This window comes from Paucidesulfovibrio longus DSM 6739 (genome assembly GCF_000420485.1).
In the GTDB taxonomy this organism is placed as follows: domain Bacteria; phylum Desulfobacterota; class Desulfovibrionia; order Desulfovibrionales; family Desulfovibrionaceae; genus Paucidesulfovibrio; species Paucidesulfovibrio longus.
Genome location: NZ_ATVA01000016.1, coordinates 226,215 through 331,641, shown reverse-complemented (window position 1 = coordinate 331,641; position 105,427 = coordinate 226,215). Strand labels below are relative to the sequence as shown.

At 60.1% G+C, this 105,427-nt stretch carries 109 protein-coding genes, 2 tRNA genes and 1 riboswitch (1 of these 112 running past the window's edge); of the genes, 54 read left to right on the top strand and 57 right to left on the bottom strand.

Annotated elements, in window-relative coordinates; translation table 11 throughout:
* A partial coding sequence (locus G452_RS19690) for an integrase core domain-containing protein (protein WP_022662970.1) occupies positions 1-285 on the top strand: 285 nt, incomplete at its 5' end.
* An 18-nt stretch (positions 286-303) separates the two neighbouring features.
* Here the strand turns inward: G452_RS19690 and G452_RS21560 are convergent.
* The 5 genes from G452_RS21560 to G452_RS0114420 form a co-directional block, all read right to left on the bottom strand.
* On the bottom strand, positions 304-936 hold the full coding sequence (locus G452_RS21560) for a DUF6538 domain-containing protein (RefSeq protein WP_155887743.1): 633 nt from the start codon (positions 934-936) through the stop codon (positions 304-306).
* Between the two features lie 88 nt (positions 937-1,024).
* Positions 1,025-1,120 (bottom strand) — tRNA-Ser (locus tag G452_RS0114435).
* Between the two features lie 98 nt (positions 1,121-1,218).
* Positions 1,219-1,569 (bottom strand): NifB/NifX family molybdenum-iron cluster-binding protein, encoded by a 351-nt coding sequence (locus G452_RS0114430; RefSeq protein WP_027189291.1) that lies wholly within the window; start codon positions 1,567-1,569, stop codon positions 1,219-1,221.
* Between the two features lie 107 nt (positions 1,570-1,676).
* Positions 1,677-2,174, bottom strand: coding sequence for a nucleoside deaminase (locus tag G452_RS0114425; protein WP_327077715.1), 498 nt, complete (start codon positions 2,172-2,174; stop codon positions 1,677-1,679).
* Positions 2,175-2,177: 3 nt separating this feature from the next.
* Complete coding sequence (locus G452_RS0114420) at positions 2,178-2,987, bottom strand: phosphoribosylformylglycinamidine synthase subunit PurQ (RefSeq protein WP_022662967.1); 810 nt, start codon at positions 2,985-2,987, stop codon at positions 2,178-2,180.
* Positions 2,988-3,140: 153 nt separating this feature from the next.
* Between G452_RS0114420 and G452_RS0114415 the strand changes: the two genes are divergently transcribed.
* From G452_RS0114415 to G452_RS0114350, 14 genes are all read left to right on the top strand, one after another.
* Positions 3,141-4,769 (top strand): CTP synthase, encoded by a 1,629-nt coding sequence (locus tag G452_RS0114415; RefSeq protein WP_022662966.1) that lies wholly within the window; start codon positions 3,141-3,143, stop codon positions 4,767-4,769.
* The gene (kdsA, locus tag G452_RS0114410) at positions 4,769-5,575 is read left to right on the top strand and encodes a 3-deoxy-8-phosphooctulonate synthase (RefSeq protein ID WP_022662965.1); all 807 of its coding nucleotides are present in this window, start codon (positions 4,769-4,771) and stop codon (positions 5,573-5,575) included. Before G452_RS0114415 ends, kdsA begins: the two co-directional genes overlap by 1 nt.
* Positions 5,568-6,095, top strand: coding sequence for a KdsC family phosphatase (locus G452_RS0114405; RefSeq protein ID WP_022662964.1), 528 nt, complete (start codon positions 5,568-5,570; stop codon positions 6,093-6,095). Before kdsA ends, G452_RS0114405 begins: the two co-directional genes overlap by 8 nt.
* Positions 6,092-6,724: an LPS export ABC transporter periplasmic protein LptC gene (gene lptC / locus G452_RS0114400; protein WP_022662963.1), complete on the top strand. Its 633-nt coding sequence runs from the start codon at positions 6,092-6,094 to the stop codon at positions 6,722-6,724. Before G452_RS0114405 ends, lptC begins: the two co-directional genes overlap by 4 nt.
* A gap of 8 nt (positions 6,725-6,732) precedes the next feature.
* Positions 6,733-7,740 carry a lipopolysaccharide transport periplasmic protein LptA gene (lptA, locus tag G452_RS0114395; RefSeq protein ID WP_022662962.1) on the top strand — a complete coding sequence of 336 codons (1,008 nt, stop codon included), beginning with the start codon at positions 6,733-6,735 and terminating at the stop codon, positions 7,738-7,740.
* 3 nt (positions 7,741-7,743) lie between these two features.
* On the top strand, positions 7,744-8,466 hold the full coding sequence (gene lptB, locus G452_RS0114390; RefSeq protein WP_022662961.1) for an LPS export ABC transporter ATP-binding protein: 723 nt from the start codon (positions 7,744-7,746) through the stop codon (positions 8,464-8,466).
* A 242-nt stretch (positions 8,467-8,708) separates the two neighbouring features.
* Complete coding sequence (gene rpoN, locus G452_RS0114385; RefSeq protein ID WP_022662960.1) at positions 8,709-10,130, top strand: RNA polymerase factor sigma-54; 1,422 nt, start codon at positions 8,709-8,711, stop codon at positions 10,128-10,130.
* A gap of 38 nt (positions 10,131-10,168) precedes the next feature.
* Complete coding sequence (hpf, locus tag G452_RS0114380; protein ID WP_022662959.1) at positions 10,169-10,705, top strand: ribosome hibernation-promoting factor, HPF/YfiA family; 537 nt, start codon at positions 10,169-10,171, stop codon at positions 10,703-10,705.
* Between the two features lies 1 nt (position 10,706).
* Positions 10,707-11,156 carry a PTS sugar transporter subunit IIA gene (locus tag G452_RS0114375; RefSeq protein WP_022662958.1) on the top strand — a complete coding sequence of 150 codons (450 nt, stop codon included), beginning with the start codon at positions 10,707-10,709 and terminating at the stop codon, positions 11,154-11,156.
* A 12-nt stretch (positions 11,157-11,168) separates the two neighbouring features.
* The gene (rapZ, locus tag G452_RS0114370; protein ID WP_022662957.1) at positions 11,169-12,050 is read left to right on the top strand and encodes an RNase adapter RapZ; all 882 of its coding nucleotides are present in this window, start codon (positions 11,169-11,171) and stop codon (positions 12,048-12,050) included.
* Positions 12,051-12,052: 2 nt separating this feature from the next.
* A complete protein-coding gene (locus G452_RS0114365; protein WP_022662956.1) occupies positions 12,053-12,505 on the top strand; it encodes a PTS sugar transporter subunit IIA in 453 nt (150 codons plus the stop codon).
* The gene (locus tag G452_RS0114360) at positions 12,502-12,969 is read left to right on the top strand and encodes a PTS sugar transporter subunit IIB (protein WP_022662955.1); all 468 of its coding nucleotides are present in this window, start codon (positions 12,502-12,504) and stop codon (positions 12,967-12,969) included. Before G452_RS0114365 ends, G452_RS0114360 begins: the two co-directional genes overlap by 4 nt.
* Positions 12,970-12,988: 19 nt before the next feature.
* The gene (locus tag G452_RS0114355) at positions 12,989-13,663 is read left to right on the top strand and encodes a PTS sugar transporter subunit IIC (protein WP_022662954.1); all 675 of its coding nucleotides are present in this window, start codon (positions 12,989-12,991) and stop codon (positions 13,661-13,663) included.
* Positions 13,664-13,886: 223 nt separating this feature from the next.
* Positions 13,887-14,810, top strand: coding sequence for a manganese-dependent inorganic pyrophosphatase (locus tag G452_RS0114350; RefSeq protein WP_022662953.1), 924 nt, complete (start codon positions 13,887-13,889; stop codon positions 14,808-14,810).
* 82 nt (positions 14,811-14,892) lie between these two features.
* Here G452_RS0114350 and G452_RS0114345 read toward each other — a convergent pair whose 3' ends face one another.
* From G452_RS0114345 to G452_RS0114335, 3 genes are all read right to left on the bottom strand, one after another.
* Entirely contained in the window at positions 14,893-15,543 is a 651-nt protein-coding gene (locus tag G452_RS0114345; RefSeq protein ID WP_022662952.1) for an ABC transporter ATP-binding protein, read from the bottom strand.
* Positions 15,544-15,555: 12 nt separating this feature from the next.
* A complete protein-coding gene (locus tag G452_RS0114340) occupies positions 15,556-16,677 on the bottom strand; it encodes an ABC transporter permease (protein WP_235619625.1) in 1,122 nt (373 codons plus the stop codon).
* A 65-nt stretch (positions 16,678-16,742) separates the two neighbouring features.
* A complete protein-coding gene (locus G452_RS0114335; protein ID WP_022662950.1) occupies positions 16,743-17,207 on the bottom strand; it encodes a DUF2318 domain-containing protein in 465 nt (154 codons plus the stop codon).
* 937 nt (positions 17,208-18,144) lie between these two features.
* Here G452_RS0114335 and G452_RS0114325 point away from each other — a divergent pair.
* The gene (locus G452_RS0114325) at positions 18,145-19,182 is read left to right on the top strand and encodes an HD-GYP domain-containing protein (protein ID WP_022662949.1); all 1,038 of its coding nucleotides are present in this window, start codon (positions 18,145-18,147) and stop codon (positions 19,180-19,182) included.
* Positions 19,183-19,226: 44 nt separating this feature from the next.
* Here G452_RS0114325 and dapA read toward each other — a convergent pair whose 3' ends face one another.
* The 13 genes from dapA to G452_RS0114255 form a co-directional block, all read right to left on the bottom strand.
* Positions 19,227-20,111 carry a 4-hydroxy-tetrahydrodipicolinate synthase gene (gene dapA, locus G452_RS0114320; protein WP_022662948.1) on the bottom strand — a complete coding sequence of 295 codons (885 nt, stop codon included), beginning with the start codon at positions 20,109-20,111 and terminating at the stop codon, positions 19,227-19,229.
* Between the two features lie 45 nt (positions 20,112-20,156).
* Positions 20,157-21,035, bottom strand: coding sequence for a UshA-like (seleno)protein family 2 (locus tag G452_RS0114315; protein WP_420705264.1), 879 nt, complete (start codon positions 21,033-21,035; stop codon positions 20,157-20,159).
* A gap of 1 nt (position 21,036) precedes the next feature.
* On the bottom strand, positions 21,037-21,312 hold the full coding sequence (locus tag G452_RS0114305) for an HU family DNA-binding protein (protein ID WP_022662945.1): 276 nt from the start codon (positions 21,310-21,312) through the stop codon (positions 21,037-21,039).
* 69 nt (positions 21,313-21,381) lie between these two features.
* A complete protein-coding gene (locus tag G452_RS19685; protein ID WP_022662944.1) occupies positions 21,382-22,242 on the bottom strand; it encodes a MinD/ParA family protein in 861 nt (286 codons plus the stop codon).
* 12 nt (positions 22,243-22,254) lie between these two features.
* Positions 22,255-23,115 (bottom strand): GGDEF domain-containing protein, encoded by an 861-nt coding sequence (locus G452_RS0114295; protein WP_022662943.1) that lies wholly within the window; start codon positions 23,113-23,115, stop codon positions 22,255-22,257.
* Between the two features lie 16 nt (positions 23,116-23,131).
* Positions 23,132-24,245 (bottom strand): peptide chain release factor 2 gene (prfB, locus tag G452_RS19680; protein ID WP_211213498.1). Its coding sequence is split into 2 segments (ribosomal slippage): positions 23,132-24,169 and positions 24,171-24,245, totalling 1,113 coding nucleotides; the frame shifts between segments, so codons are not numbered across the junction.
* 20 nt (positions 24,246-24,265) lie between these two features.
* Positions 24,266-25,756, bottom strand: coding sequence for an apolipoprotein N-acyltransferase (lnt, locus tag G452_RS0114285; protein ID WP_155887739.1), 1,491 nt, complete (start codon positions 25,754-25,756; stop codon positions 24,266-24,268).
* Positions 25,757-25,797: 41 nt separating this feature from the next.
* Positions 25,798-26,598, bottom strand: a complete 801-nt coding sequence (locus G452_RS0114280) for a hemolysin family protein (RefSeq protein ID WP_235619624.1) — start codon at positions 26,596-26,598, stop codon at positions 25,798-25,800.
* Positions 26,599-26,755: 157 nt separating this feature from the next.
* Positions 26,756-28,639 (bottom strand): tRNA uridine-5-carboxymethylaminomethyl(34) synthesis enzyme MnmG, encoded by a 1,884-nt coding sequence (mnmG, locus tag G452_RS0114275; RefSeq protein ID WP_022662940.1) that lies wholly within the window; start codon positions 28,637-28,639, stop codon positions 26,756-26,758.
* Between the two features lie 7 nt (positions 28,640-28,646).
* Entirely contained in the window at positions 28,647-29,870 is a 1,224-nt protein-coding gene (locus G452_RS0114270) for a M20 family metallo-hydrolase (protein ID WP_022662939.1), read from the bottom strand.
* A 126-nt stretch (positions 29,871-29,996) separates the two neighbouring features.
* Positions 29,997-30,305, bottom strand: a complete 309-nt coding sequence (locus G452_RS0114265) for a PxxKW family cysteine-rich protein (protein WP_040368744.1) — start codon at positions 30,303-30,305, stop codon at positions 29,997-29,999.
* Positions 30,306-30,458: 153 nt separating this feature from the next.
* On the bottom strand, positions 30,459-31,217 hold the full coding sequence (gene mtnP, locus G452_RS0114260) for an S-methyl-5'-thioadenosine phosphorylase (protein WP_022662937.1): 759 nt from the start codon (positions 31,215-31,217) through the stop codon (positions 30,459-30,461).
* A gap of 9 nt (positions 31,218-31,226) precedes the next feature.
* Positions 31,227-31,739, bottom strand: a complete 513-nt coding sequence (locus G452_RS0114255) for an adenine phosphoribosyltransferase (RefSeq protein WP_022662936.1) — start codon at positions 31,737-31,739, stop codon at positions 31,227-31,229.
* 138 nt (positions 31,740-31,877) lie between these two features.
* Here G452_RS0114255 and rsmA point away from each other — a divergent pair, with 138 nt between their 5' ends.
* The 9 genes from rsmA (at position 31,878) to cbiB (ending at position 41,021) form a co-directional block, all read left to right on the top strand.
* Positions 31,878-32,666: a 16S rRNA (adenine(1518)-N(6)/adenine(1519)-N(6))-dimethyltransferase RsmA gene (gene rsmA / locus G452_RS0114250; protein ID WP_022662935.1), complete on the top strand. Its 789-nt coding sequence runs from the start codon at positions 31,878-31,880 to the stop codon at positions 32,664-32,666.
* Between the two features lie 238 nt (positions 32,667-32,904).
* A complete protein-coding gene (locus G452_RS0114245; RefSeq protein WP_022662934.1) occupies positions 32,905-33,177 on the top strand; it encodes an HU family DNA-binding protein in 273 nt (90 codons plus the stop codon).
* Positions 33,178-33,189: 12 nt separating this feature from the next.
* On the top strand, positions 33,190-33,363 hold the full coding sequence (locus G452_RS21755; protein ID WP_022662933.1) for a hypothetical protein: 174 nt from the start codon (positions 33,190-33,192) through the stop codon (positions 33,361-33,363).
* A gap of 169 nt (positions 33,364-33,532) precedes the next feature.
* Complete coding sequence (gene rpsU, locus G452_RS0114235) at positions 33,533-33,733, top strand: 30S ribosomal protein S21 (RefSeq protein WP_022662932.1); 201 nt, start codon at positions 33,533-33,535, stop codon at positions 33,731-33,733.
* The gene (locus G452_RS0114230) at positions 33,733-34,176 is read left to right on the top strand and encodes a GatB/YqeY domain-containing protein (RefSeq protein WP_022662931.1); all 444 of its coding nucleotides are present in this window, start codon (positions 33,733-33,735) and stop codon (positions 34,174-34,176) included. Before rpsU ends, G452_RS0114230 begins: the two co-directional genes overlap by 1 nt.
* 16 nt (positions 34,177-34,192) lie before the next feature.
* Positions 34,193-36,496 (top strand): endonuclease MutS2, encoded by a 2,304-nt coding sequence (locus G452_RS0114225; RefSeq protein ID WP_022662930.1) that lies wholly within the window; start codon positions 34,193-34,195, stop codon positions 36,494-36,496.
* A gap of 24 nt (positions 36,497-36,520) precedes the next feature.
* The gene (gene dnaG, locus G452_RS0114220) at positions 36,521-38,248 is read left to right on the top strand and encodes a DNA primase (RefSeq protein WP_022662929.1); all 1,728 of its coding nucleotides are present in this window, start codon (positions 36,521-36,523) and stop codon (positions 38,246-38,248) included.
* Positions 38,235-39,992: an RNA polymerase sigma factor RpoD gene (gene rpoD / locus G452_RS0114215; protein WP_022662928.1), complete on the top strand. Its 1,758-nt coding sequence runs from the start codon at positions 38,235-38,237 to the stop codon at positions 39,990-39,992. Before dnaG ends, rpoD begins: the two co-directional genes overlap by 14 nt.
* A 90-nt stretch (positions 39,993-40,082) precedes the next feature.
* Positions 40,083-41,021 carry an adenosylcobinamide-phosphate synthase CbiB gene (cbiB, locus tag G452_RS19670; protein WP_022662927.1) on the top strand — a complete coding sequence of 313 codons (939 nt, stop codon included), beginning with the start codon at positions 40,083-40,085 and terminating at the stop codon, positions 41,019-41,021.
* A 90-nt stretch (positions 41,022-41,111) separates the two neighbouring features.
* Here the strand turns inward: cbiB and proC are convergent, their stop codons facing one another.
* The 14 genes from proC to dut all read right to left on the bottom strand — a co-directional run bounded on the left by proC (position 41,112) and on the right by dut (position 53,894).
* Positions 41,112-41,903 carry a pyrroline-5-carboxylate reductase gene (gene proC / locus G452_RS0114205; protein ID WP_022662926.1) on the bottom strand — a complete coding sequence of 264 codons (792 nt, stop codon included), beginning with the start codon at positions 41,901-41,903 and terminating at the stop codon, positions 41,112-41,114.
* On the bottom strand, positions 41,904-42,323 hold the full coding sequence (gene ndk, locus G452_RS0114200) for a nucleoside-diphosphate kinase (protein ID WP_022662925.1): 420 nt from the start codon (positions 42,321-42,323) through the stop codon (positions 41,904-41,906). It lies immediately after the preceding gene.
* Positions 42,324-42,370: 47 nt separating this feature from the next.
* Positions 42,371-43,165 (bottom strand): ABC transporter ATP-binding protein, encoded by a 795-nt coding sequence (locus G452_RS0114195; RefSeq protein ID WP_022662924.1) that lies wholly within the window; start codon positions 43,163-43,165, stop codon positions 42,371-42,373.
* On the bottom strand, positions 43,162-44,067 hold the full coding sequence (locus tag G452_RS0114190; protein WP_022662923.1) for an ABC transporter permease: 906 nt from the start codon (positions 44,065-44,067) through the stop codon (positions 43,162-43,164). Before G452_RS0114190 ends, G452_RS0114195 begins: the two co-directional genes overlap by 4 nt.
* Before the next feature lie 92 nt (positions 44,068-44,159).
* Positions 44,160-45,203 (bottom strand): ABC transporter substrate-binding protein, encoded by a 1,044-nt coding sequence (locus G452_RS0114185; protein ID WP_022662922.1) that lies wholly within the window; start codon positions 45,201-45,203, stop codon positions 44,160-44,162.
* 120 nt (positions 45,204-45,323) lie between these two features.
* Entirely contained in the window at positions 45,324-46,301 is a 978-nt protein-coding gene (gene fliM / locus G452_RS0114180; RefSeq protein ID WP_022662921.1) for a flagellar motor switch protein FliM, read from the bottom strand.
* Between the two features lie 226 nt (positions 46,302-46,527).
* A complete protein-coding gene (locus tag G452_RS20760; protein ID WP_022662920.1) occupies positions 46,528-47,802 on the bottom strand; it encodes a divergent polysaccharide deacetylase family protein in 1,275 nt (424 codons plus the stop codon).
* 60 nt (positions 47,803-47,862) lie between these two features.
* On the bottom strand, positions 47,863-49,155 hold the full coding sequence (locus G452_RS0114170) for a S41 family peptidase (RefSeq protein WP_022662919.1): 1,293 nt from the start codon (positions 49,153-49,155) through the stop codon (positions 47,863-47,865).
* A gap of 51 nt (positions 49,156-49,206) precedes the next feature.
* Positions 49,207-50,229, bottom strand: a complete 1,023-nt coding sequence (locus tag G452_RS0114165) for a murein hydrolase activator EnvC family protein (protein ID WP_235619623.1) — start codon at positions 50,227-50,229, stop codon at positions 49,207-49,209.
* A 77-nt stretch (positions 50,230-50,306) separates the two neighbouring features.
* Entirely contained in the window at positions 50,307-50,954 is a 648-nt protein-coding gene (locus G452_RS0114160) for an endonuclease III domain-containing protein (protein ID WP_022662917.1), read from the bottom strand.
* A 19-nt stretch (positions 50,955-50,973) separates the two neighbouring features.
* Entirely contained in the window at positions 50,974-51,831 is an 858-nt protein-coding gene (locus G452_RS0114155; protein ID WP_081650623.1) for a 50S ribosomal protein L11 methyltransferase, read from the bottom strand.
* 34 nt (positions 51,832-51,865) lie between these two features.
* A complete protein-coding gene (locus G452_RS21555; RefSeq protein WP_022662915.1) occupies positions 51,866-52,072 on the bottom strand; it encodes a hypothetical protein in 207 nt (68 codons plus the stop codon).
* 112 nt (positions 52,073-52,184) lie between these two features.
* Complete coding sequence (locus tag G452_RS0114150) at positions 52,185-53,393, bottom strand: aspartate aminotransferase family protein (protein WP_022662914.1); 1,209 nt, start codon at positions 53,391-53,393, stop codon at positions 52,185-52,187.
* 27 nt (positions 53,394-53,420) lie between these two features.
* Complete coding sequence (gene dut, locus G452_RS0114145; protein ID WP_022662913.1) at positions 53,421-53,894, bottom strand: dUTP diphosphatase; 474 nt, start codon at positions 53,892-53,894, stop codon at positions 53,421-53,423.
* 144 nt (positions 53,895-54,038) lie between these two features.
* Between dut and glgP the strand changes: the two genes are divergently transcribed.
* The 9 genes from glgP (at position 54,039) to secF (ending at position 65,205) form a co-directional block, all read left to right on the top strand.
* Complete coding sequence (gene glgP / locus G452_RS0114140; RefSeq protein WP_022662912.1) at positions 54,039-56,612, top strand: alpha-glucan family phosphorylase; 2,574 nt, start codon at positions 54,039-54,041, stop codon at positions 56,610-56,612.
* Between the two features lie 218 nt (positions 56,613-56,830).
* Positions 56,831-58,357 (top strand): glutamate synthase-related protein, encoded by a 1,527-nt coding sequence (locus G452_RS0114135; protein WP_022662911.1) that lies wholly within the window; start codon positions 56,831-56,833, stop codon positions 58,355-58,357.
* A gap of 12 nt (positions 58,358-58,369) precedes the next feature.
* Positions 58,370-58,822, top strand: coding sequence for a 4Fe-4S dicluster domain-containing protein (locus G452_RS0114130; RefSeq protein WP_022662910.1), 453 nt, complete (start codon positions 58,370-58,372; stop codon positions 58,820-58,822).
* 39 nt (positions 58,823-58,861) lie between these two features.
* A complete protein-coding gene (locus tag G452_RS0114125) occupies positions 58,862-60,148 on the top strand; it encodes an NAD(P)/FAD-dependent oxidoreductase (RefSeq protein ID WP_022662909.1) in 1,287 nt (428 codons plus the stop codon).
* A gap of 27 nt (positions 60,149-60,175) precedes the next feature.
* On the top strand, positions 60,176-61,273 hold the full coding sequence (locus tag G452_RS0114120) for a class II glutamine amidotransferase (RefSeq protein ID WP_022662908.1): 1,098 nt from the start codon (positions 60,176-60,178) through the stop codon (positions 61,271-61,273).
* A 3-nt stretch (positions 61,274-61,276) separates the two neighbouring features.
* Positions 61,277-62,035 carry a GltB/FmdC/FwdC-like GXGXG domain-containing protein gene (locus G452_RS0114115; protein WP_022662907.1) on the top strand — a complete coding sequence of 253 codons (759 nt, stop codon included), beginning with the start codon at positions 61,277-61,279 and terminating at the stop codon, positions 62,033-62,035.
* Positions 62,036-62,060: 25 nt separating this feature from the next.
* Positions 62,061-62,417, top strand: a complete 357-nt coding sequence (yajC, locus tag G452_RS0114110; RefSeq protein WP_022662906.1) for a preprotein translocase subunit YajC — start codon at positions 62,061-62,063, stop codon at positions 62,415-62,417.
* A gap of 122 nt (positions 62,418-62,539) precedes the next feature.
* Complete coding sequence (secD, locus tag G452_RS0114105) at positions 62,540-64,111, top strand: protein translocase subunit SecD (RefSeq protein ID WP_022662905.1); 1,572 nt, start codon at positions 62,540-62,542, stop codon at positions 64,109-64,111.
* Between the two features lie 11 nt (positions 64,112-64,122).
* Positions 64,123-65,205, top strand: a complete 1,083-nt coding sequence (secF, locus tag G452_RS0114100) for a protein translocase subunit SecF (RefSeq protein ID WP_022662904.1) — start codon at positions 64,123-64,125, stop codon at positions 65,203-65,205.
* Positions 65,206-65,380: 175 nt separating this feature from the next.
* On the opposite strand, the gene G452_RS0114095 is transcribed toward secF, so the two are convergent.
* A complete protein-coding gene (locus G452_RS0114095) occupies positions 65,381-66,052 on the bottom strand; it encodes an adenylate kinase (RefSeq protein ID WP_027189280.1) in 672 nt (223 codons plus the stop codon).
* Between the two features lie 147 nt (positions 66,053-66,199).
* On the opposite strand from G452_RS0114095, the gene G452_RS0114090 reads away from it, so the two are divergent.
* Positions 66,200-66,586 carry a hypothetical protein gene (locus G452_RS0114090; protein WP_027189279.1) on the top strand — a complete coding sequence of 129 codons (387 nt, stop codon included), beginning with the start codon at positions 66,200-66,202 and terminating at the stop codon, positions 66,584-66,586.
* A 10-nt stretch (positions 66,587-66,596) separates the two neighbouring features.
* Here the strand turns inward: G452_RS0114090 and tilS are convergent, their stop codons facing one another.
* The 5 genes from tilS to G452_RS0114065 are packed head-to-tail and all read right to left on the bottom strand — an operon-like array spanning position 66,597 to position 70,911.
* Positions 66,597-67,637, bottom strand: a complete 1,041-nt coding sequence (gene tilS / locus G452_RS0114085; protein ID WP_040368705.1) for a tRNA lysidine(34) synthetase TilS — start codon at positions 67,635-67,637, stop codon at positions 66,597-66,599.
* A gap of 16 nt (positions 67,638-67,653) precedes the next feature.
* Complete coding sequence (locus tag G452_RS0114080; protein WP_022662903.1) at positions 67,654-68,001, bottom strand: hypothetical protein; 348 nt, start codon at positions 67,999-68,001, stop codon at positions 67,654-67,656.
* Positions 68,001-69,395: a glutamyl-tRNA reductase gene (gene hemA, locus G452_RS0114075; RefSeq protein WP_022662902.1), complete on the bottom strand. Its 1,395-nt coding sequence runs from the start codon at positions 69,393-69,395 to the stop codon at positions 68,001-68,003. The genes G452_RS0114080 and hemA overlap by 1 nt, the downstream gene beginning before the upstream one ends.
* Positions 69,396-69,398: 3 nt before the next feature.
* The gene (ccsA, locus tag G452_RS0114070) at positions 69,399-70,208 is read right to left on the bottom strand and encodes a cytochrome c biogenesis protein CcsA (RefSeq protein WP_022662901.1); all 810 of its coding nucleotides are present in this window, start codon (positions 70,206-70,208) and stop codon (positions 69,399-69,401) included.
* Positions 70,195-70,911, bottom strand: coding sequence for a precorrin-2 dehydrogenase/sirohydrochlorin ferrochelatase family protein (locus tag G452_RS0114065; protein WP_327077713.1), 717 nt, complete (start codon positions 70,909-70,911; stop codon positions 70,195-70,197). Before G452_RS0114065 ends, ccsA begins: the two co-directional genes overlap by 14 nt.
* A 113-nt stretch (positions 70,912-71,024) precedes the next feature.
* Between G452_RS0114065 and G452_RS0114060 the strand changes: the two genes are divergently transcribed.
* Genes G452_RS0114060 through G452_RS0114050 form a run of 3 tightly spaced genes read left to right on the top strand, consistent with a single transcriptional unit; the run spans position 71,025 to position 74,885 of the window.
* Positions 71,025-72,302 carry a GGDEF domain-containing response regulator gene (locus G452_RS0114060; RefSeq protein WP_022662899.1) on the top strand — a complete coding sequence of 426 codons (1,278 nt, stop codon included), beginning with the start codon at positions 71,025-71,027 and terminating at the stop codon, positions 72,300-72,302.
* A gap of 6 nt (positions 72,303-72,308) precedes the next feature.
* Positions 72,309-73,592: a glycosyltransferase family 9 protein gene (locus G452_RS19660; protein ID WP_022662898.1), complete on the top strand. Its 1,284-nt coding sequence runs from the start codon at positions 72,309-72,311 to the stop codon at positions 73,590-73,592.
* 21 nt (positions 73,593-73,613) lie between these two features.
* Complete coding sequence (locus G452_RS0114050; RefSeq protein WP_022662897.1) at positions 73,614-74,885, top strand: CgeB family protein; 1,272 nt, start codon at positions 73,614-73,616, stop codon at positions 74,883-74,885.
* A gap of 93 nt (positions 74,886-74,978) precedes the next feature.
* Here the strand turns inward: G452_RS0114050 and G452_RS0114045 are convergent, their stop codons facing one another.
* The 10 genes from G452_RS0114045 to xerD all read right to left on the bottom strand — a co-directional run bounded on the left by G452_RS0114045 (position 74,979) and on the right by xerD (position 87,276).
* Complete coding sequence (locus G452_RS0114045; RefSeq protein ID WP_022662896.1) at positions 74,979-76,217, bottom strand: replication-associated recombination protein A; 1,239 nt, start codon at positions 76,215-76,217, stop codon at positions 74,979-74,981.
* A 12-nt stretch (positions 76,218-76,229) separates the two neighbouring features.
* Positions 76,230-76,967 (bottom strand): RsmE family RNA methyltransferase, encoded by a 738-nt coding sequence (locus G452_RS0114040; RefSeq protein WP_022662895.1) that lies wholly within the window; start codon positions 76,965-76,967, stop codon positions 76,230-76,232.
* A gap of 18 nt (positions 76,968-76,985) precedes the next feature.
* Positions 76,986-78,224: a diaminopimelate decarboxylase gene (gene lysA, locus G452_RS0114035; RefSeq protein WP_022662894.1), complete on the bottom strand. Its 1,239-nt coding sequence runs from the start codon at positions 78,222-78,224 to the stop codon at positions 76,986-76,988.
* A gap of 58 nt (positions 78,225-78,282) precedes the next feature.
* On the bottom strand, positions 78,283-78,717 hold the full coding sequence (locus tag G452_RS0114030; RefSeq protein WP_022662893.1) for a hypothetical protein: 435 nt from the start codon (positions 78,715-78,717) through the stop codon (positions 78,283-78,285).
* Positions 78,718-78,736: 19 nt separating this feature from the next.
* A complete protein-coding gene (mutS, locus tag G452_RS0114025; RefSeq protein WP_022662892.1) occupies positions 78,737-81,364 on the bottom strand; it encodes a DNA mismatch repair protein MutS in 2,628 nt (875 codons plus the stop codon).
* A gap of 10 nt (positions 81,365-81,374) precedes the next feature.
* Positions 81,375-82,553: a tetratricopeptide repeat protein gene (locus tag G452_RS0114020; protein WP_022662891.1), complete on the bottom strand. Its 1,179-nt coding sequence runs from the start codon at positions 82,551-82,553 to the stop codon at positions 81,375-81,377.
* Between the two features lie 9 nt (positions 82,554-82,562).
* On the bottom strand, positions 82,563-82,937 hold the full coding sequence (locus G452_RS19655) for a lipopolysaccharide assembly protein LapA domain-containing protein (protein WP_022662890.1): 375 nt from the start codon (positions 82,935-82,937) through the stop codon (positions 82,563-82,565).
* Positions 82,938-82,951: 14 nt separating this feature from the next.
* Complete coding sequence (locus G452_RS0114010) at positions 82,952-83,434, bottom strand: HIT family protein (RefSeq protein ID WP_027189274.1); 483 nt, start codon at positions 83,432-83,434, stop codon at positions 82,952-82,954.
* A 213-nt stretch (positions 83,435-83,647) separates the two neighbouring features.
* Positions 83,648-86,311, bottom strand: coding sequence for a CBS domain-containing protein (locus G452_RS0114005; RefSeq protein WP_022662888.1), 2,664 nt, complete (start codon positions 86,309-86,311; stop codon positions 83,648-83,650).
* Positions 86,311-87,276, bottom strand: coding sequence for a site-specific tyrosine recombinase XerD (xerD, locus tag G452_RS0114000; RefSeq protein ID WP_022662887.1), 966 nt, complete (start codon positions 87,274-87,276; stop codon positions 86,311-86,313). The genes G452_RS0114005 and xerD overlap by 1 nt, the downstream gene beginning before the upstream one ends.
* Positions 87,277-87,454: 178 nt before the next feature.
* On the opposite strand from xerD, the gene G452_RS0113995 reads away from it, so the two are divergent.
* From G452_RS0113995 to cobI, 10 genes are all read left to right on the top strand, one after another.
* A complete protein-coding gene (locus tag G452_RS0113995; protein WP_022662886.1) occupies positions 87,455-88,624 on the top strand; it encodes an LL-diaminopimelate aminotransferase in 1,170 nt (389 codons plus the stop codon).
* 8 nt (positions 88,625-88,632) lie between these two features.
* Positions 88,633-89,124, top strand: a complete 492-nt coding sequence (folK, locus tag G452_RS0113990) for a 2-amino-4-hydroxy-6-hydroxymethyldihydropteridine diphosphokinase (protein WP_022662885.1) — start codon at positions 88,633-88,635, stop codon at positions 89,122-89,124.
* Positions 89,125-89,165: 41 nt separating this feature from the next.
* Positions 89,166-89,501: a TRASH domain-containing protein gene (locus tag G452_RS0113985; RefSeq protein WP_022662884.1), complete on the top strand. Its 336-nt coding sequence runs from the start codon at positions 89,166-89,168 to the stop codon at positions 89,499-89,501.
* Positions 89,502-89,588: 87 nt separating this feature from the next.
* A complete protein-coding gene (fsa, locus tag G452_RS0113980) occupies positions 89,589-90,230 on the top strand; it encodes a fructose-6-phosphate aldolase (RefSeq protein WP_022662883.1) in 642 nt (213 codons plus the stop codon).
* A gap of 608 nt (positions 90,231-90,838) precedes the next feature.
* Entirely contained in the window at positions 90,839-93,067 is a 2,229-nt protein-coding gene (locus G452_RS0113975) for a tetratricopeptide repeat protein (protein WP_022662882.1), read from the top strand.
* A gap of 26 nt (positions 93,068-93,093) precedes the next feature.
* Positions 93,094-93,288: riboswitch (cobalamin riboswitch) on the top strand.
* Complete coding sequence (locus G452_RS0113970) at positions 93,253-94,341, top strand: sirohydrochlorin cobaltochelatase (RefSeq protein ID WP_235619622.1); 1,089 nt, start codon at positions 93,253-93,255, stop codon at positions 94,339-94,341. It overlaps the preceding riboswitch by 36 nt.
* Before the next feature lie 63 nt (positions 94,342-94,404).
* Positions 94,405-95,406, top strand: a complete 1,002-nt coding sequence (locus G452_RS0113965; RefSeq protein ID WP_155887753.1) for a FecCD family ABC transporter permease — start codon at positions 94,405-94,407, stop codon at positions 95,404-95,406.
* Complete coding sequence (locus tag G452_RS0113960; RefSeq protein ID WP_022662879.1) at positions 95,403-96,278, top strand: ABC transporter ATP-binding protein; 876 nt, start codon at positions 95,403-95,405, stop codon at positions 96,276-96,278. Before G452_RS0113965 ends, G452_RS0113960 begins: the two co-directional genes overlap by 4 nt.
* Positions 96,250-97,104, top strand: a complete 855-nt coding sequence (locus G452_RS19650) for an ABC transporter substrate-binding protein (RefSeq protein WP_235619621.1) — start codon at positions 96,250-96,252, stop codon at positions 97,102-97,104. The genes G452_RS0113960 and G452_RS19650 overlap by 29 nt, the downstream gene beginning before the upstream one ends.
* The gene (gene cobI, locus G452_RS0113950; RefSeq protein ID WP_022662877.1) at positions 97,097-97,813 is read left to right on the top strand and encodes a precorrin-2 C(20)-methyltransferase; all 717 of its coding nucleotides are present in this window, start codon (positions 97,097-97,099) and stop codon (positions 97,811-97,813) included. The genes G452_RS19650 and cobI overlap by 8 nt, the downstream gene beginning before the upstream one ends.
* Here the strand turns inward: cobI and G452_RS0113945 are convergent.
* Positions 97,810-98,229 (bottom strand): bactofilin family protein, encoded by a 420-nt coding sequence (locus G452_RS0113945; protein ID WP_022662876.1) that lies wholly within the window; start codon positions 98,227-98,229, stop codon positions 97,810-97,812. The two genes, cobI and G452_RS0113945, sit on opposite strands and share 4 nt — an antisense overlap.
* A 270-nt stretch (positions 98,230-98,499) precedes the next feature.
* Between G452_RS0113945 and G452_RS19645 the strand changes: the two genes are divergently transcribed.
* From G452_RS19645 to G452_RS0113925, 4 genes are all read left to right on the top strand, one after another.
* Positions 98,500-99,150, top strand: a complete 651-nt coding sequence (locus tag G452_RS19645) for a TetR/AcrR family transcriptional regulator (RefSeq protein WP_022662875.1) — start codon at positions 98,500-98,502, stop codon at positions 99,148-99,150.
* Between the two features lie 2 nt (positions 99,151-99,152).
* Positions 99,153-100,169: a TRAP transporter substrate-binding protein gene (locus G452_RS0113935; RefSeq protein ID WP_022662874.1), complete on the top strand. Its 1,017-nt coding sequence runs from the start codon at positions 99,153-99,155 to the stop codon at positions 100,167-100,169.
* 86 nt (positions 100,170-100,255) lie between these two features.
* The gene (locus G452_RS0113930) at positions 100,256-100,750 is read left to right on the top strand and encodes a TRAP transporter small permease (protein WP_235619620.1); all 495 of its coding nucleotides are present in this window, start codon (positions 100,256-100,258) and stop codon (positions 100,748-100,750) included.
* Positions 100,751-100,753: 3 nt separating this feature from the next.
* Positions 100,754-102,067 (top strand): TRAP transporter large permease, encoded by a 1,314-nt coding sequence (locus tag G452_RS0113925; protein ID WP_022662872.1) that lies wholly within the window; start codon positions 100,754-100,756, stop codon positions 102,065-102,067.
* Between the two features lie 132 nt (positions 102,068-102,199).
* On the opposite strand, the gene G452_RS0113920 is transcribed toward G452_RS0113925, so the two are convergent.
* Positions 102,200-102,763: a ferritin family protein gene (locus G452_RS0113920; protein WP_022662871.1), complete on the bottom strand. Its 564-nt coding sequence runs from the start codon at positions 102,761-102,763 to the stop codon at positions 102,200-102,202.
* A gap of 287 nt (positions 102,764-103,050) precedes the next feature.
* Here G452_RS0113920 and G452_RS21550 point away from each other — a divergent pair, with 287 nt between their 5' ends.
* Positions 103,051-103,689: a DUF5343 domain-containing protein gene (locus G452_RS21550; RefSeq protein ID WP_155887735.1), complete on the top strand. Its 639-nt coding sequence runs from the start codon at positions 103,051-103,053 to the stop codon at positions 103,687-103,689.
* Entirely contained in the window at positions 103,682-104,266 is a 585-nt protein-coding gene (locus G452_RS21545) for a hypothetical protein (protein ID WP_155887733.1), read from the top strand. Before G452_RS21550 ends, G452_RS21545 begins: the two co-directional genes overlap by 8 nt.
* A 27-nt stretch (positions 104,267-104,293) precedes the next feature.
* On the opposite strand, the gene G452_RS19640 is transcribed toward G452_RS21545, so the two are convergent.
* From G452_RS19640 to tpiA, 4 genes are all read right to left on the bottom strand, one after another.
* Positions 104,294-104,542, bottom strand: coding sequence for a recombinase family protein (locus G452_RS19640; protein ID WP_022662870.1), 249 nt, complete (start codon positions 104,540-104,542; stop codon positions 104,294-104,296).
* A gap of 86 nt (positions 104,543-104,628) precedes the next feature.
* Positions 104,629-104,715: transfer RNA gene (locus G452_RS0113910), tRNA-Leu, on the bottom strand.
* A gap of 27 nt (positions 104,716-104,742) precedes the next feature.
* The gene (secG, locus tag G452_RS0113905; RefSeq protein WP_407636018.1) at positions 104,743-105,057 is read right to left on the bottom strand and encodes a preprotein translocase subunit SecG; all 315 of its coding nucleotides are present in this window, start codon (positions 105,055-105,057) and stop codon (positions 104,743-104,745) included.
* Positions 105,058-105,110: 53 nt separating this feature from the next.
* A protein-coding gene (gene tpiA, locus G452_RS0113900; protein ID WP_022662868.1) for a triose-phosphate isomerase crosses the window boundary here: on the bottom strand, positions 105,111-105,427 show its 3' portion. Its footprint extends 439 nt past the window's final position; 317 of the gene's 756 nt are visible here — the last part of the coding sequence; its start codon lies beyond the right edge, outside the window; the stop codon is at positions 105,111-105,113.

Sequence of the window (105,427 nt, the reverse complement as noted above, 5' to 3'; positions counted from 1 at the left end):
CGGAAGCTCCGGGAGGCCGGAGCACGCATCTCCATGGATGGCCGAGGCCGCTGGATGGACAACGTTATGATCGAGCGTCTCTGGCGCTCCTTGAAGTATGAATGCGTGTATCTGCGGGAGATCGAGACGGGCAGCGAGCTTCGCCGCACCCTGGCCTGGTGGATTGATTTCTACAACAACCGGCGTCCGCACAAGACCTTTGACGGCAGAAAGCCGATGGAGATATATCAGCAATTCAAGCCAGAGGGGGTACCTCCTCTGGCTTGCCCGAAAAAGGCGGCATAGCCCATGAATCTGTCCACCTTAGTTTTGCCGCTGACTGGTCCGAAGAAGTGAACCCACTTCTGGTTGCACTACTTGAGACTGCTCTTGGCCTTGGAGGATTCCTACAAAGCCTGTCTTGCGAGCTGCATTCAGGAATCTTGCTTCAACTTCAAGCAGGGCAGCGCAGAACTCACGGTATTCTTTGGAGTCCTTTTCAACATCTATTTCTTCACGATCCAGTAGCTCTGAGGCTCTACCTTCAATTTTCTTGAGGTTGCTACATTCAAGAGCTTCTTGGGCGTCTGTGGCAAGGATTGTGAGCTGTTCATTGCGCTTGTCCAGCTCGTATAGCTCCCATGAGCGGGAGAGACGGTATTCACGTTCTTCTTCGAGCGCCTCATCGAGCCATTGCTGAGCGATGCGGCGTATGGTTTCACGACTCAATCTACCAGACATGACATCATCCCTCCTTTTACGAAATTCATCAAATATCGCATGCGAGGTAGTGACCAGTCTTATAACCTTAGGCCGAGCTTCTCTCAAGTATCTGGTTTTGAGCGACTTTTTGAATTCTTGCATACCCATGACCGGGCGCAAATCGCTTGGAATTCTAAGTCGAAAATAGAGGCCATTTCGATGGCTGGTGAGGTAGGATGGGGCAGAAAAAGACATTGGACAATCCTCCTTGTGTGTACCCGTTTTGTGTACCCACGGCTCTGACGAGCGCTTTTTGGAAGAATGTCCAATGTTTTCAAGTTCTTGGCGGAGAGGGTGGGATTCGAACCCACGTACGGGCTATTAACCCGTAACTCGATTTCGAGTCGAGCGCGTTACGGCCGGACTTCGCTACCTCTCCGCATGAGGGCGGCAAGAGCCGCGCAAACGGGAAGAGATGTATAAACGTTCACGGAGTCGGGCGCAACCCTTTTCCCGCGTGGACTGCGGGGGCAAGGGTCAGTGACTGCACTCGTGATGGTCGCAGATGATGGGTTGATCCTTGATTTTGCCCGCCAGGAACGCCTCGGCCACTTCCTCGACCTTGCCGTTGCAGCCGCGCACCACGTTGATGCCGCTCTGGGAAAGCACGTTCACCGCGCCCTGGCCGATGTTTCCGGCGAGCATGGTGTGGACGCCCATTTCCTTGAGCACGCTGGCGATGTTGGACTTGCAGCCGCAGCCTTGCGGCGATTCCAACCGGGCTCCGGCACCAAGCTTGCCGTCAACGACTTCATATATCGTGTAGTGGTCGCAATGACCGAAATGCTCGTCCACAATGCCGTCACGAGTGGGAACCGCGATTTTCATATCTGATCCTCCTGGTTGATCGAAATTTTAAGACCTGAAGAGATGCGACACGATTCCGGGTTTGTCAATGAAGCCGGATAATTCAGACTGTCGTGGTAGGAAATGCGTCAGCGGCGGGAACGAAAGAATGTACGCAACAAATCAGCGCAGTTCGAAGCGAGGACGTCTCGAACGACCCACATCTTGTGGTTGGTCCAGGAAAGCGCGGCTCCGTTCAGTTGGGTGAAAAGCGCGCCTGTGCGCGGATCAGCGGTTCCCACGACAACGCCGGCAACGCGAGCGTGGATCATGGCCCCCACGCACATCAGGCAGGGCTCCAGCGTAACGGCCAGAATCGTTCCGGGAAGACGGTAATTCCCGATACGCTCGGCAGCGCGGCGCAGACAAAGAATTTCGGCATGAGCCGTGGGGTCGTGATCGGAAATCGGAGCGTTGTGGGCGGAGGCGAGAATCTCCCCGCTGGAAGGGTCAAGCAGGATCGCGCCCACCGGAGCCTCCTGCGAAGCTCCGGCGAGACGCGCCTGATGCAGCGCCAGCCGCATCATTTCTCCGTAGGTCAACGGCAGAACGGATTGATCCGGCGGAGTCGGGTCGGGTCGGGCCACGCCCTAGTTCCTCTTGAGATGGCGAACGCCGCCCTCGATCAGGGCCAGGCCGAGCGTTCCGCCTTCGCCTCGGGTCCAGGCGGGGTGGTTGGTCGGATGGTTGTATGCTTCGGGATGGGGCATCAAGCCGAGCACGCGGCCCGACGGGTCGGTGAGTCCGGCGATGGCCAGAGGGGAGCCGTTGGGGTTGAAGGGATATTCCATGGTCGGCTCGCCCGACTCCGGGTCGGCATATTGCAAGGCAATGAGATTGTCGGATTGGAGTCGTTCCAGCAGGGCTTCATCCTTGGGAATGATCTTTCCTTCGCCGTGCCGGATGGGGATGTGCAGCCGATCGAGCCCCTTGGTGAAAACGCAGGGACTGTTCGGGTTGACCTTGAGGTGCACCCAGCGGTCCTCGAACCGTGCGGAGTCATTGTAGGACAAGGACACCTGGCGTTCGAAGTATTTCCCGTCAACGGCCGGAAGCAGGCCGAGCTTGACCAACAATTGAAAACCGTTGCAAATACCGAGAATGACGGCGCCGGATTCGAAAAACTCCTTGAACTGGTCTAGAATCGGCCGTCCGTCCGGAGTGGTCGCATGACGCCAGCGCAAGGCCGCGGCCTGGGCCGCTCCAAGGTCGTCGCCGTCCAGGAATCCGCCCGGACAGATCAGGAAATTATAATCCGCCATGCGGACTTTTCCCGCGGCGAGATCGGAGAAAAACACGATATCCGCAGAATCCGCTCCGGCCTGCCTGGCGGCGTAGGCGGATTCCTGTTCACAATTGGTGCCGTATCCTGTAAGAACCAGTGCGTTGACAGGGGCCATGCCCTTTACCCTCCCGTATTGACAACCCCCGGAGGGCTTGTCAGTCTAACTGCGTCAATTTTCGGGGAACATACGTGCGGCCCGGCAGCCAGTCAACAGCCGCGAAGCGGCGGCAGGCCGAAGACTCAGCATCAAAAAGGGGCGACTCATTTCATGAAGACCAAATTTATTTTCATCACCGGCGGCGTTCTATCTTCATTGGGCAAGGGACTGGCGGCCGCGTCCATCGGTGCGCTGCTTCAGGCGCGCGGACTCAAGGCCACCATCCAGAAACTCGATCCGTACATCAACGTAGACCCGGGCACCATGAACCCGTTCCAGCACGGCGAAGTCTACGTCACGGACGACGGCGCCGAGACGGACCTGGATCTGGGCCACTACGAGCGCTATCTCGAACGCCCCATGACCCAGCGCAACAACTATACTTCCGGATCCATCTACAACGCCGTGATCACCAAGGAACGCCGGGGCGACTATCTCGGCGGCACCGTGCAGGTCATCCCGCACATCACGGACGCCATCAAGGAAGCCGTGCTCGGCCTGCCCACCGACGAGGACGTGGCCCTGATCGAAATCGGCGGCACGGTCGGCGACATCGAAGGCCAGCCCTTCCTGGAGGCCATCCGCCAGCTCAAGAACGACCTCGGCAAGGAAAACGTCCTTTACATCCACCTGACCCTCGTGCCCTACCTGGCGGCCGCGGGCGAGCTGAAGACCAAGCCCACGCAGCACAGCGTCAAGGAGCTGCGCAGCATCGGCATTCAGCCGGACATCATCCTCTGCCGTTCCGAGGTGAATCTCGACGACCACCTCAAGAAAAAGATCGCCCTTTTCTGCGACGTGGATTCGGATGCCGTGTTCTCGGCCGTGGATGTGAAGAACATCTATGAAGTGCCGCTCAAATTCTACGAGCAGGGCGTCGATCAGAAAATCGCCATTCTGCTCCGGCTGCCCGCCAAGAACGCGGACCTGAACGCCTGGAGGGAACTGAACCGGAAAATGGAGTTCCCTCAGGGACGTGTGACCATCGGCATCATCGGCAAGTACGTTGAGCTCAAGGAAGCGTACAAAAGCCTGCACGAAGCTCTGGTCCACGGCGGCGTGGCCAACGACGTGGCCGTGGATCTCGTCTATGTCAACTCCGAGGAAATCACGGCGAAGAACGTGGAGCGCAAGCTCAAGAATCTCGACGGCGTGCTCGTGCCGGGCGGTTTCGGCTCGCGCGGCGTGGAAGGCAAGATCGAGGCCATCCGCTATGCCCGTGAAAACAAGATTCCGTTCTTCGGCATCTGCCTGGGCATGCAGTGCGCCGTCATCGAGTATGCGCGCAACGTCTGCGGCCTGGACGCCAATTCCGAGGAATTCGACTGCAAGGTCAAGGATCCCGTCATCTACCTGATGACGGAATGGTTCGACTTCCGCACCAAGAAGACGGAAACCCGCTGCGCGCAGTCCGACAAGGGCGGCACCATGCGGCTGGGGTCCTATCCCTGCAAGGTCGTCAAGGATACCAAGGCCTTCGCTGCCTATGGCCAGACCCGCATCGACGAGCGGCACCGCCATCGCTACGAATTCAACAACAAGTATCTCGAATGCCTCCGCGAAAAGGGCATGATCTTCTCCGGCCTGGCTCCGGACGATTCCCTCGTGGAGATGGTCGAGCTTCCGGAACATCCGTGGTTCCTGGGCTGCCAGTTCCATCCTGAATTCAAGTCCCGTCCCATGAATCCGCATCCCTTGTTCCGCGGATTCATCAAGGCCGCCAAGGAGCAGAAAGGCTGATGCCTGACGCTTTGTACGAGCGCTGCCGAGAGCGGTTTTTCGTTCTGGCCGGCCCATGCGCGCTGGAAAGCCGCGAACTGGCCCTGGACACCGCCCGCGCGCTGGCGGACATGGCGGCCGAGCTTGACCTGCCGCTGATCTTCAAGAGTTCGTTCGACAAGGCCAACCGGACCTCGATCACGAGTTTTCGAGGTCCGGGCCTGTCGCGCGGACTGTCCTGGCTCGCCGAGATCAAGGACGCCACGGGCCTGCCCGTGGTCACGGACATCCACCTCCCGGAACAGGCCGCGCCCGTGGGCGAGGTGGCCGACGTGATCCAGATTCCGGCGTTTCTTTGCCGCCAGACCGACCTCCTTGCCGCCGCAGCGGCCACGGGCCGGGTCGTAAACGTCAAGAAAGGCCAGTTTCTGGCCCCCTGGGACATGCGCAACGTCCTGAACAAGCTGCGCGAATCCGGAAACGGGCGGGTCTGGCTCACGGAGCGCGGATCGTGCTTCGGCTACAACAACCTCGTGGTGGACATGCGCTCCATCCCGGAAATGAGCGGCCTCGGCGTTCCCGTGATCATGGACGCGACGCACTCCGTTCAGCTTCCGGGCGGGCAGGGCGGCAGTTCCGGAGGGCAGCGCGAATTCGTGCCTGTCCTGGCCCGCGCGGCGGTCGCCGCCGGCGCGAACGGCGTCTTCATGGAAGTGCACCCCGAACCGGACAAGGCTCTTTGCGACGGCCCGAACAGTTGGCCGCTCGACAAGGCCCGTGATCTCCTCCGCCAGCTCAAAGCCATCTGGAGTCTGACGCATGTCTGATTTGCGTAATCGCGCCGCCGCCGTGAAGCTGCTGGTCCTGGATGTGGACGGGGTTCTCACGGACGGAGGCTTATATTATGATTCCGAAGGGCGGGTCTCCAAACGCTTCAATGTGCAGGACGGCCTGGGCGTCAAGGTCGCGCAGCAGGCAGGGTTGCAAATCGCAGTCATCACGGGCCTGAATCACGGCGCAGTCGAATCTCGCGTTCGCGAACTGGGCATCGTCGAATACCATGCCGGACACCTGGACAAGGTTCCGCTCATGCGCGGCATTCTCGACCGCATGGAACTAGACTGGAACGAAGCCGCCTATCTCGGCGACGATTGGGTGGACGCCGCGATCATGCGCCGCGTTGGTCTGCCCATGGCGGTTCCCAACGCCCGGCCCAAAGTGCTGGGCTTGGCAGCATGGGTTGCTTCGGTTCCCGGCGGGCACGGCGCCGTGCGGGAGGCGATTGAATTTCTGCTTGATTGTCGCGGCCAGCTCGACGAGCAGTGGCGGAGGTGGGCCGGAGCATGAGATTTCGAGTCCTTCTGGCCTGGATAATGGTTTTCGGTTTCGGCGTGCTCATCGGCGTGGCCTTGTTCCACAAGGACGAAGAGCCGGTTCAGCAAATCAAGGAAGCCAGGCTGGAAGAGGAAATCACTCCGGAACGCATTGAAAAGACCGACATGGACGTTTTCAGCGCGGACATCTTCGCTGACGACATCGAACTCGTCCAGGGCGTCGACGGGCGGATCGACTGGCGGGTCAAGGCCAAGGGCGCTGAATACAGTCAGACGAAAAACTCCGTGACCATCATCGCCCCGCAGCTTTCCGCATATCTCGGTGAGGATCGCAACGAGCTGTTCATCCGCGCGGACATGGGCGAAGTGGACCAGCGGGCCGACAACTTCCGCCTCTGGGAAAACGTCACGGGTCGATATGGCCTCTTTGCGGTCAAGGCCGATGAATTCGACTACATCGGCGCCATGGAAAAGGTCTATCTGAAGGGCAGGGTGGTCATCCGCCGGGGAGATATCTCCATCAGCGCCACAGCCATCGAGATCGACACCAAGACGCGCCTTCTTGTGGCGGCGGGAGGCGTCGAAGCCTTGTTCACTCCCGAATCTCTGGAAGACGTGAAGCTGCCCGGAAAGGAACAGTAGGAGCCGAAATGCAGAGCAGACGAAAAGCCATTGCCGCCGCCTTGATCCTGGCAGCCATCTGCTGGGCCGCTCCGGCCTTGACTCTTCCCGCACAGGCGGCGGATGCCTGGGGGGAAATCCGCGAGGCGACGCGCAACCTCAATATACGCGCGAAACGGGATTATAAGTCCGAACACGTGCGGACGCTGAAAAAAGGCGACCGGGTCAAGGTCGATTTCCTCAAGGACGGCTGGTATGCGGTTTTTCCCCTGGACGCATCCGAACGAAAACTGTCCCAGGCTATCGGCTTCAGCAAATCCAAATACCTGAAATTCGTTTCCAAGCCTTCCGCGCCGGAACCTGTCGTTGAACCCGCTGCAGAGCCTGTGGCCGCAACCAATCCGGACACGGCGGATGTGCCGGAGCCCGCACCCGTTCAAGCCCCTGCCGTAGAGCCGGAACAGACTCTCGGCGCGGACCAGGCTCGGCCGGACGAAACCTCCGTGTCTGCCAAAACGGATGCCCTGCCAGTGCGGCCCGATCCGGGACAGGGACAGAAAGTCGTGGCCGAAGTGGAGCAGCGCCCCGAAGACCTGCCGCAGCGTCCGGCCTCTTCAGGTAAGCCCCCCGTACGCATCACCGCGGACAAGCTGACCTACGACGACAAGCACCGTACCGTGTCCTTCACCGGCAATGTCGAGGCCGTGCATGAGGAGCTCAATCTCTGGGCCAACGAACTGACGGCGTATTTCGACAAGACGGGCAAACCCGGAGAAGAGATCGACCGCATCGTCGCTTCCGGCGGAGTGCGCATGCAGCGGGGCAGCACCGAGGGAACGAGCGATTCCGTGACCTACATGGTCAAGGAGAACCTTCTGCTCATGGAAGGCAATCCCGTCATCCGGGACGGCAAGAACAAGGTCACCGGAAAGGTCATCAAGTTCTACGTCAAGGAAAACCGCAGCGAGGTGGTGGGCGGCGGCGGCAAACGCGTGGAGGCGATTCTCTTCGCCCCGGAAACGCTGGAGGCTCCCTAGCTCATGCCGAGCCTTTCCGCATCCGGCCTCTGCAAGCGTTACGGCAAGCGCGAAGTGGTCCACGGCGTGGACGTTTTCCTGAAACGCCGCGAAGTGGTCGGCCTGCTCGGCCCCAACGGCGCGGGAAAGACCACGACGTTTTACATGCTTGCGGGCATCGTCAAGCCCAATGCGGGCGTGGTTCGATTCGGGGAAAAGGAAATCACGCATCTGCCCCTGCACGAACGGGCACGCATGGGACTTTCCTATCTTCCGCAGGAAAGTTCCGTATTCCGAAAGCTGACCGTGCTCGAAAATCTGATGATCATCCTGGAGCAGACGTCCTACAATCGGGAAAAACGACGCCAGCGCGCCCGCGAGTTGATGCGCATGTTCAACATCACCAAGCTCGCGCACCAAAAGGCCATGTATCTTTCGGGCGGCGAACGGAGACGGCTCGAAATCGCCCGCGCGTTGATCATGAATCCCAAATATATCCTTCTTGACGAGCCGTTCGCGGGCATCGATCCCATCGCCGTGATCGACATTCAGGAAATCATATCCATTTTGAAAAAACTGGGTCTCGGAATCCTCATCTCCGACCACAATGTCCGCGAAACCTTGAATATTTGCGATCGGGCCTATCTCGTCTACGAGGGCACGATCATCCTTGAAGGCAGTCCCCAGGAAATTGTCAAGGATTCCAAGGCGAGACAGGTCTACCTCGGCGAAAATTTCTGCCTCTGATCCGCAATTTCCTTCCCAATTGGCGATTTACAGCCCCCATGAAGGTTGGTACAGTTCTTTCATGGTGGCTGATTTCCGCCGTGTAAATCTGTATTTTCAATAGTTTAAGATGTAATTCTTGCGCCGCATCCAAAGCTGTGGCATAGTGAAAGCAGGAAAATAAACGAACGAGATGCAGAGAGACGTGGATTTGTTCAGGCAGTCTTGAGACTGCGGATCCGCACTCCGCCGCAGTGAGCGATATGGGACTGGAACTCAGACAACAACTCAAGCTTAGTCAGCAGCTTGTCATGACCCCGCAGTTGCAGCAGGCCATCAAGCTGTTGCAGCTCTCCCGGCTTGAGCTGCTGGAATCCGTTCAGCAGGAACTTCTGGAAAATCCATTCCTTGATGAAAAGGAAGGGGATGAGGACGCGCGTGCGGAGGAGACTCCGCGCGAGGAGGCCACCGCCGAGAAGCAGGCCCAGGACGAACTCATGCGCGACGCGGACTGGGAAAACTACATCGGAGAGTTTTCCAGCACGTCCAAGCAGTCGCAGAGCCGTGAAGCCGAAATTCCGGAGGAGGGGCTCTCCTTCGAGGCCCGCCTTGCCTCCAAGCCGTCGCTGGACGGCCACATCAACTGGCAGATGCGGCTTTCGAATTTCACGGAAGAAGAACTCGCCATCGGCGAGATCATCCTCGGCAACCTCGACGACCGAGGCTATCTCCAGGCCGATGTGAACGACATCCTCTCCCAGGTCGATGCCACTCCGGAAGCTGTCGAGAGCGTGCTGCACCGCATCCAGCGTCTCGATCCCGTGGGCGTGGCCGCCCGTTCCCCGCGCGAATGCCTGCTCGTGCAACTCGAAGTCTTCGGGTACGACGACCCCATTCTTTACTCGATCGTGGACGAACACCTCGAAGATCTGGAAAAGCGCCGCTACAAGCCCCTGGCTCGCAAATTCAAGATCGACATGGACGAGCTCAAGGCGTACCTTGATATCATCCAGAAGCTCGATCCCATGCCGGGCACCAGTTATTCGAGCACGGAGCCGCATTACGTCAGCCCGGACGTTTTCGTGTACAAGTACGGAGACGACTTCGTGATCGTGCTCAATGAGGACGGATTGCCGCGATTGACGCTGAATTCGTTTTATATGGACGATATCAAGTCCTGCAACAGCAAGGACAAGGAATATTTCCAGGAAAAGATGCGCTCCGCGGCCTGGCTGCTCAAGAGTCTCTACCAGCGCCAGCGCACCCTCTACAAGGTCATGGAGAGCATCGTCCGTTTTCAGAGGAGCTTTTTCGAGGAGGGCGTTTCCAGGCTGAAGCCGCTTATTCTCAAGGATGTGGCCGAGGACATCAGCATGCATGAATCCACGGTGAGCCGGATTACGACCAACAAGTACGTGTCCACACCGCACGGGATTTTCGAGTTGAAGTTCTTTTTCAACAGTGCGTTGGACCTCGGCGACGGAACGCAGGTCGGCTCGGAATCCGTCAAGGCGCTCATCAAGCAGTTCATCGGCGACGAGGATCCCAAGAGGCCGCTCAGCGACGAAGTCATAGGAGACATGCTCAAGGAAAAGCTGGATGTGAATATCGCGCGCAGGACGGTCGCCAAGTACCGTTCGGCCATGAATATTCCTTCCTCCTCAAAACGTAAGCAGATTCTTTGAACTTGCCCACTCAACCTCTATCTCAAGGAGGATTGTGTATGAACATCAGCTTCAACTTCAAGAACCTTGATCCCTCGCCGCATCTGAAGGATCACATCGAGAAGCGTTTCGATAAGATATCCAAGTTCATTCAGGACAGCGACGAGTCCGATCTCCAGGTCAACCTCGCCGTGGAAAAGACTCGCCAGAAGGCCGATGTGGTGCTCAACGCGGACAACATCCACATCTCCGCCTATGAGGAGTCGCCGGACATGTACGCCACGATTGATTCCGTGGTGGATAAGCTGGAATCCCAGCTGCGCAAGATCCGCGAGAAGATGAAGGACAGGCGGCGCAAGGCCCAGACCCGCGACGTGCGTATGGAGTATTTTTCGCTTTCCGAAGCGGGAGATGCTCCGACCATTACCGGCACGGACAACTACGAACCCAAGCCCATGTCTGTTGAAGAAGCGGCCATGCAGCTCGATTCGTTGCAGTTCGAGTTCCTCGTATTCCGCAACGCGGAAACCGAGGGAGTCAATGTCATCTACCGCCGTAAGGACGGCGACTACGGATTGATCGATCCCGGAAACTGAAATGAGATTAGGCGAGTATCTTGATACGGAACTGATATTGCCGGAGCTTGCCTCCGCCACCAAGGCGGAGGTGCTCCGGGAAATCGTGAGCGCAGTGAGCGACAGGATTCCGGAAATGGACGCGGAGGAGGCCCTCCGCGTCCTTCTTGACCGTGAAAGCCTGGGATCGACCGGCATCGGGGATGGCATTGCCATTCCGCACGGCAAGCTCGAATCCCTTGATCGCATCGTTGTCGCAGTGGCCCGCAGTACCCAGGGTGTCGATTTCGAGGCCCTTGATCACGCCCCCTGCCGGATCATCTTCCTGGTGATTGCCCCGGAACAGGTGGCGGGGCTTCATTTGCGCATTCTCGCGCACATTTCGCGACTGCTCAAAGATCCTGAATTCCGCAGGAACTTCTTGGAAGCGGACGGCGTGGAAGGGCTTCAACAACTCCTGCAGGGCACCTAGAAGGGCATCCGCTTGAAGAAAGACGTTTCTTTTCCCGTGATTGTCGTTACCGGGCTTTCTGGTGCGGGCAAGAGCACGGCTCTCAACGTCTTCGAAGATCTCGGTTTCTTCTGCGTGGACGGGCTTCCCGCAGGCATGCTTCCGAAGATGGTCGAACTTTTTCGCGGCATGGATAAGGACCATCGCGGTCTTGCCCTGGGCATGGACCTCCGACAGGTGGATTTCGTGGAAGAATGGGAACGCGCCTCCACCGAACTGGCCGCCATGGGCGTCAAGGTGCAGGTCGTGTTTTTGGAGACGCGCCAGGACAAGCTGCTCACCCGCTACGCCACCACGCGTCGGCTGCATCCGTTGGAAAGCAATTCCCTCGGCCTGGAACAGGCCCTGGAAAAGGAGCGCCAACTCCTGGGGCCGATCCGGACATCCGCCGATCTCGTCATCGACACCACGGGCTACTCCATCCACGATTTGCGGCGGATCATCCAGGAAAAATGGACGGCACTCGAAGACCCCGGTTCCAGCATGCGCGTCCACCTCTTGACGTTCGGATTCAAATACGGCGTGCCCATCGATGCGGATCTTGTTTTTGATCTCCGTTTCTTGCCAAATCCATATTTCGATGAGAAACTGCGGCCTCTTTCCGGAAAGGATCCCGAAATATCCGAATATGTGCTGGAAAGTGAAATAGGACGTTCCTTCAAGGAGCGTTTCGTCAATTTTCTTTGTTATCTCCTGCCGCTTTTTGCGCAGGAGGGGCGGTACAGGGTCACTGTGGCCCTGGGCTGCACGGGCGGGAGGCACCGTTCGGTCGCCACCGGGGAGATGCTCAACCGGGTGCTTAGAAAAGCGGGCTACGCCGTGACTCTTGAGCATCGCCACTACGAACTCGGATAGCCATGTCGAAATCGAAGCAGGGACAGCTTGTCGGCGTTGTGGTCGTGACGCATGGATCGTTCGGCGCAAGCCTTCTCGAAGCGGCCGAACTGGTCGTGGGGCCGCAGGAAAACGTCCGCGCTGTGGGCGTGCCTCAGGAATCGGCAGTGGACGAACTGGTCGTATCCATTCGCGATGCGGTCGAAAAATGCAGCAAGGGAAACGGGGTTCTTATCCTGACCGATCTTTTCGGCGGAACGCCCACGACTCTGAGCCTGTCGCTGCTGAAATCCTTTGAGCTGGAAGTCATTTCCGGCGTCAACATGCCCATGGTGGTCAAGGCCATTCAATCGCGGGAATTGCCGCTCGCGGAAATGGCGGCCCAGGTCAAATCCGCGGGACGACAGGGAATCGTGGTCGCCGGGGAAATGCTTGCGCGCCGCTCCGGCGCCGGTCGGCAGGGAAGCGGCTCATGAACTGGGTGCGGGTGGACAATCGCCTCGTCCACGGACAGGTCGTGGAGACGTGGTTGCCCTACACAGGGGCCACGACCATCATCGTCGCCAACGATAAGGTCGCCGAAGACATGTTGACCCAGCAGATCATGTCCCTGGCCATCCCGCAGACCATGAACGCCTCCTTCGTCCCCGTGCGCGATCTCCTGCATCTCCAGAAAACATCCATGTGGACGTCCAGCCAAAGCTCGACTCTGGTGCTCTTTTCCAATTGCGAAGATGCCCGGAAGGCCTATGAGATCGGGTTTTCCTTTTCCGCGATCAACATCGGAAACATTCATTACGCTCCAGGAAAAAGACAGCTGTCCCCGAGCGTCGCCGTCAATGAGCAGGAAGAGGCGTGCCTGCGCTTCTTTCTCGACAGCAAGGTCCGACTGGACTTTCGCTGCGTCCCCAACGACCCGGTGCAAGTGAGGTTCGGATGATGGCCACTTCCGCTCTCGCGTGGTTTGCGCTGATTGGTTTTTTTTTGCGCTCTTCTCGCTGTTCCGCTTTTCGCTGAGCATCGGCCTGCTTGAGCGGCCGCTCTTCATCGGCCTGCTCTGGGCCCTGGCAACGGGCGACTACGATATCTGCCTGAAAATCGCCATTTTTTTCGAGCTTGCCTGGCTGGACATCATCCCAGCGGGAACCTACATCCCTCCCCATTTGGGAGCGGCAATGTTTACGGCGCTGGCGCTTACCTCGCTGTACGGCCTGACGGACACGGGCCAGATCGCTCTGGCCATGACCGCCGGCATCCCCATGGCCTGGCTCGGCACGCGACTCGAGGCAAAACTGCGAATCGGGCAGGGCAAGTGCCACGCAATGGCCCAGCAATGGGCGGAACGACTGGGATCCGGGCCTTTCCCGGAACGCATCATCTATTTGTCCATGCTGCGCAGTTTTGCGACGTCCTGGCTCTTCTTTTTCGTCTCGCTGGTCATTTTGGACCTGCTCCTTCGGATGCTGCTCGGCGTACTTGGTCCGCTCCTCGACCAGATGAACGTGGATTGGCCGCATCTCTGGCTCGCGGCAAGCCTCGGCGGCCTGCTCGCGTTGCGCGTTCGGCGCGCCTACGCGGTCTTTTTCAGCGGGGCGGCCCTGGTCGGCCTGGCCTTGATTATCAAGGCGCTATGACTTGGCAGACGAAAGCGCTTGTGATACCCGGAACAATCTGATTCGGTCATCAGCGAGCATTGGGTCTGGGACGAGAAAACGCGCCGCTTTTCAAGGCGTCAGGACATCCGCCTCCTCCCGCGATCTTCTCCTTTCTGTGACTTGGCAGCCTTGTGACTTTGTGATATCTGGAACAACCTAAGTTTTTGGCACGCATTGAACCACTCATAGGAGGATCAACATTATGGCTATTCTCGTTTGTGGACACAAAAACCCCGACACCGATACCGTCGCTTCCGCCATTGCCGCCGCTGACCTGTATTCCAAGCGCGGCATGGAAGCCAAGCCCGTGACCCAGGGCGAGATCGCCCCGGAGACCAAGTTCGTCTTGGACAAGTTCGGCCTGAAGGCTCCCGAGATCGTCACCGACGCCACCGGCCAGAAGATCATTCTGGTTGACCACACCGACATCTCCCAGACCATCGACAACCTGTCCAAGGGCGAGCTCGTGGCCGTCGTCGACCACCACAAGCTGGGCGACATCACCACCTCCAACCCCCTTGAAATGTGGGTCTGGCCCGTGGGCTGTTCCGCTACCGTCCTGAAGTCCATGTACGACTTCTACGGCATCGAAATTCCGGCCAACATCGCCGGCATCCTCCTGTGCGCCATCCTTTCCGACACCGTCATGTTCAAGTCCGTGACCACCACCGATCAGGACAAGAAGGCCGTCGAGGCTCTTGCCAAGATCGCGGGCGTCGCCGATGTCATGGCTCTGGGCATGGAGATGTTCAAGGTCAAGTCCGCTGTTGACGGCGCCACTCCTTCCGAGCTGGTCTTCCGCGACTACAAGGACTTCGACATGTCCGGCAACAAGGTCGGCATCGGCCAGCTGGAAGTCGTGGACCTGTCCATGCTGGACGCCCACAAGGCTGCCCTCCAGGCCGAGATCGAGAAGGTCAAGGGGCAGGAAGGCCGTCACTCCGTGTTCCTCCTGCTCACCGACATCATGAAGGAAGGCTCCGAGATGCTGATCGCCTCCGACGACGCCTCCGTGGTCGAGAAGGCCTTCGGCGTGAAGCCCAACGGAAAGTCCGTTTGGCTGGACGGCGTCATGAGCCGCAAGAAGCAGGTTGCTCCGAACTTCATCAAGGCCTTCGAAGGCTAAACGGTTCGGCATCCGAATGAAACAAGCCCCGGTCGCGTTTGCGGCCGGGGCTTTTCTATTTGATGGCCGGGAAGAGACGAACTCAGCAAACATCTCCGTCGGCAAGCTCGACAATGCGCGTCCCCATTTTCGCATATTCGGAATCATGCGTGACCATGATCACCGTCAAGCCGTCGCGGTTCAGTTCCCGGAGCAGGGCCATGACGCTTTCTCCAGTTTCACGATCCAGGCTGCCCGTAGGCTCGTCCGCGAAAAGGATCCTGGAATCCTTGACCAGGGCGCGCGCAATGGCCACGCGCTGCTGCTCCCCGCCGGACAGTTCGCCCGGCAGGCGGTCGCCCTTGCCGTCAAGCCCCACTCGGCGAAGGCATTCGCGTGCCTTGGCAGTTGCAGCAGCGGAGATAGACCGATACGCATTCATGAAGGGAAGCAGAGTGTTTTCCTCGGCAGTAAGATACGGCATGAGGTGATGAAACTGGAATATCACCGAAAAATCAGTATGCCTCAGTTGGTTCAGCCCGTCCGCGTCCAGTTCCGAGACATTTTGACCCTTGTAGATCAGTTGGCCGGAATCCGGCGCGAGCAGTGTCGAACAAACAGCCAGAAGCGTAGACTTTCCGGATCCGGATCGCCCCACGACAGAAACGAACTCGCCTTCCTCGATGTGAAGATTCACCGAACGCAAGGCAGGAGTGTTTTGGAATGTCTTGCAGATATCAATTGCTTGAAGCATATGGCATTTCTCCTAGAGAGCCGCGAGCGCGTCGTAGGGACGAACTCTGGCCGCCTTGGCCGCCGGGAAGGAGGCCGACAACATGGATACCAGCGCCGCAGCGAAGGCCGCGAGCAGAAGATGACCTGCCTGGAACGGCAGACTGCTTGAGGTTCCGGTATCGAGCACCGAAACCACCTGTCCTGCCGCGAACCATCCGCAGACATATCCGAGAACGCCGGAGCTGAGGCCGATGAACAACGCCTCGAAGCTGAAGATCGCGAATATGTCGCCCTTGGAGTAGCCGAGGGAACGCAGCAGCCCGATTTCCTTGCGCCGTTCATTCACTGAAGACAGCATGGCCAGGCCGACCATGGCGCAGGCGGTCAGCAGGATGACCAGGCTGACGGCCAGCACGAGACGTTGGACGAATTCCACCGAGTACATGCGTTGCTTGACCACGTTTTTCAACGCGGTGACGTCGTTTCCTGGCATGGCATTGCTGATTTCCGCCACGATGTCCTCAATGGGGCAGCCGGAGCAGAGCGCCGCGACTTCGACGAAGCTGACGCTGCCGGGTTGGCCAGTGAAGGCCTGCACCGTGGTGATATCCGCAAATAGAACCTTGTCGTCGTCGGAGCCCGTGGAGTGCAGCACCCCGCTGACCGTGAACGTGTTCCCGAAGAGTTCAAGAGTGTCGCCGGGCTTGAGTCCCAAGCTTTCCGCCGCGCGGAAGCCGGCGATCAATTCCTGCCCGTTATCAGGGTAGGCCCCCTGAACGGCCCAAAAACCCTTGAGTTGTTTTTCATCTTCCCAGCGGACGCCGACCACGCCGACGCCCACTTTTCGTGCATCCCTGCCGACGGCCTCGGTCATGGCGACAAGCTTGGGGGCAACGGCGCTGATGCGCTCCCGAAGTTGAATCGAGCGGATCGCCGAATCCACCTCCTCAAGTTGCAGGCTGCGTTCTCCAAAGGGCAGGTCGCCAAGCTGAAAGCCACCATAACTCACTGTAAGAGTGTCTGTTTTCGGAGATACAAGAATGTTCGCACCAAAAGCCAAGAGCTTTTGCTCCAAACTATCCCCGACTCGGCCGGAAACGAGCGCAAGCGCGATGACGGCAGTCAGACCGAGTGCAAACACTCCGAGCAACATGGCCGCCCGTAGCGGTTTCCTGCGGATGTTCCGCAAGGGTATCGTGAGTATGTTCATACTGTTGTCTAAAAATAACCAGCGCCGGCTGCGATGTCGGCGACGTTGAACTTCACGCTGTTCGAATCGTAGGTGCGTTCCAGCGGAGCGGGATTGCAACCGCCGCGCACCTCATTGATGCGGGCGCTATGAAACTTCTGTCCGCAGTTCTGGCAGATCATGAAGTCGCCATTCTGCACGTACCCCTTGCGGGCTTCGAAACAAACGTCGCAGGCGTCAAAGGCTGCTCTGATGACACCGTCGCTGCTTTTCAGAACGAAAAACCGGACACTGCGACCATTGGCATCAAACTCGAAAAAATGAGCGCTGCCGTCATCCACTTCCTCGACTGGAACAGTCACGACACCGTTAACGGCTTCAACTGACTTATATTTACTGAAGAATCCAAAGGCCTGGGCATCACCGCCGGAAAAGGACACCACGATGGTTACGAAAAAAGACAACACAACAAACACGGCAATCTTATTGGACATGATGCATTCCTTTCGGCACGGGCCGATAGTTCGCTGCAAGGCGAACGGATGAACAGAAAGCCCCGGAAGGGGGGATTACAATAGAGAGGGGAAGGATTTTGCCGGCTTACAGCCTGAGCGACCGATGCCGGAGATAGAGCGAGCTGTCCGGGATCGGGAAGGAGTAGGATTGAGAAGAAAGATATGCAGAGCCGCCGTAGGAACCTGCGACAACGGAACCAGAGATGGATAAGGCCGAGAACGCGGGGTTTCGAAGTGCAGATGCTTCGGAATTTCGCGCCTGGGCTCCTGCCTGTTGCATGGAGCAGGCGCAGGGCAAGGGACGGGGGGAACACCAGGACGAAGGCGAATCCAAAATGGCCGTGAAATCCACGCAACAAGGCATGAGCCCGGACAGGCGATCTTCGCAATCCGAAGCTGCATCGGAATGAGAAAGCGGATTTGTACAAGGGGCGCAACTGGAAGCCATCGAACTCGCGGGAAGTCCAGCCGCGAGAACGAATGCGCTCAGGATCAGGCCGAGGATGGCCCGCAAAGCTATCTGCTTATTCCATACCATTAGGATAGGAAATTATGTTGATGAGCTGATTCTGTCAATAGTAAATATTATCAATAATTTTGGATCGATAATAAATATTGGCACTCCGAAAAGAGAGATGCCCTCAAGGGAGTGTTGCAGTTCGATCAAACTCAAGGTAAAAAAAACGAATCATAACCTCTCAAATCGACATGCTTATGATTTGGGCAAACCGAGAGTTTGAACTCATGGATGCCCGCAGCAGAAAAGAAAGGAAATTCATGTCGTTTCCAGACCGCGAAGGGGGGGGCGACGCCCGGTTTTGTTTTGACAGTTTGACGCAAAGCCTTCAAAATACATGTTCACGAAAATGCCGGGGGCGTCTCGGGCTTCCTCCAACGCGATTGCAGCATTGCGAGAATGAATTTGGTCAACTGGGATTTAGAAAAAGCGCATACGATCCTTGTGGTCGAGGATTCGCGCTTTCAGCGGAAAACCCTGGTCCGCCAGCTCAAGGGATGGGATTTCGACATCCTGGAAGCGAGCGACGGCAAGGACGGGCTTGACCAATTCGAGCGCTTTTCCCCCAAATTGATCATCACCGACCTGGAAATGCCCGTCATGGATGGCTTCGAGCTCATTCGAACCATTCGCCAGCGTGAAATAAACTATACCTATATCATTGTCCTCACCGCGCTTGCCGACAAGGAAAACCTGGTCAAGGCCCTTGAGGTGGGTGCGGACGACTTCATCATCAAGCCGGTCAACCTGGAAGAGCTCAAGGTGCGGCTCGGCGCGGCGGAGCGCATCTTCAAACTGCAAAGCCAGGACAAGCTCATCTTCGCCCTGGCCCAGCTTGCGGATTGCCGCAGCGAGGAGACCGGCAACCATTTGCGCCGAGTCAAGCTCTGCACCCGTCTGCTTTGTGAAGATCTTGCGGAGAACGGCTTTTCCGTGCTCACATCCGCCAGAATTTCCACCATCGAGTCCATGTCGGTTCTGCACGACATCGGCAAGGTGGCCGTTCCGGACAGCGTCCTGAACAAGCCGGGCAAGTACACGAAGCTCGAATACCGGATCATGCGCAAGCACACCGAGGTCGGCGGAGAGCTTCTGGAGAATATTTACAAGGAAACTGGATCGGAACAACTCCGGGTGGCCAAGGACATCGTCATGCACCACCATGAGAAATGGGACGGCAGCGGATATCCGCAGCAGCTCGCCGGGGAGGACATTCCGCTTGCGGCCCGCATCGTGGCCCTTGCCGACGTATTCGACGCGTTGGGCAGCCAGCGTTGCTACAAACCTTCCTTTTCGCGCGAACGCTGCCGGGACATCATCGTCAGCGAACGCGGGAAGCATTTTGATCCGGCCATCGTGGAGGCGTTTCTCAGGAAAGAGGATGAACTCTGGGAAGTCCTCATCAAGCTCCAGGATCCCACAAGCTGTCCCCAATAAAAAAGGCCTCCGAAGAGGCCTTTTTTATTGGCGGATGTTTCGAATCAAGCCATCAGGCCGCTGTTGCGCAGCACCTTCTTCAAGGGTTCGCGGTTTTCCTCAAGCAGCGGGACCATGGGCAGGCGGAATTCCGCACGCTCGATCACGCCCATATAGCAAAGGGCGGTCTTCACGGGGATGGGGTTGGTTTCCATGAACATGGCCCGGCTGAGAGGAGCCATCTTCAGGCTCAGTTCGAGCGCCTTTTTGGTGTCCTTCTCGGCGAACGCCTTGCACATTCCGCTCATCAGTCCCGGAACGATGTTGGAAACCACCGAAATCACGCCGGAGCCGCCGACTGCCAAAAGAGGCAGAACCGTGAAATCGTCTCCGGAGAGCAGGGCGAAGTCCGGGCCGCAGAGCTCCACGACCTCGGCGCACTGGCAAAGATTGCCCGTGGCCTCTTTGACGGCCTTGACTTCGGGCACTTCGCGGGCGATGCGCGCGACAGTGGCCGGAAGACAGTTCAGGCCGGTGCGTCCGGGAACGTTGTAGAGCACCATGGGGATCGAGCACTCGGCGGCAATGGCCTTGAAATGGGCCACCAGCCCGCCGGGCGTGGGTTTGTTGTAGTAGGGGGTGATCTGAAGGGCGGCGTCTGCTCCGGCCCTCTTGGCGAGCTGGGTAAGCTGGATGGCTTCCTTGGTGTTGTTGGAGCCCGCCCCGGCGATGACAGGAATGCGTCCTTTGACCTGGTCGACGCAAATGCGAATGACCTCGCCCTGTTCGTCATGAGTCATGGTCGCTGCTTCGCCGGTGGTTCCACAGGGGACGACGCCGTCGATTCCTTGTTCGATCTGCCATTCGATCAGGGCGCGGTATGCGTCCTCGTCGATGGCACCATCCCGGAAAGGCGTGACCAATGCGGTGAACGCGCCGCTGAAGTTCATGTGATCCTCCTTTGGGTCTGCCGGGTTTCTGACTGCACGGTGCGATTATTCGGCACCGGCACCGACTAATGCGGAAAGAACATCAATATCTTCAATATAACTGTCAGTCAATGCGGGCGATTCGATCCGGATGTTTCCGTTCTCGGCCCATGCGAAGGATGCCTTGCCGCGCGGCAGATCGAGAATGTCGATGCGCGTCACGCTTTTGCCCTTGGCATAGGGTCGGGTCCAGAATGTCCGGCCGCCGGCTATGATGCTGCCGGGAACCTCCACGCCGGGACCGCTGCCGAACAAAATGTCGGGCGTGTCGGCTCCGGATTCGAGGTAGGTTTTTTCGACCCACAACCCCCAGGGGGACAGGCCCACGAGCAGGTCCACCTTGCCGCGCTGCTGCCGCAAGATATTCTCGATTTCCTTGAGCACGCGCTGCGGAGGCGTCTTGGCCTCGGCGGGCATCTCGGGAAACAGAAGCACGCCGACGGCGACCCCGTCCCGATCCAGACGCATGAAGCGCACTTCATCGGGATGCACCCAATGGTCGGGGGGCGTCAGGCCGTTTTCTTTGAATTCCTTGAGTTCGAATCCGGTGAGAAGGCCGAGATCGTACCCCATCATTCCGTAACTGACGGCCAAAGCCTTGAGGCTTTCGGCGTCCTTGGAGCCGAGCGCCTCACGGCCGAACTCGTAGCCTCCGGCCAACGTCAGCAGGGGAACATTCTTGGGTTGGTCTTTCCTCGCCAAGTTGAGAAAGGTGGCCCTCCGGGCCACGCCGCCGACGGTTCGGCCGCCTCAGGTGGGGCAGGGGCGAAGCGTTCCGTAATTGTTGCCGGTGTAGAGGATCGTCAGGGAGCTTTCAGCGAGCGCGTCAGAAGTGCTGGCGGCGAAAAGCATCGCAGCCAGCAGAAACAAAATTCGTATACGCATATCAACCGTTGATGAATTCCTTCAATTCTTTGCCGGGACGGAAGAAAGGCAGCTTCTTCGGATGTACGTGCACGACGTCGCCCGTCTTGGGGTTGCGGCCGACATAGCCTTCGTAATCTTTGATCTTGAAACTGCCGAATCCGCGGATTTCCACACGGTCTCCGCGCACAAGCGCTTCCTTGATGGAATCGATGAACGCGCTGACGATCTTGGTGGACTCATCCACATGGAGCTTTTTTTGCTCGGCCAGTGCCTTAATCAGTTCGCTCTTGTTCATGTGGGCTCCGGTATTGCCGGTTTTCGGGCTTCCCCTGTGGACTCCCGGTGAATAAAAATTCCAAGTGTCTTATCTATGCCGAAAAACAGGGACTTCCGTCAAGCCCAAATTACGCCTCGTCCCCGGAAATTGTTTAAGCACAGGACGCTGCGCTATGCTCTCAGCGTTATCAGTCCGATATCGCAGAAATATTCTTCCGAGCTTGACGATATCCTGGGCCGCGGGCGAGGAAGGCGCGATTTTCAGCAACGCCTTCTGGCGCCGGACCGCTTCGGAAACATTGCGGTCGTCGCGTATGTGTCCGAGATTGCGGATCTCGATCCCCAGGAAGGTCTTGCAGGCTTCGGACAGCCGGGTGAAGGTGCGCTCGGCCTCGGCCTTGGATTCCACCTGGTTGACCACGACCAGGAAATCACGCACGCCGTGCTCCGTGGCCAGCACCTTGATGACGGCGTAGCCGTCCGTGAGCGAGGTCGGCTCCGGCGTGACCACTACCAGACGAAGCTGCGCCATGGAGGCGAAGGTCATGACGGTTCGGCTGATGCCGGCGCCCAGGTCGAGGATGAGCATGTTGTAGCTTCCGGCAAGCTGGACGATCTTGTCCAGCATGACGTTCTGCATGTCTTCATCCATTTCCACAAGCTCCGGCACGCCGCTGGCCGCGGGGAGCACGTCCAGCCCGTCCGGCTCCACGGCGACCGCCACGTCCGAGGTGTCGATGTCGTGCTTGAGCAGATCCTGAAGATTCTTCTCCGGGGCGATGCCCAGGAGCACGTCCAGGTTGGCGAGCCCCAGGTCGCAATCCATAAGCAAGGTCTTCAGACCCGCGGCGTGGAGCGCATAGCCGAGGTTCAGCGAAATGCTCGTCTTGCCGACGCCGCCTTTGCCGCTCATGACGGCCAGGCTCAGAGTCATGTTCGGGTTGATCATGGTCCACGGATCCTACGGTTTTCCGGTGAAGAGGAAACGCTTTTCGCTGGCCTGTACCAGAGAGGGGCGGATTGCCTGCTCGATGTCGGGCATGGGGGCCAGCTCGGTGCGGTTCTTTCCAGCTGTCTTGGCAGCGTAGAGAGCCTTGTCCGCAAGTTCGAAAAAATCCTTGGGAGAAAAACGCGTCGTTCCGCGATAGCTGGCAATGCCCGCGGAGCAGCTCACGGATACGACGCCCTCGCCGCCGGGAAAGGAAAAGGCGCTTTCCTCAAGATCCTGGCGAATGCGGTCCACGACTTTGGCGCTGCGCACCTGGCCTATGCCGGGCAGGACGATGGCGAATTCCTCCCCGCCGATGCGCGCGGCCAGATCGTAGCGGCGCTTGTTGCCCGTGATGATCTTCGCGAGGCGGACAAGAACCTCGTCCCCGGCCACATGACCGTAAGTGTCGTTGACGAGCTTGAAATCGTCCAGGTCGATGACGGCAAGGCTCAGGGCCGTTCCGGCCCGTTGTGCGCGTTCCATTTCAAGATCGAGGAAGCGGTCGAAGGATCGACGGTTGGCAAGTCCCGTGAGCGCGTCGTGTTCGGACTGGTAGGAAAGCTCGTCCAGGCTTTCCTGGAGCACCGTGAGGTGCGGATAGATGTCCCGGTCGATGGGCAGGGTCAGCCAGCCCTTGAGTTCGAGACGGCGAACGATGGATCGCCACTGCTGGAGGCTGATGCCGCTGAACAGTCGAAACACGCCGAGGTTGGTCCGCGCGTCCATGTCCTCGCAGGGGGTTCTGGCCGCCGCGCAGATTTCATCCCGCAGGCGCGTCAGTTCTTTGAGCAGTTCGCGCTCAAGGGCCGTATCCGGCACGGAATGGGCCATGGCCGCATCCTTCGGGTCAGGCGTTCTGTTTTCCGGCATGGGCGTACAAGAGGTAGCTGCGCATGAGTCGGTCCAGCGCGCCGTCCAATACGGCGTCCACGTTGCCGTCCTCGGTGTTCGAACGGTGGTCCTTGACCAGCCGGTAGGGCTGGAGCGTGTACGTTCTGATCTGGCTTCCGAAATTGATCGCGTCCTTGCTGGCGTAATCCACGCGCTGGGACTCTTCGCGCTTGCGCAGTTCCTGCTCATACAATCGGGCCTTGAGCATCTTCATGGCCGTCTGGCGGTTGCGCAGCTGGGATTTTTCATTCTGGCACTGCACCACTATGTTGGTCGGCAGGTGGGTGATGCGCACGGCGGAGTTGGTCTTGTTCACATGCTGACCGCCCGGACCGCTGGCCCTGAACACATCGACGCGAAGATCTTCCTCGCGGACCTCGATTTCTATGTCGTCGTCCACATCGGGATAGACGTCCACCGAAGCGAACGAGGTGTGCCGTCTCCCGGATGCGTCGAACGGGGAAATGCGGATCAGGCGGTGGATTCCGGCCTCGCCGCGCAAAAATCCATAGGCGTAGGGGCCTTCGATCTGCAAGGCGGCGTTCTTGATGCCCGCTTCCTCGGCAGGCTGCACGTCGAGCACCGTGAGCTTGAAATCCTTGTCCTCGGCCCAGCGCGTGTACATGCGCAGCAGCATCTCGGCCCAGTCCTGGGATTCCACGCCGCCTGCGCCGGGATGGATTTCGAGAATGGCGTTGCTGCCGTCCTGCTCGCCGCCGAGAAGCGTGGCCATCTCGGTCTGGCGGAGAATCTTCTCGAACTCCTTCATGGAGCGATGCAGGTCGTCCAGGGAAGCTTCGTCCTCGGCGGCCAGCTCCAACCAGACCTCAAGATCCTCCTTGGCCTTGCGCAGGCCGTCGTAGGTGGACAGCTTGTGTTCCAGCTGGCTCTTTTCCCGCAGGACAGGCGTGAGCTTTTCCGGTTGGTTCCAGGCGTCGGGCTGGGAAATCTGGGTTTCTATCGCGGCGAGACGTTCGGCGAGCTTGGAGTAGTCAAAGCCGCCCCCAAAGAGTCTCGTACTTGCCGAAAAGAGTGGCGCTGTTGCCTTTGAGCTCGGAATACTGGTGCATATGCTTCTTGTCTTTGCTGGTTAAGGCCGCCGCAAGGCCGGGCAGAGCACCACCCAGGCCGACATCAGCCCGGCCAGAAGGTACGCCGCCACGTTCAGCCAATGGTAGGCGTCATGGTAGAACGTAGTCACATGAACAGGTTTGACCGCCCAGGTCAAGACTTCGTCCTGGAAGAGGTCCGAGGAAGCCGCAAGACGGCCGAGAGGGTCGATGAAGGCGCTGATGCCGGTGTTGGTGCCCCGCGCTATCCAACGGCACTGCTCCACTGCGCGCATCCGAGTCTGGGCCAGGTGCTGCCAGGGCGCGGAGGAGCGGCCGAACCAGGCGTCGTTGCTGATGTTGACGAGGATGTCCGCCCCCCTGGCCACGCGTTCCTGCGCCAGCTCCGGGAAGATGGCCTCGTAGCAGATCAGGAGGCCGAGATGCATGCCGTCGGCGTTCAGGGGATCGAGCTTGGCGCCGGGCAGGTAATCTCCTGCGCCGCTGGCCAGCTTCTCGATGGGCAGCCACTCCTTCAGCGGAACGTATTCGCCGAAAGGCACGAGATGGACCTTGTCGTACCAGCTCACGGAATTGTCGTGAGGATTGAAGAGGAAGGCACGATTGTAGAAGTTGAACGATCCGTCTTCACGCTGGGTATAGGCAGGAGCGCCCGCGATCAGGGGTACCCCGATGCGGCGCACGAAATCCGTGACTTGGTTGCTGTAGACTCCGGCGTCCTGAAGATAAAACGGCATGGCGGTTTCCGGCCAGACGATCAGGTCGGGCGGAGCTGCTTCGGCCTGGGCCGTGGAAGAGGAGTCAGCCAGTGCCTTCCTGCTCAGATCAAGATATTTCTGCACCGTCCCGATTTGGAAGGGGGCTTCCCATTTCTCGCCCTGGTCGATGTTGCCCTGGATCAGGGCGATGCGCTTGTCCACGCCGGATGGGGCGAATCCCGCCATGCGGTAGGCACCGAAACCGAGCAGGAACAGGCAGAGGAAAAGCACGAGAAGGCGAGGCGAACGAGCCGTGTTCCAGAGCGTCAGCGCCGTCACGAGGCTGACGAACAGGCCGGACAGGCCGTACGCGCCGACGAGGGACGCTGCCTGAATGAACAAGGGCCAGGGCGCAAAGGCTGCGGAAAGCGTGACCCAGGGAAAGCCGCTGAACAGCCAGGAGCCGGTCTGTTCCAGGGCTGTCCAGAGCGTGCCCGCGAAAAAGCAGAGTAGCAGAGGGGGAAGGCGTTTTGCGGCGCGGTGGAGGGCCCAGCCGAAGACGGCTCCGTAAAGGCCCATGATCAGCGACACTCCGACAGGACAAGGAAGGGCCAGCCACCAGGGCAGGCCGCCGTACTGCGCGACAGGAGCGGCCACCCAGTAGAGGCAAGCCGTGTGCGCCAGGACCGCCGCCAGCAGCGACCAGAAAAAAGCCTTGGCCGAACCTGTGGCGCGAAAGGCGATCAGACAGAGCGCCGCCGGGTAGAGCAGCATCAGCGGGGGCAGGTGGACCCAGGGGTTGGGATAACCCATGAAAGCGCCAAGAACGGCGAGAAGGCAAAGCAGGGGCACGGTTATCCTTGTTCGGAAGATTGCGTTTCCATCGGTTCGATAAGAATGGTCTTGATCTGCTTGGCGTCCGCGTCCTGCACGCTGAAGCGGCGGTTGTGGAGCTCGAAGGAATCGCCCGGCAGGGGGATGCGCCCCGCGATCTCGCTGAGATATCCGCCAAGGGTGTCCACCTGTTCCGAGGTCACGCCGAGCTGAAAACGCTCGTTGAGCTCTTCCAGTTCCGTTCGGCCGGAAACGAGCAGGGAGCCGTTGTCCAGAACCTGGATGTCGTCCGGACGCAGCACGTCGTATTCGTCCTCGATGTCGCCCACGATTTCCTCGATGACGTCTTCGAGCGTGACCAGCCCCGCTGTGCCGCCGTATTCATCCACGACGATGGCCATATGCGTCCTTCGGGCGCGCATGGTGGCCAGCAGATACTTGACGTTGGTCATTTCCGGCACGAAGAGCAGCTCACGGAGCAAATCCCGCAGCGGCGTGGCGGATTTCTCATGCTGCGTAAGAGAGCTGAGCAGATCCTTGGCGTGGATGACGCCGATCATGCGGTCGCGGGTTTCCTCGTATACCGGAATGCGCGAATGGCCGTGCGCGACGATGAGCTGCGCGACTTCGTCCAGGCTGCCGCCCACCTCGGCGCAAATGATGTCGGTACGCGGCACCATGATGTCCGACGCCGTGGTGTCTCCGAGATCAAGCACGTTGAGGAGCATCGAAGCGTCCTCGTGCTTCAGCGCGCCGCCGTCCTGGGCATCCATGATCTGTTCTTCCAGATCATGGCCGTTCCTTTTGAAAATACTGCGCATTCTCATCCAGAATCGACTGTCGGAACCTTCGTCCAAGCAGAGGCCTCCTTGCTGCAAATATGCTTGGGCGTCAAAGAAGACAGCACCTTGCAATGACAAATGGAGTATGATGTCAAACCGTGACTGTCAACCGCAAGAGACGCTCTGGGCGAATCTTTTACAAGAGATTGATCTTTTTGAGATGGACTTGAAGACAGGAAAGGGCCGCAGGGGTGATTCCGGAGATGCGCCCCGCCTGTCCAAGGGTCAGCGGCCGCACCGCGCCGAGTTTTTCCACGGCTTCCCGGGTCAGCCCGGCCACGGCCTTGTAGTCCAGGTCAATGGGCAGTTCCAAGGACTCCTGGTCGCGGGAGCGGGCCACCAGTTCCTCCTGACGCTCGATGTAGCCCTCGTAGCGAACCTGCGTTTCCGCTTCCTCCAGCAAGGCTTCATCCATTTCGGCGATCTGCGGCAGAAACGGAACCAGCTGACGGATGCGGACTTCGGGCTGGCGAAGCAGGGCGGAAAGGGGAACAGCCTTGCCCGGCGGGGTTCCCCCCAGGCCGAGGATGATCTCGCGCGTGGCCGCGTCCGGCCGGATGGTCACGCCCCGAAGCGCCGCAAGCAGCGACTCCAGGCGGTCCTTCTTGATGCTGAAAAGCTGCCAATGCGCGTCGTCCACAAGGCCCATGTCCCGTCCCAGGGCCGTCAAGCGCTGGTCCGCATTGCCTTCGCGCAACAGCAGGCGGTGTTCCGCACGGGAAGTGAACATCCGGTAAGGCTCCTGCGTGCCTTTGGTCACGAGGTCGTCCACCAGCACGGCCATGTAGGCCTGGTCGCGGCGCAGCAGGAAGGGAGGCTCGTTCCGCAGGGAGCGGCAGGCGTTCAGCGCGGCCCAAAGGCCCTGCGCCGCCGCTTCCTCGTAGCCGGAAGTGCCGTTGATCTGCCCGGCGAGGAACAGGCCCGGCAGGGCTTTGCTTTCCAGGGTCGGAAGCAATTGCGTGGGCGGCGAATAATCGTATTCGATGGCGTATCCGGGTCGAACGATCTGGGCCTGTTCCAGTCCGACGATGGAGCGGATCATCCGCACCTGCACGTCGTAGGGCAGGCTGGTTGGGATGCCGTTGGGATAGACCTCCGGACTGTTCAGCCCCTCCGGTTCCACGAACACCTGATGGCGATCCTTTTCCGGAAAGCGGGCGACCTTGTCCTCGATGGAAGGGCAGTACCGGGCGCCCGTGCCCGTAATCACGCCCGTGAACATGGGCGAGCGGTCGAAGCCGGAACGGATGGCGGCATGGGCGGTTTCGTTGGTCCAGGTCAGGTGGCAGGGCACCTGGGGCAGAGCGGCCGCCTTGGAACGGAAGCTGAAAAGCGGAGCCGGATCATCGCCAGGCTGCACTTCCATGCGTTCGAAGTCCACGCTGTCCTTGAGCAGCCGGGGAGTGGTCCCGGTCTTGAGACGTCCCAGCTCCAGGCCGACCGCGCGAAGCGAATCGCTGAGAGTGTTCGACGCGGCCTCGCCGAGCCTGCCGCCGGAAAAATTGTCCAATCCGATGTGGATGCGGCCCTGAAGAAACGTGCCCGTGGTCAGCAGTACCGCGCGGGAGAGCAGGCGTTCGCCCAGCGAAGAGCGCACCCCCGCAGCGCGGCCGTTTTCCATGAGCAGGGAGTGGACCGTGTCCTGCCTGATCCAGAGATTCGGCTGCCTGAAAACGTCCCGCTGCACGGCGCGGAGGTAGGCGGCGCGGTCGATTTGCGCGCGTGTGGCGCGCACCGCCGGTCCCTTGCGGGTATTCAGGGTGCGGAACTGGATGCCCGCCTCGTCCGCCCACAGACCCATCATGCCGCCCAGCGCGTCGATCTCCCGGACCATGTGTCCCTTGGCGAGTCCGCCGATGGCCGGGTTGCAGGAGAGCTGGCCGATGTGGTCCACGTTGATGGTCAGCAGCAGGGTGGCCATGCCCAGGCGCGAGGCGGCCATGGCCGCCTCGCATCCGGCATGTCCCGCGCCGACCACGATGAGATCGAGGATCTCGGGAGGAGAAGGTTTCCTGATCATCGCTGCTCTAGGCCAGCAGAACGGCGGCCATGACCTTGGCGTCGCCCAGGGTGTTTGCGATGGAGCTGCGCTCGTTGGGCTGGTGGGCCTGGTGGTTCAGCTTGGACCAGACCACGGCGTCGTGCCCCTTGCGGCGCAGAATGGCGGCCACGGTTCCGCCGCCGATGCCCACGGGCCGGGGATTGCAGCCGTAGACCGTGCGGATCGCGTTCATGACGCGGTGCACGATTTCGCTGTCTTCAGGGGTTTGCGGAGCGGCTTGTTCCCGCTGCACCGTGTCGATCTCGATGCGCACGCCAAAGGCCTTTTCGGTTTCGTCGGCCATGCGCCGCAGTTCGCCGAGAACGTCTTCGAGGTCGTAGTGGGGAAGCACCCGGCAATCGAAATGAAAGACGTCCCGTCCGGGCAGGGTGTTGATGTTCTGGACGTTGGCTTCCTTCTTCGTCGGTTCGAAGGTGGAACCGGAAGGATCGAACAACGGATTCGTGTCGTTGAAGATTTCATAGAGCGCGCGGGCACGCATGATCAGGTCGGATGCGGCCACCAGGGCGTTGACGCCTTCGTGCGGGGTGGAGGCGTGGCACTGCTTGCCGGTGACTACGACCTTGATCCAGCACATGCTCTTCTCCGCGATTTCCACGGTCTCCGCATCCGGGGTGCCGAAATCCGGCACGAGAAAGAGATCCTTTTCCCCGAAGAGGTCGGCATGCTCCCGAACCACGTATTCCAGGCCGAAATGGCTTCCGGTTTCCTCGTCGGCCACGAGCAGCAGGCCGAGATTCATGGGCGGCGTCAAATCCAGATCCTTCAAGGCACGCGCGAGCAGCAGGGAGCTGACCATGCCCTGGTGGTTGTCCTCCACCCCCCGGCCGATCAGCGTGTCCCCGTCACGCACGAGGGTGTAGGGATCGTCGTTCCAGAGCGAGTCGTCTCCCGGAGGCACCACGTCGATATGGGAAATGACCCAGAAGGTCCGGGTCGTGTCCTTGCCGGGAAGCACGGCCGCGAGGTTGGGACGATACCCGCAGGGCACGTCCGAGGCGGGGGCGTTCATCTCCCGGACAGGGCCGAGTTCCATTTCCTCGAGCCGCTTCTTCAGCCAGTCGGCCTTGTCCTTCTCGCCGGGGCCGCCATTGAGCGGTCCCAGGGCGGGAATGGCCACCAGGTTGCGTTGGAGTTCCACCAGTTCGGAAACCAGCGTGTCGATATGCTTGAAAACTCGATCGGACATGAAAAATCTCCCTGATGCGATCCGGTTCATGAGGGCTGCAAAAGCGAACAATAAAGAAAAGGCCGGACGAGAGCAAAAAAAAAGCGGGGGTCCAAAGACCCCCGCGAGAAAACGGACAAGAACAACCTAGCGACCGCGGGCGGCGCGCTTGGAGGCCTTCAGAGGGTTGATCTTGACCTTGCCTTCCTTGTCCACGGTGGCGCGGACATGGGTGGCGAAGTTGCAGACCCCGGAGGCCCACTTCTTGGCGGGCTGCGCGTAGGAAGGGCAGTAGCTGCCGCCTTCGGCTTCGACCATGCGGTCGCAGCCTTCGCATTTTTCGACCACGGGTTCCATGATCATGCCTTTGTACTCGAGACCGGCCTCGGTCATCTTCGCTTCGGCCAGGGACCCTTTCTGAACTTTCTTAGCCTTCTTGGCATTGGGCTTGTTGATGCTCGCCACGGTAGCGCTCCTTGAAATCGTAATTATGGCTGCGTAGTGCCGACTGCGGCCGGCATTCAATCAAAGAAATAGGGAGGCGGCATTAATATGCGGAGCACCCCCGTATTGTCAAGGGCCAGGAGGACGTTTTTTTGGATTGGAGGGCTATTCCCCCGCGGCCAATCCTGCCACGGCGTCCAAAAGCACGCGTGTGACCTTGCCGACGTTCTCGTTGAAGGTTTTCAGGATTTCATCCCAGGTCACGGGAGCCTCATCCACCTTCCAGCAGTCGTAGTCCGTGCTCATGGCCACCGCTGCATACGGAATTCCCAGCTCGTTGGCGAGGATGCATTCCGGCGCGGTGCTCATGTTGATCACGTCCGCGCCCCAGGCACGAAACATGTTCGACTCGGCGCGGGTGGAGAACCTCGGCCCCTCGATGGTGACCACGGTTCCCTTCTCGTGGAAAGGGATGCCCTGTTTTTTGCAGGCCTTGATAAGACGCTCTCGCAACGGCGCGGAAAAGGGCTCGGCCATGGGAGTGTGCACGGGCTGGTGCGGGGCGAAGACCTCATGAAAGGTCAGTTCCCGCCGCCGGGTGAAGTCGATGAACTGGTCCAGGATCACGAGATGGCCGCGGTCGATTTCCTCGCGCAGGGATCCCACGGCCGTGGTCGCCAGGATGCACTGGCAGCCCTGCTCGTTGAGAGCCCAGACATTGGCCCTGTTGGCCACCCGCGTGGGGGAGTCGGTATGCTCCCTGCCGTGGCGGGCCAACAGCACGACCTTGCAGCCGCCGATGGTGCCGACCTTGAGCGGCGAGGTCAGCGGGCCGTAGGGCGTGCCGACCGTCACATCGCGGGCGTCCTTGAGGATGTCCGGATTGTCCAGGCCGCTGCCGCCGATGATGCCGATGGTATCCATGCGCAATCTCTATAGTTTGAGAAGGTATTCGTGCGGGATGCCCTGGAGCTTGGCCGTTCCGTCGAGAAATCCGAGCTCAATGACGAAGCCGATGCCCACGATGTCGCCTCCGTTGTTTTTGAGCAACTGAAGCATTCCGCCCACGGTGCCCCCCGTAGCCAGGAGATCGTCGATGACAAGAACCTTGTCGCCCTTTTCGATGGCGTCCACATGCATGCAGAGCGTGTCCGTGCCGTATTCGAGATCGTAAGTCACCTGCGCGGTCTGGTAGGGCAGTTTTCCGGGTTTGCGCACGGGCACGAAGCCGATTCCCATCTTGTAGGCCAGGGGGGCGCCGAACAAGAAGCCGCGCGCTTCGGCGGCAGCAATCTTCGTGGCTCCGCAATCCGAAAATCGCTCGGCAAGCGCGTCCACGGTGTAGCGAAATGCAGCCGGGTTGCTCAACAGGGGGGTAATATCAAAAAAGACGATGCCTTCTTTGGGATAATCAGGAATATCACGGATACAGCTTCGCAGATCCATACGAATCCTCCTTGTCGAAATTTCAGTAACATCCCTAATGGCTGGCACGTACCGTGTCAATGTACCTTTGGCTTGCGCGTCATCCGCCGATCATGTACATCCGGCGCGGCCTTGCGTAGAGTCAGCAGCGGAGGAATCATGGAACATCGCGCCAAGCGCAGCCTCGGACAGAATTTCCTGGTGGATGCCAACATTTGCCGCAAGATCGTCGCAGCACTGGAAATCGACGCATCTTCCAGCGTGCTGGAGATCGGTCCGGGCAAAGGTGCGATCAGCGGACATATTCTCGACGCATCTCCCGCTTCCTACCTGGCCATCGAAAAAGACACGGACCTTGCCCGGGAGCTTCGGCTTTCGCATCCGCATGCGGACGTGCGGGCCATGGACGCCCTGGAATTCCCCTGGGAATCGCTGGACGACCCTGCGCTGCGCATCGCAGGCAACCTACCATATAATGTAGGATCTCGACTGATCTGGGACATCGTCAGCCGGACAACGAAATATGAACGGGCCGTCTTCATGGTGCAGTACGAGGTCGCCCAGCGGCTTACGGCGGCTCCTGGCAGCAAAACCTACGGCGCGCTCGGCGTCTGGGTCCAAAGTTTCAGCATTCCCCGGCTCCTGTTCAAGGTTCCGCCGACCGTTTTTCGCCCGCAACCCAAGGTGGACTCCGCTGTGGTGGTTCTTTTTCCGCAAAAGCTGGATAAGCGTCCCCGTGATCCGGAAGCATTGTCGGGATTGCTGCGCCTGTGCTTTCAGCAGCGGCGCAAACAGCTTGGTAACATACTGAAATCGCAACTAAACGACGCATTGACAGCCTGGCTTGAAGAGCAGGGCATCGGATTGAAATTGCGGCCGGAAGCACTCACCCCCGTCCAACTTCAGGAGCTTTCGACCCGAATCGTCACGGATTGCGAGGCTCTTTAGGCTTTTTTCTTATTGACTTGAACTGGAGAAATCTGTTTTAGATTCTCAATCGATTCTGGGAAATCCACGCAGGGCCAAGTTCATCGGCCATTTTCCCGGGATCGGCCTGGACAGAATTACGAGTTTGCTTTAAGTGAATTTGGGAGCGTCCGGGCACGACAGGTGCCAAGGACCACCGCCGACGGCGGTCACCAAGTCCATCATTGGTCGATTAACCATCTATGAGGAGGAAGGACAGATGACTAAGGCTGAGTTGGTAGTCAAGATCGCTGAGAAGGCTAATCTCACCAAAGCCAACGCTGAGCGCGCCTTGAACGCCTTTCTTGAGACTGTCGAAGGGAACCTGGTGAGCGAAGGCAAGCTGACTCTGACCGGATTCGGAACGTTCGTGGTCGAGGAGCGCAAAGAGCGCGTTGGCCGCAACCCCCGCACCGGTGCCGAGATCAAGATTCCCGCCACCAAGGTCGTCAAGTTCCGCCCCGGAAAGCTTCTGAAGGAAGCCGTCAAGTAAGGGGAGGATACAATGCTGCACGGCGAAACCGTTCACAGTCCGCTTCCTCAGGATCTTCCTTGGTGGCAGCCGGACCATGCCATTTTTTTCGGTGTCCTGTACATCGTTATTGCCGTACTTGGCATCGGCATGGGTTACACCATCATCAAGTCCTGGTGGGAAACCCGCAACGGCGATTCTCACTAGTCACGACCACGTCAAGCGAGTGAGGCGGCCCGCTTCGGCAGGCCGCCTCGCTTTTTTGCATTTCAAAAATGAGTTGATATTTCTCCTTGCCTAGATCGATGATCAGGTGTATAAATTTTTGTTCTTCAGGGCGCATTGCGTCCGAAGTAAGTAAGAGGAGGTGATTCCTTTGCCCGGAGTGTATCTCGACGACAGCGACAGCTTTGACGTGGCTCTGCGCCGCTTCAAGAAGCAGGTGGAGAAGGCTGGCGTTCTTTCCGAGCTGAAGAAGCGGCAGCATTATGAAAAGCCGTCTGTTCAGCGCAAGAAGAAGAAGGCCGCAGCCAAGAAGCGTCTGGCCAAGAAAATGCGCAAGATGAAGTCCAGCTGATGAGCCTTCTGAAAGCCATCGAAAAAGACTATCTCTCGGCCTACAAGGCCAAAGAAGACGTCAAAGTGGCCGTCTTGAGAATGCTCAAGACGGCCATCAAAAACGCTTCGATTGAACTTCGGCGTGATCCGACCGATGACGAGGTGCTTGATCTCGTCGCCCGTCAGCTCAAGCAACGCAAGGAGTCCATCGACCAGTACACCAAGGGCGGTCGACCGGAGTTGGCCGAACAGGAACGACTGGAGATGGTTGTCCTTCAGAGCTACATGCCTGTCCAGCTTACCGCCGAAGAGCTGGAACGCGCCATCGATGCGATTGTCGCAGAGACGGGCGCATCCGAAATGAAAGACATGGGCCGCGTCATGCAGGCCCTGCAAGCGAAGCACAAGGGGCAGATCGACGGCAAAACCGCCAGCGCTCTGGTCCGAGCCCGCCTCGCATAATACCTCCTTCATAATCATGGATTCCAGAACCGCACTGTTGCTGGAGTTCCCCAAGATACTTTCAGCCTTGGCAGAGCTCGCCGCATCCGAGCCTGGGGCTGAGGCGTGTCGGGAACTCGCGCCGTATGATTCCCTTGACGAAATCCGCCGCCAGACCGATCTGCTCGTCCTGGCGCGGGAGTGGTCCGGCGTGTCCGGGTTCCAGCTGACCGGATTTCCCTCCCTGGCCGGGCTGTTCCATTTCCTGGACGCACGCGAGCACGGCAGCCTGGATATCGACGATTTCACCGCCTTGGGACAGGTGTTGCGCTTGGCGCGCGAAGCGCTCGACGCGCTGCAAAGCGGCGACGATCGCTATTTGCGCCTGCGTGACGCGCTTTGCCCCAGTCCTTGGCCCGCCAAGATCGCTTCCGCCGTTTTTCGCTGCATCGACGCCGAAGGCCGCATCCGTGATGAGGCCACCCCGGAGTTGGCCGCCGTGCGTTCCGAGATTCGGGGCATCCATCAGCGCTGCACGAAGAAGGTCAAGGATTTCATTCTGGGACGCGACCTCTCGCACTATCTCCAGGACGATTTCATGACCCTGGCCTCGGATCGCTACGTCCTGCCGCTCAAGGCGAATTTCAAGGGACGCTTCCAGGGCATCATCCATGATTATTCCCAGACCGGCGAGACCTGCTATTTCGAGCCGATGTTCCTGGTGGAGCTGAACAACCAGCTTCAGGAACTGAAGAAGGAAGAAGCCGTCGAGGAGAAGAAGATTCTCGACTATCTCACCGGACTGTTCCGCTCCGAACGCGCAGGCGTGCAGGGCGGCTACGAATTTCTCCTCCGCCTGGACGTGCTCCTGGCCAAGGTGGCCCTGGGAGAGAGGCTCGACGCCTCCCCCCTGGAAGTTTCCGAAGGCGCGCCCCTGCGGCTGACCGATGCCCGCCATCCGCTTCTGGTGCTGGCCGGGTACGACGTGCAGTCCGTGGACGTCGTCCTTCGTCCCGGCGACCGCACCCTGGTCATCAGCGGCGGCAATGCCGGCGGCAAGACCGTGACCCTGAAGACCGTGGGCCTTTGCGCCATGATGGCCTATGCGGCCCTGCCCGTGCCCGTCGGAGCGGGCGGCTCCCTGCCGTATCTTCCGCACATCTACGTGATCATGGGCGACGAGCAGAGTCTTGAAAGCCATGTGAGCACCTTTACCGCCCAAATCCGCTACGTCAGCCAAGCGTGGAGCAGCGTGGATGAACGCAGTCTCTTTCTGCTCGACGAGTTCGGCGCGGGGACCGATCCGACCCAGGGCGCGGCCTTGGCCCAGGCCGTGCTCGACAGGCTCACGGCCAAGGGGGGCGTGACCCTGGCCGCAACGCACTTCCCGGCGCTGAAGGCGTATGCGCTGGCTTCGGACCACGTGCGCGCCGCAAGCGTGCTCTTTGATCCGCGAACCAAGAAACCTCTTTTCCGGCTGGCCTACGACCAGGTCGGCGCGAGCATCGCCCTGGATGTGGCCCGCGAACACGGCCTGCCTGCGGAGATTCTTGAAAAAGCCGAACAATATCTTTTGCTTGAAGGCTCAGAAACCGGAACCGTGCTTGCCCGGCTGAATGAACTCGCCGTGCGCAGACAGCTCGAACTGGATGAGCTGGCCGAAGAGCAGCAGCGCCTCAAGGCCCGCCGAGAAAAGCTGGAAGCCGGATTCGAGAAGGACAAGGTCAAGCTTCTCGAAGAGGTGCGCGGCACGGCGCAGACGGTTCTTCGCCAGTGGAAGGAAGGCAAGGCAGGGCGCAAGCAGGCGCTCAAGAAGCTGTCCGAAGTGCGCGAAAAAATCGCGCCGGATTCGGCGTCGCCTGCCATGGCCGACCCCGATCAGCCCGCATTCGGCTGGGACGATATTGTCGTCGGCGAGGACATCCTCTACATTTCTTGGGGAAAGCGCGGCCGCGTCGTGGAAAAGGACGAAAAGAAACGGCGCGTCAAGGTGGATATGGACGGGGTGGCCATGTGGGTCAATGGTGCCGATCTCGGTCCGGCGCAAAGCCGCGAACAGAAATCCACCGTCGTCGTCACGGCGAAAACCGCTCCCGGCCCGACCCTGACCCTGGACTTGCGGGGAATGCGTGCCGATATAGCCTTGAGCGAGACGGAGCGATTCCTGGACGGCGCTCTGCTGCGAGGCGCAAGCCAGCTTGAGATCATTCACGGTCGAGGCACCGGCGCTCTGCGCCGAGAAGTTCACGAATTTTTGAGGAACTACCCTGCGGTGGAATCTTTTGCCCTGGCCACGGAAGAGCGGGGCGGGGACGGAATGACGGAAGTGACCCTCAAATAGGGCCGACGCCCGGAGGAGAGGGGAATGCAGTCTGACCCCATACAGCTCATCAAGAGCAAGTTGAACATCGCCGACGTGGTGCGCCGCTACGTCGATCTCAAGCCCGTTTCAGGGCGCTGGATGGGCGCGTGCCCGTTTCACCAGGAAACCAAGCCTTCCATGTCCGTGAATGAGCAGGAAGGCTTTTTCTATTGCTTCGGCTGCCAGGCTTCCGGGGACGTGATCGACTTCTACAAACGCATCAATGGATTGGAGTTTCGGGACGCCCTGGAACAGCTCGCCGCAGAGGCGGGAGTGGATCTCGGGGACGTTCGCCCGGACCCGCAGGCGGACGAGCGCCGCAAGATGAAGCGTTTGTACCTGGACATGCACACCTGGGCCGCGCGGCATTTTTCGGACAACCTGCGCCTGCCTGCCGGAAGCGTTGCCCGGGATTATTTGCAGCGGCGCGGCATGAGTCCGGAAATCGTCTCCGAATTCGGCCTGGGATACAGTCTCGAAGACTGGCATGCGCTGGATCATTTCCTGCAATCCAAGGGCTTTACTCCGGAGCAGGGAGTGGAGTCCGGGCTCTTGTCAAGCAATCAGAAAGGGTCTATATATGATCGTTTCCGCGCCCGTCTGGTCTTCCCAATTCAAGATTTATCGGGTCAGGTCATTGCCTTTGGCGGAAGAATCATTACTGAAGGGGAACCGAAGTACCTGAACAGCAGTGATTCCCCGATCTACAAAAAAGGCGATCACCTCTACGGGCTCTACCAGGCCCGCAGACACATGACCCGGACGAGAAGGGCGCTGCTGACCGAGGGCTACGTGGACGTGCTCTCGCTGCATCAGTTCGGATTCAAGGACTCCTGCGGCGTGCTCGGCACGGCACTGACCCCGGATCAGGTCCGGCGGCTGGCGGGTTTCTGCAATCGGGTCGATCTCGTTTTCGACGGAGACGCTCCCGGCAGGAAAGCCGCGCTTCGCAGCGCGGAAATGATCCTGTTGCAGGGACTCAGAGTCAACGTGGTGCTCCTGCCGGAAGGCGAGGACGTGGACAGCGTTTTGCAGACTCAAGGCAAGAGAGGCTTTGAGGCGTGTCTTGACGCTGCCGAAGACGGTCTTACCTTCGCCATGAGCACGTTGTGCAAGGAACATTCGCCCAAGGAGATCATGGACTGGGCGCAAGGATTCCTGCAAAAACTGCAAGACGCCTCGCTCAAGGCCTTCTACCTGCCCCGCATGGCGCAGGGACTGGGCCTGTCCGAGGCTATACTGCGTTCCACGACCGGAGTTCCCCGGCCCCAGGCCAGAAGTTCCGCACCACGGCCCGCGCCGAAGGTGGGAAGGGAGGACAAGGACGACAGGTATTTCCTGCGGTTTCCCATTCAATATCCGGACTATGTGCCCGACCTTTGCAAAAGGGGTTTCGGAACGATCCTGACCACGGACTGGGGCGAAAAGCTCTGGCAAAAGCTCGTGAAGCTGCACGGGCAGGATCTCCTCCCCAACCTGGATGACCAGGAAAAACGGTTTTGGGCCGAGTGCCGATTGGAACTCGAGCAGACGCTCGCCTTTTCCGGCGAAGAATTGCAAGAGGAATGGAACCACATTTGCGACCGAATCGAAGGCGTCCGCGAAAAGTACCGGCGCCGTGAATTGATCGAGGCTCTCAAGCTGGCGCAAGAGCGGGGCGATGAACAGGCGGTGGCGGAATGCACCAAGGCCCTGAACGATTTCTTGGGGAGGAGTGATGAGCAACATTAAGGAAATCCAGCAGATCAAGACCCTTATCGCCAAGGGTAAAAAGAACGGATTCCTGACGTTCGAGGAAGTGGGCAAGGCCCTGCCCTCGGATATCAACAACCCGGAGCAGATCGAAGAAGTCATCAACATCTTCGACGACATGAATATCGTCATCGTGGACAACGAGGAAAACAGCAAGAAGCTGACCTCCGACGCCGGTGACTCCGATGAAGAGCTCGAACTCGTCAAGGACGAGGACGACGCCATCGACTATTCCTCCCGCAGCACCGATCCCGTGCGCATGTATCTGCGCGAGATGGGAGCCGTGCACCTGCTCGATCGCGAGGGCGAAGTCGTCATCGCCAAGAAGATCGAGAACGGCGAGATGGACGTGCTGTTCGCCCTTGTGGAAGTGCCCGTGGCCGTCGAGGAACTCATCCAGGTGGGCGAGGATCTCAAGGACCAGCGCATCAAGCTCAAGGACGTGGTCAAGACCATCGAGGAGGACGATCCGTCCGAGGACGAGATGAACCAGCGGCAGCGGGTCATCTTCCTGCTCGACGAGGTCAAGCAGCTCTACAAGAAAAAGAAGAAGATCTACGAGAAGCTGGACTCCTGCGCCCAGCTGGAGCGCCGCGTCTACGGCGTGCAGATGGAGATCCTGAACTTCAAGGACGAAGTGGTCCGGCGTCTGCGCGACATCAAGCTCGAAAAGACCCTCATCGACAGGATCATCGAGACCGTGGGCGACTACGTCCGGCAGATGCACAACTGCCAGCGCGACCTCTCCGCCTACGTGCTTTCCGTGGGCAAGACCCGCGACGAGATCGAAACCATCTTCAAGCAGGTGGACGAGCGGGAAATGAACCCGGTGGCCGCGTCCGACGCGCTCGGCATGACCGTGGAGGAGTTCTTCTCCTTCAAGGAAATGCTCGCGGGCAAGCTGGAGATCCTGACCCGGCTTCAGGAAAAGTGCTGCCACAACGTCAACGACCTCGAAGAAGTGCTCTGGCGCATCAAGCGCGGCAACGTAGCGGCCATGCGCGCCAAGCAGGAACTCATCCGCGCCAACCTGCGGCTGGTCGTTTCCATCGCCAAAAAGTACACCAACCGCGGCTTGCAGTTCCTGGACCTGATCCAGGAAGGCAACATCGGCCTGATGAAGGCCGTGGACAAGTTCGAATACCAGCGCGGCTACAAGTTCTCGACCTACGCCACCTGGTGGATTCGCCAGGCCATCACCCGCGCCATCGCGGACCAGGCCCGGACGATCCGCATCCCGGTGCACATGATCGAGACCATCAATAAGCTCATCCGCACCTCCCGCTACCTCGTGCAGGAGCTGGGACGCGATCCTTCTCCCGAAGAAATCGCCGAGCGCATGGACTACCCGCTGGAAAAGGTCAAGAAAGTGCTCAAGATCGCGAAGGAACCCATCTCCCTGGAAACGCCCATCGGCGACGAGGAAGATTCCAGCCTGGGCGATTTCATCGAGGACAAGAAGGCCACCGCCCCGGCGGAGGAAGTGGTCTCCACCAAGCTCGGCGAGCAGATCGCCGCCGTGCTGGCGGACCTGACCCCGCGCGAGGAGCAGGTGCTGCGCAAGCGGTTCGGCATCGGCGAAAAGAGCGACCACACCCTTGAGGAAGTGGGCAAGCTCTTCAACGTCACCCGCGAACGCATTCGACAGATCGAGGCCAAGGCCCTGCGCAAGCTGCGCCATCCGGTGCGCTCCGCGCTGCTGCGGTCCTACTTCGACAACTAGACCAAGCATCCCATCGGGGGAGGAGGGCCGCCAAAGGCCTTCCTCCCCTTTTTTTTGCCATTCATCAAAACTTGAAGTACGGAGGCGTCGATGGAACTCATGGATTTTCTTCCGTTGATCGCCTTCGGGCTTGATCTCGTCCTGGGCGACCCGCAGGGCTGGCCCCATCCCGTGCGCTGGATCGGCTGGCTGGCCAGACGGCTGGAAGATGCGGGAAGGCTGTTCTGCGGCGGTTGTCCCAGCCGCGCGTACGGCACGGGGGCGTCCCTGGCCCTGCTCGCCGTCACCGCGTTCGGCTACGGCTTCGTCACCATTTTGCCGCTGATCGGCTGGCTGGCGATGTTCTATTTCGCCTATGCCGGGCTTGCCTTGGGGTGTCTCTTCAAGGAGGGCCGCCGCGTGTCCGCGCTCCTCGACGCGGGAGAGCTTGAAAAGGCCCGCACTGCACTGTCCATGCTCGTGAGCCGGGACACCTCCGCGCTTGACGAGCACGACTGCCGCCGGACCCTGGCCGAAACCCTGAGCGAGAACTTCAACGACGGTTTCGTCGCCCCGTTCTTCTGGCTCTGCCTGACCGGGCCTTTTGGTCTCTGGCTGTACAAGACCGTCTCCACGCTGGATTCCATGTGGGGCTACCGCACCGCCGAGTATGAAAACCTCGGCTGGTTCGCGGCCCGCACCGACGATCTGCTGGCCTGGATTCCAGCCCGTCTCAGCTTTGGCGCGCTGCTTTTCTGCGGCTGGATCATGGGACTCGACTGGCGCGAGGCCTGGCGCAGGGCGCCCGCGGACGCCAGGAAAATGGATAGCCCCAACGCCGGCTGGCCCATGGCCGTCTGCGCCTGGCTCTGCGGCGGCGGCATGGGAGGCTCGGCAATCTATTTCGGGATCATCAAACACAAGCCCGCGGTCGGTCCGGAAGCCTCTGTCTGGACCTCGTCCATGCTCGGAGCGCTCGAACGGCTGCTGTTCTGGTCGGCGCTCCTGGTTGCCTTGCTGGGGCAGTGGCTTTCCCTGGCGCTGTTGTAGCCGAAAGCCGCATCGGATCGTCCGTCAACGAGAAAGCCCCCGTCGCACGCGGCGTCGGGGGCTTTGCATATTCTGAAAACGCGATTTCCGTTACTGTCCGAGCTCGATGCTGCGCTCGTAGGATTCGCGGATGGCGTCGATGATGGACGCGCGCATGGCGGTTCTGTCCATGTGGATAAGCGCCTGGATCGTGGTTCCCGCAGGGGAGGTGACCATCTCGCGCAGCACCGACACATGCTGGTCGGACTGGGCCGCGAGCTTGGACGATCCCGTGAACAGGCCCTCGACCATCTTGGTGGCCATGGGCCGGGCAAGGCCGAGCGACACGGCAGACTCGATGCAGGCTTCCATGAAGTAGAAGACATAGGCGGGGCCGGAGCCGATGACCGCCGTGAACGCATCGAAGTCCTTTTCCGGCAGGGCGTGCACCTGTCCGAGTCCCTGGAAGATTTCCTGAACGAAGCTCTTCTGGGCGGCGCTCAGTTCCTTGTCGTCCAGGCAGACGGCGAAAACGCCTTCATTGACCAGGGCAGGGGTGTTCGGCATGACCCGGACCACGGGGCAAGCCTTGTCGAGCCAGCCCTTGAGCTTCTCGGAGGTCAGCCCGGCGCAGATGGAGATCAGGCACTGCTCCTTTTTCAGCAGGGGAGCCAGTTCCTTGCAGACGCTGCGAGCATGTTGCGGCTTCACGGCCAGGACAAGGTAGTCGCAACAGGCGGCGAGTTCTCCGGCATTCTTGGCGGCCTTCAGCCCGCACTCCCTGGCCAGAGTCTCGACGTTGGCGGCGTTCAGGTCCGTGCCGTGCAGCTCGACTCCCTTCAGGCCCCGCACGATGGCGGCGCCCATGTTCCCCAGACCGATAAAACCGATGCTCGCTGTCATTTATCCCACCATTTCCAAACGGTTGAAGAAGTAAGCCACTTCGGTCTTGGCCGTATCCGGGCCGTCCGAACCGTGGCAGGCGTTGTTCTGGATGTCGGTGCCGTATTCGCCGCGGATGGTGCCCTTGGGCGCCTGGGTGGAGTTAGTCGGACCCATCAGATCGCGGTAGCGCTTGATGGCGTCCTCGCCTTCCAGAACGCTGACGACGCAGGGACCGGAAGTCATGAACTCGACCAGCTCTCCGAAGAAGGGACGCTCGCTGTGCACGGCGTAAAAACCTTCGGCCTGGGCCTTGGTCATGTGGATCATCTTGGTGGCCTTGATCTTCAGGCCGCTGTCGCTGATCATCTGCAGGATGTTGCCGATGTTGCCGGCGGCCACGGCGTCGGGCTTGATGATGGAAAAGGTCAGTTCGGTCATGAATAATCCTCCTCGAAGTTGCAGTGTTTCAATTCCCCTCAAATATGTCAGCCGAGCAGGGCGCGGTCCGTTACGCAGCCGTCGCCGCCAAGCTCCTGAAAGCGTTCCAGGAGATCCTGGACCTTGAGACGATTCTTTTCCTCGCCCGCAATGTCCAGGATGATGCGTCCCTGGTGAAACATGATCAGCCGATTGCCGTGCGCGATGGCCTGGGCCATGTTGTGCGTGACCATCATGGTCGTCAGATTGCCCTTGCGCACCAGTTCGTCGGTCAGGTTCATGATCTGGGCCGCGGTTTTCGGGTCGAGCGCCGCGGTGTGTTCGTCCAGCAGCAAGACCTTGGGCCGCACCAGGGTGGCCATGAGCATGGTCAGGGCCTGTCGCTGCCCGCCGGAAAGCAGTCCTGTGGCGTCCTCGAGGCGGTCTTCCAGCCCCAGTCCCAGCGTGACCAGCCGTTCACGGAAAAGCTCGCGGTCGGAGCGGCGTACGCCGCGTCCGAGTCCGCGCCGCTTGCCGCGCTTGGCGGCCAGGGAGAGATTCTGCTCGATGGTGGCGTGGGGGCAGGTGCCGAGGAGCGGATCCTGAAACACGCGCCCGATGAAGGCCGCCCGCTTGTGTTCCGGCCAGGAGGTCACATCCTGTCCGGCGATTTCGATGCTGCCCTCGTCAATGGGAAACACTCCGGCGAGCGCGTTGAGAAAGGTGGACTTGCCCGCGCCGTTGGAACCAATGACCGTGATGAAATCGCCTTCGCGGACGTCCAGGTCCACGCCGCGCAGAGCCAGAACCTCGTTGATCTCGCCCCGGTTGAAATATCTCGTCAGCTTATGGACCCGGATCATGCGCTTTTCGCTCCCCTGGCCAGAACCTTGGCCTTGAGCCTTGGCGCTGTCAGCGCAAGGACGACCAGCAGCGCGGTAATGAGCTTGAGGTCGCTCGGCGTGACGGAAAAAACGCCCAGGTCCAGGGAAAGGGCCAGGGCGATGGCCACCCGGTAGAGCACGGAGCCGAGCAGGGCCGCGAAGAGCGCCCGGCCTATGGTCCGGTCCCCGAACACGGTTTCGCCGATGATCACCGAGGCCAGACCGGCCACGATGGTGCCCACGCCCATGTTCACGTCCGCCGCGCCTTGGCTCTGGGCCACGAGCGCTCCGGAAAAAGCCACCATGGCGTTGGACAGCCCCACGCCGAAGATGATCACATTGTGCGTATTCACGCCCTGGGCCGTGATCATGCGGGGGTTGTCGCCCGTGGCCAGGACGGCCATGCCGATCTCCGTGCGCAAAAACCAGATCAGGGCCAGCACCGCGACCACGCCGATGATGCCGAAGAGGATCGGCGAGGAAACGCTGGCGGTCAGTCCGGTGAGGTCCGAGAACTGCTCCACGGCGGTCCGCTCGCCGAGCAGGGCCATGTTCGGTCTGCCCATGATTCTTATATTGATGGAGTAAAGAGCGATCATGGTCAGGATCGAGGCCAACAGATGCAGGATCTTGAGCTTGGTGTTCAAAAAGCCCGTGACCATTCCGGCGAGAAAGCCGGCTCCGGCGGCCATGAGGCAGGCGGCCCAGGGGGCGTGGCCCGAAGAGATGGCCACGGCGGAAATGGCCGCGCCCAGAGGCAGGCTGCCGTCCACGGTCAGATCCGGGAAGTCGAGCACACGGAAGGTCAGATAGACTCCGAGAACCATGATCCCGTATACGAAGCCTTGCTCGAGCGCTCCGGAAAAGGCGTATAGCGTCATGTCGTTTTCCTGGGCCTGGACCCGCGCGGAACGAAAATGGGCGCGGCAGTCACCGCGCCCATACATCGAATCCGGTTGAATCGCAATGGATGCTATTCGATGACCTTGGAAGCCTTTTCGAGCACGGACTCCGGGATCGTCACGCCCATGGCCGCGGCGGCCTTCTTGTTCACGTGCAGGGAAAGGTCGCGGATGTATTCCACCGGAGTGTCCGCGGGATTCGCGCCGTCCACAAGAATGCGGATGGCCATGTCGGCCGTCTGCACGCCCATCTTGTAATAGTCCACGGCCAGGGCAGCGATGCTGCCGCGCGCCACGGAGTCGGTGTCGCCCGTGAAGAGGGGCAGCTTGCTCTCCTCGCAGACCTTGATGGCCGATTCCAGGGCCGAGACAACGGTATTGTCCACGGGCACGTAGATGGCCTCGCAGCGGCCCACGAGGCTCTTGGCCGCCTGGTAGACGCCGCTGGAGTTGTCGATGGTGGCCTCGACCACTTCGATGCCGAAAGGCGCGCACTGGGCCTTGAGCAGGTTCACGAGGACCACGGAGTTGGTTTCGCCTGCGTTGTAGATCACGCCGAGCTTCTTGATTTCCGGCAGGAAGGTCCGGATCAGCTCCACGTGCTTGTCCAGGGGGCTCATGTCGGTCATGCCCGTGACGTTGGCGCCGGGATGTTCCAGGCTTGCGACGATCTTGGCGCTGACCGGATCGGTCACGCCCGTGAACACGATGGGACGGTCGTCGATGGCCTGGACAACGGCCTGGGCCGAGGGAGTGGTGATGGCCAGGATCAGGTCCGGCTCCTCGCCCTTGATCTGCTTGCCGATCTGGGCGTTGGTGGCCATGTCTCCCTGGGCGATGTGGTCGGTGAAGACGGCGGGCACGCCTTTTTCAGCAAAGCGATCCTTGAATCCCTGGCGCATGGCGTCGAGGGAGGGATGCTCCACGATCTGGGTTATGGAAATGGCGAACGGCTTTTTCTCCGCAGTCTCGGAAGCCGCCGGGGCCTGTTCCTGGACCTGCTCCGGAGTCTTGGTCCCGGACTCCGCCTGTTCCGCGGTTTTGTCGGACCCGCACCCGGCGAGCAGGGCCAGGCTGAACAGCAGCGCCAGAAGCGGCGAAATGAATCGTTTCATTGGGGTTCCCCCTCGGTTAGAAACCATGTTGCCTGATGCAAAGTAGAGGGGGGACATATAATGCAAAACGGGCCGATATTCAATCGGCCCGTTCGTACGGCAAGGAGATGCCGAAAGGGATCAGAAACGGATTTCCTCTTCCTTCATGACCTGGAACGCCTTGTTGCCCTTCACTCTTCCGGGCAGACCGAAGAACTTGCGCACGCCTTCGACCTCGGCTTCAAGAAGGTTGTCCTCGTCCGTGTCCAGCAGCAGGATGTCGCCCTTGTGCAGATCCATGAGCTGTCGCCCCGTGAGGGTGGTGTGTCCGAGGCGGACGACCATTTCCACCGGAGTTTCCATGAGCCGTTCCTTGAAGCGGTTGATCCAGACGTGGTCCACTTCCAGCCGCTCGGACTGGAAGGAGGCGTGCAACTTGGAGCGGATCGGCTCCATGGTGGCGTAGGGGAGGCAGACGATCAGCGAGCCGATGGCGTTTTCCAGCTCCACCTCGAAGGTGACGACGATGACCACGTCCGAAGGGGGCACGATGGCCGCGAACTGGGGGTTGACCTCGGTGCGCACCATCTCCACATGTACCTCGTGCACGGGCTTCCAGGAATCTTCCATGTTCGAAAGGGCGATCTTGACCACACGGTCCACGATGGCCTGCTCGATGGGCGTGAAATCGCGTCCTTCGACCTTGGGCTGGCTGCCTGCGCCGCCGAAGAAGCTCTCCACCAGGGCGAAGACCAGCCGCGAATCCACCACGAGGATGGCGTTTCCGCGCAGCGGGTCCATCTTGAAGATGGAGATGGAGGTCGGCACGGGCAGGGAGCGCATGAAATCGCCGAACTTGGACATGTCGATGGAAATCGGGTTGATGTCCACGCGCTTGCGCATGGTGTTGGCCAGGGCGTTGGTGGCCAGCCGCGCAAAGCGGTCGTTGACGATTTCCAGAACCGGCATGCGGCCGCGAATGATGCGGTCCTGGTTGGCGAGGTCGAAGGCTACGACGCCGGAGTCGTCCTCCGGCAGGTCCGTCTCCGTTTCGACATCGCCGCCCGAAAGTCCGCGCAACAACGCATCGACTTCATCCTGTTCAAGAATCTTGCTCATACCCGTGGTCCTCGAAAAGCTGGGCGAATGTTCTCACTGTCGTGCCGCCGTCGCGCTGACGGCGGCGGTCCGTTTCACCAAAAAGTGAAAGCAAAATCCGGACCGAAGGAAATATCGACCGCTTCCCGGCCGCATGTCGCGACCCTACACCAGTCCGCTTTGGACTGGCAACGCCGCAGACGGACGGGAAGAGAAAAGGAGGTCAAAAAAACGACGATTTCCGAAGCTATTGCGGCGCGAGGGAAGTCAACGGAACCACGGAAACCGCGGGGTCGAGACCTCGGAGCCATTCGCTCAGGGCCTGCACGGTCTGGGGGTGGGGATGCCCGATGGCGATGGCCACTCCGTTGCGCAGGGCCAGCCGTTCGGCCTTCTTGAGCTGAAGCACGATGTCGGGCACGGCCAGGGAGTTGTCCAGAAAAACGTCGCGCCCGTAGAAGGGCAAGCCTGCTGCGCGCGCGCGGGCGCGGCCGACGCTCTTGGCCGTGGTGCGGCTGTCCAGGAAGAAGAGATGGCGCTTTTTGAGCAGGCGCATCAACCGATCCATGCCGTGCGCGTCGCTGGTGAACCGCGAGCCCATGTGGTTGTTCACGCCCACGGCTTCCGGAACTTTGGCCAGGTTCGCCGCGATGGTCTTGTCCAGAGCCTCGTCGCTCATGGACGCGAAAAGCGCCTGTTTGCCGGGATTGTCCTTGGGGTAGCCGATCGGCTCCATGGGCAGATGAACGAGCAGGTCGAGTCCTTTCCGCACGGCCAGCTCCCGCACGGCGGCGGCCTGGGACGCGTTGGGCCAGACGGCGAAGACCACGGGGACCGGCAGGGCGGCCAGGGAGCGCGCCACCGTCATGTTCTCGCCCATGTCGTCGATGACCACCACGACCTTGGGGCCTTTGGTGGAGGGCAGATAGGGCAGGGGAACGCCCACGAATCGATGCGTGGGCACGCCGTCGACGCTGACGAGAATCTCCCCGCGCTCGCCGGGGGTTATGGCGTAGCGTTCTTCGGGCAGGGCGCTCTTCAACGCGGCGAGAAGCTGGGTGAAGGAAATGTTTTCAGGCAGATGAAGAGTCTGAAACGTATAGGATTCCCCGTCGTGCTCCTCCCGGTGGACATCCAGGAAGGCAATGCCGGAAGGATCCATGGCCAGAGCGTGCATGGCGTCGACCAGGGCCTGGTCCACGACCCGGACGCCCGCTTCCAGACTGCCGGCGGGATAGACTTCGCTGCCTTCGGGCAAAGCCCGTGAACGGATCACGGATGGATCCGCAATCGCCTGCGGCGTCTGAACGCCCTGCGGATCCTGCTCCGCGCCGGAACGGAGGAAGAGCAGGAGCAAGGCGCAAAAGACCACGGCCAGCCCGAGAGTGACCAACGGGACGGGCCGAAGCAATGAATCGAGAAGGGCGGCGGGGACGGAACGCCCCGGACCGGACGGCTCCTGTTCGGAGCCGTCCGGATTGAGGGGCTGTTGTTCTTGATCGGGGCGGCGGGATTCTGCCATGCCGGTATCGTAGGGTTTTCCGCCGGATTTCCTCAAGAGGAACCCCGGCAGGAAATCCTGCTAGTGAATCTGAGTGATCCGGGGAAGCTTGCGGACCATCTCCAGGGCCAGCCGGAGCTGGTTGTCCTTGGCCAGCATTTCCGCGGCCTTGCTTTCCGTTTCCTTCTTTGCGCGGCGGGGAGCGTCGCCGTTGGCGTTCTCCAGGTGACCGGAGAGATCCTTCTCGCGCAGGGTCATGCCGCGCAGGGCGTCGGCTTCCGCGTCCATCTTGGAGGGGGCGAAAGGAATCTCCAGGTCGGGAACGATGCCCTCGGCCTGGATGGAGCGGCCGCTGGGCGTGTAGTAAAGGGCGGTGGTCAGCTTGATGCCCGCGCCGTCCGGCAGGGGAATGATCTGCTGCACCGAGCCCTTGCCGAAGGAACGTTCGCCCAGGAGCAGGCCGCGTTTGTGGTCCTGAAGCGCTCCGGCCACAATTTCCGAGGCCGAGGCGGAACCCGCGTTGACGAGCACCACCAGGGGAGCGTTCACGTCGGTATCCTGCTTGCGGGCCAGGAAGTCCCGACGGCCCATGCCGCCCTTGCCCTGGATGTAGACCAGCAGGCCGTCGGAAAGGAAGGTGTCGGACACCTGGACGGCCTGATCGAGCAAGCCGCCGGGGTTGTTGCGCAGGTCGAGCACCACGCCCTTGAGCTCGTGCTTGCTGCGGTACTCGTTGATCTTGTCATGCAGATCGCGCGTGGTGTCCTCATTGAAGCGAGTCAGCCTGACGTAGAGATAGCCTTCGTCCAATTCCTCGGTCTTGACGCTGATGATGGGAATCGTCCCGCGGGTGATTTCCACTTCATCGGGACGGTTGGAATCGCGATGCAGGATTGTCAGGGTCACGGAGGTGCCTTTCTCGCCGCGGATGTGGTCCACGGCGTCGGTCAGGGACATGCCTTCCGTGCTCTCGCCGTCGATCTCGAGGATGAAGTCTCCGGCCTGGAGGCCCGCCTTGTACGCGGGGGTGTCCTCGATGGGGGAGACGACCACGAGGCGGCCGTTGTCCATGCTGATCTCGATGCCGATTCCGCTGAACTTGCCGCTGGTGCTTTCCTGCATGTCCTGGAAGTCCTGCGCGGTGAGGTAGGCGGAATGGGGGTCGAGCTGTTCCAGCATGCCCTTGATGGAGTCTTCGATGAGCTGCGTCCGGGAGATGTCCTCGACATAGGAGCTTTCCACGATGTCCAGCACCTGGCTGAACCGTTTGAGCGCATCCAGGTGGCTCTCTTCGGCCGCATTGGAAACCGGGCCTGTGGAGAGCGTCAGGGCGAACATCAGTGTAAAGGTAAACAGCCAAAGCGCAATTCGCATATCTGCCTCCGGGAAGGATATGGGAGCGACCGGACGCGTATCCGGACTAGATTATTTCGGGAAAAGCCACACAATGGGGTTAATTGGTTTCTGACCAAAACGCAATTCAAAATAGAGACCGGGCCCTTGCACGTCGGGGTAGAACCCGGCGGACCCGATGGGTTCGTCTTTTTCCACTTCCTGACCGACCGTGACCGGGCTTTCGCCGAGATATGCATAGAGACTGTAATAATCGTTGCCGTGGTAGATGATCACCACGCGCCCGAACCCGCGCAGGATGTCGTTGTGGACCACCTTTCCCCAGAATGCGGAGCGGACCTGGGCACCCGACTCGGTACGCATGCCGATGCCTCGGAAGGGCGGGTCGGCGGAGGGGGCGAATTTTTTGGCCAGTTCGCCCTTGGCGGGCCAGGGCAGGAAGCCTTTGCTCTCGGAAAAACGTTTTGTTTTCTGGCTCTTGAGCTGGTAGTTCAGTTCCTTGATGGTCGCCAGGATGGAACGCAGCTCGGCTTCCAGGCTTTCCTTTTCGCCCTGGACGCTGCGCAGCCCGGAGCGCAGCTTCAGCCGCTGCCGGAGCAGCTCGTCCTTGTCCTTGTTGACCGCCTCGAGCCGTTTTGACGCTTCCTGGCTGAGCGCCTGCTGCCTGCGCAGGTTGTCCGCGCGCTCCAGGGCAGCGGCGGCCGCTTCCTTCATCACGCCCAAGACCTGCCTGTACACGGCGGCCAGCCACTGGAAACGTCGGTCCGCGTCCTCCCAGGAGGTCAATCCGGAAAAACGGTTGCGCATATTGCGCATGTGAATGGGCCAGATGCCTTGCACGAGACGGACGAGTTCCTTGCCGATGGCGTCGCGCCGGGCTTCAAGCCGGAAATACTCCGCGCGAAGCTCCACCTCCCGGCCGCGCAGGGCGTCCAACTCGGCTTCCTGCTTGCGCACGGATCGCTGGAGCTCGTCGATTTGCGCCTCGACCCGCCGCAGATCGCGATGCATGGCCTGTTCCCGCTCTTCCAGCTCCTTGAGCGTGTCCTGGCGCTGGGCCGCCTCCTCCTTGGTCTGCTCAAGCGCCTTGCGCATATCCTGCGCCTGCGCGGCGGGGAGGGCTGCGGACGAAACCGCCAGCAATAGAAGCAGAAGAGAAAGCGCGCGCATGTTCATTCCAGAAAGGATTCCAAGGGACAGCCGCGGCAACGCTGCTTTTGCTTTGCGCACCAGCCGTGCCCGACACGGACGAGCAGGGCGTGGAATTCGTTGCAAAGCGCCGCGTCCGGTTCAAGCTTGTCCATGAACAGGGCCTGTAGTTCGTCATAGACCACTTCTTCGGGAATCAGGCCGTGCCGAGAACAAATCCTGGCGGTATAGGCGTCCACCACGAAGACGGGCTGCCCCAGGGCATAGCAGAGAATCGAGTCGGCCGTTTCCGGGCCGATTCCCTTGACTCCGAGCAGACGCGGTCGCAGCTCCCGCCAGTCCAGCCCTTGCAGGCCGGAAAGCGCGGCGTCCGCCGCGCCTCCGCATTCCTCCTCCAGAAAATCGAGAAACGCATGAAGCTTGCGAGCCTTCATGCGGTAATACCCGGACGGCCGGATAAGTTCTTCAAGCCGCTCCAGAGGCAGAACGCGAAGGGAGGCTGGCTCCAGCGCGCCTACCTCGGCAAGGTTGCCGACGGCCTTGGTCACGTTGGACCAATTGGTATTCTGGGTCAGGATGGCGCCGACCGCGATTTCGAACGGGGTTTGTCCGGGCCACCAGCCGCTCGGACCGAGCTGGTCCAGCATGGTCCGATAGAATCGCTCCAGCATCGCGGCCCCGCCCAACGGCTCAGACCTCCGTCCAGACCAGGGCCACCCATTCGCCGTCGGCCCGGACAACAGGCTCGTCCAGGCCCTGGGCGCGGTAGGCCGCAATCACAGCAGGAGCCTGCTCGCCGAGAATGCCGGACAGGATCAGCCTGCCGCCGGGGGCCACCGCGGCCCTGAGGCGGGGGGCCATGTCGATGAGCGGTCCGGAGAGAATGTTGGCCACGACCACGTCGAAACGCTCGTCGCCAGCCAGCAGGTCCAGGCTGCCCACGGCGTAGGCAACCTTGTCCGCGACTTTGTTGGCTTCGGCGTTTTCCACGGCGCAGGTCACGGCTTCAGGGTCGATGTCGAGTCCCCTGCCCGTGAGGCCGAGCATGGCCAGCCCGATGGACAGGATCCCGGAGCCCGTGCCCAGGTCCAGAAAACGCTTGTCCTTGAACTCTCCTTTGCCGAAGAGGTCCGAGATGGACGAGAGGCAAAGGGACGTGGTCGCGTGGTGCCCGGTGCCGAAGGCCATCTTGGGTTCGATGACGATGGGCGTCATCTCCGGGGAGCCGGAGTCCTTGAGCCAGGGCGGCAGCACTTCGAAGCGTTCGCCGCAGGAAACGGGAACGAAGAAGTCCTTCCAGGCCAGTGCCCAATTTTCGGCCTCCTGCTCGGCCACCTCAGGTTCGCTGCCCGGCCAGCGGGTGCGCGCGTCCTCGGCGACCTTGTCGGCGGAGGAAGGAAGTTCGAAAAAGACCCGACAGCGCAGGCCCTGAGGAGTTTCCTCTTCTTCCCAGCCGGAAGCGGTCCGATCTGCCATGAAAGCCGCCAGATCCTCGGCGGTATCCTTTCCCGCCTCGGCGGGCACGGTGAATTGCACTTGGTACAGCATGCTCTTTCGTATGGTTGGGCGACCGGCCCGGAAATCAGGCCATGTCGTTGATGATGGAGCCCTTGCCGGTGTAGGCGGCGTTGAACACGGTGGTTTCCTCGGCCTTGACCACATCCTGGACGCGGAGGTGCTTCTCCGCATCGGCGAGATGCTGCGGGCCGAAAACGGCGTCGGAGCCGTCAAGACGCATCTCGTGTCTTGGACGGGCGTCTTCCGGGTTCGGGGCGGATATGCTCGACATGCGACTCCTTGCGGAATTTTCTCCACCATAGCCAAGTCGGGCGGTTCTGGTCAATGCGCGGACCGGCCCGGACGCATGTCGGCGAACAGGGCCGGTCCGCAAAATGGTTTCTTCAGCGCTCCACGTCGCGCAGCACTTCGGCGAGAGCCGCGGCAAAGGCGGTCAGGTCCGCCTCTTCGATGGTCAGCGGCGGCAGGAGCCGGAGCACGCTGCCCTGGGTCAGGTTGAGCACGAACCCCTTGTCCAGCAGGGCGCGCCAGACGTCCTGTCCCGGGAAAGCCAGCTCAACGCCGATCATCAGGCCCATGCCGCGCAGACTGAGGATCTTGTCCGGATGCTCCGCGACCACCCCGCGCAGGGCTTCGTGCGCAAACGCCCCCAGCAGTTCCGCGCGTTCGGCCAGCCGTTCTTCAAGCATCAGATCAAGAACCTTGGACGCCACCGCCGCAACGACGGGGCCGCCGCCGAACGTGGTCGCGTGGCTGCCGGGTTCGAAGCCCTTGGCCGCTTCGTCCGTGGCCAGGACCGCGCCCATGGGCAGGCCGTTGGCCAGCGCCTTGGCCGTGGTGAAGATGTCGGGGCGCACGTTGAAGCGCTGGTGCGCCCAGAAGCTGCCGGTGCGGCAGAGCCCTGTCTGGACTTCGTCCACGATGAGCAGGAAGCCCTTTTCCTCGCGCAGGGCGAGCAGGGCGTCCACGAATTCCTCAGGAAGCGGACGAACGCCGCCTTCGCCCTGAACCATTTCGACCATGACCGCGGCGGTGGCGTCCGTGACGGCGCCCCGCAGGGCGCAGACGTCGCCGAAAGGCACGGTGCGGAAGCCGGAGGGCAGCGGGCCGAAGCCGTCCTTGATCTTGCCGCTTTGTCCCGTGGCCGTCAGGGTGGCCAGGGTCCGACCATGAAAGGAGCCTTCCAGGGTCACGATCTCGTGGGCGTCCACCCCGCGCACCTTGCGCATGTAGCGCCGGGCCAGCTTGATGGCGCCTTCGTTGGCTTCGGCTCCGGAGTTGCAGAAAAAGACCTTGTCCGCGTCGCAGGTTGCGAGAAGCTTCTCGGCCAGGAGAATCTGCGGCTCCTGATAGAAGAGGTTGGAAACATGCCCCAGGGTCTCGGCCTGCTCGATCATGGCCTTGTTCAAGGCCGGATGGCAGTGGCCGAGGCCGTTCACGGCGATGCCCGCGAGCAGGTCCACGTATTCACGCCCTTCGGGATCGTAGAGACGGTTGCCCGCGGCGCGGGCCACGGCCAGCGGATACCGGCCGTAGGTGCTCATGATGCTTTTCTTTTCGCGTTCGACCCAATTATTATATGTTGAACCCATGATCTTGCTCCGAATATGAGATTGGCTTCAAATAGTGCCCGTATGTCCGAATCCGCCTGCGCCCCGGTCCGTGTCCGAAAGATCGTTCACCGGGAGAATGCGCGCCTGGCGCACGGGCAGGAAGACCAGCTGCGCGATCCGCTGCCCGCGCGCCACCACTCGTCGTTCGCCCGAGGTATTCAACAGGGAGACGATGATCTCTCCGCGGTAGTCGGGATCGATCACGCCCACGCCCTGGCTGACGGTCAGACCTTTTTTTGCGCCGAGGCCGCTGCGCGAGAAGACGAATCCGGCCCAACCGGGTTCGCCGATCTCGATGCGCACTCCCGTGCCCAGGGCCAGACGCCCGCCGGGTTCGATGCCCATTTCCTCGGCGTCGAAACAGGCGCGCAAATCCAGGCCCGCGGAAAAGGCGGTTCCATAGGCGAGCTTGTGTTCTTCCCAGACGGGATGAGTGAAATGGACCTTCACGTCGAGGGGGCTGCCGAAATCGTTCGTCATCTGATCTCCTTATGTCGCAAGGGTTGTAAATGAACCGAAAGGGCACGGGTGTCAAACGCCGATTTGTCCCAATACGCGTATTGCGCTTTGCCCCATGTCCCGTTAGAAGATGAACAGAGAAATCTCATCACGCTAGGAGTCCCCATGCGTCCCCTGAAAACTTTCAGTGCTGTTCCGCGGTTGCCCGACGGCCTTTCCGGTCTCTGGGAGCTGGCCTATAATTGCTGGTTTGCCTGGAACAGCGAGATAGCGAACATCTTTTCCACCATAGATCACGGCCTCTGGGCGAGTTGCCGGGAAAACCCGGTGGTCTTCCTGAACCGCGTGCCGCAGCAGACCCTCATGGAACTCGCCCAGGACGAGTTCTTCCTCCAGCGGCTGGAAGAAGCCCTGGGCACTCTGCGGCAATATCTTTCCAAGGAAGGGTCGAGCACGACCTTTCCGGACCAGCCCGAAAACAAACCCGCCGTGGCTTATTTCAGCCTTGAATACGGCATTGCGTCCTGTCTGCCGATCTATTCCGGCGGCTTGGGCATTCTGGCCGGCGACCATCTCAAATCAGCTTCCGACCTGAACCTGCCGCTGACCGGCGTGGGGCTTTGCTACCGCGAAGGCTACTTCCGGCAATACATGACGCCGGACGGCTGGCAGCAGGAGCGCTACCCGGACTACGATTTCGAGGAGCTGCCCCTCAAGCCCGTCAAGGATGCCGAGAACCAGCCCCTGACCGTGGAGGTCGACCTCGCGGGACAGCGCCTCACGGCGCGCGTCTGGCTCTGCGCCGTGGGCCGGATCCGTCTGTATCTGCTCGACGCGAACATTCCGGAAAATTCGCCGGAGCTGCGGCAGGTGACCTCGCGGCTCTACGGCGGCGACCTGGAAATGCGTCTTCGCCAGGAAATGCTTCTTGGAGTGGGCGGCGTCCGTCTGCTCGACAAGCTCGGGCTGCGTCCCACGGTCATTCACATGAACGAAGGGCACTCCGCCTTTGCCGCCCTGGAGCGCATCCGCACCTTCATGCGGGAGAAGGGCCTCAGTTTCGAGGCTGCATTGGAAATGGCGGCCTCCACCAGCGTCTTCACCACGCATACTCCGGTTCCGGCAGGAAACGACCGTTTTCCCGCGGATCTCATGGCCCGCTATTTCGAAAGCTACGCACGCGACATCGGACTCTCCTTCAAGGTCTTTCTGGCCCTGGGCAGGGAAGATCCCCGCAACGACCAGGAACCGTTCTGCATGACCGTGCTCGCGCTGCGGCTCTCACGATTCAACAACGGCGTGAGCGTCCTGCACGGCAAGGTTTCCCGAAACATGTGGAAGCGGGTCTGGCCCCAGTTCCCCGTGGAGGACGTGCCCATCGGCGCCATCACCAACGGCGTGCACATGCCCACTTGGGTCGCCCCGGACCTCGCCCTGGTCTACGACCGCTATCTCGGCTCCAACTGGCGCGAGGATCCGGACTGCACGCGGGTCTGGAAAAACGCGGACAGCATTCCCGACGCCGAACTCTGGCGCACGCACGAAAGACTGCGCGAAAGGCTCGTGGACTTCGTGCGCAAGCGCCTGCGGCGACAGCTCATGGACAAGGGCGCCCGCGCCAAGGAGCTTCAAACCGCCGAGGAGGTGCTGGACCCGCGCGCCCTGACCATCGGCTTTGCCAGACGATTCGCCACTTACAAGCGCGCGAACATGCTGCTCATGGACGAAGAGCGCCTGATCCGGCTCGTGACCAACCGGGAGCGGCCCGTGCAGTTCATCTTCGCGGGCAAGGCCCACCCCGCGGACAACGACGGCAAGCGCCTGATCCAGAAGCTCATCGAACTCTGCCGCCGCGAGGAAACGCGGTATTCCATGGTCTTTCTCGAAGACTACGACATGAAGATCGCCATGCGCATGGTCCAGGGCTGCGACGTCTGGCTGAACACGCCCCGCCGGCCCCTGGAAGCCTGCGGCACCAGCGGCATGAAGGCCATGGCCAACGGCGTGCTCCAGCTTTCCACGCTCGACGGATGGTGGGACGAAGCCTATCGCTCGGACAATTCCGTGGGCTTCGCCATCGGCATGGGCGAAGAGTACGAGGACAATGCCTACCAGGATTTCGTGGAAAGCCAGACCTTGTACACCGTGCTGGAAAGCGACGTCGTGCCGGATTTCTACGACATCGGACACGGCAACCTCCCTCGCAGCTGGGTTCACAAGATGAAGCGGGGCATCGGCGATCTCGGCCCGATCTTCAACGCCCACCGCATGGTCGAGGACTATACGGAAAAGGCCTATATCCCGGCGTATCGAAACGGCACGGCCCTGGCACAGAACGATTTCCAACCAGCCAAGGAATTGGCCTCCTGGCGCATGGACCTGATGACGCAGTGGGGCGGACTCGCCATCCGCAACGTTCGCAGCGACGCCAAGGAACGCATCTTCGTGCAGGAACCCATCAAGGTCTGGGCCGAAGTGCACCTCAACGGGGTGGGTCCGAACAACGTTCAGGTCGAAGTCTACCACGGATTGCTCGACAAGGACGGGGTCTTTTCCCGCAGATCGACCACGTCGATGCGCGAAGACAAGGATCTCGGGGACGGCTGGAGGCTTTATCGCTGTGAAATTCAGCCGCATGACCCTGGCCGCTTTGGATTTACCGTCAGAATCATGCCGAGCCACCCGTATCTGCCCGATCCGCACAGTCTCGGATTGATTCATTGGGCTCAAACCGAGTAGCAAATTACGCGAAAGGGCCTCGCAAGGGGCCCTTTTTCATATTTCGCATTTTATCCATCCAAATTCAGACCGACCACTCTTGCTTTCACTTTTTTGTTAAAAAATTGCCTATTGACACGTCGCTGTCCTTTGTGCTTTTTTGACCCTCCTTATCCAAGATATGATGGGGGATTCGTCACCCAGAGCAACCACCCAACATCGCGTGAGAGGTGTCCACAGTGCTGTTTCAGCCTATCAACAAAAACTACTACGAATTTCAGATCGAACGCGACAAGGACCGGTGCATCAACTGCCAGGTCTGTGTTCGACAGTGCTCCTACGAGGCGCACTACTGGGACGAAAACCGGCAAAAAGTCATGCACGACAATACCAAGTGCATCGGCTGCCACCGCTGTGAGGCGCTCTGTCCCACGGCGGCCCTGACGATTCGTCGGACCCCCTCTGAATTTCGACCCAACGCCAACTGGCGTCCGGTCTTCATCCAGAACATCTACAAACAGGCGGACACCGGCGGCGTGCTGCTGGCGGGCATGGGCAGCCCCGTGGACATTCCCATCTATTGGGACCGCATGCTGCTCGACGCCAGCCAGGTCACGAACCCGTCCATCGACCCGCTGCGCGAACCCATGGAGCTGAAGACCTTCCTCGGCGCCAAGCCCGACCGCATCGAGCTGAATGTGGACAAAGACGGCAAGCCGAGCCTGAAAACCGAGCTTACCCCGCAGATCGAGCTGGCAACGCCGATCATGTTCGCGGCCATGAGCTTCGGCGCCATCAACTTCAACCTGCACCGGGCCATGGCGCGCGCCGCCACGGAACTCGGCACCGTCTACAACACGGGCGAGGGCGGATTGCACCGCTCGTTGTTCAAGTACGGAGCCAACACCATCGTGCAGGTCGCCTCGGGCCGTTTCGGCGTGCACCGCGACTACCTGAACGCGGGCTGCGGCATCGAGATCAAGGTCGGCCAGGGAGCCAAGCCCGGCATCGGCGGCCACCTCCCCGGCGAGAAGATCAACGACAAGGTTTCCGAAACCCGCATGATCCCCATCGGGTCCGACGCCATCAGCCCGGCGCCGCACCATGACATCTACTCCATCGAAGACCTGCTCCAGCTGATCTTCGCGCTCAAGGAAGCCAGCGAGTACCGCGTGCCGGTTTCGGTCAAGATCGCCGCCGTGCACAACGTGGCCGCCATCGCTTCGGGCGTTGTGCGCGCCGGAGCGGACATCGTCACCGTGGACGGAATGCGCGGCGGCACGGGCGCGGCCCCGGCCATGATCCGCGACAACGTGGGCATTCCCATCGAGCTGGCCCTGGCCGCGGTGGACCAGCGGCTGCGCGACGAAGGCATTCGCCACAAGGCTTCCGTGGTCGCCGCGGGAGGCATCCGCTGCTCCGCGGACGTGGTCAAGGCCATCGCGCTCGGCGCGGACGCCGTGTACATCGGCACGGCCACGCTGCTCTCCGTGGGCTGCACGCTTTGCGGGCGCTGCTACACGGGCAAATGCCCCTGGGGCATCGCCACCAACGACCCGCGGCTCTCCAAGCGCCAGAACCCGGACGTGGCTTCCACCAAGATGGTCAACCTGGTCAAGGCCTGGAGCCACGAAATCCAGGAAATGCTCGGCGGCATGGGCCTCAACTCCATCGAGAGCCTGCGCGGCAACCGCGACAAGCTGCGGGGAGTGGGCCTGAACGACACCGAACTGGACATCCTCGGCGTCAAGTACGCCGGAAGGTAGGGGAGGCCGAACATGAAACGAGTGTATCCGAACAGAGAATACTGCATCGGTTGCCATATTTGCGAGCTGGCCTGCATGACGGCCCACTCCAAGTCCGGCGACCTGATCATCGCCTATACCGAGGAGCGGGACGAGGACGGACTCTCCCCGTGCAAGAAGATCTTCCAGAAAGGCTCGGAATGCGTGGCCATCAGCTGCCGCCATTGCGACGACCCTTCCTGCGTCGCCGCCTGCATTTCGGGCGCGCTGCACAAGGATCCCGAAACGGGCGAGACCGTCTACGACCGCGAGAAGTGCGTGGGCTGCTGGTCCTGCCTCATGGCTTGCCCGTACGGCGCCATCCGCCGTCACCCCAAGATGAACAAGATCGTCAAGTGCGATCTGTGCCACGGCCGCGAAGGCGGCCCCGCCTGTGTCGAGGCCTGCCCGAACAAGGCGCTGAAATTCGAGGACCGCGACGACTAGGTCGCCAATTCGACCGCGACAGAGACCCAAGAGGGCGACATGAAATACGTACTCATCGGCAACGGAGTGGCCACCATCGGTGCCATCGAGGGCATCCGCAAGCACGACAAGACCAGCGAGATCATTGCCGTCGGCAGTGAAGTGGCGGCTCCGTACGGACGGCCGCTGATCTCCTATCTGCTGGCCGGAAAGATCAGCCCCGATCAGCTCGCGCTGCGTCCCGAGGAATTCTACCGCAAGAGCAATGTCGAGCTGCGTCTCGGCACCACGGTCACGGGCATCGACCGCGCGCACAAGGTCGTGAAGACCGACAAGGGCGAGGACATCGCCTACGACCGGCTGCTCATCGCCACGGGCGGCAAGCCCTTCACCCCGCCCATTCCCGGCGGGGACGGCGAGGGCGTCTACAACTTCACCAACCTCGACCACGCCCAGACCATGATCACCCTGGCCAAGGACGTGAAGAAGGCCGTGGTCATCGGCGGCGGGCTCATCGGCCTCAAGGCTGCGGAATCCCTGTTCGACCGGGGCGTTGAAGTGGCGATTCTGGAGCTTTCGCCGCGCATCCTCTCGCTGGCCTTCGACGCCAATGCGGCCCGTCTGGCCGCGCGGCGGCTGGATGAAGTCGGTCTGTCTGTGCATTGCGGCGTTTCCGCCAAAGAGATCGAACGCGACGCCTCCGGAAAGATTCTGGGCGTGAAATGCACGGACGGAACCTACATCCCCACGGAGATCGTGGTCATCGCCATCGGCGTCGTGCCGAACACGGACCTGGCCAACGCCGCAGGGCTCAAGGTTGACCGGGGCATCGTGGTGGACGACCTGATGCGCACCAGCGACGAAAACGTGTTCGCCGCCGGCGACGTGGCCCAGGCAAGGGATCTGCTCCACGGCGAGAACCGCGTGGTGCCGATCTGGACCAACGCCTACAACCAGGGCTACTGCGCCGGAAAGAACATGGCCTCCAAGGAAACGCCCTACATCGGCGGCCTGGCCATGAACTCCATCAGCTTCTACGGACTGCCGACCATATCCGTGGGCACGGTCAACCCGCCCGAAGGCGAGCAGGGCTACGACATCGAAGCCTCGCTGGACGAACGCAAGCAGACCTACAGAAAGCTCGTCTTCCACAAGAATCGGCTGGTGGGCTATGTGCTCGTGGGCGACATCGATCAGGCCGGTCTGTACACGGCCTTCATCAAGTTCAAAATGAGCCTGACCCCGGAGATGCGCCAGAAGCTGGCTTCGGGGCAGCCGGATGTCTTGATGTGGCCGGATCGGTTCTTCGACGAGACCTGGAATCCCAACTGGCAGGACAAGGACTAGCCGTGCGGCGGCGTATGAGGAGAAGGGATGAAAGCGCCTGAAAGATATTATGATTTTCAGAAAGACATCTCCGGCTGCGGCATCTTCGGAGTCATCGACACCAAGCGTGAGTTGATTCCCGGCCAGGTGCCCATCGACGGCATGGCCTGCATGCACGACCGGGGCAACGGCCTGGGAGGCGGTTTTGCCGCCTACGGCATCTATCCGGACCACGCCGACAAGTACGCGTTGCATCTGATGTGCGACGACGAGCCTTCGCTCGCGTCCGCGCGGAAGATCATCTTCGAGTATTTCGACGTGGAGCACGACGAACCCATTCCCACCCGGAAAACCCCGGTAATCAAGAACCCGCCCGTGGTCTGGCGCTTCTTCGCCACGCCCAAGGCCGTTTGCCCCAAGGATTGCAAGGGCCTTGCAGAGCAGGACTTCGTGGTCGCCCTGGTCATGAAGATCAACACCACGGTTCCCGGTGCGTTCGTCTTTTCCAGCGGGAAAAACATGGGTGCGTTCAAGGGCGTGGGCTTTCCCGAAGACATTGCGGAGTTCTTCCGCGTGGACGAATACGAGGCCTACATCTGGACGGCGCACAACCGCTTTCCCACCAACACCCCCGGCTGGTGGGGCGGGGCGCACCCGTTCACGCTGCTGGACTGGTCCATCGTGCACAACGGCGAGATCAGCTCCTACGGCATCAACCGCCGCTGGCTTTGCGAAAACGACTATCTCTGCACCATGATGACGGACACCGAGGTCGTGGCCTACGAGCTCGACCTGCTCGTGCGCAAGCACGGCCTCTCCCGCGAGATGTGCAGCAAGGTCTTCGCCCCGCCGTTCTGGGACGAGATCGAGCGCATGCCCGAACGGGAAAAGCAGGTCTACACCGCGCTGCGCATGACCTATGGTCCGGGGATGCTCAACGGCCCCTTCGCCATCCTGGTGGGCAACAGCCAGGGTCTCTGGGGGCTCAACGACCGCATCAAGCTGCGTCCGCTGCTGGTTGCCGAGAAGGACAACAAGGTCTTCATGTCCAGCGAGGAATCCGCAGTGCGCAAGGTCTGCCCGGAACTCGACCGGGTCTGGATGCCCAAGGCGGGCGAGCCCGTCATCGTCGATCTGGAGGCATAACGCATGACCAAGAACAACCAGGCGGTCCTGGACGCGACCGATATCTACTACAAGCAGTTCAACGAGCAGATCCGCGCTCTGGTCCGCGAAGGCAAGACCGAGTTCATCCTGAACAACGTCAACGGCCAGCGCTACATCGCCACCGGGCTTGAGGGCGAATACAAATTCGTGATCAACGGCGTGCCCGGCCAGGATCTTGCGGCCTTCACGCGCGGCTCGATCATCCGAGTCAACGGCAACGTGCAGGACGGCGTCGGCAACACCATGGACGACGGCAAGATCGTCGTGGACGGCATGGGCGGCGACGTGGTGGGCTACGCCATGCGCGGCGGCAAGATCTACATCCGCACGGACGTGGGCTACCGCGTCGGCATCCACATGAAATCCTACCTGGACAAGCAGCCGACCATCGTCATCGGCGGCAAGGCGGGCGATTTCCTCGGCGAATATATGGCCGGTGGAATTATTTTGCTTCTCGGAATGTTTTCTGATAAGCCAGATGCGCCGATTACGGGACGAAGCCTTGGGACCGGAATGCACGGCGGCGTGATCTACATTCGGGGCGAAGTTCCCGAGCACCAGCTCGGACCCGGACTGCGCTCCCGGCCGGTTGATACCGCCGACATGAAGGTTCTTGAGGAAATCGTCAGGGATTACGCCGATGAACTCGGACTGGACGCGGAAGAGATCCTCTCCGAGTCCTTCACCAAGGTCCGGCCTTTCTCCCACCGTCCGTACGGCAACATGTACGTGCCGACCTAAGACGAATCGATTTCAGGAGGAATCCATGTTCACTTCCATCGCTCACGCCATGGGCGCCGCCCCGCAGGGCGGACAGGGAGCCCCCGAGGGCCTCGCCGGACTGCTTGCCGGTCCCCTGCCCATGCTCGTTCTCATGTTCGCCATTTTCTATTTTCTGCTCATCCGTCCGCAGCAGAAAAAGGCCAAGCAGCACAAGGAAATGCTTGCGGCCATGAAGGTCGGGGACAAGGTCATGACCGGAGGCGGCTTCTATGGACGCATCACTGAAATCGACCAGGACATCCTGACTGTCGAAATCGCCGAGAACGTCCGCGTCAAGATCAACAGAGGATACATCGCCGGCCCCGCCGACGCTTCCGTGAAGGTCGACAACGCCAAATAGGCGTTCGCCACCTCGTTTGACGAAGGGCAAGCATGCGGCTGCGTCGGGCTTACCGTCCTCCGGCCGCACTTGCCTTTCGTGCGTCTGTACGTATGTGCGAAACCTCGCCAAGGATACTCTAAATGAATACGATTCTGCGCTGGAAAATCATCCTGACCGTGGCGGTCGTACTCCTGGGCTTTTACCTCGCGCTGCCCTCTCTGCCGGGAGTCAAAGGTACAGCCCTGGAAAAGATCCTGCCCCACGACGCCATCAACCTCGGCCTTGACCTCAAGGGCGGCATTTTCCTGACCCTGGAAGTCAACATGGACAAGGCCGTGGACACCAAGCTCCGCAGGCTGGCACAGGAACTCAAGGACTACGCCGAGGAACGCGGCGTCGGCTTCCTGAACCCCAAGGTTCTCGACGACGGCACCATTGAAGTAAACCTTCATGACACTGCGCACCAGGATACCCTGGACAACGTGATTTCCGACAATTTCTCCATCATGACGCCTTCCGTCGAGTCCCTGCCCAATGGCGGACTGCGCTACGTCCTGACTGTTTCGCCCGATTACATCGAACGATTCAAGACGGAAACCATGCGCCAGACCGTGGAAATCGTCCGAAACCGCATCGACCGACGCGGCGTGGTCGAGCCGGACATCCGCGAGCAGGAAGGCAACCGCATCCAGATTCAGCTGCCGGGCATGGAAGATGCCGAGCAGGCCATCAAGGTCATCACCCAGATGGGCCAGCTCGAATTCAAGATCGAAGCCTCCGGCGTCAGCGTGGAGCAGGCCCGCCAGAACCCGCTCGAGTACGAAGTCGCCTTCGTGCAGGACGATCCGGGCGCGCCCATCGTGCTGCGCAAGAACCCGGTGCTCACCGGCGAATACATCGCCGACGCCGCGCCGCAGTTCGACCGCAACAACCGCCCCTACGTCATGCTCGAACTCGACAGCCGCGGCGCGACCATCTTCGAGCAGGTCACCGCTGCCAACGTGAACAAGCGGCTGGCCATCATCCTGGACGGCCGGGTGTATTCCGCGCCCGTGATCAACGAGCGCATCGGCGGCGGCAGGGCGAGCATCACCGGCAACTTCACCGTGCAGAAGGCCAAAGACCTCGTCACGGTGCTCAAGGACGCGCTGCCCGCCCCGGTTGAAAAGGCCGCCGAGTCCACCATCGGCCCCTCCCTGGGACAGGAGTCCATCGACAAGGGCATCAACGCCGCCATCATCGGCCTGACCCTCGTGGTCGTCTTCATGGTCATCTACTACGGGGTCGCCGGACTCTTCGCCAACATCGTGCTGGTGCTGAACATCATCCTGATCCTGGCCGGTCTGGGCGCCTTCGGCGCCACGCTGACGTTGCCGGGCATTGCGGGCATCATCCTCACGATGGGCATGGCGGTGGACGCCAACGTCATCATCTTCGAGCGCATCCGCGAGGAACTGCGGCGAGGGCTGACGCCCAAGGCCGCCGTGCAGGAAGGCTACGGTCGCGCCACGCTGACCATCATGGACGCCAACGTGACCACGGTCATCGCCGCCATGATTCTCTACCAATTCGGCACCGGCCCGGTGCGCGGCTTCGCCGTGACCCTGACGCTCGGTATCATCACCTCCATGTTCACGGCCATCTTTGTGTCGCGCGTGCTCTTTGAGCTCTACACGCAGAACAAAGACTCCCAGGCCAAGATCAGCATCTAGAGGGGGGGCATATGGGATTGCAGATCATCAAGCCTGACACCAGGCTCGACTTTATCGGTTATCGTCGCTGGGCCTTCGCCTTTTCGGCGCTCCTGATCCTCGTCGGACTGGCTTCCCTGTTCGTCAAGGGCGGCCCGCGCTACGGCATCGACTTCGCCGGCGGCATCATCATCCAGGCCAAGGTCCAGGCCGACCACGACCTGAACATCCGCGAAGTGCAGGACGCCGTCAAAAGCGTCAAGCTGCCCGGCCTGGTCGTGCAGGAAATCCTGGACGAAAAGAACGAATACCTGATCCGCACCTCGGCTTCCGACGTGGACACCGAAGTGGTCAAGGAAGAGCTGGTCAATGCCATTTCCACCGCCTTCAATGGCGCGGGAGTGGACGTACGGCGAACGGAAATGGTCGGCCCCAAGGTTTCGGACGACCTTCGTTCCAAAGCGCTTGAAGCCATGTTCTACGCGGTGCTGCTCATCGCCATCTACATCTCCGGGCGTTTCGAGCAGCGCTGGATGGCGGCGGCGGTCATGGCCGCGGGACTCTTCGCGGGCATAACGGCCTTGCAGTTCCTGGGCATGTCCATGTCGGTGCTCATTATCGGGGCATTGGCAATCACGCTCGGACTCTGTTGGTATCTCAAGCTCAACTATGCGCTAGGAGCCGTAGCCGCATTGGTGCACGACGTGATGATCACGGTGGGCGTCTTTTCCCTGCTCGACAAGGAATTCGACCTGACCATCATCGCGGCGCTGCTGACCATCATCGGTTACTCGCTCAACGACACCATCATCGTCTTCGACCGCATTCGCGAGAACGTCAAAGGGCGTTCCGGCGACAAGCTCAAGAGCATCATCAACCTGAGCGTCAACCAAACCCTCTCGCGGACCATCCTGACTTCGGGAACGACGCTGCTCGTCGTCTTTGCGCTCTTCGCCTTCGGCGGCAGCGCCATTCACGACTTCGCGCTGGCCATGCTTGTCGGCATCGGGATCGGTACCTATTCCTCCATCTTCGTGGCGAGCCCGATCCTGCTCGGATTCGGCCCCTCCGTGCCCACGGATGGCGAAGCTCCCTCAAAGGCCGTAAAAGCCTAACCGCCGTATCCATCGCACCTGCAAAGGCCTTCGCTTCCGAGCGGAGGCCTTTTTTCTGGCCAGGAACATGGCCCGAAACCGTGCCGTGGAACGGGAGCCTTCAACACGAGCCGCAAAAGAAAAGGACCCGCGGAAATACATCCGCGAGCCCCTTGTCAACCAGTGCGATCGGAGTCTAGTCGAGCTGAGCGAGCAAGGTTTCTTTGATCTCGGTGATGGTGCCTTCACCATCAAGCTCAATGTACTTGAATCCGCCGGTCGGGGCCTTGTCCTTGTAGAAATAGGAAGCGGCCAGGGTACCGGTCTTGGTGTCGTAGTAGATGTCGTGGCGCTTGGCGATGGCGGACTCGTCCACGTCGTCGGCACGCTCGGAAAGAGCGCCGCCGCAGACACGGCACTTGCCGTCCTTGGGAGCGATGGCCGGGATGCCGACGTTGTTCGGATGGTTCGGGTCGTTGGCGCAGAGGCGGCGGCCCATGATGCGGGCGGCAGCCACTTCGCGCGGCAGCAGGATCTCAATGACGTAGTCCAGCTTCACGCCGTCCTTCTGCAGAGCGTCCCAAAGCTTTTCAGCCTGGACGATGGAACGGGGGAAGCCGTCCAGCAGCCAGCCGTTGGAGCTGGCGTTCTTGAGAACGTCCAGAACCATGGGGATGGTGATGTCGTCGGGGACGAGCTCACCCTTGTCGATGTAAGCCTTGGCCTTGAGGCCCAGCTCGGTGCCGCCGCCGATGTGCTTGCGGAAAATGGCGCCGGACTCGATGTGATCCAGATTGTATTTTTCCTTGACCAGGGAGCCCTGGGTGCCTTTGCCGCTGCCGTTGGGGCCGAAGATCAGAATGTTCACGCTCTTCCTCCTAGAGACTCGATTGTGCAAAACGTAACAAGGTTCATTATCCCTAGTTCCCAGCAGTGTCAATGACTGGGGACTCGCGGGGTTGCGGGTTTGCCGATCTTTGCATCTCTGCTACGATCAATCCGCAAGGAGACGGAAATGCCGAAATCGAACCTGGAACGGAGCCTTCGCGCCGCCTGGCTGCTGGGGCTGGCCGGAGCGAGCGTCTGGATGCCGGTTCTGACCTGGAGCGTGCTGTCGGCCGGGGATGCCACCGGGGGCATCGTAGGGACGGGATGGTACGGCGCCTGCCTCGGCATGAGCTGGTATCTGTCCCCATGGCGCAATCCCGGCGTTCCGCTCTGGAAGCTCCTTTCGATCTGCCTGGGGTCCATCCTCGGCGGTGCTGTCTTCTTCACGCTGCGCTACAGGCTCTATGAAGAAGGCTCGCGTCATTTTGTATGGAGCATGCTCGCGCTCATGGCCATGTTTCTTCCGGCCTTTCTGGTAGGCAGGAAGACCTGGAGGGATTTCTTCCCAACATGAGCCGTTGTCGTCATCGATTCGAAGCTCTTGGGTCCGGGCCGAAGAGAATTCCTTTGGAAGTGACCTTCGCCAGCTTCAGTCCCGGAAACTGAATAGAGGCATCCCGACCTTCCATGGCGGCCTCGTCCAACTGATACAAGGCATCGCTGAGCGCCTGTCCGGCACCGAGACGGTCGAGCAGCGACTTGTACAGCCGCAAGCGCTCGGCCGGGTGCAGCGATTTCAGCCGTCCATGGGCAAGAAACAGGCAATCGCCGCGCAGTTCCGGCTCTGCTTCTGCCAATCGATCATCCCAAAAATCCTCGTCGGTGCGCGCTTGCCTCCAGAGTCGGGCAACGCTTTCAAGATAGTTCGGATTTTCCCGGATCAGGAGAGGCAGCACGGTATTGCGCATGCGGTTTCTGGCGGCCGAGGCCAAGACATTGCTCGCGTCCTGTTGCCAGCTCACCCCGCAGTCACGCAGGAAGTCCAAAAGCATGGCCTTGGGGGTCAAGAGCAGGGGGCGCAGCAGATGGCGGCGGGAATCGAAGCAGGGCAGACCGCCGAGCCCGGGCCAGCCCGCTCCCCGGGCGAGCCGCAGGAGCACGTCTTCGGCAAGATCGTTGAGGTGGTGGGCCGTGCAGATCAGCTGAGCGCCACATTCGCCACGCACCTGTTCCAGCAGGGCATAGCGTGCCTCGCGCCCGGCCTCTTCCAGGCCCAGACCGCGCTCCGCAGCCAGCGCCGCGACATCCAGCCGTTCGCAGACAAGCTCCAGTTCCAGCGCTTCGCAGAGCTGCCGGACAAATTCCGCGTCCTCGGCCGATTCCGGCCGCAGGCAGTGGTCGAGATGAACCACGACGACGCGGACGCCGCAACGTTTCGCGAGGCAATTCAGGATGATCGTCAGGGCTGTGGAATCCGCGCCGCCCGAACAGGCGGCGACAAGGTCGCCTGAGCCGAATTGAAGATCAGCCTCGCATCCCGTGTGCTGGCGGATGAACCGCTCCACGCCGAGACAGAAATGTGCCGGCCGGGGCGGGAGTTCCTGAAGGGAGCGGGGCGGGCGCACGGCGATCCCTGCGTGCCTAGACAGGCACATCCTGGTCGCGGAAAAAGTCGTCGAGCAGGCCGATCATATGCTCGCGCTGCTCCTTGGTGGCATAGGCGACGCAGGAGCAGCGAATCCTGTTGCGGGCGCGGACAAGCAGCTCCAGCTTGAAATCATGTTCTTCGACCCGGTCCACCTTTTCCAGCGCCATCATGTACGGACCGCACTCGCCGAGGTGTTCGCGCTGCTCGTCGGTCAGGCGTTCCTCCGGGACCGGCAGGTACCAGATGGCTTCGATGGGGCCGCGCCAGCCCTTCTCATCCAGGGCGGTTGCGATTTTTATGGCGTTGTCCTCGTAGATGTCCTCAATCAGATAGCAGCGCATCAACAGTCCTCGTTCGAATTGTCATGGTTTTGGAATTCGGAGTCGTCCTGCTCCATGTCGCATTCGCAGTCGTCGCTGGAACGGCGGTCGGCATGGGCGTCCGGCGGAATGCAATCGTTGTCGAGATTGAAGAACCGCCGCGCCGTGTCGATGACCCTGTCCGCAACGCCGTCTTCGCGCGTGCGCCTTTTGAGAAAGCAGACCGGCTCGTGCAGCACCTTGCGGCTTACGGACATAACGAGCGTTTCAAGCGCGTCGCGGGTTTGCTCGTCCACATCGCCGATGCGCCGGAGCGTCTTGGCCAATTCCTTGCGGGCGACATCCTCCGCGCGACCAAGCAGATCCACGATGGTCGGCTGCAGATCAAGAGTCGTGAGCCAATGCGCGAAGGCCCGTGTTTCCTCGCCCACCAGGGCGCGCGCCTTCACGGCTTCGTCGCGCCGCTGGGCCATGTTCTCTTCGACGACCTCCTTGAGATCGTCGATGTCGTAGAGATAGACGTTGTCCAGGCTGTTCACGTCCGGATCGATGTCGCGCGGAACGGCGATGTCGATGAAGAACATGGAGCGCTGCTTGCGCCGCTTGAGCACCGCCTGCACGTCGCGGGCGCGGATGACCGCCGTGGGCGAACCCGTGGAGCTGATCACGATGTCGACTTCTGCAAGACGGTCAAGCAGGCTCTCGATGGGGATGGGCTCGCCGCCGAGGTTGGCGGCCAGGTTCTGGGCGCGGGCCAGGGTGCGGTTTGCGATGATCAATTTTTCCACGCCGTTGTGGAGCAGATGCGTCGCCGCGAGTTCCGCCATTTCTCCAGCGCCCACAAGCATGGCGGCCTTGCCCTGGAAGCTGCCGAAAATCTTGCGCGCAAGCTCCACGGCCGCGAAGCTGATGGATACGGCGCTGGAAGCGACGGCGGTTTCCGTGCGAACCCGCTTGGCCACGGAAAAAGACTTGTGCAGCAGGCGGTTGATGATCACCCGCGCAGTGCCGCAATCCACGGCGTGGCGGTAGGCGTCCTTGAGCTGTCCCAGGATCTGCGGTTCTCCCATGACCAGGGAATCGAGGCTCGACGCCACGGTGAAGAGATGCTCCACGGCGGCGAGGCCTTCGAAATTGTACGTGTGCTCGGCAACTTCCGAAACGCTGCCGTTGCAACGCTTCGCCCAGTAGGCGTGGACCTCGGCAAGAACATCCGTGCCGGACTCCGGGGCGTGCTCGCTGACGCAGAGCAATTCCACCCGGTTGCAGGTGGAAAGCGCCATGACCTCGCGCACGGGGCAACTCTCCAGAAGTCCTGCCTCAAAGCCTTCAAGGCTCGTCAGGGCGTAGCGCTCGCGGATCTCGACGGCGGCGGTGCGGTGATTCAGGCCGGTCAGGTATATGAATTTATTCATTGTCTACGACTTGAACGTGATGGTGTGATGGATGAGGGAGACTACCATGAGCGCAAAGACCCAGATGGCCAGCCATGCGGGTTTGCGCCCGCGCCAGCCGATGATGACGCGCTGATGAAACAGCACCGCGAAAAGCAGCCAGACGCCAAGGGAGGTGAACTTCATGGCGTCCCAGCGAAAAGCCTTTTCCGGATCGATCCAATACCAGATGGCCAGGGAGAAGATGCCCAGCGTGTAGAGCGGAAAGCCGAGGCTCACCGCCCAATGGTTGACGCGGTCGAACACCTCCAGCGATGGCATGGCGGTGTTCATGTTGCCGAGGGAAGTCTTGCTCTTGATCTTCCGGTTCAGGCTCAGCCAGGCGAGGCCCGCGCCGGAAGCCAGCGCCAAAAGCGCCAGGGTCACGGCCAAGCTGCCCACGTGCAGGCCGAAGAACAGCGCCGTGAGGCGCGGTGGGATCTTGATGACCAGATCGCCCGCGGCCAGGGAGGACGAATAGAGCAGCAGGGCCAGGGGCAGGGCCGTAAGCGAAAGGAACGAGGACTTCAAGCGCCAGCGCAGGAGCAGGTGGATGGCCAGCAGGGTCCAGGCGACGAAGCTGAAGTAGAACGCGCCGCCGAGCAGCGCGGCCTTGCCGAGACGGACGAAGACCAGGGCGAGATCCAGGCTGTGCAGGGCGAAACCGCCGATGGCCAGACCGCCCGCGACAGAGGAAAGACGGTCGTTCTTGACGGTCAGGCCGATGAAGAACAGCAGCGCGCCCAGGAAATAGAACCCGATGACGGCAAGGGGAAGGAGCTCAAATGATTCCATCGAGCAGCTCCGGGATGTTGGGATGCAGTTCCTGAGGCAGGTTCGCGGTCAGGCAACGCCAAATCGCGTCCGCATCCTTGGTTTCGAGAAAATGCAACAGGTCCGAGGCGACGAGGGACCGAAAGATCCGCGTGTTGTCGGCCGTGGGTTTGTCCAGAGCCAGCAGAAGCGGACGAATCCGACCCATGATCGCGAGCAGCAGAGTGTATTCGCAACCGAAGCTCTCTTCAAGTTCCTTGCGGATCTTCCGGGACAGGGCAGGGCTCTGTCCGCAGGTGGATACCGTAAGCATCAGATCGCCGCGCTGCAAGGTCGCGGGAACGATGAAGCTGCAATTGTCGGGTTGATCCGCGACATTGCAGAGCAGGCCCCGTCGGCGGCAAAGCTCGCCGATCCGGCTGTTCAGCGCAGAATTGGACGTGGCCGCGATGACCAGAAAACGCCCATCCAGATCGTCCTCGCGAAAAGCGCGCTGCTCGAAGCGCAAGGCCGGATCGGCGAGCATCGATTCAAGCTCGGGCGCGGGAGCCGAAAGGTCGAGCGCGAGAACGCCGCCCGCGCCGCTTTCCAGCAGGCTCTTGATCTTGCGGATGCCGACCTGGCCCGCACCGACCACAAGACAGCTTTTCTCCGCGAGGTTGAGCAGAATGGGGTAATAGCGCATCTCATTATCATATACCATGCGTTCCGGGCTGTAAAACACGAATCTCCAAGGCTCCTTGCCAGGGCCGATGCGATTGGGTACATTTTGCATCTTCCGGATCGGGCTTTGCCGCGACGAACCGGAACGTTTCAAACCGCCTTGCCGGAGGTCCATTGCAAGCGAGCGCCTTCAGCCTTTCCGCCCTGGTGGCGGACGGCGACGAATACAGTCGCCAGGAAACCGCAGGATTCCTGAGCCGATGCGTAAGCAGGGTCCACCAGGCCGCTGATGGGCAATCGGCCTTTCGCCTTTACGAAGAGCACGTCCCCGACATCGTCGTGGTGGACATGGTCCTGCCGGACATGGACGGACGTCAGCTCATGGTCAGAATCCGCGAACTCGACCCGGAAGCACCTTTTCTCGTTCTCTACGACGGCTACTCTCCGAGCAGCCTGCTCAAAGTCCTGGAACTCAACGTTTCCGCCTTTCTCTTCAAGCCCGTGTCGCCGGAAAAGCTGCGCATGCATGTCGGGCGCATCGCAAAAACGCTTTTTCTCAAGCGCCAGTTGCTCGAAGCCCGCTACACGCTCGAACATCTCCTGAACATGTATCCGAGCTTCGCCGCCATGGTCGAGGACGGCAAGATAGCCTATCTCAACCGCAGATTCCTTGAATACCTCGGATTCAAGAATTTCGAGCAGTTTCGAAACAGCCCCGGAGGACTCGACTCCCACATCCGCGAGATCAACGGCCACCCGTACAGCAAAACGGACGGCGCCTGGGCAGCTCTGCTGACGGACGACCCCCTGGACCGGGACCACATGCTCCGCCTTTCCAATCCGCGCCACCCGGAACGCCGCCCCCAGACCTTCATCGTGGCCTTCAACCAGTTTCCCATTCCCGGCCGCTATCTGTTCACCTTCACCGAGGTCAGCGAACTGGACGAGGAACGGGCCTCCCTGGAATCGCGGGCCTTCATCGACCCGCTGACCGGAGCGCTGAACCGCCGCAGCTTCATGGACCGCCTCGCCAGGGAGCAGATGCGCACGCTTCGGGGCGGGGAGCCCTTCAGCCTGATCATGTTCGACATCGATCACTTCAAATCCATCAACGACAGTTTCGGTCACGACGTGGGCGACACCGTACTCAAGCAGCTCACGGATCTCGTGCTGGAAAACGTCCGCGAGGGCGACTCCCTGGGACGCTGGGGCGGCGAGGAATTCATGCTCCTTGAACCGCGCGCAGGACTCGACTCTGCCGCGCGTCTGGCGGAACGCCTGCGCGAAGGCATTGCGGCGCATCACTTCACCGGAGTGCCGCGCCCCGTAACGAGCAGTTTCGGAGTCGTGCAGCATCGGCCTGGCGAGGACATGGACGACTTGACCAAACGGGTCGATCAGGCGCTTTACCGGGCCAAGGAAAGCGGCAGAAACCGAGTGGTTTCGGAGTAATCGCACATGTCCAAGGTGCTCATCGTCCAGCTGGCCCGTTTCGGAGATCTTGTTCAGACCGGACGGCTCGTCTCGTCGCTCCAGGATCTCGGACACGAAGTCCATTTCTGCCTGGATCGTTCTCTGGCCTCCCTTGCTGAGCTGCTTTTCCCCCAAGCCGTAGTGCACCCCGTTGCCGCGCACCGCGCGGACAGCGACCCGATGCGCGTGTTGCTCGAAAACCGCGCCGCTTTTGACGCTCTGACGGCTCTCGACTTCGAATCGGTGTACAATCTCAATTATTCCGGATTGAATTTTCAATTGGCCACGCTTTTCGACGCGGATTCTGTCCGGGGCTACAAGGTCCGAAACGGCCAGCAACTCATGGATCCCTGGCCTGCCATGGCCATGCGCTGGTCGCGCGACCGCCGCATCGGACTCAACCTCGTGGACTTCTGGGCCGGATACGCCGCAAAAATGCGTGCCCCCGGTTTGATCAACCCGGAAGCGGCTCCCAAAGGCGGCGGAATCGGCATCGTCATGGCCGGACGCGAATCCCGGCGCTCCCTGCCCATTCCCGTGCTGGCCAACGTGGCCCAGGCCGCATGGAGATCCGCGGGGGAGGGCAGGGTGTTCCTGCTCGGTTCCGCCACGGAGAGTCCCGCGGCCCGGCAATTCCTCAAGCTGGCCCCTGCGCCCTTGCGCAGCGTCGCCACGGACCTGACCGGAAAGACGAATTGGGGTTCCCTGGTCGAAATCGTTGCCGGTTTGGACAGGGTGCTCACTCCGGATACCGGCATCATGCACCTTGCAGCACATCTCGGCGTGCCTGTGACCGCCTTTTTCCTTTCTTCCGCCTGGTGTTTCGAAACCGGGCCTTATGGACTCGGTCACACCGTCTATCAAGCCGTGCAGCCCTGCCTGCCCTGCCTCGAAACCAAGCCCTGCCCGCACGACGTGCGCTGCGTCCAGGCCTTTTCCGATCCCGGATTCCTGCGGTTTCTTTCCACGGGCAAAGTCTCCCACGCTGTGCCGGGAATCATCGGCCTGAAGAGCGGATTCGATTCTCTGGGCGTTGTCTACGACTGCTTCGGCGGGGAAGACGCGGATGCAGCGCGGCGCAGCGCGTTCCGTTGCTTCCTGGCGGACCATCTCGGTCTGGCAAAACCTGCGGCAGCGACGAACATGGGCGCGGAATTCGCCGACAGGCTGTACCTGGACCGCAATTGGATCGTGTCTCCGGATGAAAAACGCTCTCCGGACATCTCCTCGGATTGTATCGACAAGCAGCAGCATGATTTGTCTAGATAAACTATAGAAAAAGTATAGACTATGAACAAACCTCTGCGAATACTCGTTGTTTTGCCGATGTACGGCGGATCGCTTCCCGTGGGCCAATTCTGCGCCCAAGCCCTGCGCCAGGAAGGACATCTCGTGGAGGTCTTCAACGCTCCCGAATTTTATCCGGCGTATCGCTCATTCGAGAATCTGCGCGTAACCACGGATCGTCTCGACTATCTGCAAAACAGCTATGTCCAGATCGTCTCCCAGGGCGTGCTGGCCAAGGTGGAGACCTTCGAACCGGACATGGTCCTGGCCCTGGCCCAGGCGCCCCTGACCCGACAGGTTCTCAAGCGCTTGCGCAACGACCATGTCGTTACGGCCATGTGGTTCGTGGAGGACTTCAGGCTCTTCACCTACTGGAAAACCTTCGCCCCACTGTATGATGTGTTCGCCGTCATCCAGAAGGATCAAATATTCGATGAACTCAAGGCCATAGGCCAGGAAAACGTTCTCTACCTGCCCTTGGCGGCGCAGCCGGATTTCCACCGCCCTCTGGAACTTTCTTCGGTGGAGCGGCGCAAGTGGGGATCGGACGTTTCCTTCATGGGCGCGGGATATCCCAACAGGCGCTTGGCGTTTCGGGAACTGCTCGGCTTCGACTTCAAGATTTGGGGCTCGGACTGGGACGGCGACCATGTGCTCGCGCCTTACCTCCAGATGGGAGGCGCGCGCGTCAGTTCCGAAGAGTGCGTGCGCATCTTCAACGCCACCAAGATCAACCTGAATCTGCACTCCAGCGTGCATGTGGAGCAGCTTGTCAGCCGGGGCGATTTCGTCAATCCCCGCACCTTCGAGGTGGCCGGATGCGGCGCGTTCCAGCTTGTGGACGAGCGCAGCCTGCTTCCGGAATCTTTCCGCGACGATGAAATGGCGACCTTCACCAGTCTTGAAGATCTGAAAGAAAAGATCGCCTACTATCTTTCCAGGCCGGAAGAACGCGAGGCCACTGCGCAACGAGGGCGGGAGCGCGTGCTTGCGGAACACACCTACGCCCATCGCATGGCAAGCCTTGTGGAATTTACCGCCAGACAGATTCCCGGTTGGCCGTCGCCCCGCGCGGGAAGCAAGGCCGCCAGCGACCTGCCGCCGGAGCTGGCAGCGGAAATCGACGCACTGATTCAGCGTTTGGGCCTGCCGGGAGATGTCGGGTTCGATGATTTGATCTGGGCATTGCGCCAGCAAAAAGGCAGGCTTTCCGGACTGGAAACCGCGTTGCTCTTCCTGGACGAATGGAAGAAGCTTTACGCTTCAAAGACATAGGCTTTTGGCGAGCACGAGAACGACGAACGGAGAGCCCCGCGTTTTCTCCAAGGCAAGAGGCGCACCTCGTGCGAAACGAACCGCAAGCGGCCTTCAGCGGCGGGGAATCTTTGCGGAGCGAAGATGGGCTTTGAGCCAGGCCAGAATCCTGGGTTCCGCCCCCTGGTCCTTGGGTTCGTAGAACCTGCGCTCCGCAAGATTGTCGGGCAGATAACGCTGATCGACCCAAGCTCCTGGAAACGAATGCGGGTACTGGTAGTTCCGTCCGTAGCCCCATTCCTTCTGCAGCGCGGTGCTGGCATTTCGTAAATGCAGCGGAACCGGCTGCATCCCGTTTTGCCGTACTTCTTTCTGGGCGTTGGCGTAGGCAGCATACGTTGAATTGCTCTTCGGAGCCAAAGCCAGATAGACGGCTGTTTCCGCGAGCGGAATACGTCCTTCGGGCATGCCGACAGCTTCCACGGCCTGGTGACAGGCCACGGCCAAGGGCAGGGCCTGGGGATCGGCCAGTCCGACATCCTCGCTGGCCGAGATTATCAGTCTTCTGGTCACGAAGCGAGGATCCTCGCCCGATTCCAGCAAACAGGCCAGATAGTAGAGCGCCGCGTCCGGATCGCTGCCCCGGATGGATTTGATCAGGGCAGAAGCCAGCTCGTAATGCGAATCGCCGCCCCGGTCCCCGCGAATGACCAATTCGGGCAGGCTCTTGGCCAGCTCTTCCGGAGTGCGCTTTTCCGCAGGCAGGGCCAGACTGTATTCCAGCAGGTTCAGCAGGGTGCGCGCGTCGCCGCCCGCCATGGTGCAAAGATAGTCCCTCGTCTCGTCCCCAAGCTCGGTTTCCATGTCCTTTTCGCCACGACGGACCACCTCGGCCAGTTCCTCACGGCTGAGACCGCGAAAGCGGAGCACATGCAGACGTGACAGCAGTTGGCGCGTGATGCTGAAGGACGGATTTTCCGTGGTGGTGGCGATGAGGGTCAGCTCGCCGCTTTCCAGGCCGGGAAGAAAAAAGTCCTGTTGCGCCTTGGAAAAACGATGCAGTTCGTCAAGAATGAGCAGGTTGTAGCCCGCCATTTTCTTGCGCAGGACAGGCAGTCCGGCTTCGGGTGCGCTCACGCGGATGAAGGGTCTGCCCGTGACCTTGGCCAGAAGCAGGGCCAAGGTTGACTTTCCGCAACCGGGCGGACCGAAGAAAAGAAGGCTCGGCAACCGCTTGACGCGAAGAAAGGCGTCCACCCGCTCGCGCAGCTGGGGCTGGCCCACGAATTCATCCATATTTTTCGGACGAATCCTGTCAGCCAGGGGTTGGTTTTCGGTAAGATGGAGCTGCATGGGAATAATCCGTCAGTTTGCGGCCTCTTCGGCACCATGAAAGGCCAGAGATAGACAGTGCAGGGCGGCGGTTTCCCAGCGCAAGACGCTTCGCCCCAGAGTCACGGGCTCGAATCCCGCATCCAGAAGTCGTCGGACTTCCGCATTGTCCAGTCCGCCTTCCGGGCCGAGCGCGGCCAGGCATCGTCCCGTGGCGAGCATGGCGGGCCGGAGCAGGGCAGGGGCCTCCGAGGACTCCCAGAGCAGAAAGCGCCTCTCGAAACGGGTGCCGAACTCCTCCAACGCTTCGATCCCCCCGTGCAGGGAGTCCAGTTCAGGAAGCCAGGGATTGCCGCACTGCTTGGCCGACTGGACCAGCTTCTCGCGCCAGGAATCCTTGACCGGCGGCGGTTCCCCCTGGCTTCTGGCGGCTCTCCAGAATGCGATTCCTCCGGCGCACAGCTCCACGCTCTTTTCCATGAGCCAGCCGCGTCGGGAGGACTTGTTCCAGCCCAAAGCCAGCGTCAGCCCCGACAAAGGCCGGGGGTGATCCGCAATTTCGAGAGCCTTGAGCCGGGCCGCCTTCTTGCCGCCGGGCAAGAGCTCGAAGAGGCCATCCCGTCCCTGACCGTCGAAAAGCCGGACCTCGCTTCCGGGGGGAGTGCGCAGCACCTGAAGCATATGCTTGGCTTCAGGCCCTTCCAGGAGCACCTCGCCGCCCGGAGCGGGCCAGCTGTCCGCCGACAGGTGAAAGGAATTCAAGCGGCTCATGACGCGCCTGCGGCCGGACTAGAGTTCCAGCGCAACGAGATCTTCATAGGTTTCACGACGTCGCGCCACCGTGACCTTGTCGCCGTCCACGATCAGTTCCGCGGTACGAGGCCTCGAATTGTAATTCGAAGCCATGGTGAAACCGTAGGCTCCGGCGGAAAAGACCGCCAACAGCTCGCCCTGCCTGATTTCCGGCAACTCGCGGTCACGGGCCAGAAAATCGCTGGACTCGCAAATCGGGCCGACCACGTCGTACATCTGCGGAGCGCGACCGTGCTGGACGACCTCGCCGATGCCGTGGAAGGATTGGTAGAGCGCGGGACGGACCAGATCGTTCATGGCCGCATCCACGATGACGAAATTCTTGCTCGGCGTGCTTTTGAGATACTGCGCCTCGGTCACGAGGATGCCCATGTTCCCGGCGATGACCCGACCGGGTTCCAGGATCAGCGTCAGCGGCAGATCCTTGATCGCGTCCGAAAGGGCCTTGCCGAAAACCTCGGGATGGGGCGGTTCTTCCTGGTCATAGGTGATGCCCAGCCCGCCGCCGAGATCAAGATAGCGGATGTCCATGCCCATTGCCTGAAGCTCTTTGTAAAACTTCAGAATCTTCTGAAGAGCTTCAAGAAAAGGCTCGATGGTCGTGAGCTGGGAGCCGATGTGGCAGTCGATGCCGATGGGTTCGATGCCGGGAAGTTCCTGGGCCAGAGCATAGGCGATGCGGGAGTGCTCGATGTCCAGTCCGAACTTGTTTTTCTTCATGCCGGTGGAAATGTACGGATGGGTCTTGGGATCCACGTCCGGATTGATGCGGAAGCTGACGCGAGCGACCTTGCCCATTCTCAGGGCGATGTCGTTGATGCGCTCCAGTTCGGGCATGGATTCGACGTTGAACATCAAGATGTCGGCTTCAAGGGCCTCCCGGATTTCATGGGCCTTCTTGCCTACGCCGGAATAGACGATCTTTTCTCCGGGAACGCCCGCCTTGAGCGCTCGATAAAGCTCGCCGCCGGAAACGATGTCCACGCCGCCGCCCATTTCGGCCATGAGCCGCAGAACGCCGATATTGGAATTGGCCTTGACGGAGAAGCAGGTCATGTGGGCCAGTCCGTCGAACGCCGAGTCAAAGGCTTTGAAGTGGCGACGAATGGTCGAGGCGGAATAGACGTAGAGCGGGGTCCCGTATTCTTCGGCCAGCTTGCGAACCGGCACTTCCTCGGCGAAAAGTTCACCCTTTCTGTATTCGAAATGGTTCATATCTGTATTGCTCCTTTTCTATGGAAGGCAATCTTCCCTGTTTGATCGATCCACTATGTTAAGGCGAGGATATGAGCACGCTGCTGCGCACTGGTTGGAGCGAACGCAGGGAGCTGTGCCCCACGATTCTGAACTTGTACTCGCGCGCAGGCTCGACGTCGCAGACCACCAGGCGCACATAAGGCCCGATTTCCTCGTAGCCGGAATCTCCAGGAGCGAGATCCACGAGCCGGTCAGGGCTGAACGGACATTCGACGCAGCCCGCATCCGGCCCCAGCCCTTCCAGCTGCACCGTCACCGAGGCGAGATTCTGATACGCACCTTCCAGGCGTCCTTCGATGACGAGGCAACTCCCCTGGCGTTCCCCGGTGACCAAACGCCAAAGAAACTGGTCGTCCGCGCTCTGGGGCTGCGGCCAGCCCTTGTAGCCCAGGGCGCAGCCCGAAAGCAAAAGGCAGGCAAGACCGAAAACGGCCAAAAACATGCGGGACATCCGACGCCTCCTGTGCGGCTTATGCATGGGACCGCTTCCACTGGTGCAGAATGGTCAAGGCCTGGAGCGGAGTCAAGTCGTTCAGGTCGAGGGCCCGCAATTCCTCCAGCAGCGGATGCTCCTGTGGTTCCACAGGATCGCTCTGCCGCTGGGCGATCATGCCGGGCAGCAGGGACTGGGAAGCGCGCTCCACGGCGCGGGCCTTGTCTCCGCTGCTTTTTTCCTCCAGCCGGGCCAGCAGCTCGCGTGCACGCTGGACAACGGGCATGGGCACTCCGGCCAGCCGGGCCACCTCGATGCCGTAGCTCTTGTCCGCTGGACCGGGGATCAGCTTGCGCAGAAAGACGATGTCGCCTTTCCATTCCTTGACCGCGATGTTCAGGTTGCGCAGGCCGTCGATGCGGCCTTCAAGCGAGGTCAGCTCGTGGTAATGGGTGGCGAAGAGAGTGCGGATGCCGCCTCTGGCCCGGCGCGAAAGTTCCTCGACCACGGCCCAGGCGAGAGCAAGCCCGTCGAAGGTGCTCGTGCCCCTGCCGATCTCGTCGAGAATCACGAGGCTGCGCTTGGTGGCCAGCCGCAGGATGCGCGCGGTCTCCATCATCTCGACCATGAATGTGGACTGCCCCTGGCTGAGGTTGTCGGAAGCTCCGACGCGGGAGAAGATGCGATCCGCAAGCCCCAGACGCGCGCGACGCGCAGGAACGAACGAACCGATCTGGGCCAGTATGAGGATGATGGCCGCCTGCCGCAACACGGTGGACTTCCCCGCCATGTTCGGCCCGGTAATCAGGAGGATTCTGCGTTCGGGAGAAATCGTAAGCGAATTGGGGATGTAGTTGCCGCCCACAGCCGCCTCCACCACCGGATGCCTGCCGTCCTCGATTTCGATCTCCATGCCTTCGTGGAGCTCAGGCGCGGTCCAGGCCTGGGAGCGTGCCGCCTCGGCCAGGCCCTGCCAGTGATCCAACGCGGCCAAGGCCCCGGCCATGAACATGAAACGTTCCCTGGCGCGGGAAAGAATGTCGCGGAGTTCGATGAATAAATTGTATTCCAGAGCCTTGCGTTCATCCGAGGCGGAAAGAAGACGCTCCTCCATTTCCTTGAGTGCCGGGGTCACGTAGCGTTCGGAATTGACCAGCGTCTGTCGGCGGATGAAATGGTCCGGCACCTGCCCCTTGTAGGCCTTGGAAACTTCAAGGAAATATCCGAAGACCTTGTTGAATCCGAGCTTGAGCTTGGGGATGCCGCATTCGTCCCGTTCCTTTTCGAGCAGCCGCTGAATCGCGGCCTCGCCATGTTCGGTCAGCTCGATCAGTTCGTCCAGATCGGGCCGGTAGCCCATGCGGAAAAGCCCGCCCTCGGTAATCTGCGGAGGAGGGGAGTCCGACAGGGCAGTGGCCAGCAGTTCCGCCAGATCTTCGAGCGAATCCCAACTGCCGAGCAGGTCGCGGATCGCAGGGGCGGGCGTTTCCGCCTCCAGAAGCAGCGTCCGCACGGGCGGCAGGGTCTCCAGGCTGCGGCGCAGCGCGAGAAGATCCTTTGGGGTCGCCCGCCCAAGCGTGACGCGCGTGGTCAGCCGTTCCATGTCGTAGACCGCGTCGAGCAGGCGGCGCAGCTCGGCGCGCAGGCCGTCGCGCTCCGCAAAAAAAGCCACGCTTTCCTGGCTGGCGCGGATGGGGCCGGGCTCCCGCCAGGGGCGCTTGAGCCTTTCTTCCAGAAGCCGTCCCCCCATGGGAGTCATGGTTCTGTCCAGCACGTTCCAGAGCGTGCCGCGCCCGGTGCGCCCGTCCAGGCGCCGGAAAATCTCCAGATTCCGTTCAGTGACCTCGTCCAGGAGCAAGTGCCTGGAAAGGTTCAACTGCTTGAATTCGCCGAGGTGGTCCATCTCGCGCAACTGGGTCTGCCGCAGGTAGAGAAGCTGCGCGCCGCACGCCCGGACCAGCTCCGGAGATCCCTTGAGATCCAGGGTTTCCAGGCTCTCCACGCCCTGATTTTCAAGCAGCGCGCGTCGTGCTGTTTCCAGGTCGAAATGAGGCAGGAGCGGAAGATGCGTTACCCGCGAGCCAAGGTCCGCATAGGCGGCCGGGAGATCCGTTCCCTTGGGCAGAAGCAATTCGCTGGGTTCGGCCTTGATCGCCCATTGCCAGAGTTCTTCCTCGCGCCGCGAGGTCAAGCCCGTCCATTCGCCGGTGGAAAAATCAAGCCAGGCCAGGCCGCCCTGGCCCGCATCGCCGTCCCAGACCAGGGCCGCAAGGTAGTTGTGCGACTTTGCCGGAAGACTGTCGTCTTCGGACAGGGTTCCGGGAGTGAGAACACGGGTGACTTCCCTTTTGACGAGTCCCTTTGCCTGCTTTGGATCCTCGACCTGGTCGCAGACAGCGACCTTGTATCCTTTGGCGAGAAGCTGCGAAAGGTAGCCCTGCACCGCGTGGTGAGGCACCCCGCACATGGGGGTCTTGTTTTCTGAGCTTGGATTCCGGCAGGTCAGAGCGATCTGCAATTCCCTGGCTGCGATTTCCGCATCCTCGAAGAAGACTTCGAAAAAATCGCCCATGCGGTAGAAGAGCAGTGCATCGGGATGCTGCTCCTTGACCTGGAGATAGTGCTCCAGCATGGGGGTGAGCTTTTTGATCGGCTGGGAACTCATCGGAAAAGGTTCAATCGTCTATGCTGGCGCGAAAGGTGATGGAGTGCCAGCTCTTGCAACGGGGGCACACGAAGAAAAGCGTGTCCCGCTTCAAGCCGCAGCGCTTGCAGATAAACCGCTTCACGTTCCTGGCCTTTCCAATGAAAAATTCGAGTTGCTCCTCGAAAAACGGCGTCAGCGTCTGATCCTGGCGGGCAAGGTTGAACAGCTCCAGCCGCGCAAGCCAGAAATCATGGTCCAGGCTGAGAGCGCGCTCCAGCCAGGAACGGGCCACAGCGTTGTAGCCGCTGGCCAGCAGAAGCATGGCACCGTAATAGCTCAACATCGCGTTCGGCTGACGCTCGTCCAGAACGGGAATGATTTCCCGCTTGAGTTCTTCGTCGTTGAGGCCCCCGCTTCGACGCACAGGCTCCTCGCACGGCTCGTCGTCGCCGACGTCTTCGTCCGGCGGCAAGGCGGACGCGCGCCATTGACGGACATGCTCCATCAATCCTTCGAGAACGGCGAAACACAATTCCTCTGGCACGTTGTCCAGAGCCTCGCGAAGGGCCTTGCCGAAAAGATCTGCGTCGTCGCGGTCATGCAGTTGGATCAGACGTTCGAGCCAGGCTTCCACGGAACCGGGATAGGCTTTGAGAGCCTGCCGAAGGCTGCGGTCGGAACGGGAATTGTCGCCGGCATGCCGCTCTTCCTGAGACTGGCGGACAAGATAGTGAGCCTGGGCAGGAGGAAACTCCAGTTCGCCATAGAGTCTGGCGGCCTGTGAAAAATCGTTGCCCTGGGCGGCGAGCCGAGCGCGCTCGAGAAGCAGGCTGGCCGTGCGTCCGCCAAGACGTTCCGCCTCGTCCAGAGCCTTGGCGGCTCTGTCGAGAAACCCGCCACGCCGGAAATCCCGCCCCAGTTCATAATATGCTCTGGCTTTGAACTCCGAGGCCAAGCCAGGGCGGACGATGATGTTGTTGCGAATCTGGATGGCGCGTTCGATCTCCCCCTGCGCTCGGTAGAGGCTGCCTAGAGCGAGGTAGATTTCCACCACCTCGGAATTGTTCCGAACCACCTTGCTGAGTTCGTCGATGGCCGCCTTGGTGTCCAGGCTGGAAGCAATGTCGAAACGCCCCTCCGGCTGGGTCAGATCCGGCAGGCGATCCGAATCCGAAATCTTGCGGGAACGGAACAGATTACGCAGCAAGCGATCCCCCTAGTTGTTCTCTTCCTGCGGCTGGGACGAAAGGGAATCCGTGCCGAAGCCGTTGGAATAATTGGTATCGTTCAAAGGAAGATTGCGGAGGGAGGTGAGCTCCTGCTCCAGGCTGCGCATCTTCTTGTTGCAGGAGCGAAGCTGACGGGTGGAATTGATCTTCTCGATGACGAAATACAGCAGGCTGAGCAGCACGCCGAGCAAAAAGGCCCCGACGACCACCGCATAGAGGGGGATGCCCGCTCCGACGAGCTTGACCGCGTACAGGTCGAGCTTGATGTTCAGCATCGCGGTGAACTGCGCGTCGTTCTGCATGAAAAAGAGAACGCCGACAGCGACACAGAGCGCCAGGATGGCCAGCTTGACATAGCGCATTATACACTCCCTCGTTATTTGGTTTCGAAATAGGGTTTCAACATGCCGTAGGTCGATTCCAGGTGTTGGGGAATGACGGTGGTCTCACCGAACACGGCCATGAACGAGGCATCGCCATTCCAGCGGGGCACAAGCTGCCAGTGCAGGTGCGCGGCGATGCCGGCGCCGGCCGCATCTCCCAGATTCAAGCCCACGTTGATTCCCTGAGGCCGAAACGCTTCCTTAAATATATGCACGCATTTGCGGATCAATTCAACCGATTCCAGGGCTTCCTCCGCAGACAATTGCGTGATGCAGGAGACATGGCGGAAGGGGCAGACCATAAGGTGCCCGTTATTATATGGAAACTTGTTCATGATCACAAAGCAGTGCTTTTCCCGATGCAAAATCAGCCGCTCGTGGTCTTCGGAAGAATCCGCAGGAATGCAAAACACACATTCATCCGGCTTTGGGCCGAGAATATAGTTCATTCGCCAAGGCGCCCAAAGAACATCCATTGCCATGAATACAACACCTTTCTTGATCGTTTTCATTGTGCGGACGGCGAGATAGGGCAAAAGCTCGTCCCAGCACATCGCTCTTCGCGAAGTCGCTACGGAAGCGGGAAGGGCGACCGCAGAGTTCCAGAAAATCAAACTCGTTTAATACACTGCTCGCAAACCAAGGGCAAGAGCACGCATCGGCAAGCGCCGCCGGGCACCCTCCCTCCGTCATCCTTGGCTGCTGCGGACCAACGAGGCAGCCAGCGCAAGCTGTTCATCGCGGCCCGGCGCTTCTCCGTCGATGGCTGCCGCCAGAATCTTGCGTAAAATCCGTGTGTAGGCAGGTCCGGGCTCCAGGCCGAGTCGCTTGAGATCCGTGCCGGAAATGTCCAGGACATGAAAGCGCCAAATGGTCAAATATTGCGAAATATACTTTCTTATCAAGTCCTTGCGGCTTTTTGCCATGAGAAAAAGCGCGCCTTCGAGCGGCAGTCTTTCGAGGACGAAATAAATATCACTGGGGCGTGAAGCGTCTTCCTTCCAGTTCATGAGCTTGCCCAGCGCCTCCCCCACAAGCTCGCGCGTGGAAAGATGCTCGCGCTCTTCCGTGCTTGTCAGGCCGAGACGGCGCAAAACCTGACTGGCCTCCTTGCGTTCCATGTTCATGGTCAGGGCCAGGAAAAAGAGCTTCCAGCTGACGACGGGCGGCTCAACGTAGAGCAGGGTATAGAGCGTGCGGACGCGTTCCAGTTCTTCGAGCAGTTCCGATCGTTTGGGAGTGAGTTCAAGCAATGGGTGGATCGCTTGCAATATTTTCATTTCCTGAAGCCGCTTGAGGCATTGCGAAGGATGCTCCTCTTCCATGATCAGTTGAAGCTCATGGAATATGCGGGTTCCGGAGAGGCGGTTGAAAAGGCTCAATTGCAGCGCATTCTTGATGAGCCTGTTGGTCTGGCCGCCGATCTGGAATCCGAAGCGCTGCTCGAACCGAACGGCCCGGAGAATGCGCGTCGGATCTTCCACAAAGCTCAAAGAGTGCAAAACGCGGATGGTGCGGTCCTTGATGTCCTTCTGGGCACCGAAAAAGTCGACCAATGCACCGAAATTCCCGGAGGAAAGATTGACCGCCAGGGCATTGATGGTGAAATCGCGCCTGGAGAGGTCCATCTTGATGGAGGAAAGCTGCACCGTGGGCAGGGCTGCGGGCCGTTCGTAATATTCGAGCCGCGCAGTGGCCACGTCGATGCGCATATCGTCGGGAAAGATGACCACGGCGGTCTTGAATTTCAAGTGGGCCTTGACGCGCGCATTGTGACGCTCGGCAAAGGCACGGGCAAAGGCGATGCCGTCCCCTTCGACAACGAGATCAAGGTCCATGTTCGGCCTGTTCAGCAGTATATCACGGACGAATCCGCCCACCGCGTAGACCACGTAGTTCATCTCCTGGGCCAGTTGTCCGGCGTCCTGGAGCAGGGCGAGCATGTTTTTGGGAAGCCTCCCGCGCATCACCGAAAGGATGTTCCGCTCGCGGTTGCGCTCGGGAACAAGGCTCTCCGGAATGCGCGCCGGCTCCTCGATGAGCAGGTTGAGCAGGTCGGTGTTGGTGATGATCCCCACGACCCGACCCTTTTCGACAACGGGCAGCAGTCGTTGCCGCTTGCCCAGAATGATCTCCATGACCTTATAGAGGTCCGTATCCGGGGGAACCGTGGCGAAATTCGTGCCCATGTATTCACTCACGGGCTGCTCGCCAAGCTGGTGGGTCATGGCCTTGTCCGCCACGGAGTGCTCAAGGAGTCCCACGCACTGCATGGTGGCGCGCCTGACAACGGGCAGCCCCTTGAAGCCGTACCGGGTCATGATCTCGACGGCCTCGCGCATTGTCCTTGAATCCTCGATGACTACGGCCGGCCGCGACATGATGCTGTCCACGGCGAGTTGCGGATTGACCAGGGAGTAGAGCAGGGCGAAAAGATCATCGCGCGCTTCGGAGGGGGTCTTGTCCTTGATCGTGGCCGACGCTGCAAAGGCGTGACCGCCGCCACCGAAAGAAGCGCAAATCTGCCCCACGTCCACATCCGGACTGCGCGAGCGGGCTACAAGATGGATGCGGTCGCCCATGCGTCCAAGGGCGAAAAGCACCCGTATGTTTTCCATGTCGATGAGCTTATGAACCAACAACGCAAAATCACTGACATAATGGTCAGTGCTCATTTGCGTGATGACTACTTCGACGCCGTTGACGTCGTGGCTGGTCGCATTTTCCAGAAGCTCACCGAGGATGGATATCTGCTGCGCGGAAAGCTCACGGCTGAGCAGGTCGGAGATGACGCTCAGGTCCATGCCGTGATCGCGCAGCCAGGCCGCAGCCGTGAAATCCTCCGGAACGGTGGAGCTGAAGGTGAACGACCCGGTGTCCTCGAATATGCCGAGGCCGAGCATGGTCGCCTCTTCGCCGTTCACCGTCAGATCCTGCTTCATGATCTCGTGGACCAGAATGGTCGTGGTGGAGCCCCATTCCCGATAGACTTCAAGAACGGCGGGCACATCCTCGTCGGAATCAGGATGGTGGTCATAGGTATGGATCACCACGCCAGGCCGGTCGAGCAGGGATTCCACATGCGGGACACGGGAGCGCTGCCGGGTGTCCACCAAGACCAGGAGCTTGACGGTCTCCGGATCTATTTCTTTGAAATTTCTGAAATTAAAAAGATATGTTGCGCTCTGGATGTAAAAATTGCGAAGATCCTTTTCCTGACTGCCGGGGAAAATGAGCGCCGCGTCGGGATAGAGCTTCCCCGCCGCGACAATGGCGGCCAGCGCATCGAAGTCCGCGTTGGCGTGGGCCGTTATCACCGTATGGGCCTGAATCTTGCCGTCCTTCTTGAGCATCAATCGTCCTTGTTCATGTCGGCGCGAGGGTGATATTTATGATGTATGCGCATCAACCTGCCCGTTTCCACATGGGTGTATATTTCGGTGGAACTGATGTCCGCATGGCCAAGCAATATCTGCACGCTTCGAAGGTCCGCACCGCCTTCGAGCAGGTGGGTGGCAAAGGAGTGACGAAAGGTGTGCGGGGATATATCGCGCCGAATTCCCGCCTCCTGGGCATATCGCTTCACGCTTTTCCAGACGGCTTGCCGGGTCAGCCCCTTGCCTGATCGGTTCAAAAACATCCGGTCCTGCTTCGGCGAAAATTCCGGACGCCAACGCAGCAGATATTCGGACAGAATGCGCTGCCCTTCGTAATGAACGGGTACAAGCCGCTCCTTGCTGCCTTTGCCGAAAATCCGCAGCAGTCCTGCCTGATCGTCATAATCCAATGGACGCAATTCAATCAGCTCGGACACCCGCAGCCCCGAAGCGTAGAGCAGTTCCAGCATGGCCTTGTCTCTTGCGCCGAGCTTGCTCGTTTGGTCAGGTCGAGCAAGGATGCGCGCCATTTCCTCCCGCGACAGGACTTCCGGCAGCGTCTTCGGCAGTTTCGGGTTCTGCAGAAGGCGTGCGGGATCTTCGGCCACTAGGCCCTCCTCGGCGAGAAAGGCGAAAAAACCCCGAAGAGTGGAAATGTGGCGGGCCAGGGTGCGGCTGGTCAATCCGCGAGCCCGAAGCCGCGTCAAATAGAGAAACAGGGAACCGTTGTTCACGGCATCAAGCGGGCAGCGCTTTTCTTCGGAAAAGGCCAAAAAAGAGGCTAAATCGCGCGAATAATTCTCAAGGCTGTTTTCGGAAAGCCCTTTTTCAAGAAGCAGGGTCTCCAGATACCTGTCGATCCAGGGATGGGAGGAGGGGGGCGTTTCGGCCCTCAGCGGCAACACGCCCTGGGAGGAAGGTCTGGTCGCATCGGCGCTCATGCTGTGATTAATCTCCAAGCCTTGATTTTACATGAAAAACATCATAGATAGCAATCAATTGATATGTGCATATTACAGAAGGATACCTGGGCCATTGCTGGAGCGCAAGAGGGCACGGCATTGACAGAGCGGGCCAGCCATTTTAAAAGGCAGGTTGCAAAATTTTAAGGAGTTCTTCATGCCCAATTTCGAACTTGCCGAAAGAGTCGCCAGTCTGCCCCCCTACCTTTTCGCCGCCATCGACAAAGCCAAAAGCGAAGTCGCGTCGCAGGGGATCGACATCATTTCCCTCGGCATCGGCGATCCCGACATGCCGACTCCGGATTTCATCATTGACGCCCTTTACGAGGCAGCAAAGAAACCCGCGAACCATCAATATCCGTCCTATGTCGGCATGATGCGTTTTCGCGAAGCCGTCGCAGCCTGGTACGCTGAGCGCTTCGGCGTCCAGGGCCTTGACCCCAAGACCGAAGTCATCACGCTGATCGGCTCCAAGGAAGGCATCGGACATTTCCCTTGGGCCTTCATCAACCCCGGAGACATGGCTCTGGTCTGTTCCCCGTGTTACCCGGTCTACGCCACGGCGGTGCGATTCGCCGGAGGCACCGTGGAATACCTGCCGCTGCTTGACGAAAACGATTTCCTGCCGGACCTGGACGCCATCGACGAGGCCACCTGGAAACGGGCCAAGATGATTTTTGTCAACTATCCCGGCAATCCCACAGCAGCTACCGCCAACCTCGACTTCTACTCCAAGCTCATTGCCAAGGCCAAGGCCACGGACACGATCGTGGTTTCCGACCTCGCTTATTCCGAGATCTACTACGACGCGGCCCAAAAGCCGCCGTCCATTCTGGAAGTCCCCGGCGCCAAAGACGTGGCCATCGAATTCCATTCCCTGTCCAAGACCTACAACATGACCGGCTGGCGCATGGCCATGGCCGTGGGCAACGCCCAGCTCGTGCAGGGCCTTGGCAAGATCAAGGAAAACGTCGATTCCGGCGCTTTCAACGCCATCCAGGAAGCGGGCATCGCCGCCATGGAAAAAGGCGAACCCTACGTGGAAAAGGCGCGAGCCATTTACAAGGAGCGCCGCGACGTCACCTGCGAGGCCCTGGCCGCCGCAGGCATCGAGCATCGCGTTCCCGAAGCTTCGGTCTTTGTTTGGGCCAAAGTTCCCGGCAAAAAATCCTCTGCGGAATTCGTCACGGACCTGCTCAAAACCACCGGCGTGGTCGTCACGCCGGGCAGCGGCTTCGGCAGCAGCGGCGAAGGCTACTTCCGCATTTCCCTTACCGTGGATACGGAAAGGCTCAAGGAGGCGGTATCACGAATCTCCCAACTGTAGATGTCTTCGTGGCGCTGGGTTCCAACCTGGGCGACCTGGAAGACAATCTCAATCAAGCGCTTGCACGCATGGAGGCCTACGGCGAGGACATCACGCTCGAGGCCATGTCGTCCACCTATGTTACCGAGCCTCAGGGACCGGTCACGGATCAGCCTTGGTTCCTGAATCAGGTGGCCTGGTATAAGGTGGACAAGGAAATCTGGTCCCCGGAAGGCTTTCTGTCCGCGCTGCTGGCCATTGAGGACCAGATGGCCAGGGAAAGGGGGGAGCCGGGCGGACCACGAATCATCGACCTCGACCTGCTTCTGTTCGGCGAACTGGAGCAGACCACGGGTTTTCTGGATGTTCCGCATCCGAGAATGCTCGAAAGGGCGTTTGTTCTCGTTCCCTTGCTTGAAATCGCCCCTGATCTCATACTGCCGGACGGCACCAGCGTAAAAGAAGCGTTGGCCAAACTCGACTACAAGCTTGAGGATGGACGAATTTCTCAAAAGATCTGACCAGTCTTCAAGCATCGCTTGAAGAAGAGAGGAGGGCGGCCATGTCCCGTTTCCTGTTCATCGCCATTGCCATCGGCATCATCTATGTTTTGCTCAAAGGCGACAAAAAGAAGAAATCCGAACGTCGCGAAAAGGATGAAGCACGACTTAAAGCATCGGGTGATCTGGTCAAAGATCCTATCTGCGGTTCGTTCGTCGACAAGGATGGACATATCCGGGTTCGCCAAGGCGAGGAAGTCCATCACTTCTGCTCCTACGAATGCCGTGATAAGTTCCTGAAAAGAATAGAGAGTGCCAAGCCAGTCGAAGCGTCCTCCGAATCGGCCGCAGAAACGGCGGACACGGCGCCGGAACCGGACGATTGCGACAAGGCATGATTTTCTCGTTACATTGTGCTACCTTTCCAGGCGCGGATTCTTTCCGCGCCTTTTTTATTCATATTCCAACACGGAGGGCAGCAAAATATGCAGTTTTTTCTCGACACCGCCAATCTTGAAGAGATTCGCAAGGCCAAGGAATACGGTCTCATCGACGGCGTGACGACCAACCCGACGCTGCTTTCCAGGGAATCGGGCGACTGGAAACAACTGGTGGCAGCGATTTGTCGGGAAGTTGAAGGGCCAGTCAGCCTTGAAGTCTTTAGCGAAGAAGCCGAGGAGATGCTCGCGGAGGCCCGCGAACTGGTTGCCATCGGGCCCAACGTGGTGGTGAAATGCCCCTGCACGGCCAACGGCCTCAAGGCCTGCAAGAAGCTCGCGGAAAACGGAATCAACGTGAACATGACGCTGGTTTTTTCACCGCTTCAGGCGCTTTTGGCCGCAAAGGCCGGAGCAGCCTATGTCAGTCCTTTTGTCGGCCGGCTCGACGCAGTCGGGCATTTTGGAATGGATCTGGTGAAACAAATCGTATCAATCTACGAGAACTACGATTTTTCCACGCAGGTTCTGGTCGCCAGCATTCGCAATCCGACCCACGTCCTTGAATCCGCTCTCATAGGCGCTGACGTGGCCACTGTGCCGTTTTCCGTCCTCATGGATCTGCTGAAACACCCCTTGACCGAAAAAGGGCTCAGAGCCTTCGTGGAAGACGCGGCCAAACTCGCATAAAGTTTCAGCCTGCACCAAAAGCGCAGGTCGGCACATAAGCTGACGGCTCCATAAAAAATGAAGAACTGGTCTGTCTGCGCGATTCCCTAAACAATGAAACAGCTCAAGTATTGCTGGGGCAGCGGCATTCCGTTGCCCTATTTTTGACCGAGCTTTGTCTCATAATGTATATTATGTTAACTTTTGTCCGTGTTCGAACAGTCCAGGCGACTCTTCTCTTGCGGTTAACGCTCTAGAATGAAAGCTAAAACATGATTGTATGGATAAGCGACGATGCGTTTACGGTCAGACCTCATGGCTGGTGACAGCTTGCTCATTGAATCTCCATTTCCACGTCCGCCTGCCGGAACCATCCGCTTGAAGGATCCGATTTGCCAAGGCCTGCCCCGTGCCACCGCATATCGCTGCTTGTGTTGCGAAGGCATCACCATTATATTTGAAAAATATGTGCGAGTTTTCGAACCTCTTCACGGGATGGGTTCTTCAACGGCTCAAAGCAGGCTTCCAAATTTCGACGGAGAAGCGTTTTTCAGGCTGCTTCCTCACGGATGCCTTTAAACGATCTTAAATCGCAACTCGAACCAAATCTGGACGATTACGGCACGATCATGAACATAAACTATTTTTTCCGCATGGTTCTGCTCTTCTTGATCATGGTCTCCTGTCCGCTGCAGAGCTTGGCCGCCCAGGTAGCGGCCTCCGGCGTTTCACCGGACTTTGAAGGAGCATCCGCTTCGGATGAAGCTTCCGTGACGGCGGCTGCCAGCAATTCGACCTCCGAAGCCCTGGAAACCGACCAGACGAGCACCGGACAGGAACGCAACGTCAACAACCAGACCTATGAAGATTGGCTGGAGAGATACCGGGCCTGGGACAAGCTGGACAACGTGTATGCCGAAAAGCAGGAGTCCTCTGAGGCGACGCTGAAACGCATTCAGAATCTGCTCGAGGCTGGCCAGCCGGACAAGGCGTTCCACCTCGTGGAACAAACACCGCCCTTCACGGACAACAATGCCACGGAAAGCACCCGTCTCTGGTACGGCGGTCGTGCCTTGCGGGCGCTGGGTTCGCCGAATCAGGCCGTCATGTGGTTCACTCAGGCCGGGAACCTGCTTTCATCGCAGGACATGCGAAGCAGATTCGCCAAGGAATACGGCCTGGATGTGGTTTGGAGCGATGTTTTCCGCAACCTCTTCTGGACGTATGTATCCACCTACAGCTTGAATCGCGAAGCGCAAGAGTCGTTCCTGCAACTCGTCATCGACCAGGCTCTTATTGTTTGGCCCCAGGACGCGTTCTGGCGCAAGACTTCCGACATCTTCTCCTCCACGCAGGCAAAAAAGGAATCAGCTTCAACGGAAACGGAAAGTGCAAACCGTGAGACGTATTTCGTCAACAAAAACGACCGAAAACGCATTTCGCAAGCGCTTGCCGCCGCCAGCCTGGAATCCAGAGACGCCCTTTCCTACCTGGATGAAATCCAGAACGAGGAAGTCCGTTTGTTTTGGACAGACGTGCTGACGGCCCTTTCCGGAAAGGAATCCACAGAGCACGACACGGCTTTTGAAGAAAAGCGTTACGTCAAGGCGGCTTCTTTCCTGGGAGCCCAGCCCTTCAAGCGTTTGTTGAAAGATAGAGAGCAATGGATATACAAGGTCGAAGACGACCGACTGAAGATTTTCATCGGCAACATGCTTTCGCTGTCTCCTGAGCGGGCCGAGGAAATCTTCGAAGCCGGAGAAGAAGAAAAGCTCATGCCGGATGCGGCCCCGCTCGACGGGGTCAACAAATTCCGTCTCGCCGTGGCGTTCATCTCCGGAAACACCAAGGCCGCCAGGGAAAACTGGGACGCTCTTCAGCCGGAATATCTGCCGCTCTCCCTGCGGCTGGCAGGCATGATTCTCTTCAATCTCGACGTGTCCGCAGTCACGGGAGTGGCGGACACGGATACGCAGAGCAACAGGCTGCTGGCGACCCTGGCCAGCGCCGCGGGCAACGCCCCTTCCCAGGCCTACGAAGCGCCGTTCTGGGTTCGCGTGGAGCCGGGCAAGATCAATGCGACCATGCTCAACGCCTGGCCCCTGGACAAGGAACTGGTCTTTGCGGGCTGGCGCGAACAGTGGCTGGCGAATCCCACGACCGAACTGGCCCGGCGCATCGCCTTTCTCTTCCCGGACCAGCAGTTCGGAATGAAATGCGCGCTGTACCTGGCCGACAAAGCCGTCGCCGACAAGCAGCTTGGACTGGCATCCTACTATCTCGGTGCGGTCGCATCGGAAGACGCCAATGCGACGCTCCAGGCCAAACGTCTTGAAATCAAGGCGGAACTGGAAATCGCCAGGGATCTCATGCCGGAAGCCTATGCCACGTATCAGGCATTGCTGTCCTCCGGCGCTCCCATCTCGGACGTGACCAGGCTGAAAATCGCTTTCCTCATGCAGCAGATGGGCAATCTGGAAGGCGGACAGGAGAATCTGCGCACGCTCTGGAAAAAACGCGACACCTTCAGCACGGCCATGCAGGCGGAGATACTCTTCTACCTCGGCGAAGGGGAAGCCGCGCTCGGCAACCAGGACCAAGCCCTCGACGACTATCTCCAGCTCGCCTGGCAATATCCCCAGGAAAGCATGTGGGCGCTGACGGCTATGTACCGTGCGGCCAACATCTACGAAGAGCGTGAACAATACGAACCTGCGGTTCGGCTGCTGCAAACGGTCATCAAGAATGCGGAAACGCCGAAGCAGAAAGAAGCGGCCACTTCCCGGCTGGACAGCATCAAAGGCAAGATGGGCAAACCCTCGGATGCCGGACCGGGCGCGTTGCCCTATCCATTCTAGTGCGGCTTGACCGCGAAGAGGCCATGTCGTAAGCAATCTTTTCGGGTGTCCATGCCGAACAATCGGCCACGGATGAAAAGGGAATCCCGTGCAAATCGGGAGCGGACCCGCCGCCGTAAATCCAGAGACCGACCTTCCTACACGCCACTGGGCCGCTGCGCCTGGGAAGGCGGAAGGATCGGGGGATGAGCCGGAAGACCTGCCCGTACGACAATGTTTGTTCCAAAGGCAACGGGGGCTTTTTTGCCGATGGAACCACGTGGGGGAAATACGGAACCCTTGCGGCAACATGCCGCAAGGGTTTTTCCTTGTTGCTCCCCCTCACCGCCCCCTCTGCGGAGGGTAATTCGATGATGCGTTCTTCACTTGTTCCATGTAATCGCGTTTCGCGTTCGCGACGTGCTGTTTGCCTGTCGATCGCGCTGCTTCTGCTGTTCTCTAGCTCCATTGCCTCGGCCCATTCCAGCAAGACCGACAAAACCGGCATCCTTCTGGTAGCCTTCGGGTCGAGCGTCAGCCAGGCCCAGTCGTCCTTCAGCAACATCGACGCAAAGGTGCGCGCGGCCTATCCGGACATCCCCATATATTGGGCCTACACGTCGCACACCATCCGCGCAAAACTCTCCAAGGAAGGCAAGGAGCTGCTTTCCCCGGCCCAGGCTCTGGCGCTCATGGCCGCACAGGGATACACGCGGGTCGCCGTCCAATCCCTGCACACGATCCCCGGCGAAGAGTTCAGCAATCTTGAAAAAACCGTACAAGCCTTTCGCTCTTTTCCCGACGGCATCGCCCACATCGAACTGGGAGCGCCACTGCTTCTGACCACGAGCGACCTGGAGAAAACGACGGATGCCCTGCTTGCCGACATTCCGACCGAACGCCGCAAGGACGAAGCCGTCATCTTCATGGGGCACGGAACGCCGCATCCTGGAAACGTCTACTATATAGCCATGCAGGAGATGCTGCACTCCCGCGACGCCAAGGTCTACCTCGCAACGGTCGAGGGCACGCCGGATTTGGATCAGGTCCGAACCCGACTCAAGCGCGACAAGATTAAAAAAGTCTGGTTGATGCCCTTCATGTCCGTGGCCGGGGACCACGCCCGCAACGACATGTCCGGTCCGGAAGATGATTCTTGGGCGAGTATCCTCAAGAAAGACGGCATTTCCTGCATTTCCGTGCTCAAAGGCACTGCCGAGTACGACAATGTGGTCACAATCTGGCTTGATCATCTCGATCAAGCCTTCAAACGGCTTCCGACGCAGCCGAAGTAAAGGTTTGGGTTCATGGTCAGCCGGTCCCGGAACAATCCATCGTCAAACATGCATCGCGCTGCCATGCTCACGACGCTCGCGCTGCTGGTTGCGACGGTGGTTTCTCTGGGACTGGCCGTCCTGCCCGGAGCCTATCCCATTCCCACTTCCGGGGTGCTGGACGTTCTGTTCGGCGGCGCGGGCGACAATCCCGCCTGGAGAACCGTGGTTCTGGATATCCGGCTGAGCCGGATCTGCCTTTCGTGGCTGGTGGGCGCCGGACTGGCCGGTGCCGGGGTGGTCTTTCAGGGACTGCTGCGCAATCCCCTTGCCGACCCCTTTACTCTTGGGGTTTCCAGCGGAGGAGCCTTCGGAGCCTCCCTGGCGATCACTCTGGGTTTGGCGGGTTCCAGCGGATTATTCGGCCTGGGCGCGCTCCCTTTCGCCGCTCTTCTCGGAGCCCTTGGAGCCTTGTGCGCGGTCATCGCCCTGGGCCGCATCGGCGGCAAGCTTCGCCGCGAAACACTGGTTCTCGCGGGTATCGTCGTCTCCACCTTCCTCTCCGCCTGCATTTCCCTGTTCAAGGCGCTCAACGAGGAATCCGTGTCCGCCATCGTCTTCTGGATCATGGGCAGCCTCCAGGGGCGCGGCTGGGAGCATGTGTATTTGATGCTCCCCTATTTTCTTGCCGGTTTCGCGCTCATGACTATGCATGCACGCGAGCTGGACCTGCTTTCCCTGGGCGAAACCCAGGCCAGGCAGCTAGGCGTACGGACCACGCGCACCCGCATCGCCCTGCTTACGGGTGCGGGACTCGTCACTGCGGCTGGAGTGGCCGTGGCCGGGGTCATCGGTTTCGTCGGACTCGTGGTTCCCCACATGGTCCGACTGGCCCTGGGAGCCGAACACCGCCCCCTGCTGCTCAACTCCGCCTTGCTCGGAGGACTCCTGCTGGTCTGGTCCGACGTTGCTGCGCGGGCAATCCTTCCTGGCGGGGCGGAACTCCCGGTGGGAGTCATCACCGCCCTGCTCGGCGGCCCGTTCTTTTGCTTCCTGCTGCGGGTCAAGCGAGGTCAAGAGACATGAGCCACGAACAAGCGCTGCTGCAATGTCGGAATTTGGCGCTGGGCTACGGCAGGAAGAAACAGGTGCTCTCCGGCATCAATCTTTCGCTGCGACGGGGGGAGCTGGTTGCCCTGCTCGGACCGAATGGAGCGGGCAAAAGCACTTTGATCGCAGGGCTCTGCGGCCTTTCCTCGCCGCTTCAAGGAGAAGTCCGTCTCCAGGGAGACTGCGTGAGCACGCTCTCGCCCCGCATCGTGGCCAGGCGCTGCGCAGTGGTTCCGCAGCGGATCGAGCCCGCCTTCGGATTGCGGGTGCGAACCCTGGTCGGCATGGGCCGATACGCGCGGCTGCCCTTTCTCGGAAATCCCGGCTGCGACGACGAACGGGCCGTGGACGCCGCACTGGACGCCACGGGAACTTCCGAGTATCAACGCCGCCCTGCGGATCAACTCTCGGGCGGGGAGCTGCAGCGCGTCCTGCTGGCGAGAGCCCTGGCACAGGAGACTCCGCTGCTCCTCCTGGACGAGCCGTTTTCCGCCATGGATGCGGCCTGGAGAATCCGCTGCTTCGATCTCCTGAAACGGACAACCGCACAGGCCGCCGCGCTGGTGGCCCTGCACGACGTCAATCTCGCTGCGCTTTACTGCACGCGCATCGTTTTTCTCAGAAATGGCGGCGTCGCCTTTGACGGCCCGCCAAAGCAGCTGTTCACGGAAACAGCCTTGAGCGAGTTATATGAAACCGAAATCAAGATCGGAACGCACCCGGTCACGGGCGACCCGCAGGCGTTTCCTGTTCCCGGCGCTGCTGCCTGTTCCGGCGCTGCTGCTCCTGGCCCTCGCAGCGGCGGCCGCTCCGCTCCGGGTGCAGGACGACCTCCAAAGAACCATTGAACTGCGCGAACCGGCGCGACGCATCATCGCCCTCTACGGCGCATTCAATGAAATCCTCTATGCCATGGGGCTGGGAGATCGTTTGCTGGCTCGCACGGACGCCGACCGCACACCACCGGAAGTCGCGTCCCTGCCGAGCATCGGCACCCACATGCGCCCCAACGTGGAGCGCATCGTGGGCCTGGGGCCGGATCTGGTGTTGCAGATGGGCGGCCGAAAGGAATCGGCCCGCAGCGTCGAGGATCTGGAACGATTCGGTGTGACCACGGCCCTGTTCCGGGTAACGAGCTTCAGCGAGCTGTTTTCGACCATCGAACGGGTCGGCGCGCTCACTGGAGCCCCGGACAAGGCCGCCGCCCTGGCAGATTCCATACGCGCTCGCCTGAACGCCGTGCAGGATCGTCTGCATGCAGCGACGCATAGACCGAGCGTGTTCTTCGAAGTTCGTTCCGGCAATCTCCTGGCTGCGGGGCAAGGGTCGCTGGTCAGCGACATCATCCGCCTCGCAGGAGGAGAAAACTGCGTTCGCCTTGACGATAAACTGGCGCGCCTCAGCGAGGAAGAACTCCTGCGCCTGCGGCCCGAAGCCTATGTATCGCAGCGCGGCCCCATGAACCCGGACCCGACCGATATCCGCCAGTCCGAAAGATTCGCCCAGTTGCCGGCGGTACGTTCAGGTCGAGTGCTCATTGTGGACGAACAGATGTTTTCCCGGCCCGGCCCGCGAAATGTGGACGCCGTGGAACTGCTGGCCGGATTCCTTCATCCAGATATTTTCCCGGAATTCGCCGCGCGCGCGGCCCAAATGGAGCAAACCGATGACTGAAGAATACGGAATTTTGTATGGAGTGGGCGTCGGCCCCGGAGACCCGGACCTGCTGACGCTCAAGGCCGTGCAGACCCTGGGCCGCGTCGAGAGCATTTTTGCCAGTTCTTCGACCAAGAACGGCTTTTCGCTGGCGGAATCCATCGTCCGGCCGCACCTTCAGCCGGATACGGCGGTAATGCGTTTGCAATTTCCCATGACGAGCAACGCCGAGACGCTGGAACTGGCCTGGACGGCAAATGCCGAAACGATTCTCAAGCACCTGGCCGCAGGCGAAGACGTGGCCCTGGTCACGCTGGGCGACCCCCTGCTCTTCAGCACCTTCGGCTATGTGCTGCAAAAGGTGAGACAGCTTCGCCCGGAACAGCGGGTCGAAATCATCCCCGGCATCACCTCGTTCCAGCAGGCTGCCGCCGCAACCGGAACCATTCTCGCCGAGGCCGGAGAAACCCTGCACATCCTTCCCGGGACCATGCCCGCAGATGCGCTGCGCAAGCATCTGGATCAAGCGGACAACAGCGTGATTCTCAAGGCGTATAGAAACTTCGGCACGATTTGCGACACGCTCGACGCGCTCGACCTCAAGCGCAGGAGCCTCTTTGTCAGCCGCCTCGGCCTGGAAGGCGAGTTGATTTGCCGGAACCTGGATCAGGCGCCGAAAAACCCGCACTATTTGTCTTTGCTGCTGGTAAAGAAAAACAAGAATTAAGCGTTTTTCAACCAAGCCCTGGGCAGGGTCGAGCCGAGAGGTTCGGCGTGGCGCGCAAACAGGGATCGCCGCGGCCTGTCTTCATTCGCTAAGGAGGCCATTCGAATCCGGCCGTTCAATAGGGAGCCTTCCTCGGCTTCGATCCGGCCCACGTCCAGATTTCCTTCCACGCTGGCCCCCGCGCGCAGAGTGAGCTTTCGCTCGGCCACGACGTCCCCACGGAAACGCCCGAACACGTCAAGCTCGCCGACGTCCAGGGTTCCCCGCACTTCCGCGTTCGGGCCAATGATCAATTGCCCCTTGGTGCGAATGTCGCCGTGAAAATCCGAATCAATGCGGGCAGAACCCTCGAATTCGAGAAGCCCGCTCCAGTGGCTGCCGTTGCCGAGAATGCAGAGTGTATCTTGCTTGGACATGAACGCCGTATGTAATCACATTCGGATCGACCTTCAAGAACTAATTTATTCTTTCTTATCAACATCTTCACAACTACAATATTCGACATTGACGGATATCTGCCTTTTGCTGCCGCCATTTCTTCTAAAAGCTTCAAGTACATCCTGTCCACAAACCATCTGAGCGGCTGCTCCCGGATTGCGTCTTCAGCTTGACATGACCTGCCGCTTCAAATACTTGTAGCTAAAATTGACCAGCGGTCACTTTTTGACCAATGGTCGGAGGCGGACATGGCGAGACGACAGCAAGAAAAATCCCGGCAGACCAAGGAAGAACTCCTGGCCTCGGCCATGTCGCTCTTCGGGCGCAAGGGATTTGCCGCCACGACCATCTCCGAAATCACCCGCGAGGCAGGTTACTCAAAAGGAAGCTTCTACAGCCATTGGGTCGGAAAGGATGACATCTTTCTGGAAATTCTGGAAAGAAAAATGGGAGAATATCGAAAGGCCCGCGCCGAACGCATTCGGGAAGCCGTTACTTTCGAAGAATTCTTCGACGTCATTTGGGACTTCCTCGAATCCATCATGGACGACATGAACTGGTCCAAGGTCTTTTTGGAATTCACCATTCACGCTTCCCGCGACGAACGTCTCAAGGCGGAGCTGAATCGCAGCAAATACCGACTCTCAAACGAAATTTTCAAGGATCTGATCGGAGGTTATGTCCTTACGGACTGCGCTTTGGAAAAAATCGGATCTTTGAACACGGCCCTTTTCGAAGGATTTCTAATCCAGAACGTGTTGCAAACCGACGTGCTCAGCCGTCAGGACGTGCGCCGTGCCGCACTTGCCTTAGCCAAGGCCCTCTGCCTCGGCGAATCGCAACATTGCACATGCACACCGGGCGGAACTGAACACGAGAACCCCGAGAGCAAGGAGTAACCATGCGCTGGCAAAGGCTTTTTCTGCTGGTTCTGACCCTGGTGCTGCTCGCGCCGGCCCTTCCTTCCCAGGCAGGACCGATCAAGTTGAGCTACAGTTGCTTTTTCCCCCCCACCCACGTGCAGTCCCAGCTTGCTGAAGCCTGGTGCCGCGAAGTGGAAAAACGGACGGACGGCAAAGTTCAGATCGACTACTACCCCGGCGGAACCCTGACCAAGGCCAACCAGTGCTACGACGGCGTGGTCGAAGGCATCTCCGACATCGGCTTTTCCGCCCTGGCCTATTCCCGCGGACGTTTTCCGGTCATGGCCGCAGTGGACCTTCCGCTGGGATACACTTCCGGCATGGCCGCCACGGAACTGGCCAACGCGGTTTACGCGCAGTTCAAGCCTGGCGAACTCGACGACGTGAAGGTCATGTATTTCAACGCGCACGGTCCTGGACTGCTGCACACCAAAGGCAAGCCCGTGCGGACGCTGGAGGACATCGCCGGACTCAAGCTGCGCGCCACCGGAAACAGCGCCCTGCTCGTCCAGGCTCTGGGCGCCACCCCCGTGGCCCAGTCCATGCCGGATGCCTACCAGAGCATTCAGAAAGGCGTGGTTGACGGCGGCATGTACCCCGTTGAGACCAACAAGGGCTGGAAAATGGCCGAGGTCGTCGACTACATGACCGAAAACTATTCCACGGCCTATACCACGACCTTTTTCGTGGTCATGAACAAGGACCGCTGGGCAGAGCTGCCTGCGGACGTGCAGGCCGCCATCACCGAGGTCAACGCCGAATGGATCGCCAAGCACGGCAAGGCCTGGGACGACAGCGACGTGGCCGGCCGGGCGGCCTTCCTCGCCGAGAAGGACAACCAGATCATCCCCCTTTCCGAAGAGGAATCCATGCGCTGGAAAGCCGCCGCCACTCCCATTCTCGATGATTACGTGAAGCAGGTTGCGGCCAAGGGCGTGGACGGCAAAGCGGTATTGGAATTCACCGTCAACAAGCTGAACGAACTACAGAAATAGGAACGCCGTTTTCAAGGAAACCAGGCAGGCCCAGGCCTGCCTTTTCCATGGTCGAGAATCGGCACCGCAAGTCAATGGTGGATATGATGCAAACGCTTTTCGCCCTTCTGGACAAGGCCCGCGTCTCCATGCGCGCGATTGCGGCCTTTTGCCTCTGCTGCATGGCATTGGTCACGGGCACCGACGTAGTCGGCAGACTCATGGGCAGCCCCGTTTTCGGCTCCGAGGAAATCGTGACCATGCTCGCCGTGTTCGTTGTCGGGTTGAGCCTTCCCGATGCCCATGCCCAGCGCAGCCACATCGGCGTCGAAATATTCGTGCGCTATATGCCCCGCGCCCTTCGTCGCGCCCTGCGACTTGTCACCAACGCAACGGCCCTCGTGCTCTTCGCCATCGTGACCTGGCGCATGGCGGATTACGGATTGACCATGCGCGAGTCCGGCGTGCGTTCAATGAATCTGCAACTCCCGGAATATCTGGTTGTTTTCGTGCTCGCATTCGGATTCCTCATCTTCACGCTTCATCTGCTGCGGGACGTGCTGGAGCTGTTCAACCCGAATCCCGCCAAAGGCACGGAATAAGCAATGGACCCGACCCTCATCGGCATCATCGGCATCGTGGTCATGATCGCCCTGTTCATGACCCGCATGCCCGTGGCCTACGTCATGGCCCTCGTGGGATTCGTGGGCTTCAGCATCGTCGTCTCGCCCAAGGGCGGCATGAATCTGCTCTCGCGCAACATTTACTCCGCTTTCGCATCCTACGACCTGAGCACGATCCCCCTGTTCATCCTCATGGGCCAGATCGCCTTCAACTGCGGCATCAGCCGCAAGCTCTACGACACGGCCTATCGCTTCTTCGGCCACGTCAACGGGGGACTGGCCATGGCCACGGTCACGGCCTGCACAGGATTCGGCTCCATCTGCGGGTCCAGCCCGGCCACGGCCGCGACCATGGCCACGGTCGGCATTCCTGAAATGAAGCGCTTCGGGTATTCCGACGAACTGGCCACGGGATCCGTGGCTTCCGGCGGCGGCCTGGGCATGATCATGCCCCCCAGCGTGGTGCTCATCGTCTACGGAGTGCTCACCGAACAATCCATCGGCGAACTGTTCGTCGCGGGCATCATCCCCGCGCTGCTGCTTACGCTGCTCTTCATCGCAGCCATCTGGCTGGTCTGCCGCCTGGACCCGACCCAAGGCCCTCCGGGCGAGCGGTTCACCCTGAGGCAGCGCCTGCGTTCCCTTACCGGGCTTGTGGATACCCTGGCGGTCTTCCTGCTCGTGGTCGGAGGCATGTTCGTGGGCTGGTTCACGCCCACGGAAGCGGCTTCCATCGGCGTACTGGGCATGGCTTTTCTTGCGCTTCTCCGCCGGCAGCTGACCTGGAAGGCGCTCGTCAAGTCCCTGCACGAAACGCTGCGCACCTCCTGCATGGTGCTTTTCCTCATTGCTGGCGCCGTGGTCTTCGGGAAGTTCCTGGCCGTCACGCGCATTCCGTTCGACATCGCCTCCTGGGTGGCCTCCTTTGACCTGCCCGCCTTCGCCATCATGGCCGTCATCGTGCTCATCTACTTCATCGGCGGCTGCTTCATGGATTCCCTGGCCCTGATCATGCTGACCATCCCGGTTTTCTACCCGGTGGTGCAAAGCCTCGGCTACGACCCGATCTGGTTCGGCATCATCATCGTGCTGGTCACCGAAATGGGCGTGATCACCCCGCCCGTAGGCATCAACGTCTACGTGGTCTACGGCATCACCCAGCAATTGCGCTCAGGCATCCGCCTGGAATCGATATTCAAAGGAATTGCGCCTTTCCTCGCGGCCATCATCGTGGGCATCGCCCTGCTCTTCGTCTTCCCCAAGCTCATCCTCTGGCTGCCAGCCCTCATGTACTAGATCGCCCGGCCCGCCAACGACAAAACAGAGAGCCGCCCGGCCTTGGCCGGGCGGCTCTCTGTTTTGCGCGTCCACATTCCGAGTGCCGGAACAACAGGGATCATCAGGTGCGGAAGAAAACCGGATGGAGCGTCAACAGGAATTCGCGCTCCGCCAAAGTCTTCGATTCGTCTCCAGCAAACGAAGCAAGGCGTCTCCCAGCAGCCGCAGCTCGGGACTCATGACCCCGTACCTTTCCGTCGCCTCAATGAAATCCTTGATATGCCGCTCGTAATCCTTATGCACGGAAAGACCGTCAGGCAGATCTTCCAGAGAGTCGGCAAAGCAGAAGAGAAATTCAAATGCGAAGTGGAGCATGTGATACTCCACGGTATAGGCGTGAAAAAATGCCTGGGACATGTTCACGCCGAGACAGCAGACCTGGCGGAGATTCTTGGCGCTCTCAAAATTGCGCCGCATGTCCTTCAGAACGTCATCCGGCGAGTCGAACAAAGGCGGCATCATCCCGTCCCTGGCGAGTTGGTGCAGATGCAGCCAAAGCCTTGCATGCTTCTGCTCCTCCTCGGCCATGCCGCGCCAGAAATCGCCAAGATCAGTTTTTCTGAACTGCTCGGCAAGATTGAAATACGTCTTGGCCGCGACAAGATCGGTTTCGCGTGCCAACTCTATGATCTCCAGCAACTTTTCCTCATGCATATTGACTCCTTGCTATCAAGGCTATCTCATCCGAATCCGCGTTGCAAACACAAAGAAAAAAGGGTCGCAGCCTTTCAGCTGCGACCCTGTGGTCTTCTATGGTGCCGAGGGGGGGATTCCCGCATCTCCCGCCTCATGCTTTGAAATCATTTGGCTTTTTGCCTTCGGTTGTGAGCCTTGGTGTACCAGTTTGGGGTAGCAGTTGGCAAGGGCGATCATGTCACATAAAAACGTTGAACGAATGCAGACGATTTAATATGCTCGCACAAACAATAGTGGAGACCACGATGAACTACCCCAGTACGCAAGTTTCCAACAAATTAAATAAGTTGCTTGGAGAAAAGCTTAGAGAGGTTCAAATTCCCAAGATTGTCGACATCAAGTGGCTTAAATCACTTGGCTTTAATGGGTCCAACGACAACGGCCTGCTTACCATTTTAAAATTCCTTGATCTTATAAGCGCCAAAAACGTCCCTACTGAACGGTGGGCAGAGGCAAGACGAGATCTTGGCGGGCACCTGGCTACTATTCTTCGAGAAAAGTATAGCGATTTATTTGCGTTATACCCCAATGCACACCTTGCAGAGCGTAAGGAGCTAGGTAACTTCTTTCTCCAAGAGACTGACAAGGGCCAAGTCACGGTCAATCGAATGGTTGCCAACTTTCAAGCGTTAGCGAAACTCGCGGATTTTAATAGTGAGCACCGGCCTAATCAGATCTCAGACTTCAATCCTGAAGAGCTTGCCTCGCCAGGGCAAACACTTGCGACTGCAGATCCTTCTATTACCAAACCTGTAGGAACTTACCAAGCCCAAGGGCTTACAGTGAACTTAAACATCCAGCTAACTCTTCCGGAGTCAACGAACGCTGAGCTTCTTGAACAGTTATTCTCATCGATGCATAAGCATCTATTACCAAATGATTAAAAACGGCATACAACTGACAACACAGTTTGCTGAAAAGATGAAGAGCTTCGAGATTGAAGCAAGAAACATCCTTTCCACGCACGAAACATCCCCCGATAGGGTGATCACTCTAACAACAACACGGCAAGCTATCGTTGGACTTTCACTCCGACAAGCCCAATTGTTCCGGCAGGCTGTGAGATGTGTTGAGCATCGCATCTATAAAGCGGCGCACGTCATGGCTTGGGCAGCTTTCATGGACTTTCTTGAGGACAAGCTTACAGAAGACAACTTCAGGCATCTTCACAATGCCTTCCCCAACTGGACTGACTGGGCGGCTGTAGAAGATTTACGAGAAAATGTAGTTGAGCATCAGCTCATAGGCGCTGCTCACCGGTTAAGCCTGATTGGCAAAAGTGAAGAAAAAATACTTCAAGGCTTGCTAGCCAAACGCAATGAATGCGCACATCCGAGCAGCTACAGCCCAGGCATGAACGAAACACTGGGCTACGTAGGTGAGCTTCTTCAGCGAATTAAAGACATCCAACGACGCTCTTGTAAGGTTCGCCCCAAAAAACCTCGCAAACAAAAAGACTGATCCCCTCAAAAGAGAAAGACAAACAAATCAGACCGCCCTACCCGGTGGCCCCGATAGAGCGTCTGCCGACTGACCCCGTACCCCGTACTCCAGGGCCAGGGCCTTCTTCTCCTCCCCAGCATCCACCCTCGCCTTGATCTCCTTAACCTGTTCCGGATTGAGCATGGACGTCCTGCCACAGTGCTTGCCCTTGGCCTGAGCCTTGGTGATGCCCTCCCGTTGACGCTCCTTGATGATGGCCCGCTCGAACTGGGCCACGGCACCCGCGAGCGACACAACGCTTGAAATGCAATCAGCGGGCGGAGCCAAACGCCAAAGAAAAAAGGGTCGCAGCCTTTCAGCTGCGACCCTTTGGTCTTCTATGGTGCCGAGGGGGGGACTCGAACCCCCACGACCTTTCGGTCACTACCCCCTCAAGATAGCGTGTCTACCAGTTCCACCACCTCGGCACAGTCAACTAATGAGGGTAAAAACTCTTATTCGCTCTTTCCGTCCTGGGCAGGAGCCGGAACCGGGGCTGCGGGCTGGACAGGCGCCGGAGCGGTCTGCTCCACGGCATGTCCTTCCATGATCGACCCGGTGGGTTCCTTGGTCAGGATGTTGTAGGTCAGGGAGGTCAGCAGGAACACTGCCGCCAAACCGGCGGTGACCTTTCCAAGCAGGCCCCCGGCGCCGCTGGCGCCGAACATCGTCTGGCTGCCGCCACCAAAGATGGCGCCCATGCCTTCCTGCCCGGACTGGAGCAGGACAACGACGACCAGGAAAATACAGGCCAAAATGTGAATGGTCAATACCAAAGTTTCCACGTAACTCCCTCGATCCTTTGCTGTTCTCTGGACGCAAGTCAGGCGAGAACAATTTTGCTGAAGCTCTCAGCAATCAAGCTCGCGCCTCCTACCAATACGCCGTCCACATTGTCAAGCGCCATTATTGCGCCCGCGTTGTCCGGCTTGACCGAACCACCATATAAAATTCTGATTTCATTTGCAATAGCCGGAAGAAGCTGCTGCAATTTTTTTCTTACGTGGCCATGCGCGGTTTGGATCTCATCCGGTCCGGCCACTTCTCCGGTGCCGATGGCCCAAACAGGTTCGTAGGCGACCACGAGGTTTTCCGCAAGGGTCTTCTTGGGGATATCGGCGAGCCCGGCTTCGAGTTGGC

What these genes read in the sequence shown, in the direction of transcription:
- G452_RS21560 (WP_155887743.1), bottom strand. Translation starts at nt 936, where the DNA reads ATGTCTTTTTCTGCCCCATCCTACCTCACCAGCCATCGAAATGGCCTC.
- G452_RS0114430 (WP_027189291.1), bottom strand. Translation starts at nt 1,569, where the DNA reads ATGAAAATCGCGGTTCCCACTCGTGACGGCATTGTGGACGAGCATTTC.
- G452_RS0114420 (WP_022662967.1), bottom strand. Translation starts at nt 2,987, where the DNA reads ATGGCCCCTGTCAACGCACTGGTTCTTACAGGATACGGCACCAATTGT.
- G452_RS0114415 (WP_022662966.1), top strand. Translation starts at nt 3,141, where the DNA reads ATGAAGACCAAATTTATTTTCATCACCGGCGGCGTTCTATCTTCATTG.
- kdsA (WP_022662965.1), top strand. Translation starts at nt 4,769, where the DNA reads ATGCCTGACGCTTTGTACGAGCGCTGCCGAGAGCGGTTTTTCGTTCTG.
- G452_RS0114405 (WP_022662964.1), top strand. Translation starts at nt 5,568, where the DNA reads ATGTCTGATTTGCGTAATCGCGCCGCCGCCGTGAAGCTGCTGGTCCTG.
- lptC (WP_022662963.1), top strand. Translation starts at nt 6,092, where the DNA reads ATGAGATTTCGAGTCCTTCTGGCCTGGATAATGGTTTTCGGTTTCGGC.
- lptA (WP_022662962.1), top strand. Translation starts at nt 6,733, where the DNA reads ATGCAGAGCAGACGAAAAGCCATTGCCGCCGCCTTGATCCTGGCAGCC.
- lptB (WP_022662961.1), top strand. Translation starts at nt 7,744, where the DNA reads ATGCCGAGCCTTTCCGCATCCGGCCTCTGCAAGCGTTACGGCAAGCGC.
- rpoN (WP_022662960.1), top strand. Translation starts at nt 8,709, where the DNA reads ATGGGACTGGAACTCAGACAACAACTCAAGCTTAGTCAGCAGCTTGTC.
- hpf (WP_022662959.1), top strand. Translation starts at nt 10,169, where the DNA reads ATGAACATCAGCTTCAACTTCAAGAACCTTGATCCCTCGCCGCATCTG.
- G452_RS0114375 (WP_022662958.1), top strand. Translation starts at nt 10,707, where the DNA reads ATGAGATTAGGCGAGTATCTTGATACGGAACTGATATTGCCGGAGCTT.
- G452_RS0114365 (WP_022662956.1), top strand. Translation starts at nt 12,053, where the DNA reads ATGTCGAAATCGAAGCAGGGACAGCTTGTCGGCGTTGTGGTCGTGACG.
- G452_RS0114360 (WP_022662955.1), top strand. Translation starts at nt 12,502, where the DNA reads ATGAACTGGGTGCGGGTGGACAATCGCCTCGTCCACGGACAGGTCGTG.
- G452_RS0114350 (WP_022662953.1), top strand. Translation starts at nt 13,887, where the DNA reads ATGGCTATTCTCGTTTGTGGACACAAAAACCCCGACACCGATACCGTC.
- G452_RS0114345 (WP_022662952.1), bottom strand. Translation starts at nt 15,543, where the DNA reads ATGCTTCAAGCAATTGATATCTGCAAGACATTCCAAAACACTCCTGCC.
- G452_RS0114340 (WP_235619625.1), bottom strand. Translation starts at nt 16,677, where the DNA reads ATGTTGCTCGGAGTGTTTGCACTCGGTCTGACTGCCGTCATCGCGCTT.
- G452_RS0114335 (WP_022662950.1), bottom strand. Translation starts at nt 17,207, where the DNA reads ATGTCCAATAAGATTGCCGTGTTTGTTGTGTTGTCTTTTTTCGTAACC.
- G452_RS0114325 (WP_022662949.1), top strand. Translation starts at nt 18,145, where the DNA reads ATGAATTTGGTCAACTGGGATTTAGAAAAAGCGCATACGATCCTTGTG.
- dapA (WP_022662948.1), bottom strand. Translation starts at nt 20,111, where the DNA reads ATGAACTTCAGCGGCGCGTTCACCGCATTGGTCACGCCTTTCCGGGAT.
- G452_RS0114305 (WP_022662945.1), bottom strand. Translation starts at nt 21,312, where the DNA reads ATGAACAAGAGCGAACTGATTAAGGCACTGGCCGAGCAAAAAAAGCTC.
- G452_RS19685 (WP_022662944.1), bottom strand. Translation starts at nt 22,242, where the DNA reads ATGATCAACCCGAACATGACTCTGAGCCTGGCCGTCATGAGCGGCAAA.
- G452_RS0114295 (WP_022662943.1), bottom strand. Translation starts at nt 23,115, where the DNA reads ATGGCCCATTCCGTGCCGGATACGGCCCTTGAGCGCGAACTGCTCAAA.
- lnt (WP_155887739.1), bottom strand. Translation starts at nt 25,756, where the DNA reads ATGGGTTATCCCAACCCCTGGGTCCACCTGCCCCCGCTGATGCTGCTC.
- G452_RS0114280 (WP_235619624.1), bottom strand. Translation starts at nt 26,598, where the DNA reads ATGCGCAGTATTTTCAAAAGGAACGGCCATGATCTGGAAGAACAGATC.
- mnmG (WP_022662940.1), bottom strand. Translation starts at nt 28,639, where the DNA reads ATGATCAGGAAACCTTCTCCTCCCGAGATCCTCGATCTCATCGTGGTC.
- G452_RS0114270 (WP_022662939.1), bottom strand. Translation starts at nt 29,870, where the DNA reads ATGTCCGATCGAGTTTTCAAGCATATCGACACGCTGGTTTCCGAACTG.
- mtnP (WP_022662937.1), bottom strand. Translation starts at nt 31,217, where the DNA reads ATGGATACCATCGGCATCATCGGCGGCAGCGGCCTGGACAATCCGGAC.
- G452_RS0114255 (WP_022662936.1), bottom strand. Translation starts at nt 31,739, where the DNA reads ATGGATCTGCGAAGCTGTATCCGTGATATTCCTGATTATCCCAAAGAA.
- rsmA (WP_022662935.1), top strand. Translation starts at nt 31,878, where the DNA reads ATGGAACATCGCGCCAAGCGCAGCCTCGGACAGAATTTCCTGGTGGAT.
- G452_RS0114245 (WP_022662934.1), top strand. Translation starts at nt 32,905, where the DNA reads ATGACTAAGGCTGAGTTGGTAGTCAAGATCGCTGAGAAGGCTAATCTC.
- G452_RS21755 (WP_022662933.1), top strand. Translation starts at nt 33,190, where the DNA reads ATGCTGCACGGCGAAACCGTTCACAGTCCGCTTCCTCAGGATCTTCCT.
- G452_RS0114230 (WP_022662931.1), top strand. Translation starts at nt 33,733, where the DNA reads ATGAGCCTTCTGAAAGCCATCGAAAAAGACTATCTCTCGGCCTACAAG.
- G452_RS0114225 (WP_022662930.1), top strand. Translation starts at nt 34,193, where the DNA reads ATGGATTCCAGAACCGCACTGTTGCTGGAGTTCCCCAAGATACTTTCA.
- dnaG (WP_022662929.1), top strand. Translation starts at nt 36,521, where the DNA reads ATGCAGTCTGACCCCATACAGCTCATCAAGAGCAAGTTGAACATCGCC.
- rpoD (WP_022662928.1), top strand. Translation starts at nt 38,235, where the DNA reads ATGAGCAACATTAAGGAAATCCAGCAGATCAAGACCCTTATCGCCAAG.
- cbiB (WP_022662927.1), top strand. Translation starts at nt 40,083, where the DNA reads ATGGAACTCATGGATTTTCTTCCGTTGATCGCCTTCGGGCTTGATCTC.
- proC (WP_022662926.1), bottom strand. Translation starts at nt 41,903, where the DNA reads ATGACAGCGAGCATCGGTTTTATCGGTCTGGGGAACATGGGCGCCGCC.
- ndk (WP_022662925.1), bottom strand. Translation starts at nt 42,323, where the DNA reads ATGACCGAACTGACCTTTTCCATCATCAAGCCCGACGCCGTGGCCGCC.
- G452_RS0114195 (WP_022662924.1), bottom strand. Translation starts at nt 43,165, where the DNA reads ATGATCCGGGTCCATAAGCTGACGAGATATTTCAACCGGGGCGAGATC.
- G452_RS0114190 (WP_022662923.1), bottom strand. Translation starts at nt 44,067, where the DNA reads ATGACGCTATACGCCTTTTCCGGAGCGCTCGAGCAAGGCTTCGTATAC.
- G452_RS0114185 (WP_022662922.1), bottom strand. Translation starts at nt 45,203, where the DNA reads ATGAAACGATTCATTTCGCCGCTTCTGGCGCTGCTGTTCAGCCTGGCC.
- fliM (WP_022662921.1), bottom strand. Translation starts at nt 46,301, where the DNA reads ATGAGCAAGATTCTTGAACAGGATGAAGTCGATGCGTTGTTGCGCGGA.
- G452_RS20760 (WP_022662920.1), bottom strand. Translation starts at nt 47,802, where the DNA reads ATGGCAGAATCCCGCCGCCCCGATCAAGAACAACAGCCCCTCAATCCG.
- G452_RS0114170 (WP_022662919.1), bottom strand. Translation starts at nt 49,155, where the DNA reads ATGCGAATTGCGCTTTGGCTGTTTACCTTTACACTGATGTTCGCCCTG.
- G452_RS0114165 (WP_235619623.1), bottom strand. Translation starts at nt 50,229, where the DNA reads ATGCGCAAGGCGCTTGAGCAGACCAAGGAGGAGGCGGCCCAGCGCCAG.
- G452_RS0114160 (WP_022662917.1), bottom strand. Translation starts at nt 50,954, where the DNA reads ATGCTGGAGCGATTCTATCGGACCATGCTGGACCAGCTCGGTCCGAGC.
- G452_RS0114155 (WP_081650623.1), bottom strand. Translation starts at nt 51,831, where the DNA reads ATGCTGTACCAAGTGCAATTCACCGTGCCCGCCGAGGCGGGAAAGGAT.
- G452_RS21555 (WP_022662915.1), bottom strand. Translation starts at nt 52,072, where the DNA reads ATGTCGAGCATATCCGCCCCGAACCCGGAAGACGCCCGTCCAAGACAC.
- G452_RS0114150 (WP_022662914.1), bottom strand. Translation starts at nt 53,393, where the DNA reads ATGGGTTCAACATATAATAATTGGGTCGAACGCGAAAAGAAAAGCATC.
- dut (WP_022662913.1), bottom strand. Translation starts at nt 53,894, where the DNA reads ATGACGAACGATTTCGGCAGCCCCCTCGACGTGAAGGTCCATTTCACT.
- glgP (WP_022662912.1), top strand. Translation starts at nt 54,039, where the DNA reads ATGCGTCCCCTGAAAACTTTCAGTGCTGTTCCGCGGTTGCCCGACGGC.
- G452_RS0114130 (WP_022662910.1), top strand. Translation starts at nt 58,370, where the DNA reads ATGAAACGAGTGTATCCGAACAGAGAATACTGCATCGGTTGCCATATT.
- G452_RS0114125 (WP_022662909.1), top strand. Translation starts at nt 58,862, where the DNA reads ATGAAATACGTACTCATCGGCAACGGAGTGGCCACCATCGGTGCCATC.
- G452_RS0114120 (WP_022662908.1), top strand. Translation starts at nt 60,176, where the DNA reads ATGAAAGCGCCTGAAAGATATTATGATTTTCAGAAAGACATCTCCGGC.
- G452_RS0114115 (WP_022662907.1), top strand. Translation starts at nt 61,277, where the DNA reads ATGACCAAGAACAACCAGGCGGTCCTGGACGCGACCGATATCTACTAC.
- yajC (WP_022662906.1), top strand. Translation starts at nt 62,061, where the DNA reads ATGTTCACTTCCATCGCTCACGCCATGGGCGCCGCCCCGCAGGGCGGA.
- secD (WP_022662905.1), top strand. Translation starts at nt 62,540, where the DNA reads ATGAATACGATTCTGCGCTGGAAAATCATCCTGACCGTGGCGGTCGTA.
- secF (WP_022662904.1), top strand. Translation starts at nt 64,123, where the DNA reads ATGGGATTGCAGATCATCAAGCCTGACACCAGGCTCGACTTTATCGGT.
- G452_RS0114090 (WP_027189279.1), top strand. Translation starts at nt 66,200, where the DNA reads ATGCCGAAATCGAACCTGGAACGGAGCCTTCGCGCCGCCTGGCTGCTG.
- G452_RS0114080 (WP_022662903.1), bottom strand. Translation starts at nt 68,001, where the DNA reads ATGCGCTGCTATCTGATTGAGGACATCTACGAGGACAACGCCATAAAA.
- hemA (WP_022662902.1), bottom strand. Translation starts at nt 69,395, where the DNA reads ATGAATAAATTCATATACCTGACCGGCCTGAATCACCGCACCGCCGCC.
- ccsA (WP_022662901.1), bottom strand. Translation starts at nt 70,208, where the DNA reads ATGGAATCATTTGAGCTCCTTCCCCTTGCCGTCATCGGGTTCTATTTC.
- G452_RS19660 (WP_022662898.1), top strand. Translation starts at nt 72,309, where the DNA reads ATGTCCAAGGTGCTCATCGTCCAGCTGGCCCGTTTCGGAGATCTTGTT.
- G452_RS0114050 (WP_022662897.1), top strand. Translation starts at nt 73,614, where the DNA reads ATGAACAAACCTCTGCGAATACTCGTTGTTTTGCCGATGTACGGCGGA.
- G452_RS0114045 (WP_022662896.1), bottom strand. Translation starts at nt 76,217, where the DNA reads ATGCAGCTCCATCTTACCGAAAACCAACCCCTGGCTGACAGGATTCGT.
- G452_RS0114040 (WP_022662895.1), bottom strand. Translation starts at nt 76,967, where the DNA reads ATGAGCCGCTTGAATTCCTTTCACCTGTCGGCGGACAGCTGGCCCGCT.
- lysA (WP_022662894.1), bottom strand. Translation starts at nt 78,224, where the DNA reads ATGAACCATTTCGAATACAGAAAGGGTGAACTTTTCGCCGAGGAAGTG.
- G452_RS0114030 (WP_022662893.1), bottom strand. Translation starts at nt 78,717, where the DNA reads ATGTCCCGCATGTTTTTGGCCGTTTTCGGTCTTGCCTGCCTTTTGCTT.
- mutS (WP_022662892.1), bottom strand. Translation starts at nt 81,364, where the DNA reads ATGAGTTCCCAGCCGATCAAAAAGCTCACCCCCATGCTGGAGCACTAT.
- G452_RS19655 (WP_022662890.1), bottom strand. Translation starts at nt 82,937, where the DNA reads ATGCGCTATGTCAAGCTGGCCATCCTGGCGCTCTGTGTCGCTGTCGGC.
- G452_RS0114010 (WP_027189274.1), bottom strand. Translation starts at nt 83,434, where the DNA reads ATGGATGTTCTTTGGGCGCCTTGGCGAATGAACTATATTCTCGGCCCA.
- G452_RS0114005 (WP_022662888.1), bottom strand. Translation starts at nt 86,311, where the DNA reads ATGCTCAAGAAGGACGGCAAGATTCAGGCCCATACGGTGATAACGGCC.
- xerD (WP_022662887.1), bottom strand. Translation starts at nt 87,276, where the DNA reads ATGAGCGCCGATGCGACCAGACCTTCCTCCCAGGGCGTGTTGCCGCTG.
- G452_RS0113995 (WP_022662886.1), top strand. Translation starts at nt 87,455, where the DNA reads ATGCCCAATTTCGAACTTGCCGAAAGAGTCGCCAGTCTGCCCCCCTAC.
- G452_RS0113985 (WP_022662884.1), top strand. Translation starts at nt 89,166, where the DNA reads ATGTCCCGTTTCCTGTTCATCGCCATTGCCATCGGCATCATCTATGTT.
- fsa (WP_022662883.1), top strand. Translation starts at nt 89,589, where the DNA reads ATGCAGTTTTTTCTCGACACCGCCAATCTTGAAGAGATTCGCAAGGCC.
- G452_RS0113975 (WP_022662882.1), top strand. Translation starts at nt 90,839, where the DNA reads ATGAACATAAACTATTTTTTCCGCATGGTTCTGCTCTTCTTGATCATG.
- G452_RS0113970 (WP_235619622.1), top strand. Translation starts at nt 93,253, where the DNA reads ATGAGCCGGAAGACCTGCCCGTACGACAATGTTTGTTCCAAAGGCAAC.
- G452_RS0113965 (WP_155887753.1), top strand. Translation starts at nt 94,405, where the DNA reads ATGCTCACGACGCTCGCGCTGCTGGTTGCGACGGTGGTTTCTCTGGGA.
- G452_RS0113960 (WP_022662879.1), top strand. Translation starts at nt 95,403, where the DNA reads ATGAGCCACGAACAAGCGCTGCTGCAATGTCGGAATTTGGCGCTGGGC.
- cobI (WP_022662877.1), top strand. Translation starts at nt 97,097, where the DNA reads ATGACTGAAGAATACGGAATTTTGTATGGAGTGGGCGTCGGCCCCGGA.
- G452_RS0113945 (WP_022662876.1), bottom strand. Translation starts at nt 98,229, where the DNA reads ATGTCCAAGCAAGATACACTCTGCATTCTCGGCAACGGCAGCCACTGG.
- G452_RS19645 (WP_022662875.1), top strand. Translation starts at nt 98,500, where the DNA reads ATGGCGAGACGACAGCAAGAAAAATCCCGGCAGACCAAGGAAGAACTC.
- G452_RS0113935 (WP_022662874.1), top strand. Translation starts at nt 99,153, where the DNA reads ATGCGCTGGCAAAGGCTTTTTCTGCTGGTTCTGACCCTGGTGCTGCTC.
- G452_RS0113930 (WP_235619620.1), top strand. Translation starts at nt 100,256, where the DNA reads ATGCAAACGCTTTTCGCCCTTCTGGACAAGGCCCGCGTCTCCATGCGC.
- G452_RS0113925 (WP_022662872.1), top strand. Translation starts at nt 100,754, where the DNA reads ATGGACCCGACCCTCATCGGCATCATCGGCATCGTGGTCATGATCGCC.
- G452_RS0113920 (WP_022662871.1), bottom strand. Translation starts at nt 102,763, where the DNA reads ATGCATGAGGAAAAGTTGCTGGAGATCATAGAGTTGGCACGCGAAACC.
- G452_RS21550 (WP_155887735.1), top strand. Translation starts at nt 103,051, where the DNA reads ATGAACTACCCCAGTACGCAAGTTTCCAACAAATTAAATAAGTTGCTT.
- G452_RS21545 (WP_155887733.1), top strand. Translation starts at nt 103,682, where the DNA reads ATGATTAAAAACGGCATACAACTGACAACACAGTTTGCTGAAAAGATG.